The sequence below is a fragment of the Prevotella sp. C561 genome, from assembly GCF_000224595.1.
Lineage (GTDB): Bacteria > Bacteroidota > Bacteroidia > Bacteroidales > Bacteroidaceae > Prevotella > Prevotella jejuni.
This window is the reverse complement of record NZ_JH114150.1, coordinates 25,678-123,190: the sequence shown is the minus strand read 5'-3', so window position 1 is coordinate 123,190 and position 97,513 is coordinate 25,678. Positions and strand designations below refer to the sequence as shown.

Annotated in this window: 76 protein-coding genes, 4 tRNA genes and 2 pseudogenes; 52 read left to right on the top strand and 30 right to left on the bottom strand. The window is 42.6% G+C overall.

Going from position 1 to position 97,513, the window contains the following annotated elements:
• On the bottom strand, positions 1 to 613 hold a 613-nt coding region (locus tag HMPREF0666_RS12045), incomplete at its 3' end, for an IS982 family transposase (RefSeq protein WP_009012641.1).
• A gap of 310 nt (positions 614 to 923) precedes the next feature.
• Between HMPREF0666_RS12045 and HMPREF0666_RS12040 the strand changes: the two genes are divergently transcribed.
• Genes HMPREF0666_RS12040 through HMPREF0666_RS12030 form a run of 3 tightly spaced genes read left to right on the top strand, consistent with a single transcriptional unit; the run spans position 924 to position 3,871 of the window.
• On the top strand, positions 924 to 2,000 hold the full coding sequence (locus HMPREF0666_RS12040; protein ID WP_042856339.1) for a LysM peptidoglycan-binding domain-containing protein: 1,077 nt from the start codon (positions 924 to 926) through the stop codon (positions 1,998 to 2,000).
• On the top strand, positions 1,997 to 3,277 hold the full coding sequence (locus HMPREF0666_RS12035; RefSeq protein WP_009012639.1) for a PAAR-like protein: 1,281 nt from the start codon (positions 1,997 to 1,999) through the stop codon (positions 3,275 to 3,277). Before HMPREF0666_RS12040 ends, HMPREF0666_RS12035 begins: the two co-directional genes overlap by 4 nt.
• A gap of 3 nt (positions 3,278 to 3,280) precedes the next feature.
• A complete protein-coding gene (locus tag HMPREF0666_RS12030) occupies positions 3,281 to 3,871 on the top strand; it encodes a hypothetical protein (RefSeq protein ID WP_042856331.1) in 591 nt (196 codons plus the stop codon).
• 406 nt (positions 3,872 to 4,277) lie between these two features.
• On the opposite strand, the gene HMPREF0666_RS12025 is transcribed toward HMPREF0666_RS12030, so the two are convergent.
• The 3 genes from HMPREF0666_RS12025 to HMPREF0666_RS12015 form a co-directional block, all read right to left on the bottom strand.
• On the bottom strand, positions 4,278 to 5,081 hold the full coding sequence (locus HMPREF0666_RS12025; RefSeq protein ID WP_009012637.1) for an ADP-ribosylglycohydrolase family protein: 804 nt from the start codon (positions 5,079 to 5,081) through the stop codon (positions 4,278 to 4,280).
• A gap of 154 nt (positions 5,082 to 5,235) precedes the next feature.
• Positions 5,236 to 5,307: transfer RNA gene (locus HMPREF0666_RS12020), tRNA-Arg, on the bottom strand.
• A gap of 222 nt (positions 5,308 to 5,529) precedes the next feature.
• Complete coding sequence (locus HMPREF0666_RS12015) at positions 5,530 to 6,957, bottom strand: C69 family dipeptidase (RefSeq protein WP_009012636.1); 1,428 nt, start codon at positions 6,955 to 6,957, stop codon at positions 5,530 to 5,532.
• Positions 6,958 to 7,596: 639 nt separating this feature from the next.
• On the opposite strand from HMPREF0666_RS12015, the gene HMPREF0666_RS12010 reads away from it, so the two are divergent.
• The 5 genes from HMPREF0666_RS12010 (at position 7,597) to HMPREF0666_RS11990 (ending at position 13,344) form a co-directional block, all read left to right on the top strand.
• A complete protein-coding gene (locus tag HMPREF0666_RS12010; protein ID WP_050803246.1) occupies positions 7,597 to 8,403 on the top strand; it encodes a hypothetical protein in 807 nt (268 codons plus the stop codon).
• Between the two features lie 138 nt (positions 8,404 to 8,541).
• Positions 8,542 to 9,267: a hypothetical protein gene (locus tag HMPREF0666_RS12005; protein ID WP_157600278.1), complete on the top strand. Its 726-nt coding sequence runs from the start codon at positions 8,542 to 8,544 to the stop codon at positions 9,265 to 9,267.
• A 384-nt stretch (positions 9,268 to 9,651) separates the two neighbouring features.
• Positions 9,652 to 10,404: a hypothetical protein gene (locus HMPREF0666_RS12000; RefSeq protein ID WP_009012632.1), complete on the top strand. Its 753-nt coding sequence runs from the start codon at positions 9,652 to 9,654 to the stop codon at positions 10,402 to 10,404.
• Between the two features lie 63 nt (positions 10,405 to 10,467).
• On the top strand, positions 10,468 to 11,250 hold the full coding sequence (locus HMPREF0666_RS11995; protein WP_042856327.1) for a Fic family protein: 783 nt from the start codon (positions 10,468 to 10,470) through the stop codon (positions 11,248 to 11,250).
• 123 nt (positions 11,251 to 11,373) lie between these two features.
• Positions 11,374 to 13,344: an AAA domain-containing protein gene (locus HMPREF0666_RS11990; protein ID WP_009012630.1), complete on the top strand. Its 1,971-nt coding sequence runs from the start codon at positions 11,374 to 11,376 to the stop codon at positions 13,342 to 13,344.
• A gap of 86 nt (positions 13,345 to 13,430) precedes the next feature.
• On the opposite strand, the gene HMPREF0666_RS11985 is transcribed toward HMPREF0666_RS11990, so the two are convergent.
• Complete coding sequence (locus HMPREF0666_RS11985) at positions 13,431 to 13,838, bottom strand: DUF2442 domain-containing protein (protein WP_009012629.1); 408 nt, start codon at positions 13,836 to 13,838, stop codon at positions 13,431 to 13,433.
• Between the two features lie 11 nt (positions 13,839 to 13,849).
• Positions 13,850 to 14,089 (bottom strand): DUF4160 domain-containing protein, encoded by a 240-nt coding sequence (locus tag HMPREF0666_RS11980; protein ID WP_009012628.1) that lies wholly within the window; start codon positions 14,087 to 14,089, stop codon positions 13,850 to 13,852.
• Positions 14,090 to 14,226: 137 nt separating this feature from the next.
• Between HMPREF0666_RS11980 and HMPREF0666_RS11975 the strand changes: the two genes are divergently transcribed.
• Positions 14,227 to 14,640: a hypothetical protein gene (locus tag HMPREF0666_RS11975; protein WP_009012627.1), complete on the top strand. Its 414-nt coding sequence runs from the start codon at positions 14,227 to 14,229 to the stop codon at positions 14,638 to 14,640.
• A 74-nt stretch (positions 14,641 to 14,714) separates the two neighbouring features.
• Positions 14,715 to 16,004: a serine dehydratase subunit alpha family protein gene (locus HMPREF0666_RS11970; protein WP_009012626.1), complete on the top strand. Its 1,290-nt coding sequence runs from the start codon at positions 14,715 to 14,717 to the stop codon at positions 16,002 to 16,004.
• A 143-nt stretch (positions 16,005 to 16,147) separates the two neighbouring features.
• Here HMPREF0666_RS11970 and ribD read toward each other — a convergent pair whose 3' ends face one another.
• Positions 16,148 to 17,290, bottom strand: coding sequence for a bifunctional diaminohydroxyphosphoribosylaminopyrimidine deaminase/5-amino-6-(5-phosphoribosylamino)uracil reductase RibD (gene ribD, locus HMPREF0666_RS11965; protein WP_009012625.1), 1,143 nt, complete (start codon positions 17,288 to 17,290; stop codon positions 16,148 to 16,150).
• A 27-nt stretch (positions 17,291 to 17,317) separates the two neighbouring features.
• On the opposite strand from ribD, the gene prmC reads away from it, so the two are divergent.
• From prmC to HMPREF0666_RS11870, 18 genes are all read left to right on the top strand, one after another.
• A complete protein-coding gene (gene prmC / locus HMPREF0666_RS11960; RefSeq protein ID WP_009012624.1) occupies positions 17,318 to 18,181 on the top strand; it encodes a peptide chain release factor N(5)-glutamine methyltransferase in 864 nt (287 codons plus the stop codon).
• Entirely contained in the window at positions 18,178 to 18,696 is a 519-nt protein-coding gene (locus HMPREF0666_RS11955; RefSeq protein ID WP_009012623.1) for a regulatory protein RecX, read from the top strand. The genes prmC and HMPREF0666_RS11955 overlap by 4 nt, the downstream gene beginning before the upstream one ends.
• Positions 18,680 to 19,387 carry a ComF family protein gene (locus tag HMPREF0666_RS11950; protein WP_009012622.1) on the top strand — a complete coding sequence of 236 codons (708 nt, stop codon included), beginning with the start codon at positions 18,680 to 18,682 and terminating at the stop codon, positions 19,385 to 19,387. The genes HMPREF0666_RS11955 and HMPREF0666_RS11950 overlap by 17 nt, the downstream gene beginning before the upstream one ends.
• Positions 19,388 to 19,847: 460 nt before the next feature.
• Positions 19,848 to 23,039: a SusC/RagA family TonB-linked outer membrane protein gene (locus HMPREF0666_RS11945; RefSeq protein ID WP_009012621.1), complete on the top strand. Its 3,192-nt coding sequence runs from the start codon at positions 19,848 to 19,850 to the stop codon at positions 23,037 to 23,039.
• A gap of 9 nt (positions 23,040 to 23,048) precedes the next feature.
• A complete protein-coding gene (locus tag HMPREF0666_RS11940; RefSeq protein ID WP_009012620.1) occupies positions 23,049 to 24,608 on the top strand; it encodes a RagB/SusD family nutrient uptake outer membrane protein in 1,560 nt (519 codons plus the stop codon).
• 82 nt (positions 24,609 to 24,690) lie between these two features.
• Complete coding sequence (locus HMPREF0666_RS11935) at positions 24,691 to 25,728, top strand: glycoside hydrolase family 18 (protein ID WP_009012619.1); 1,038 nt, start codon at positions 24,691 to 24,693, stop codon at positions 25,726 to 25,728.
• Between the two features lie 5 nt (positions 25,729 to 25,733).
• Positions 25,734 to 26,879 (top strand): DUF1735 and LamG domain-containing protein, encoded by a 1,146-nt coding sequence (locus HMPREF0666_RS11930; RefSeq protein ID WP_009012618.1) that lies wholly within the window; start codon positions 25,734 to 25,736, stop codon positions 26,877 to 26,879.
• Between the two features lie 29 nt (positions 26,880 to 26,908).
• Positions 26,909 to 28,267: a BT_3987 domain-containing protein gene (locus HMPREF0666_RS11925; RefSeq protein WP_083822548.1), complete on the top strand. Its 1,359-nt coding sequence runs from the start codon at positions 26,909 to 26,911 to the stop codon at positions 28,265 to 28,267.
• A 20-nt stretch (positions 28,268 to 28,287) separates the two neighbouring features.
• Entirely contained in the window at positions 28,288 to 29,265 is a 978-nt protein-coding gene (locus HMPREF0666_RS11920; protein WP_009012616.1) for a hypothetical protein, read from the top strand.
• Positions 29,266 to 30,071: 806 nt separating this feature from the next.
• Positions 30,072 to 30,704 carry an orotate phosphoribosyltransferase gene (pyrE, locus tag HMPREF0666_RS11910; RefSeq protein ID WP_009012614.1) on the top strand — a complete coding sequence of 211 codons (633 nt, stop codon included), beginning with the start codon at positions 30,072 to 30,074 and terminating at the stop codon, positions 30,702 to 30,704.
• A 176-nt stretch (positions 30,705 to 30,880) separates the two neighbouring features.
• Positions 30,881 to 31,330, top strand: a complete 450-nt coding sequence (locus HMPREF0666_RS11905) for an SRPBCC family protein (protein WP_009012613.1) — start codon at positions 30,881 to 30,883, stop codon at positions 31,328 to 31,330.
• A gap of 29 nt (positions 31,331 to 31,359) precedes the next feature.
• On the top strand, positions 31,360 to 31,944 hold the full coding sequence (locus HMPREF0666_RS11900; protein WP_009012612.1) for a hypothetical protein: 585 nt from the start codon (positions 31,360 to 31,362) through the stop codon (positions 31,942 to 31,944).
• Positions 31,945 to 32,265: 321 nt separating this feature from the next.
• Positions 32,266 to 32,351: transfer RNA gene (locus tag HMPREF0666_RS11895), tRNA-Leu, on the top strand.
• A gap of 18 nt (positions 32,352 to 32,369) precedes the next feature.
• A complete protein-coding gene (locus HMPREF0666_RS11890; protein WP_042856326.1) occupies positions 32,370 to 33,365 on the top strand; it encodes a TlpA disulfide reductase family protein in 996 nt (331 codons plus the stop codon).
• 11 nt (positions 33,366 to 33,376) lie between these two features.
• The gene (locus tag HMPREF0666_RS11885; protein WP_009012610.1) at positions 33,377 to 34,918 is read left to right on the top strand and encodes a YifB family Mg chelatase-like AAA ATPase; all 1,542 of its coding nucleotides are present in this window, start codon (positions 33,377 to 33,379) and stop codon (positions 34,916 to 34,918) included.
• 81 nt (positions 34,919 to 34,999) lie between these two features.
• Positions 35,000 to 35,689, top strand: a complete 690-nt coding sequence (locus HMPREF0666_RS11880) for a DUF4919 domain-containing protein (protein WP_009012609.1) — start codon at positions 35,000 to 35,002, stop codon at positions 35,687 to 35,689.
• A 648-nt stretch (positions 35,690 to 36,337) separates the two neighbouring features.
• Complete coding sequence (gene greA / locus HMPREF0666_RS11875) at positions 36,338 to 36,808, top strand: transcription elongation factor GreA (RefSeq protein WP_009012608.1); 471 nt, start codon at positions 36,338 to 36,340, stop codon at positions 36,806 to 36,808.
• Between the two features lie 23 nt (positions 36,809 to 36,831).
• On the top strand, positions 36,832 to 37,230 hold the full coding sequence (locus HMPREF0666_RS11870) for an HIT family protein (RefSeq protein ID WP_009012607.1): 399 nt from the start codon (positions 36,832 to 36,834) through the stop codon (positions 37,228 to 37,230).
• A gap of 167 nt (positions 37,231 to 37,397) precedes the next feature.
• Here HMPREF0666_RS11870 and HMPREF0666_RS11865 read toward each other — a convergent pair whose 3' ends face one another.
• Positions 37,398 to 38,489, bottom strand: a complete 1,092-nt coding sequence (locus HMPREF0666_RS11865) for a mannose-1-phosphate guanylyltransferase (protein ID WP_009012606.1) — start codon at positions 38,487 to 38,489, stop codon at positions 37,398 to 37,400.
• A gap of 188 nt (positions 38,490 to 38,677) precedes the next feature.
• Here HMPREF0666_RS11865 and HMPREF0666_RS11860 point away from each other — a divergent pair.
• Positions 38,678 to 38,762: transfer RNA gene (locus HMPREF0666_RS11860), tRNA-Leu, on the top strand.
• Positions 38,763 to 38,877: 115 nt separating this feature from the next.
• On the opposite strand, the gene HMPREF0666_RS11855 is transcribed toward HMPREF0666_RS11860, so the two are convergent.
• Complete coding sequence (locus HMPREF0666_RS11855) at positions 38,878 to 40,434, bottom strand: sulfatase (RefSeq protein ID WP_009012605.1); 1,557 nt, start codon at positions 40,432 to 40,434, stop codon at positions 38,878 to 38,880.
• A gap of 209 nt (positions 40,435 to 40,643) precedes the next feature.
• Here HMPREF0666_RS11855 and HMPREF0666_RS11850 point away from each other — a divergent pair, with 209 nt between their 5' ends.
• Together HMPREF0666_RS11850 and HMPREF0666_RS11845 are read left to right on the top strand one after the other, a co-directional pair.
• Positions 40,644 to 42,470 (top strand): transglutaminase domain-containing protein, encoded by a 1,827-nt coding sequence (locus HMPREF0666_RS11850; RefSeq protein WP_042856325.1) that lies wholly within the window; start codon positions 40,644 to 40,646, stop codon positions 42,468 to 42,470.
• Between the two features lie 52 nt (positions 42,471 to 42,522).
• Positions 42,523 to 44,655 carry a DUF3857 domain-containing protein gene (locus HMPREF0666_RS11845; RefSeq protein ID WP_009012603.1) on the top strand — a complete coding sequence of 711 codons (2,133 nt, stop codon included), beginning with the start codon at positions 42,523 to 42,525 and terminating at the stop codon, positions 44,653 to 44,655.
• Between the two features lie 596 nt (positions 44,656 to 45,251).
• Here HMPREF0666_RS11845 and HMPREF0666_RS11840 read toward each other — a convergent pair.
• The 3 genes and pseudogenes from HMPREF0666_RS11840 to HMPREF0666_RS11830 all read right to left on the bottom strand — a co-directional run bounded on the left by HMPREF0666_RS11840 (position 45,252) and on the right by HMPREF0666_RS11830 (position 47,942).
• Positions 45,252 to 46,130 (bottom strand): site-specific DNA-methyltransferase, encoded by an 879-nt coding sequence (locus HMPREF0666_RS11840; protein WP_009012602.1) that lies wholly within the window; start codon positions 46,128 to 46,130, stop codon positions 45,252 to 45,254.
• Positions 46,127 to 46,951: pseudogene (locus HMPREF0666_RS11835) on the bottom strand (type II restriction endonuclease). Before HMPREF0666_RS11835 ends, HMPREF0666_RS11840 begins: the two are co-directional and overlap by 4 nt.
• 16 nt (positions 46,952 to 46,967) lie before the next feature.
• A complete protein-coding gene (locus HMPREF0666_RS11830) occupies positions 46,968 to 47,942 on the bottom strand; it encodes a DNA adenine methylase (RefSeq protein ID WP_009012599.1) in 975 nt (324 codons plus the stop codon).
• A gap of 762 nt (positions 47,943 to 48,704) precedes the next feature.
• Here HMPREF0666_RS11830 and HMPREF0666_RS11825 point away from each other — a divergent pair.
• From HMPREF0666_RS11825 to HMPREF0666_RS11815, 3 genes are all read left to right on the top strand, one after another.
• Positions 48,705 to 49,781 (top strand): ankyrin repeat domain-containing protein, encoded by a 1,077-nt coding sequence (locus HMPREF0666_RS11825; protein ID WP_009012597.1) that lies wholly within the window; start codon positions 48,705 to 48,707, stop codon positions 49,779 to 49,781.
• Positions 49,782 to 49,900: 119 nt separating this feature from the next.
• The gene (locus HMPREF0666_RS11820; protein WP_009012596.1) at positions 49,901 to 50,518 is read left to right on the top strand and encodes a DUF2238 domain-containing protein; all 618 of its coding nucleotides are present in this window, start codon (positions 49,901 to 49,903) and stop codon (positions 50,516 to 50,518) included.
• Positions 50,519 to 50,691: 173 nt separating this feature from the next.
• Positions 50,692 to 51,549 carry an enoyl-ACP reductase gene (locus tag HMPREF0666_RS11815; protein WP_009012595.1) on the top strand — a complete coding sequence of 286 codons (858 nt, stop codon included), beginning with the start codon at positions 50,692 to 50,694 and terminating at the stop codon, positions 51,547 to 51,549.
• Positions 51,550 to 52,097: 548 nt separating this feature from the next.
• On the opposite strand, the gene HMPREF0666_RS11810 is transcribed toward HMPREF0666_RS11815, so the two are convergent.
• From HMPREF0666_RS11810 to dgt, 5 genes and pseudogenes are all read right to left on the bottom strand, one after another.
• Positions 52,098 to 52,565, bottom strand: coding sequence for an RNase H family protein (locus HMPREF0666_RS11810; protein ID WP_009012594.1), 468 nt, complete (start codon positions 52,563 to 52,565; stop codon positions 52,098 to 52,100).
• 231 nt (positions 52,566 to 52,796) lie between these two features.
• Positions 52,797 to 54,617, bottom strand: coding sequence for an arginine--tRNA ligase (gene argS / locus HMPREF0666_RS11805; RefSeq protein ID WP_009012593.1), 1,821 nt, complete (start codon positions 54,615 to 54,617; stop codon positions 52,797 to 52,799).
• Between the two features lie 337 nt (positions 54,618 to 54,954).
• Positions 54,955 to 58,400 (bottom strand): annotated as a pseudogene (locus HMPREF0666_RS16140) (AAA domain-containing protein).
• A 266-nt stretch (positions 58,401 to 58,666) separates the two neighbouring features.
• Positions 58,667 to 59,662, bottom strand: a complete 996-nt coding sequence (locus tag HMPREF0666_RS11790) for a YqiA/YcfP family alpha/beta fold hydrolase (RefSeq protein WP_009012590.1) — start codon at positions 59,660 to 59,662, stop codon at positions 58,667 to 58,669.
• A 123-nt stretch (positions 59,663 to 59,785) separates the two neighbouring features.
• Entirely contained in the window at positions 59,786 to 61,123 is a 1,338-nt protein-coding gene (dgt, locus tag HMPREF0666_RS11785) for a dGTP triphosphohydrolase (RefSeq protein ID WP_009012589.1), read from the bottom strand.
• 314 nt (positions 61,124 to 61,437) lie between these two features.
• On the opposite strand from dgt, the gene dut reads away from it, so the two are divergent.
• The 8 genes from dut to HMPREF0666_RS11750 all read left to right on the top strand — a co-directional run bounded on the left by dut (position 61,438) and on the right by HMPREF0666_RS11750 (position 71,268).
• A complete protein-coding gene (dut, locus tag HMPREF0666_RS11780; protein WP_009012588.1) occupies positions 61,438 to 61,875 on the top strand; it encodes a dUTP diphosphatase in 438 nt (145 codons plus the stop codon).
• Between the two features lie 21 nt (positions 61,876 to 61,896).
• Positions 61,897 to 63,633, top strand: coding sequence for a tetratricopeptide repeat protein (locus HMPREF0666_RS11775; RefSeq protein WP_009012587.1), 1,737 nt, complete (start codon positions 61,897 to 61,899; stop codon positions 63,631 to 63,633).
• Entirely contained in the window at positions 63,630 to 64,541 is a 912-nt protein-coding gene (locus HMPREF0666_RS11770; protein WP_009012586.1) for a DUF4292 domain-containing protein, read from the top strand. The genes HMPREF0666_RS11775 and HMPREF0666_RS11770 overlap by 4 nt, the downstream gene beginning before the upstream one ends.
• Positions 64,542 to 66,611, top strand: a complete 2,070-nt coding sequence (locus HMPREF0666_RS11765; RefSeq protein WP_009012585.1) for a murein hydrolase activator EnvC — start codon at positions 64,542 to 64,544, stop codon at positions 66,609 to 66,611.
• A 747-nt stretch (positions 66,612 to 67,358) separates the two neighbouring features.
• On the top strand, positions 67,359 to 69,167 hold the full coding sequence (locus HMPREF0666_RS11760) for a long-chain fatty acid--CoA ligase (RefSeq protein WP_009012583.1): 1,809 nt from the start codon (positions 67,359 to 67,361) through the stop codon (positions 69,165 to 69,167).
• Positions 69,168 to 69,381: 214 nt separating this feature from the next.
• Entirely contained in the window at positions 69,382 to 70,497 is a 1,116-nt protein-coding gene (gene prfB / locus HMPREF0666_RS11755; RefSeq protein ID WP_009012582.1) for a peptide chain release factor 2, read from the top strand.
• A gap of 56 nt (positions 70,498 to 70,553) precedes the next feature.
• Positions 70,554 to 70,694, top strand: coding sequence for a hypothetical protein (locus tag HMPREF0666_RS17665; protein WP_009012581.1), 141 nt, complete (start codon positions 70,554 to 70,556; stop codon positions 70,692 to 70,694).
• A gap of 76 nt (positions 70,695 to 70,770) precedes the next feature.
• Positions 70,771 to 71,268 (top strand): CYTH domain-containing protein, encoded by a 498-nt coding sequence (locus HMPREF0666_RS11750; protein WP_009012580.1) that lies wholly within the window; start codon positions 70,771 to 70,773, stop codon positions 71,266 to 71,268.
• Here HMPREF0666_RS11750 and HMPREF0666_RS11745 read toward each other — a convergent pair.
• Positions 71,228 to 71,620: a VanZ family protein gene (locus HMPREF0666_RS11745; RefSeq protein ID WP_009012579.1), complete on the bottom strand. Its 393-nt coding sequence runs from the start codon at positions 71,618 to 71,620 to the stop codon at positions 71,228 to 71,230. The genes HMPREF0666_RS11750 and HMPREF0666_RS11745 overlap by 41 nt on opposite strands.
• Before the next feature lie 72 nt (positions 71,621 to 71,692).
• On the opposite strand from HMPREF0666_RS11745, the gene HMPREF0666_RS11740 reads away from it, so the two are divergent.
• The 4 genes from HMPREF0666_RS11740 (at position 71,693) to HMPREF0666_RS11725 (ending at position 76,167) form a co-directional block, all read left to right on the top strand.
• On the top strand, positions 71,693 to 73,054 hold the full coding sequence (locus HMPREF0666_RS11740) for a sodium-dependent transporter (RefSeq protein ID WP_009012578.1): 1,362 nt from the start codon (positions 71,693 to 71,695) through the stop codon (positions 73,052 to 73,054).
• Positions 73,055 to 73,292: 238 nt separating this feature from the next.
• The gene (locus HMPREF0666_RS11735) at positions 73,293 to 74,264 is read left to right on the top strand and encodes a helix-hairpin-helix domain-containing protein (protein ID WP_009012577.1); all 972 of its coding nucleotides are present in this window, start codon (positions 73,293 to 73,295) and stop codon (positions 74,262 to 74,264) included.
• A 430-nt stretch (positions 74,265 to 74,694) separates the two neighbouring features.
• Positions 74,695 to 76,017, top strand: coding sequence for a UDP-N-acetylmuramoyl-tripeptide--D-alanyl-D-alanine ligase (murF, locus tag HMPREF0666_RS11730; RefSeq protein ID WP_009012576.1), 1,323 nt, complete (start codon positions 74,695 to 74,697; stop codon positions 76,015 to 76,017).
• 77 nt (positions 76,018 to 76,094) lie between these two features.
• A tRNA-Pro gene (locus HMPREF0666_RS11725) sits at positions 76,095 to 76,167 on the top strand.
• 99 nt (positions 76,168 to 76,266) lie between these two features.
• On the opposite strand, the gene dusB is transcribed toward HMPREF0666_RS11725, so the two are convergent.
• Entirely contained in the window at positions 76,267 to 77,223 is a 957-nt protein-coding gene (gene dusB / locus HMPREF0666_RS11720; protein WP_009012575.1) for a tRNA dihydrouridine synthase DusB, read from the bottom strand.
• Between the two features lie 252 nt (positions 77,224 to 77,475).
• Between dusB and HMPREF0666_RS11715 the strand changes: the two genes are divergently transcribed.
• Complete coding sequence (locus HMPREF0666_RS11715; protein ID WP_009012574.1) at positions 77,476 to 79,353, top strand: heavy metal translocating P-type ATPase; 1,878 nt, start codon at positions 77,476 to 77,478, stop codon at positions 79,351 to 79,353.
• Between the two features lie 124 nt (positions 79,354 to 79,477).
• Here the strand turns inward: HMPREF0666_RS11715 and radC are convergent, their stop codons facing one another.
• Positions 79,478 to 80,176, bottom strand: coding sequence for a DNA repair protein RadC (radC, locus tag HMPREF0666_RS11710; protein WP_009012573.1), 699 nt, complete (start codon positions 80,174 to 80,176; stop codon positions 79,478 to 79,480).
• Between the two features lie 22 nt (positions 80,177 to 80,198).
• On the bottom strand, positions 80,199 to 81,239 hold the full coding sequence (locus HMPREF0666_RS11705) for a glycosyltransferase family 2 protein (protein ID WP_009012572.1): 1,041 nt from the start codon (positions 81,237 to 81,239) through the stop codon (positions 80,199 to 80,201).
• 487 nt (positions 81,240 to 81,726) lie between these two features.
• Between HMPREF0666_RS11705 and HMPREF0666_RS11700 the strand changes: the two genes are divergently transcribed.
• Together HMPREF0666_RS11700 and HMPREF0666_RS11695 are read left to right on the top strand one after the other, a co-directional pair.
• Positions 81,727 to 82,926 carry a 1-acyl-sn-glycerol-3-phosphate acyltransferase gene (locus HMPREF0666_RS11700; protein ID WP_009012571.1) on the top strand — a complete coding sequence of 400 codons (1,200 nt, stop codon included), beginning with the start codon at positions 81,727 to 81,729 and terminating at the stop codon, positions 82,924 to 82,926.
• Between the two features lie 45 nt (positions 82,927 to 82,971).
• The gene (locus tag HMPREF0666_RS11695; RefSeq protein WP_042856324.1) at positions 82,972 to 83,622 is read left to right on the top strand and encodes a NigD-like C-terminal domain-containing protein; all 651 of its coding nucleotides are present in this window, start codon (positions 82,972 to 82,974) and stop codon (positions 83,620 to 83,622) included.
• Positions 83,623 to 83,866: 244 nt separating this feature from the next.
• Here HMPREF0666_RS11695 and HMPREF0666_RS11690 read toward each other — a convergent pair whose 3' ends face one another.
• The gene (locus tag HMPREF0666_RS11690) at positions 83,867 to 84,820 is read right to left on the bottom strand and encodes an NAD-dependent epimerase/dehydratase family protein (protein WP_009012569.1); all 954 of its coding nucleotides are present in this window, start codon (positions 84,818 to 84,820) and stop codon (positions 83,867 to 83,869) included.
• Positions 84,821 to 84,999: 179 nt separating this feature from the next.
• On the opposite strand from HMPREF0666_RS11690, the gene kbl reads away from it, so the two are divergent.
• A complete protein-coding gene (gene kbl, locus HMPREF0666_RS11685) occupies positions 85,000 to 86,187 on the top strand; it encodes a glycine C-acetyltransferase (RefSeq protein WP_009012568.1) in 1,188 nt (395 codons plus the stop codon).
• 187 nt (positions 86,188 to 86,374) lie between these two features.
• Here the strand turns inward: kbl and HMPREF0666_RS11680 are convergent, their stop codons facing one another.
• From HMPREF0666_RS11680 to HMPREF0666_RS11665, 4 genes are all read right to left on the bottom strand, one after another.
• Positions 86,375 to 89,017 carry a thiol protease/hemagglutinin PrtT gene (locus tag HMPREF0666_RS11680; RefSeq protein WP_009012567.1) on the bottom strand — a complete coding sequence of 881 codons (2,643 nt, stop codon included), beginning with the start codon at positions 89,015 to 89,017 and terminating at the stop codon, positions 86,375 to 86,377.
• 1,147 nt (positions 89,018 to 90,164) lie between these two features.
• Positions 90,165 to 90,545, bottom strand: a complete 381-nt coding sequence (locus HMPREF0666_RS11675) for a hypothetical protein (RefSeq protein ID WP_009012564.1) — start codon at positions 90,543 to 90,545, stop codon at positions 90,165 to 90,167.
• Between the two features lie 45 nt (positions 90,546 to 90,590).
• Complete coding sequence (locus HMPREF0666_RS11670; protein ID WP_009012563.1) at positions 90,591 to 91,490, bottom strand: SPFH domain-containing protein; 900 nt, start codon at positions 91,488 to 91,490, stop codon at positions 90,591 to 90,593.
• 210 nt (positions 91,491 to 91,700) lie between these two features.
• Complete coding sequence (locus HMPREF0666_RS11665) at positions 91,701 to 92,603, bottom strand: hydrogen peroxide-inducible genes activator (protein ID WP_042856322.1); 903 nt, start codon at positions 92,601 to 92,603, stop codon at positions 91,701 to 91,703.
• A gap of 474 nt (positions 92,604 to 93,077) precedes the next feature.
• Between HMPREF0666_RS11665 and ahpC the strand changes: the two genes are divergently transcribed.
• A complete protein-coding gene (gene ahpC, locus HMPREF0666_RS11660; protein WP_009012561.1) occupies positions 93,078 to 93,644 on the top strand; it encodes an alkyl hydroperoxide reductase subunit C in 567 nt (188 codons plus the stop codon).
• A gap of 115 nt (positions 93,645 to 93,759) precedes the next feature.
• Positions 93,760 to 95,313, top strand: a complete 1,554-nt coding sequence (gene ahpF / locus HMPREF0666_RS11655) for an alkyl hydroperoxide reductase subunit F (protein ID WP_009012560.1) — start codon at positions 93,760 to 93,762, stop codon at positions 95,311 to 95,313.
• 170 nt (positions 95,314 to 95,483) lie between these two features.
• Here the strand turns inward: ahpF and HMPREF0666_RS11650 are convergent, their stop codons facing one another.
• The 4 genes from HMPREF0666_RS11650 to HMPREF0666_RS11635 form a co-directional block, all read right to left on the bottom strand.
• Positions 95,484 to 95,684 carry a helix-turn-helix transcriptional regulator gene (locus HMPREF0666_RS11650; RefSeq protein WP_009012559.1) on the bottom strand — a complete coding sequence of 67 codons (201 nt, stop codon included), beginning with the start codon at positions 95,682 to 95,684 and terminating at the stop codon, positions 95,484 to 95,486.
• Positions 95,674 to 96,165, bottom strand: a complete 492-nt coding sequence (locus HMPREF0666_RS11645) for a hypothetical protein (RefSeq protein ID WP_009012558.1) — start codon at positions 96,163 to 96,165, stop codon at positions 95,674 to 95,676. The genes HMPREF0666_RS11650 and HMPREF0666_RS11645 overlap by 11 nt, the downstream gene beginning before the upstream one ends.
• Before the next feature lie 136 nt (positions 96,166 to 96,301).
• Complete coding sequence (locus tag HMPREF0666_RS11640; RefSeq protein WP_009012557.1) at positions 96,302 to 96,895, bottom strand: hypothetical protein; 594 nt, start codon at positions 96,893 to 96,895, stop codon at positions 96,302 to 96,304.
• 308 nt (positions 96,896 to 97,203) lie between these two features.
• The coding region (locus tag HMPREF0666_RS11635; protein ID WP_232214103.1) for a hypothetical protein at positions 97,204 to 97,513 on the bottom strand (310 nt) is incomplete at its 5' end.

The following is a 97,513-nucleotide window of genomic DNA, read 5'->3' as shown; positions in this document are numbered from 1 at the left end:
CAAATAATTTACCAAATACATTGTCTGTCAATCTGTTAAATACATTTTCGTCTCGGTCATCAACATTTGCTTTAGTAAGCATAAAGTTTAGGATCTCACCTCTTTCATTACAGATAAGATGTAGTTTGAATCCAAAATACCATCCCATTGTACTCTTGCCTCTTGTTGCATAATTTCTAAAAACCTTATTGCGATAAATACGTTTATTATGACAAACTGGAATACAAGTTGAGTCAATGAAACTAATACCAGTACACCTCCCAAAACAACATATCTGTAGGAACATCATCATCTCTACAGAGACTCGTGCTTCTAATTCAAGAAAACGATTATAAGACAATTGATTTGGAAATAAATCTGCTAAATGCTCTTTTACTAAAAAGGTATAATAGTGACAGAGATTACGATAGGAATCAAAGTGGAAGCAAATTAAAATCGTCATGATTTCAGATATACTCATACGGCACTGGCGATGACACCCTTTACTCTTTTCAGAGAGACCTGTTTTATCAGTTTCTAATTCAAATTCCTTGCAGAAATCATCCGCAATACAGAAAATTTTAGTATTTCTGGATAAAAAACAATACCCTCTATACAAGATGGTTTCGTGCAATCGCCTGATTTTCGGGTAACGATTTGGTAACTGTTCTATTTGCTACACTCTGCGTTATTTTGCTTATAGTGACAACTATTTGTTACGACAAAGATAATCATTTATATTGAGTACGAACCAGCTTTTAAGCAATATTTTTGTGTTAAATACTTTTGTTTTCACGATTTTTCTTCTAATATTTTTGGGCTGTATTTATTTTTTGCCTATCTTTGAATCTATAATTAGCAATGCTTTGCGTATCTTCTTTCTCTTTCTTGCAAATCCTGTCAATACTTATATTTGTAACAACCTATTTTACTCTAAGACAAAAATGGAAGAGCATTCTGTTTATATAATAAAGAAAGGTGAGACACTTGAAAGCATTGCAAAGAATTTGCGAGTGAATGTAGATGATCTCGTAGAATACCACAATGCTCATACATCAGACTTTATCTCGAATGATAAATGGGGATTGTTCATGACAAAAGAACTATGCATCCCCAAAGATTTGACAAATATGCGTTTGGCAAATGTACCAGATATTATAGAGTTAGGACATGACAATACTTTATTTAATTGTAATGATATTGTTGTGGATGAGATTTCTGAGATGAAACTAAAAGGGCAGGATATGCTTCAAGCCCAGATTATGCAGCGATACTCTGTAGAAAAAAGCTATACAGACAACAGGGTACTTTGTACTATTGATAGGAGAGAAATTCTTAAGCGACAAATTTCACCAATGTACAGACCCTTAGCCAACGTATTAACATTTCTCGGTCGTCCACTTGACAGGCTTACCTTGGGAATTAACCCTGACGGAGCAATTGCAAAAGTTGTCAATCAAGAAGAAATCTCCGAGCAATGGCAGCAACTCAAACAGACCGACGAGGCACAGGCGTTACTTACAGACCAAACACTTGGTGCAAATATAGAGCAGGCAATGGATGCAGATTATAGTCAGTCACTTGATGTCGTAAATAAAACTTTGAAATACAGATTGCTCTGTCCTGACATGTTTAATAGACATTTTTTTGCGAAAATGCACACGTATGAGACTGATTTACAACTCCCATCAAACTTTTTTGCATCCAACAAAATCCGGTTTACATTAAACGAGGAATATACCTTTGATTTACAAGCAGACGCCCTTTCGATTCACCGGAGATATGAAGCTGTAAATGAGATGCAACAAGAACTCTTGGACGTTTATCGCAGTTCCATGCAAGATTATCTGCAATGTCCTATGGATTATAAGATGAGCATAGATTGTATTTTTATGCTTTCTTATAGTAATTTTCAAATACAAAATACAGCATGTCATCTTCAAGAAGAGTTGAATAATTCTGCCATATTCATAAATGATATTAATATTATGTATAACAATAGCGAACAACAAACAGTATGAGTAAGTTATATGTACCCGAAGGCGTATGGCTGGTGTGTTCTGAAGGCACAAGTACACAGCAATTGGCTGTTGTAAGCCAGTCGACAGTAACTATCAACGATGGTCATCTGATGGCAACTGTTGAGGATAAAGTAAAAACTGATTTTGGTTGTAAAAAAGGAGCTCTTTTAACTGCCATTGCTATGGCTCTCTGCGCTATAGCTGTAGCTGCATTTGTTGTAGGAACAGGCGGATTGGGAGCCTGCCTTATTATTGGAGCTGCAGGGGCAGCAGGGGCCGTTGGTGGTGGTATTATCGGCAGACTAATGCCATGTGGCTGTGCCTCGTGTATGGGCAGTTGGAAGAATCACAGTCCTTCTGTTAGGGTATGCGGCTATTACGCTCTTTTGGAAGATTCTATCTCTACATGTTCCAAAGGTGGAATTATCAAGATTATGTTCTCCAAGGAGGCTGCGGAAGCGTACGCAGCATTAGTAGCGATGAAATCAAATGTGGAAATTGCCAATGTGGCTGCCATTGCATTTGCATTACCATTCATACTTAGAGGAGCTGGAGCCGCTATTATTGGATTTAAAGGAGGTTTTTCTGCAGCATTGGCGGTTGGTGGTCGTGCCGCAGCTTTTTATACATTAGGAACAGGAATAACGGGTTTTGTTTCGTTTGAAGCAGGGCTTTATGCTAAAAAAGGTGTAAACTATGCCTATGAAACAGCGGGTGTTGATAAATATATTAAAGGAAAAATTGAAGATGAAGCTTCGACAGCTTTAGGTGATGGAGAAAATCAAACTTGGATGTTTGAAACCAAACAACAAGCTGGTTATATCGGAAAGATTGGGAAAAGGAATAATTACTCTATAACAAACTATGAAAAACTGACTTATGAACGTGAGGGTTATCTAAGTACCACAAAAGGATATGTTGATGAAAAAGGATGGGAAGTAGTTGAAGAAAAATCGAATTGGAAATATAGGGTAGAAAGCACAAGAAAGATTGAAAAACTTCCTACGACAGATAAATTGACACGATCATCTGGTGTCTATTATATGAGAGATGAGTACACCTATAAAACAGGAAAAGATTATAATATAGGAAAAGGATTAGCTAAAGACTTAAAAAAGTCTGCAAATCCCTTTGGGCATATGTTTGCTATTGGTTTGTTGACAGACCTCAGCCGAGGTATATGTAATAAGTTGCTAGAAGGGAAATTAGACAATTATAAAGAAATGTTGTCCGCAGAGCAACAAGCTCGCAAGAAGATGACTGTACATACCAAATAGAAAATGAAAATGAAATTTTTCCTTTTACATGGCGAAAGTCAAGTAAAACAGTTTTTCCTAGGACATAGACTATTATCTTATGCCATAGCTTTCTTTTTCACATATTGCTGCCTACACGTAGATTATTCTGTAATTAATAATGCTCGGACAAAGATGAATAAGCTGGAATATAAAGAAGGGGCTATCTCTTCTTGGGATATTATTGGGACGAGTTTTTTTACAGCCGAATTTAAAATTGAAAATGATAAAAGGACTTATGAAACAACAAGGTATACACCGTGGTCATGTTGTTTACAGCATACAGGAGAAAAAGGCGAAAAGGTATCTTTTTATATATTAAGGAATAAGAAAAATCATAATGGAGCTTTTTCTTATTATGGACTAAGCAAGATTGGTAACCCTCGTTCTCAATTCTGGCTGTTTTTCGATGTCCTTCTTTCTTGTTATAAATCCGTTTTCATTTGGTGGGGGTTGGGACTGTTTGGTTGTGTTATGTTCAATTTTCAAATAATAAGGAAGCGAATGTTACTTCTATTGACAGGTCTTATTTGGGGGATAAGCCTTCTTCTTTATGCCATTGCTAACATTTCATAATAATTCCAAGCCCGTGTACCTTTGTGTCCGTTGCTTTTTATAGTCTCACCTCATCAGACCTTTTCCTTTTCCTTTTGGTAGAAACAAGCTTATAGTACGAAACTTATAGGCATAAAAAAAGGACTACCGCTGTAGTCCAACCTTTGTTAACCTTAAATCTAATACTATGAAAAACACGATGCAAAGATATGGAGTTTATTTCATATTTGCAACTTTTTCAATAGTTATTTTGGGTTTATGCGTTATTATTGATTTATATCAAGTAAATAATATAACAATGTGATAGTTTGTAATCAATAAGCTTCAAAAAGCATAGTAGGCCTGTTGATGCCTCAAGAACTGTTTCTAAGACAATTAAGCGACTACTTTTTCCTGTTGAAAGCTATCGTACCGACATCGGATGAGTCTATCGCTTTTTAGGGCCACAGCTATCTTGTATGCGCTCATAGAACTGTCCGAGGATATTGAGCATATCGTCGGGCAAGTAGCTGATAGCCTTCTCTATCATCCATTCTGGCACAGGATAATAGGCTTCGGCAACCGAACCAGCGATGCAAGCCTTCGTGTCGGTATCGCCATCACACAGTACTGCAAGGCGGATAGTATCCTCAAAACTATTAGCATCCATGAAGCAGCGCAGTGCCATCGGTACTGTTTCTTGGCAAGTACCATCGAAGTGTCCCTCTGAGCCAATCTTCTTTATGTCGCGCATAGGAGGCAATTCGTATCCAAAGAATTTCTCAACTTTGCGCTCGACATCCGCCTTAGAGAAACGCATCAGTCGTAGCCAGCAGATGGTTTCAGCAATACATTGTGCACCCTTGATGCCTTCTGGGTGGTTATGACTTACCATTGCGCTCTTCTTAGCCTCCTCAATCACATCCCCCCACTCGTCGAATAGCCAGCCAATAGGGCTGACGCGCATGGCAGAACCATTGCCAAATGAGTTCATTGGCACAGGGTTGTCTGCGTTAATCCATTGATAGAATCGATTGCCATAGCCGCCCATTGGGTCTGGATAACGCCGACACCAGTCGAGCAGACTCTCCTGATAGTCACGTTCGTTCAGCACCGCATCGGCAATAGCCATGGTGCATATCGTATCATCAGTGTAAGAACAATCGGGGGTGAAAAGCTCAAAGTCTTTCTGTGGGACAGCTCCAAATTCGAAGCGTGAGCCTACAATATCTCCTATAATAGCACCAATCATAAAGTTTCGTATTTAATCTCTCTATAGTGTGAGAGGGGATTGAAAAACACTATGGGGTATATGTTTCCTGTTAGGTTGTTAGTAGTAAATCCGTATAAAGAAGGATAGTTGGCCCCTTGTCTCCTGTCGGTAAGAGAAGAAAAGCAGCCTTTTGTACTCCGACCGGGAATCGAACCCGGATCAAAGGTTTAGGAAACCTACGTTCTATCCATTGAACTATCAGAGCGAGCCTGTCGAGTATTACTTTGCTTCTGTTAGGAGGCTGTGGAATAACTCTCGGTTGCAAAGATAGGAAAAAAAGTAATATATAAGGTGAAATGATAGTTTTTTACCTTTCTATGGTTGTCCTACCTTATTAATAAGCCATAAGAAGGGCTGTATCAAGTGTGTTCATACAAGTTGATACAGCCCAATGTGTGATGGAATTATCTATAATCCCTTCTCGATATTATGCTCCGTGAAAGAGATATTCCTGCTGTATGTCTTGCGTCATCAGCGTGAAGAGTCGTTCTTGCAGGCGGTCGGCAAGGTCGAGTGCACTGTTAAGAACCTTGTCAGAGAACGCCTGTAACAGGTCTTGTGCATGGAGAGGTTGCGTCTTATAGATGCGCAGATATTCCTCTTCCATCTCACGTTGGCGCTGGTCGGTCTCAGCTTCAAACTTTGCATACGCCTCTTTGATGATAGGAGCATACTTGTTGTAGTTGGTCATACCCAATACCATTATCTTGCGGAACTTCCAATAAGCTGAGTCAGCACTTGACTCTCCATTACCCTTTGTATAGGCTTCAGGATAAGAAGTGATACCCTGATAGAGTGGAAGGAACACACCGAGGTCGGCCATACCCATAGCAACATAATTCACACAGCCGATAGCCTGTGGCAGTTCTGGACGTACCTGTAGGAGGTGAGTCTGGGTGGTACGGAAGATAGAAACAGGGCGGTAAGGCTCCTTTGGATTACTATTAAGATATGGATCGTGCTCCGTATTGTCGTAGTGGAAGCGGAACGCCGTGCGGAGTTCGGTCAGTGTGATTTTATGAGCAGGCTTAGCAAAGACAGGGAAGGTGTTTCGTGTTACGTCATTCTTGATTTCTGGAGAGAATAACTGCTGTAAGCCCCATACACGTGGGTAGTTATAAGTAGTGTCAAGGATGACATCACGTGCGTAGGCAACGTGGAAGTCGAATGCACCCTGCGCTGGGTTATAGAGTCCATGCTTCTCAGCAAACTCAATCAAGTCGGCTGATGCAAGGTAATTCTCCTTATCATTAGGGTCGTAAGTACGGAAGCGACTTTGGTTGCCAGTGACGAAGTATTGGTCTTTTGGCATACGACAAGCCAACCAACGATGGCCACAAGCAGTCTCTAAGTACCATATCTCTTTACTATCCACAAAGCCAATGCCGAAGCCCTCAGCAATACCATACTTCTCGATGAGCATCCCCAATCGCTCAACACCTTCACGAGCGGTGCGTACGTAAGGTAGGGTTATGTTGAAGACAGAGTTCTCTGCCACACCATTCTCTACTAATGGGTCGTGTTCCAACACCTCGTCACTACTGAAGATACTCTCCGTAGCACTCATGCCTACGCCTGCTGTGTTGAAACCAGCACTGCCCCAATGACCGTGAAGATTATACGGAGAAAGGGCAGAGTAGCCCAAAGCCTTCTCTGGGAGTTCGCAACGGAAAGGGCTATCCTTTGCCACGAACTCACGTGGACCATTGTCTGTATCCTCGAATATCTCGTAGTTCTTAGCTTCCATAGCGTCCCAGTCCTCTGAACGCGCTACTATCATCGAACCATCAGCAGTCTGTTCTTTCCCAATGATGATGGTTGTACACTCTGAAGGGAGGTTGTGTTCAATTTGCATTTTGTCTGTTTTCATAAGCTTAAATGTCTTAGTTCTTGTTGTTAATTACTGATGACAAAAATAGTAAATATTCGTGGAAGTGGTGTAAGAAGTTAGGATAAAAATGATAAATAAGGGCTGTGAAGAGGCAAAATACCCACTTATAGTTATGCTTCCGATGAGATAGGAGGTGATAGTACTAACTGTAATCGTAGACGAAAGGCCGGCAGGACTAAAATAGCACATCTGCGATGGGCGTGCTGACAGAAAAGTTATGGATTAAAGCAAAAGACTTTCAGGACCTGATTCTACCCAAAATAATTTTGCTGTCATATCTGTCATGGGTTGTAGGTGTGCAACTGATTAATCTACAAAGGGTTGTATGAAATGTTAAAAATGACAGCAAATTAAAATAAAAAAAATGTAGTATAATCGGCTTAGAGATTTATGTTTTTGGAGGTAGGTGCTATGGGTGTCTTCGTAATGATATACCTCCCTTCGGTGGTGAGCGTACTTTGTGGTGCTCTCCTTTCAAGTGAATCAAGGTTGTTACCTATATAATTTAATACATTTTAGGACGGATTTCAGATGGAAAATGTTATATTTGTAGCGTGTTATATATAATATGGTCGTTTGTTGAAAGGTATTAATTATGTGATTATGAAGAAAGTTAAGCCCCTATTCTTTTTGTTGACTCTTTGTATGATACTTTTTTCTTGTACAGAAAAGAGTTCTGTCAAGGCGGTTAGAGAAAGTGGGATTCTGAGTAAAAATAATATGTCTGAGGTGCAGAAGAAGGGGAAGGATAGCATAAAGGATATGTCGGTAAAAGATTCGAAGATAGAAAACCGTTCATATAAAATACTTATCCCTTTCAATTATCGTCAATGTAAGGTTGATACATTGATTGATGATACTTGGGTGGAACTGTATAAGAAAGGTCAGAAATACTATCTTTCTAAGGCAGAATATACAATCGGTAAAGAGTGGGATGGGATTATAGGAGACTCTGTATCAACACTGACAAGCGAGAGAGACGTTATTCTATATGTTAATCATTTGCCCTCTAAAATGGGAAAAGTGAATAGTGTAGACCTTCATATTGCCCCTAATTCTTTCTTGGATTCCTTTTATTTAGAGCCAGGAACTCCGTTACGTTTTACTTTTGAGGGTAAGCATTATGAATTGATAACTAAGGAAAAGGTTTTCACGAAACATGGTACTCAATCTTATGAGGGAGTCATTCTCTTAAATGGAAAGCAGATTGTCAGAAGGACAAATTTGGATAAAGTTGACTTCAGTCTTATGTTTGCAGGTGATATTGATGGTGATAGAAAGTTAGATTTAGTCTTTAATTTGTCGGGTGTGTTTGGTGAAGTTTATGTTGCTTTATACTTATCCTCCTGTGCTTTACCTGGTCAACTGGTAAGAAAGGTAGCGGAAGTGGTTGATGATTTTGGGTGTTAGAACTTTCAGTAGTTGGTTCTCTATAGTATTATAAAGTCAGTATTCATACATAGAAATTAATTTTTAAATTTATAAATGAGAATTGCGTTACTTATCTTTCCTTTGTTAGTATTCTCGTTATTGTTTTCTTGTTCGGACATGAAATCAGCTAAATCTGATCATGAAACATCTGTCTTTGCAAAAGATAATGCTGATTCTATGGAAACAGATACCATGGAATCCAACAGGAATCATTTACATGTATCATCCCAAAACAGTAAGTCTCTCAATTACAAATTCCTTGTTCCGGCTCATTATCATTATATAAATCCAGGCAGGATGATTGACAGTAGTTGGGTGGAGATTTACCAAAAGGGGAAGAAATTCTATTGTGCAAAGGCACAATATACCCTTAAGAGAAGGTGGTCTGACTATATAGGTGATACCGCAAATGTATTATATGGGAAAAGAAAAGCATTCCTTTTTGTCAATCATCTACCTACGAAGTTAGGAGAAATAGAGGCTGCAAACCTTAATTTTGATGAATATATTACCTTACGACCTAATGAAGTTTGCAGCTTTATGTTTGGTGGAAAACGTTATAATTTGGAGATAAAAAAAGAAAAGAAGAAGGATGATTCAGTACCCTTTACGTGTTTTACCTTATTGAATGGTAAACAGATAGCAAAGCGAACGAAAGTATTTGAAGCTGCTTTTGAACTCTTATTTGCAGGCGATATTGATGGTGATGGCAAGTTAGATTTGGTGATTGACTTTAGAAGTGACACTGGTGAGTTCAAAGTTGTCTTGTTCTTATCGTCCTGTGCGTTGCCTGGTCAGTCGGTTCGACAAGTGGGAGAGATAGATGATCAATATGACTGTTAAGTCACTTTGACACTTGTGTTAATCAGAGGAAAGGCTGATATGAAAACTTAAATATTAAATAACTCATTCAAAAACAAGGTGTCTAAGGAAACACTGCGCCTTTGTTAGACCTTCAATCATTTTTTTGTTTGCTGGGAATTTGGATGAGAATTGTAAATAAGACCTTGTTTTTTCAGCACCTTTAGATAATGAATATCTCAGAATATCTTTGCTCGCTCCTGGTTTGTAAATGGAAAAAGCTGCAGAGACAGTGGATGACCTCAGTTGTTAGTAGGGGTTTATACTTGTCAAAGTATAATATAAGGAATGTATTGAGTAGTATTCATCTGTAGGATGTAATACACTAAGTTATGTATGTCGAAAGGCAATTAATATATATTTATTATGAGATTAAAGTATGCATTTTTATTATCGATTTTTTGTGTCATAATACTTTCTTGTACCGACAAGAAGCCTGTAAGTCAGGCACAGGCAGCGTCGGTACAGCAGGAGGATAGTGTGCCTGTAAAGAAAGTAGATAGTGTTAAGGTTGTAAAGAGGCAGCCACTAACGTATAAGATTCTGGTTCCTTTTGCTTATCGTTTTTGTAACCCCGATACATTGATAAATAAGAATTGGGTTGAACTATATAAGGATGGGAAAGGTTATTATGTAGGAAAGGCGCGTTATAGTATTCAGAAAAAGGAAGATGCATGTGTGGGAGGAATGACACCTCACTTGTCGGGGAAACGAAATACAATCTTATTCGTCAATCAGTTGCCTGTCAATCTGGGGAAGGTAAAGACTGCTGATGTAGAGATTTCTGATACTACTTTCCTTGTGCCGGGCACTACAAGTCGCTTTGCTTTTGCAGGAAAACATTATAAGTTAGAGGCAAAGGCACAAGGTGAGGATGTCTATAAGAACTATACCCTGTTACTGAATGGAGAGCGAATCTGCAGAGAAGCGGAGGTGGATGGGGCTTATTTCCGTCTTCTATTTGCTGGCGATTTGGATGGAGATGGAAAGTTAGACCTTGTTCTTTCTTTGCCATTGCATTATGAAAACCTCAGAGTTGTCTTGTTCTTATCTTCTTGTGCGCCCCCAGGTTTACAAATAGGAAAAGCTGCTGAGATTGTTGATGACTTCAGTTGTTAGCCGTTTTCTGTGTTTTATTCATAAGAATGAAGGATATTAGATAAAAAGTATTATATTTGTAACGTGTTTGAAACAGAGATAAAACTATATGATGAATTGGTAGCAGAGTATCAAGAAAAGATAGTGCTGCCAATGGGAAAGAAGGCGTTTAGAGAGTATTCTGAGATCCTTTTTTCCTGTCATAGCTGTGGTATAGAAGGGTCTTCTTTCTCAGTGGATGATACACGTTGTCTGTTTGAAGAGCAGTTAGGCTATCATCCAGTTGGCAAGTCTTTGTTGGAATGTCAGGAGATGGCAGACCACTTTGCAGCATATGAATGGATGCATAATCATTTAGATCACCCTTTTGATGTCGAACTATTGAAGACCATCAATAGGTTGGTAACACTTCGTACGCTCACCTATAAGCAGGCAGATGCCGTACCTGGGGAGTTTACAACGGTGGATATGGCAGCTGGTGATACGGTTTTTGGCGAACATGAAGGATTGGTGGCACAGGTACCACGACTGATGTCTTCAACAGCTGAGATGATGAAACGTGGAGAACTTCACCCTATGATTCTTTCTGCTCGGTTCCATGGTTTCTTTGAATACCTACATCCTTTTCGTGATGGGAATGGGAGAACAGGCAGGTTGTTATCCAACTTCATCTTGCTACGTCATGATTATCCAGAATTGATTATACAGAAAGAAGATCGCCAAGAGTATATTGCTGCTTTGCGAACCATACGAACGGAAGGGACGGATGAGCATCTAATTGCGTTCTTCTTTAAGGCAGCTACAAAGCAAATGGAAAATGCTTTGGCGCAGAAAAAGCAGAATAGTCGTACAATGTTCTTCTTTTAGTGGTCTACTTTCTTTTATACTTAGTGTGTAAACTGTGCTTTTATTGATATATAATATCGTTTTAATTATTTACAAGCAACTTGTTTACTCGTCTACTCGTTAACTTGTCAACTACAAAAAGATATGCTTCAGGAAAGTCCAATACAACTATTACAACGTCAACGTTTACTGCTCCAAATGGAGTATTATGCCGAGAAAGAAGCCTTTAGAAAGCAGACTGAGGCTGCTGGTATGCAGCGAAAAGTGAAGCGAGGTGACGCTTGGTTCCCATTAAGAGTGGGTAAACGGTTTTATAATGGACTCAACCAGCTGTGTATTGAGGTGTTTCGTACACAGGATGGGGATATCGAACATAACTTTGAATGTGGTCGTCCGCTCCTTTTCTTTAAGTTTGTTGAGAAAGGGGAGGAGACTTCTAATAAGGCTGTTCAGCTGAAATACTATGGCTTTACAGGTACGGTATCTTATGTAGAGGGCGACAGAATGGTTATTGCTGTCCCTGATTCTGCACCCTTGTTAGACCTACAATCAGCTTCAGAACAGGTTGGTTGCCAGTTAGGTTTTGATGAAACGAGCTATCAAATGATGTTCGATGCGTTAGACCGTACCATGAAAGCAAAGGGAAATAGACTTGCCTATCTTCGCGACTTGTTCTATTCACGACAGAAGGCAGAGAGGTTCTCCTTTGCTCCTATTCGATTACCTTGGCTGAATCCGACGCAAGAAAAGGCTGTCAACGAGGTGTTATGGGCAAAGGATGTGGCGGTAGTTCATGGTCCACCGGGAACAGGTAAGACAACAACATTGGTCGAAGCGATCAACGAAACACTGATGCGAGAAAGCCAAGTGATGGTCTGTGCGCAGAGTAATATGGCTGTTGACTGGATTTGTGAGAAGCTTGTCGACCGTGGTATCAATGTCCTCCGCATTGGTAATCCTACCCGAGTGAACGACAAGATGCTGGGTTTTACATACGAAAGAAAGTTTGAAGCGCATCCAGACTACCCACAGTTATGGTCGATTCGGAAGGCTATTCGAGAATTGAGGAACAACAGAAAGAAAGGTTCTGAAAGCTATCATCAGAAGATGGATAGACTGAAAAGCCGTGCTACGGAGCTTGAGATACGTATCAATGCCGAACTGTTTGGAGAGGCACGTGTCGTTGCTTCCACCCTCGTTGGTGCTAACAGTAGGATAATGGAGGGTCAGAAGTTTACTACTTTGTTCATCGATGAGGCTGCACAAGCCCTTGAAGCAGCCTGCTGGATAGCCATTCGTAGAGCGTCGAGAATCATCTTTGCAGGTGATCATTGTCAACTTCCACCGACTGTAAAAAGCATCGCTGCCCTACGTGGAGGCTTAGGAAAGACCCTGATGGAACGTATCGTTGAGAATAAACCAGAGGTTGTAACGCTGTTGAAGGTGCAGTATCGAATGAACGAAGAGATTATGCGCTTCTCATCCGATTGGTTCTATGGTGGACAGGTAGAGACCGCTCCGCAGATTAAATATCGTGGCATCCTCGATTATGACAACCCAATGGTATGGATTGATACGTCTGATGAGGCTGTCGTAGCATCGTATGACTTAACGGAAAGTGAGGCTAATTCTGTCCCTTCCCAGTTGAGTAATGACAAGGAAAATGCCTTTCATGAGCAGTTTGTTGGTTCTTCTTTTGGACGTATAAATAAAGGAGAAGCAGAGTTAACACTCAAGACTTTAGTCGATTACTTTACTAAGATAGGGAAGCAGCGTGTGTTAGATGAGCGGATAGATGTGGGCGTTATCTCTCCTTATCGTGCTCAAGTGCAGTATCTCCGTAGTCTAATAAAGAAGCGAGCGTTCTTCAAGCCCTATCGAAGTCTTATCAGTGTGAACACCGTTGACGGCTTTCAAGGGCAAGAGCGTGACGTGATTCTCATCTCTCTTGTGCGTTCTAATGATGATGGTCAGATAGGTTTCTTGCGTGATTTACGCCGTATGAACGTTGCCATAACACGTGCCAGAATGAAGCTGATTATCCTTGGTAACGTCCAGACAATGACCAAACACGAATTTTACAAGAAGCTATGGGAGAGTCTTCCACAGTCCTGAAAGTGGCTGTCCTATTAGCCCAATTAGTCATATAAGCCTAATGGAGGGAGGGAGTTGTGATTATCTATATTCAGCAAGTTTGCCGTTTAGAAAGTAACGGTACAGTAGTCTGAACCAATCTTATGGATACATCTTAATATATCTTCTTCCCTTTCTTTGGACGGCTTCTTAACCCCATTGATATAATTACGCAGTAGAGAAGCATTGATACCAATGAGTTTTGCAAACTCGGCAATGTTCAGTTCTTTATGTGTAAGGAAGAACCTTTGTAGTGCTGTAGGCTCAACATCTTCATAGCCGAAGCTCTCAAAGCTAATATCTTCATCCAAATTGCGCCAATGAATACCGTCAAATCCGATTTGATAGCTTTCCCGCTCTTTGTCAGAAGCCGCAGCAAGACGAGGGTACCATAAAAGAGATTGACGAAGTGTACGCCCCTCTTCATCCTTACCATATATATAATCTTTGTCGAACCAAATCTTTTTTATATCCATATCTTACCTCCTTAATCCTCAAAATACGCTTTCCAACGTGAGATGATAATATCTTTATTCTCGTCTATAACAAACTTAATCTTCTTCAACTCATTGTTTTTTAATCCTTTGCTGATAGCCAACACGAAATCATTACCATCATAATTATACTTAGCGAAACCTTCTGCACCTTCCACGTGTACGTGGATTGGTTCGTGCTCTCGACTATAGAAAAAGAACGAAAAACCATAAAAACGAAATATCTCAGGCATAGTATTATTAAGTTTAGTTCGTTACAAAGATAGGTATTAGATTTGATACCCGCAAATGTTTTTTGTTTAATTACACACAGAAAAGTGGATTTATATCAATTTTTTACTTACTTTTGTGTCATAAAAGGAAATCTACTATGTTACAACGAGATTATTTTATTCGATTAATAGAGGAATTCAATGCTGCTATCTCACGCTTTCTTACAAAGAAGGATGATGACTTGAAGCGCGATAAGGACTTGAAAGACCTTTACAGACAGTATGTTGGAGAGTATGACGACTTGCGTAATCTCTCCGTTGACGAACTGTTGACGTATGCCAAGGAGCAGTGGGATGAGGAAGAACGGATAGACAAAATCAATATGGTTGCAGAGTTGCTTTATGCCGAAGGAAGCTATAAAGTGCAGCCTCTGCGGCAGATGCTGATGGAGAAATCATATAGGTTATTCGACTATGTTGAGGCGAATGGCTCTACGTTCTCTATCGATCGACGTCAGAAGATGGAGGCTATGCGACAGGAGTTAGGCAATAAGCTCTCTCAAATAGATTGATGTTTGAGCGGGTAAAGAGGAAGAGAATTATTTAATATCATAATCATATCAGGCTAAACCTAAACCAATCAATTATGCTTGAGAAGAACATTAGAGAACAGATTAACGAATTGATACACCAGCAGGTGGTACCTGCTGTGGGGTGTACAGAGCCTATGGCTGTGGCATTATGTACTGCACGGGCCACGGAGTTATTAGGTAGAAGACCAGAGCATATTAGTGTGTTACTCTCTGCTAATATCTTAAAGAATGCGATGGGAGTTGGTATTCCTGGCACGGGGATGATAGGATTGCCTATTGCTATTGCTCTCGGAGCTTTGATAGGAAAGTCGGAGTATCAGTTGGAGGTTATCAAAGACCTCACACCTGACACCTTAGAAGCTGGTAAGACATTTATCAGTGAGAATCGTATTGACGTCAAGTTAAAGGAAGGTATCACTGAGAAACTATACATCGAAATCACTTGTGAGGCTGAAGGACATCGTGCCACAGCCATCATCATTGGTACTCATACGAATATTGTCTTTGAAGAGAAGGACAGTACTGTTCTGCTCGATAAGATGCAACTCAGCACAGCTGCTGTCGAAAAAGCACCTCTTTGTCTGAACCTCAATACGGTATGGGAGTTTGCAACGACCTCCCCTGTCGAAGAGATTGACTTTATCCTTGAGGCGAAGCGATATAACCTCCGTGCTGCAGCCGAGGCTTTGAAAGGGAATTACGGACATTGTTTGGGTAAGATAATGGACCGTCCTTTGAGTCGTGGAATCTTTGGTAATAGTATCTTCTCACACGTCATTGCAAAGACAGCCTCTGCCTGTGATGCCCGCATGGGGGGTGCTTTAATCCCTGTGATGAGCAATAGTGGTTCTGGAAATCAGGGTATCTGTGCAACGAACCCAGTAGCCGTTTTTGCCAAGGAGAATGAGAATACGCGTGAAGAACTTATCCGTGCACTTATCTTAAGTCATCTCACTGCCATCTACATCAAGCAGAGTCTCGGTGCACTGTCAGCCCTTTGCGGATGTGTCGTAGCAAGTATTGGTTCCAGCTGTGGTATTACTTACCTGATGGGAGGCGATTATGTTAATGTCTGTCATTCGGTGAAGAACATGATAGCCAACCTTACAGGCATGATTTGTGACGGTGCTAAACCAAGTTGTTCACTAAAGATATCATCGGGCGTATCGACTGCCATCCTCTCTGCCACGCTCTCTATGGAGGGCAAACATGTGACGGCTGCAGAGGGAATCATCGATGAAGACGTTGATAAGTCTATCCGTAACCTAACAAGCATAGGGAAGGAAGCGATGTGTAACACCGACGATATGGTGCTTAACATCATGACTCATAAGTGTAATTAAAAGGCTGTTATACCCTAACTCAGCTTTTTTTTCGAATTATTTTCATGAAAAGAAATATTTATCTTCATGAAAGAAAATTCTTTTCTTCATGAAGATAAATTGTTTGTAGATGTTTTCTTGTATCGAAGGGAGATTATTTTAGCCTATTCTCGTTCGTAAGTAATAATCGTGTTAACATACTTCTCTATCTTCGCAACACGTAGGTTTTTAGGCAGTTTAGGTGCTTCTACACCCTTGCCGACCGTGAAGGTCGCTTCTTCTATTCGTATCTCGTCCCATAGCCCAGCGTCAAGAAAACTCTGTAAAGTCTTTGCACCGCCCTCCACGATGAGGCTTTGCTTCTTTTCAGCATAGAGATGCGACAGCACATCGGCTGGGGTTGCAAATTCATTAGCCCTTATTGGTTTACTTGTTAGTACTATTTTCTCAGGATTAGGACCGCTCCATTCCCTCACTGTCAGCTGTGGATGCTCCAGTTCTTCCGTTGTCTTACCAACGAGAATAGCATCATTCTCAGCCCTCATCTTGTGTACTAACATCTTTGTGAAGGGGGTAGAGATAATCAGTGGTTGATAGTCTTTACCCGGCAAGTTGCCAATACAAGCCACAGGAGATTTTTCCTTACAAGCATTTACCCCCTCTCTACTACCATTTATAACACTCGCATTATTAGCAGAATATTGGTGATTATTACCCTCTCCGTGGGTGTTCGGTGAGGAGGAGGGGATAGTTGTTGTGTTGAGTGGTGTGTCAGTCGGTGTACAGCTTTGTGCGTTCTCCTCTCTGCATTTAGCCTCAGCCCATTTCAAAATCACGTATGGTCGGTGGTGAGTATTGTATGTTATAAATCGTTTGTTCAGCTCTAAACACTCCTTCTCTAAGACACCCACCGTCACTTCTATCCCTGCTTTGCGCAGTTTCTCAACCCCTCTTCCATGCACTTCGGCAAAGGGGTCGATGCAACCACATACAACACGGCGCACACCCTTACTGATGATAAGGTCGGCACAAGGAGGAGTCTTGCCATAATGAGAGCAAGGTTCAAGACTGACGTAGACTGTTGCTTCATGGAGCAAAGCCTCGTCTTCACTCTTTACTGACGCAAAGGCATTCACTTCAGCGTGTCCCTCGCCACAACGAACATGGTAGCCTTCACCGATAATCCTACCTTCCTTGCTCACAATGACAGCCCCAACCATAGGGTTAGGTTTAGCCAATAGCTGGCCATTGCGTGCTAATTGCAAGCAACGACGCATGTATTTTTCGTCAATATCTTCTTGTTTCATTTCATTAAAATTCTTATCTTTGCAGCTATGACATACCAAGATTTATGGCAGAGACTCACTCCTTTATATGATGAAGGTGAGGCACAAGCTATCGTTCGGCTTGTGTTAGAGGTGCAGTTTGGCATTACGCTGACCGATATATATACTGGCAAAGTTAATGAATTATCACGAAATGAGGTGGAGGAATTAGATAAAATCATCTCTCGTTTGGAGCATTCTGAACCCGTACAGTATGTTCTCGGACGTGAAGCCTTTTGTGGACGTGCATTCCATGTGGCACCAGGAGTACTGATACCGCGCCCAGAAACAGAGGTACTTTGCCGTTGGATAGAAGAAGATTACAACCGTCCTTATTGTGCCTTACAGCCTCCTGTGCCCCTACAGGTGCTGGATGTGGGTACTGGTAGCGGTTGTATTGCTGTTACCTTGGCTTCCGATTTATACAATTCGGCTGTTACGGCGTGGGATATATCGGGTGATGCACTACTCATAGCACGTGAGAATGTACATCAGTGGCAGGTTCGTGTTGAACTAAAGATGGAGGATGTACTTCATCCTTCAGCATCGGCTATGCAACAGCAGTTTGACGTTATCGTCAGTAACCCACCTTATATCTGCGAAAAAGAACGAACAGCGATGGCGAAGAATGTACTTGCGTATGAGCCAGAAACGGCGCTCTTTGTGCCAGATGATGACCCACTGCGCTTCTATCGTGCAATAGCCGAATACGGTCTGCAGGTTTTCTCGGAGGAAGGTACACTTTATTTTGAAACCAATCCTATATATATAAATAAGGTGAAGGAAATGTTAAGCTGCTTAGGTTACAAGCAGATAGAACAGAGAGAAGACCAGTTTGGTAAACTCCGTTTCATTAAAGCCATCCGACCATGATACAGAAACGACCCATGATGGAACCACAGGCCCTAAAGAAACTTGCCGATTTATGTGCGAAAGGCGAACATTGCTCTGGCGAGATGTTAGAGAAGATGCGTAAATGGGGACTGTCAGAAGATGCGCAAGCACGTATTATGGAAAAGTTGATAACGCTGCATTACGTTGACGATAGCCGTTACACGGAGTCTTTCGTACATGATAAAATCCGCTATAACAAGTGGGGTAGGAGGAAGATTGAGCAGGCCTTGTGGATGAAAAAGGTAGATAGTGCTATCTCTTCGCCTATCCTCGATACCGTGGAAGACGAGGAGTACCTCGCAGTCTTACGTCCGCTGTTAGCAAGTAAGTATCGCACTATTAAGGCAGAGAGCGATTACGAGCGTTCAATGAAGCTGATAAAGTTTGCGATGGGACGTGGATTTACGATGGAACTAATCCGTAGGTGTATAGATGAAGGAGTCGTTGATGCGGATGGTGATGTAGACTTTGTAGACGATGACACAGACGATTAGTTTATTGGCTCGCCTGATAGACACCCTTGCTCCTCGTTCGTGTACGATGTGTGGTGGGCGTCTTACAGTTACAGAGGAGGTGATGTGTGCTTGTTGTAACCATCGTCTCCCACGTACCTATTATTCTAAATCGGCTTATGACAATAAGCTTGTGCGCCTCTTTTGGGGTAGGATACCGATAGAGAAAGGTGCTGCATTCTTTTTCTATAAAGCCCATTCAGATACCAGTCGACTGATTTATAGCCTCAAATACGATAAGCATCCCGAAGTAGGGGAGACTCTTGGACGTATTGTCGCAGCCGAGTTTGGCCAAGATAGTTTCTTTGATGGAATCACCGCAGTGGTCCCTGTGCCCCTTGCTCGGCAGCGTGAGCGTGAAAGAGGGTATAATCAGAGTGAAGAGTTAGCACGTGGCATCAGTTCAGAAACTGGTCTACCCGTCTTAGAGAAAGTGTTAGAACGTATCAGTTTCCATGGTAGTCAGACGCAGAAAGGGCGTTGGGAACGTAATGAAAACGTAGAGAAAGCCTTCCGACTCATTGACTCCTCCGCTCTCAACAACCAACACCTCCTGTTAGTTGATGACGTGATTACGTCGGGTGCCACCCTTGTTGCTGCAGCCAAAGAGCTCCTTAAAGCAACGAATGTCAAGATTAGTGTACTCTCACTTGGCTTTGCTAATAATGAATAAATGCCTTAATTTTTTTGTAGTTTGTTTTTTTTCTTACTTTTGTAGGTGCATACCAAATAGCAAAAAATAACTAAAAACAATTTACTTTATGATTGTCTACGGACAAATACATAAGAGTATAACCTAAACAAAAGCCTTAACCAATGCGAAGCAAGAACCTTAATGTTATGAAAAAGTTATCAGATGGAACCTTTGTTGGGTAATAGAAAGAGAGACTTTGATGTCTAATTAAAATCTAATAAGATGGTCTCTATCAGTCTGATAAGTCGCAATTTACTTTAATCCAACCGATGTTTAAGAACTAAAGGTGACTTGGAAACATACACAAAAAGGATGCTTCTGCAGTACATTCGTATATAAATAAAAATCTAAACAAGAAACTGCTCCTAAGTAGAAAAGTACTTGTGGGGCAGAAGGATATTGATAATAGAAATATTAACCTTTAAACACTAAATCAGAAATGAGTAACAAGAGTAATGGTCTTTACCTGGCCGCATTCCTGTTATGTCTGAATCTAAACATGCAAGCTCATGATGTTGCGGCGAATAAGAAAGGCGTAACATTAGATGATGTCATGGCTACATTGAGACAAAGGAATGGAGATGTTGTTTCTGTCTCGTCAACAAAAGCTGCTCAAAAGGCGGTGAATGAGGGCGAGAAGAAGAAAGTTGTCGGAATCGTAAAGGATGAGAATGGAGAGCCAGTAATCGGTGCAACCATCCGTCTGAAGGGTACCCAAGGAGGTGCAGTGACTGATATTGATGGTCGGTTTACGCTGATGGCTGTAGAAGGTGATGAACTTGAAATCTCCTACATAGGCTATACTACCAAGTCGGTACGTATCGGTAAGGCTGATAACTACGACATCAGTCTGTCTATGGCAAATGCAAAAGAGTTGAACGAAGTCGTTGTCACGGCTCTTGGTATTAAACGCGAACAAAAGGCTTTGAGCTATAATGTACAGCAGGTGAGCAGTGATGCGTTGGGAACCAACAAAGATGCTAACTTTATCAATTCGCTCAGTGGTAAGGTAGCCGGTGTGAATATCAATGCCAGTTCGTCTGGTGCTGGTGGCGCATCGAAGGTTGTGATGCGTGGAACACGTAGTATCGAGCAGTCAAGTAATGTCTTGTATGTTATTGACGGAGTACCAATGTTCAACCTTGGTGGGACCGGTGATGCTATCTTCGGCTCTAATGGTACGACGGAGGCAATTGCCGATATCAACCCAGAAGACATCGAGAGCATGTCTGTCTTGACGGGTGCAGCAGCCGCAGCGTTATATGGTAACCGTGCTTCTAATGGTGCTATCGTTATCACAACGAAGAAGGGAAAGAAGGGACATACGGAGTTTACCGTCAGTCAGAGTACTGAGTTCTCTTCAGCTTTCCGTCTTCCTGAGTTCCAGAACCGTTATGGCACGGGTAGTAGTATGCGTGATGCTGGTGGCGATAGTTATAGTTGGGGACGTCTCTTGAATGATGTTAACTATATGGGATATGACCCAGCAAAGGACTATCTCAAGACAGGTGTTATGACGACGGAGGCTTTCACCATCTCAACAGGTTCTGAAAAGAATCAGAGTTATTTCTCTGCCAGTGCACTGAACTCGGGTGGTATTATTCCTAATAACCGTTACAATCGTTATAATTTCACCTTCCGTAACACTTCCAGTATGCTGGGAGACAAGCTACTTTTGGATGTTGGCGCAAGTTATATCATACAGAATGACCGCAACATGACCAACCAAGGTGTGTATGCAAACCCATTAGTATCAGCTTATCTCTATCCACGTGGCAATGACTACAACGATATGGCGATGTTTGAATACTACGATACAACACGTGGTATATACACTCAGAATTGGAATAACTTGCTTAGTGAGTTTGTTGGTCAGAACCCTTATTGGATCAACTATCGTAACCTGCGTGTTAATAAGAAGTATCGCTATATGATGAATGCGGGACTTACTTATAAGGTGACAGACTGGTTGAATGTCGTAGGGCGTATCCGTATCGATAATGCAACGAATACTTTTGAGAAGAAATACTTTGCCAGTACGAACACGACAATAGCTGGTGCTAATGGTCAGTATGCCAAGATGAAGACTGATGATAAGCAGGTGTATGGTGATATAATGCTTAATGTTAACAAGCATCTCATGCAGAACAAGTTGTCATTGGTGGCTAACGTCGGTGCGTCAATCTCTGATATTAAGCAGGACCAGACCGGTCTTGATGGTCCTATAGCAGATAATCTTATTCCTAATGTATTCAATGAATACCAGGTAGATGCGGCCCGTGAGAAGCGTCTCCCTTATGGTTATCATGAACAGACAAAGTCTCTTCTTGGTAGTTTGGAGCTTGGATGGAAGAGTCAACTGTATCTTACAGTTACAGGACGTAATGACTGGCCATCTATGTTGGCAGGTCCTCATTCCAATAAGAGTTCTTTCTTCTATCCTTCAGTGGGTGGGTCATGGATTATCTCAGAGTCTGTTAAGATGCCAAAGGCTATTAACTATCTGAAAGTTCGTGGTTCTTTTGCATCTGTAGGTATTCCATTCCTTCGCAACATAGCGAACCCTAAGTATGAATGGGACAATACAACAAAGCAGTGGAAGAGCCAGACAATCTATCCAATCTATGACTTGAAGCCTGAAACAACTAACTCTTGGGAGGTTGGTTTACAAGCTCGTTTCTTCAAACACTTCAACTTGGATGCTACACTCTATTGGACAAAGACATTCAATCAGACGTTTAATCCAGACATCTCTGTGTCATCTGGTTACTCAGCCCTTTATATCCAGACTGGTAATGTGTCAAACAATGGACTTGAGTTGGCCTTAGGTTACAGCAATAATTGGGGTGGCTTCGGATGGTCAAGCAATTATACTTTAAGCTCTAACCGTAACCGTATTAATGAGTTAGTTCGTAATTACGTACATCCAGAGACTGGGGCTGTTATCAATAAAGACCGCCTCGACGTTGGAGGATTAGGTAATGCACACTTCATTCTCAAGGAGGGTGGTACCTTAGGTGACCTTTATTCATTGACAGATGTTAAGCGTGATGATAAAGGATATATCTATGTAGACAAGGACGGAAAGGTTTATCGCAACAATAATGTTGGTGACGTGAAGTTGGGTTCAGTCTTCCCTAAGGCGAATATGGCATGGCGCAACGATTTCTCTTACAAGGGTTTTAATCTTAGCGTAATGGTCAGTGCACGTTTTGGTGGTATTGTTTATTCAGCGACCCAAGCAGCGCTCGACCTTTATGGTGTGTCTGAGTCAAGTGCAAAGGCACGTGATAAGGGATATGTTGAAGTGAATGGTAATGATTATCTCACACCTGAATCATGGTACTCAACAGTAGGAGGTAGCGATGGAATCCCACAGTACTATACTTATAGTGCAACCAATGTACGCTTGCAAGAGGCAAGTCTTAGCTACACCTTCAAGAAGAACCATTTCTTTGGATTGGGTGATTTGACACTTTCAGTGACAGGTCGTAATCTATTGATGTTCTATTGTAAGGCTCCTTTTGACCCTGAGACAACAGCAACAACAAGCAACTATTATCAGGGTATAGATAAGTTCATGACACCAAGTACGAGAACTATTGGTTTCAATATCAAACTTAAATTCTAATTAAAAGTTATGAAACAAATAAGAAATATCATATTGTCAACGGTATCGGTAGGCTTGGCGATGAGCTTGGCTGGCTGTACCAATAGCTATGAGGACTATAATCAAGACCCTTATGGTGTATCGAAGAAGGAGACAGAACGTGATGCCTATTCTTTGGGTGCAGCTATGATAAACTTGCAGAGTTGGGTTGTTCCAACGGATGTCAATACTAATCAGTTCACAGAGTGTCTGTGTGGTGGTTCGTATGGCGGCTATCTTTCTGATTCAAATGCGGGTTTTGCAGGTAAGAACTTTGCACAGTATAGTCCTGAGAACGGCTGGAGTCGTGTTCTTTTCAGAGACTTCCTACCAAAGCTTTCTATCTATTTCAATGAGGTGAAGAGTGCTACAGACGAGCCTGTTCCATTAGCAGTAGCACAGATAGTAAAGGTAGCCGGTATCCATCGTGTTACTGATGCGTATGGTCCGATACCTTATTCTAAGGTGGGACAGAACGGTGAGATTACCGCTCCATACGACTCTCAAGAGGATGTCTACAAGTTAATGTTCAAGCAGTTGGACGAAGCCATTGCTACACTTACAGCCAATCGGACATTTAACTTCTCACCAAAGGCAGATAAGGTCTATGCTGGTAATGTAGAAAAGTGGATTAAGTTTGGTAATTCTCTGCGTCTTCGTTTAGCGGTTCGTATATCGAAGGCCGACCCAGCATTAGCTAAGCAAGAGGCTGAAGCATCAATAAATAATGCGGTAGGTGTGATGACCTCCAATGATGACAATGCCTTTATGACTTTGTCGAACACTAATCCTTTCGAGGTGGTGATGTATGAGTATAATGGTGGTGACTCACGTGTAGGAGCGGATATAACCACTTATATGAATGGTTATAACGACCCTCGTAGAGAAGCCATGTTCACCCAGTCGACTTTAGAAAACGCTACTAATGGTTATTATGGATTGCGTTCAGGTATTCAGATCCCTGGTGCTGAGATAGCTCATGCGTACAGTAACTATAAGGTAAAGACCGATTCAAAGCTCATGTGGATGAATGCTGCGGAGGTTGCTTTCCTACGTGCTGAGGGCGCATTGAGGAACTGGAACATGGGAGGTACGGCCAGTGATTTCTATAAGAAAGGTGTTGAACTGTCCTTCGAGCAGTGGGGTGTGAAGGGAGCAGCGGCTTATCTGGCTGACAATACCCGTACCCCTGCAGTCTACACGGACCCTGCAGGCCTCAATACATATACTGGTCCTGTATCGACAATCACTGTTGCTTGGGATGATAATGACACACCCGACCACAAGTTAGAACGTATTATTACCCAGAAGTGGATGGCTATGTTCCCACTTGGTTTGGAGGCTTGGGCAGACTATCGACGCACAGGTTACCCAATGCTGATGCCAGTGAAGGTGAACAATAGCGGCGGTGTCGTAAGTAGTGAGCGTGGTGCTCGTCGACTATCTTACCCACAGGAAGAGCGTCGTAACAACCTCGAAAACTACAACGCAGCTGTTGGTATGCTTGGTGGAGCTGATAACATGGCTACAGATGTGTGGTGGGCAAAGTAATGAATGGCTAATTAACAAGGATGAAGATGGGGCATGTCATAGATATGTTACCTATTCAACTGTTTAATAATAAAGTATAAAGATGAAAAATATCATTAAGTATATAGCATATTCAACAGTCTGTGCAGTAGCGTTGCTTATGTCAAGCTGCGATACAGACGTTGAATCTGTTGATATCAATCAGCCTGGTATTGAGCGTCAGAACCCTGAACTCTATCAGCGCTATCTTGCAAGTATTCGAGCTTACAAGGCAAGTAATCATAAGATTATGATGGTATGGTTTGATAATAGTCAGGCTGTCCCATTTACGCAGGCACAGCACATCAACGCTATCCCTGACAGTGTAGACTATGTCGTACTGACACAGCCAAGCATGATGACTGGGCAGTTGTTGCAAGAGACAGACGAAGTAAGAAATCAAAAGGGCATGAAGGTTGTGTTCCAAATAAGCTGCGATGACATCAAAGCAGCCTACGAAGCACAGAAGAAAGCGTTCATGGCAAAGAGTGAAAATACGGGTAAGAAATTCCGTGATTTCAATGGTTTCCTCGTTGATTCAGTGAATACACAGCTCCATCTTGTGGACAAGTATAACTATGATGGTGTCATCATGGGATTTAATGCGAAGCTTACACACTATCTGAACGACCAAGAGAAGGCTGAAGCTATCGCTTTAGAAAATGTCTTCTTGGGTATTTCAAAAGACTGGAAGGCACGTCATCCGAAAAAAGAGCTGATTATGATGGGTCGTCCACAGCATATCACAGACAAGAGCTTACTTGAACAAGCACGCTACCTCATCATCCCTTCACAGGATGAGAAGTCTGTCTCTGGTGTTGACTATTTGATTCGGAAGGCTGCTGTAGAGGGTGTTCCAACCGACAAGTTCATCATAATGGCCAATAATAAGTCTATTGATGAGACCGACACGAAGACGGGTTATTGGGGTAAGACATTGGCTATGTACGGTATTGCTAAGTTTGTTGCTGCAGACCACACAGGCTATACATGTGCTGGAATGGGCTTATTGAATGCGAATGTTGATTATTATAACGCCTCATTCACCTATCCGAATTTGCGCAAAGTAATCTCAACTATTAATCCAACCGTTAAAGAGTAAAGGAAATGAAGAAGCTATTTAAATATATTCCTATCCTGTTGGCTACTTGGTTGATAGTAGCTTGTCAGAACAATGATGAGGCCGACTTTAAGAATAAGGCATTCATTGATGGTAAGACTTTTACGACAGAGACTATCATAAAAGGTGCTGGTAGTATGGTGAAGTCGTTGACACTCTCCACCTCTCGTCCTGCTGAAAAGGACTTGAATGCGACTTTCAAGACAGCCCCTCAGATGGTCGATACTTATAATAAAGCTTACTATAACAAGGCTGTTCTACTGCCAGATAGCTGCTACAGTATCCTTGTGGGTGATGTAAAAATCAATCAGGGAAGTGTGAAGAGCAACGCTGCTCAGTTTGAGTTCTCTAAGCTCGGCGGTCTTGACCGCTCTACTACCTATGTCCTTCCAGTGACAGTTGAGTGCAATGATATAGAGTTGTTGCAGTCTGCTAAGAATTATTACTTCGTATTCCGTGCTGGTGCACTCATCAACGTTGTAGCTGATATGAGTAGGAATTATCTTCAAGTAGACTGGAAGACACCAGAGCTTGTCACCGATATGAAGCAGATAACGATGGAAGCACTTATCTATCCACGTGAGTTCGGTAAGCTTATTTCTACCATAATGGGCATTGAGGGCAATTTCCTTATGCGTATTGGCGATGCGGGCTTCCCTGACAATCAGATACAGATAGCCACTGGTGCGGGTAATTTCCCTGACTATGACTCTAATAAGGGACTGCAGACAAAGCGCTGGCAGCATGTGGCCATGACCTATAATGCTGATACACGTGAGGTAAAGGTGTATGTAAATGGCATCTTACAGTCGCAGGGTACGCTTCGTCTTAGGTCTGTAACCATTAAGGGTAACTCGGCTGATCGCATGTTCCTCATCGGTAAGTCTTATGATGACGCACGCTGGTTTGAAGGCGATATGGCCGAAGTTCGTGTGTGGAATGTGGTTCGTACACAGGAGGAGATAGCCACTCACTTCTATAGTGTCGACCCTAAGACACCAGGCCTTGTGGGCTATTGGAAGATGGATGATAATACGAGTCCTAACATTGTGAAAGATGCTACGGGCAATGGTAATGACGCTAAAGCAAACAAACCATTATCATGGCATAATGTTTCATTACCAGAGAAATAATCTGTTAAACGCTTAATCAAATGACATTTATGAATATGAATAAAATAAAAACCATCGCTCTTTCGATAGCTGGTATGGCTTTAGCTCTATCCTGTTCAGAGAGTATTGACGTGCCTCTTGTTGATGAAGGCGGTTATAAAACATTGGAGAATAACCTTGCTTTCATCACCGATAAGTATGGATGTAGCAATGTTGACTCTCTCGTTTTCAATGAGAATGGGACAATAGACTTCTATGTCAACCTTACACAAGCACCTAAGGCGAATGAAGATTACACATTGGTCTATGATGCCAAAGTACTTGAAGACTATAATAAAACGAAGGGTACAGCTATCGAAGCTATGCCTGAAGCACTCGTTACTATCGGTGGTACAGCTACCGTAGCAGCCGGTGTAACAAAGTCTTCTAAGGTGGCTGTTAAGTACACTACGGCCTCAGAGTTGAAGGAGAATGGCGTATATGCAATTCCTTTGAAGGTGAAGGGTGCAAGTCAAACCTCAAAGGAAAAGGGCGAGTTCATACTCTTCGTGCGTGATATCAGTAAGATGCCTAATTGCCATAAAGACAATGGCTTGCAGGTAATCAGCTGTATGGAGGTGAATGATGCGAACCCACTTCACAACCTGTGTTACACATTAAAGGAATCAAAGAAGTATGTTTTCGATCAGGTTATCCTCTTCTCTGGTAACATTAACTACAATGCTGAGATAGGAGAAGTGTATAACTATAATAATGAGAACGTACAACATCTGCTCGACTACAAGGAGAAGTACTTGAAACCTTTGCAGGAGAAAGGGATGAAAGTTATCCTTGGTATTCTTGGAAACCACGATCGCTCTGGCGTTGCCAACCTCTCTAAGGAGGGTGCTATTAAGTTTGCACAGGAGTTGAAAGCTGTTGTTGAGGCTTACGACCTCGATGGTGTCTTCTTTGATGACGAGTATTCAAGCTACGGAAGTTACCCTGGCTTTGTCACACCATCTGTTGAAGCTGCGTCTCGTTTATGCTATGAATGTAAGCGCATCATGCCTGACAAACTCATTGAGGTTTATGTCTATGGGCGCACAAGTAGCTTGACAACCATTGATGGGCATAAGCCAGGCGAGTATATCGACTATGCTCTACAGGATTACGGACGCTATGGTGACCTTTCTCCTTATTATGAAGACTTATCACCTAAGGGTATGATACAAGGTTCGTCAGAGTTTGGACAAGGCCGTATCATCTCTCTTAATACTGCACGCTCTATCAAGACAGATGGTTACGGAGGGACTATGGTATTCGGTTTGACCCCACGGAATGGCTATGTGACACGTCTGAACAATATCACACGTGCCTTCTATGGAGAGGAAACCGTACTGACGGGTAGTTATGCAAAAGATTGGTAACATACTTAAACAACGATACAATGAAACTGAAATATATCTATTCAGCCCTAATGGCGGCTGTTCTTATGCTTGGCTTCACGGCATGTAGCAGCGATGAAGATACTCCGACGACAAAGCCGGAACCAAAGGTTGAGACGGCACTTACGTTTGATACCGATACTGTGAGTGTGGGAGTAGGTGAGACAACTACGTTTAATGTGACGGCAGGAGGTGGTGATTACAAAGCTTTCTGTGAGAACCCAGATATTGCAACACTGTCTATTCAAGGCAATGCGATTACTGTCTCTGCTGTTAAAAATGGTTATACGGGTGTTGTTGTCTCTGATGCAGCGGGCAACTATAAGCGTTTAATCGTGAAGGCAATGTACAAGAAGATTCTTCTTGATAAGGAGGAAGTTAATGTAAGCATGAAGGTTGGACACACCGATGGCACTGCTGTGGTTACTGTTACGGGTGGTAATGGTGGCTATGAGGCTGTCAGTGATCATGGAGACATTGCTGAAGTGCACTCTATTGTTGATAGTGTAATAACTATCAGAGGTGTTGGCAATGGTACGGCAATGGTTACTATCAAGGACAAGATGGGGCTTACCAAGACGGTGAAGGTGACGGTTACTACAACTGATATTCCTTTCACTGAGGAGGAGAAGGCTTCAATCATGGCTTCTACTGAGCCTATCATGGTCTTTGACGACGGTAGATCACGTCAGTATGGTAGTATGAGAATTGGCCAAGAAGATGGTAAAAGGATTGCTGAGTGGAACTATAGTGATTATCTTTACCTTAAATGCTGGTTCACTGGCGACCTTACTGTTGGTATGAAGGCAGAAGGTAAGGTTGGTGTCAAGACTGATTATTGGGGCGAATCAACTACGTATGAGGGGGTAAATGTCGAGATTATCAAAGTGTCCGATACGCAGGTATGGGGACTTATGTGGCTCTTGAAGGATAATTACCTCCACTATGGTTACTTCATCCTACCAATTGATAATGATTAATTTATCGTCCCCTTCTTTGTAAAGGGACGCTAAACATGCAGACTGAAATAGTCAAGATATTTCAGTTATCACGCCCTTCTTCGTTCGAGGAAAGGCCAAGTTGGGTGTGAGAAGATGCTCTTCTGCGCTCAAGAAGGTGCCCTTCTTGCGTGTTAAAGACGCCCTTCTTGATGCAAGAAGGGCGTCTTCTTTAATGCTATGTGTAATGGGTTGATTTGTAGTGGGTTATAAAGTTGGCTGTTGGAGATGTTATACTCCTGTCTTGGAGATGATTACTTTGATGTTATGTAATGATTTTTCGTAAGCTCGTTGATACTTCCGAAATGTGAGGTAGTTGCCGCTATATAACAAGTGGAAAGGTTGGTAAATGGAGTAGAGTAGGTTTATCCCGCATGGAGAGACAGAACTGAAGGTGATAAGGGATGGTTGAAACATCACTTGAAGCGTCGGGTGAATGCTATTTATAAGTAGGGGTTGTTTGTTTACATATAAGATATAAGATAGAGGAGAAGCGTTGTTTGCGTGTTTACGTATTCTTATTTTGTCTTCTTTTCTTCTTCTTCTTTTGTTGTGTTTTTGCGTGATAACAATTGTGTAGAGGAGTAGTACGAGTGTAGAATATTGTCAAGTAAGTTGATGCGTAGCGTTGTAAGAAAGCGAGGCAGAGATAAAAGCGAATGAAAGACAGTTTGTAGTAGATACGAGGCGTATCTGTTATCATTATCTTCTTTTATAGTCTTTTTATCCTTAGATATCAGAAAAATTGTGTAAGTTTGCACTTAGTATTATAACTATAAACTATCGAGATGGAAGATTTAAAGAAAGTCTTTGCAGGCAAACTGCTCGGAATTAAAGCCATTAAGTTGCAACCTAATGACCCTTTTACGTGGGCAAGTGGTTGGAAATCACCCTTCTACTGTGATAATCGCAAGACGTTGTCGTTCCACGATGTACGTTCGTTTGTGAAGCTCGAGTTGGTACATGCCATCCTTGAAAACTTCCCAGAGGCTACGGCTGTGGCTGGTGTTGCAACGGGAGCTATCGCTCAGGGTATGCTTGTTGCCGATGAGTTGGCCTTGCCCTACGCATACGTTCGTCCGAAGCCAAAGGACCATGGCATGAAAAACCAGATTGAAGGTGAATTGCCAACAGGCTCAAAGGTGGTTGTTGTAGAAGACCTTATCTCTACAGGTGGCTCTTCTCTGAAGGCTGTAGCAGCTCTGCGTGAGGCAGGATTTGAGGTTGTGGGTATGGTAGCCTCTTATACTTACGGTTTTCCAGTAGCCGAGGAAGCCTTCCGAGAGGCTCATGTAAAGTTGGTGACCCTCACCGATTACGAGCATGTTGTTGAGAAGGCACTTGAGACAGGATATATTAAAGAAGACGAAGTCGCCATGTTGCATGATTGGCGTAAGGACCCAGCAAATTGGAAAAAGTAGTCTTTTAACATTCCGTATGGAGTAACATAATTTATTTCTTGCGGACTGTTTGTAAATGAGTGATAGTAGTGGGCGCCTTGTTAGTGCGTCCCTACCTTTATTTGTCATCTTCTCTTACAATCAGTCTTGCTATCTTATAGCCCTCCACTCTATAACTCCTCTAATAAAGATAAGTAATGACAAAGTTTGAAAGTAGTGTAAAGCAGATTCCTCACTCTCAAGAGAGTGTATATAAAACGTTGAGTGACTTGAATAATGTACAGCGTCTGAAAGAGCGTCTTCCAGAAGGTTCAACAGGCGATGCTGATATGGATAAGGTGAAAGAAAGATTACAGAATATCACCTTTGACCAGGACTCCTTGTCTGTCAATGTAGACCCTGTTGGTCAGATTTCTATGCGTATTATCGAGCGTGAGGAGCCTAAGACGATTAAGTTTGAAAGTGATAATTCGCCATTATCCTTTAATTTCTGGATTCAGATACTCCCTGTTTCAGAGTCTTCCTCAAAGATGAAACTCACGATAGATGCCGATATTCCTTTCTTTGCAAAGGGTATGGTGTCAAAGCCACTACAAGAGGGTATTGAGAAGATTGCCGATGCCTTGGCAATGATTCCGTTCGAATAATATCATTATATGTGGAGAGTAAAATTATGATGAGACGTAGTGTTCAATCTGTTATCTTACTGTTTCTTATCCTATTATCATCATGTGGTGATAGGGTGGACTATGAATACAGTAGCCGTCGTATCTTTTTTACTTTCCATAACGATACGCATCAAGACCCTATCCTTGCCTCTGCGCTCAACTCAATGTCGCCAGGAGTATATTGTATCATACGATATTCATACGTTAGTGGGCGGCATAGCTTCTCTTTTGAGAATAATCAAGGACTGCGTTCGAGCTCGCCTGTGTGGTTTGATGGTATTGATCTTAGACTGGAGAGTTGGAAGTATGTGGGACAGAACAACGGACTTATAGTGGGGTATGGTAATCTTGACGTTCCTGCTCCATTGTATGCATACGACCTACAATGTCCTAATTGCTTTCAGCCGAATGTACTTCCTTTGCGCTCTTATGAGTTGAAAATGAGTAGTGATGGCTTTGCCTTTTGTACTAACTGCCATCGAAAGTATAACCTTAATACTGGGGGTAACATCGTGAGTGGCGAGGGGGGGAAGAAACTTATCCGTTATCGTGCTAATTGTACGGGACCAACTGGCGTTTTAGGCATTAATTAGTACTGTGACTTTTATTGTCACTTTCATGGTAGCACACATGTTTTATATATGTGTGATACGTTCGTCTTTCATCGCAATTACCCCTTTTACTCGTAGCGTGCATCGATGTTGACTAACAAAGAACAAGCGCCTTTTCAACCTTAAACGATTTGTTGAGACACAGAATATGTAGGAAGTTTAGTACTATATTATATAGGTGTATTTTGATAGAGTCAAGTAGAGGAAAATCATAAATAGCGATACCAATCAACCTAATAATATCAAAAAAGCATGAAAAATTTTGTTAGTTCGAAGATTTAGCCTTATCTTTGCAAACGGTTTGCCGCAATGGTGGAATTGGTAGACACGAGGGACTTAAAATCCCTTGGCCAGTAATGGCTGTGCGGGTTCGAGTCCCGCTCGCGGCACTTTCTTCTTAAATCTCAATGCGCATGAGGCGAATAGCATATATACTCTTGTTCTCCCTGCTGTTAGTTTCTTGTGGTACTCGTAGCGGTTACTTCAAGATGGAGGGGCGTTTCTTGCACATGAATCAAGGTGAACTTTATGTTTATAGCCCAGATGGGGGTATCAATGGTTTAGATACTATCAAGATTGAGGCTGGACGTTTCTCTTATGAGAAACCTTGTAGTAAACCTTCTACACTAATTATAATCTTCCCTAATTATTCTTCGCAGCCTATCTTTGCCGAATCGGGTGAGGCAGTAGACGTAAAAGCTGATGCTTCCCACCTAAAAGAGATGGAGGTTGAGGGAACGAAGAATAATGAATTGATGACTAAGTTCCGTAAGCAGATAGCAAGTGTATCCCCTCCTGAGGAGATGAAATATGCGATAACGTTTATCAACGACCATCCAGAGTCGCCTGTGAGTGTATATCTGCTCAATCGTTACTTTATTCAAACGGAATCTCCTGACTACAGTCAGGCGGCGAAACTATTGCGGGTATTGATGAAGGAACAGCCTGAAAATACCGATTTGGGTCGTCTTCAACGGCAATTAACCGAATTAGGCTCGTTGCCAGTCGGTAGTAAGATGCCTAAGTTTATAGCCAAGGATATAAATGGAAAAGTCGTGAAAAATTCGACATTCCAAGGGAAGAATATTGTTATTATCAATACTTGGGCCGCATGGAGTTATGAGAGTCTTGACATTCAGCGTGCGTTGAGTGATGCTGTGAAGGCAGGGAAGATTGCTGCTATGGGTATCTGTATTGATGCCAATCCCAAGGAGGTAAGGCAGTCATTAGAGCGTGACGGCATAGAATTTCCTAATGTCTGTGATGGGAAGCTGCTTAATACTCCATTGCTCAAAACCTTTGGACTTAATACAGTACCAGATAATATTGTCATTCGCAACGGGAAAGTAACAGAAAGGAATATCACCGCTAATGCTATCCGTCAGCGTTATGGCACTGACTAAAAACCAATAGTGTGCTTGTAAAAACATTCTGTGCAGCTGTCAACGGAATGGAAGTCACCACCGTGACAGTCGAAGTTAGTATTACGCGTGGCGTATTGTTCCACCTTACCGGGCTGGCAGATGGCGCGGTAAAGGAAAGTCATGACCGTATTGCAGCAGCACTTCTCAATAATGGGTATAAGTTCCCTGTAGCCGATATCACCGCTAATCTCGCCCCTGCCGACCTCAAAAAAGAGGGTTCCAGCTTTGACCTCCCATTAGCAATCGCTATTCTTGCAGCTAATGAGAAGATGAGTTATGACCGTTTGCGAGAGTTCATGCTTGTGGGAGAGTTGAGTCTCGATGGAACCTTGCAACCAGTAAAAGGTGTGCTTCCTATCGCTATCAAGGCACGTGCAGAGAAATTTAAGGGTATTATCGTACCCAAAGCGAATGAGCACGAAGCCGCTGTGGTAGATACGTTAGAGGTCTACGGAATGGAGAATATATTACAAGTTATTGATTTTCTTAATGGTAGCTCCAATCCAGAACCCTGTTTCGTTGATACGCGAAAAGAATTCTATGAACATCAATATGCTTTTGATCTCGATTTTGCAGATGTTCGTGGACAGGAGAATGTAAAGCGAGCTTTAGAAGTGGCAGCCGCTGGCGGACATAATCTTATTATGGTAGGACCGCCAGGAAGTGGAAAGAGTATGATGGCAAAGCGTCTTCCTTCGATTCTTCCCCCTCTGTCTTTATCGGAGAGTTTAGAGACAACACAGATTCACTCTATTGCGGGAAAACTGAGTCGTGACACCGGATTAATAACGCAACGCCCCTTCCGTAGTCCTCACCATACTATCTCTGAAGTGGCACTCGTGGGTGGTGGTGCTAATCCAATGCCAGGCGAGATAACCCTTGCTCATAATGGAGTGCTTTTTTGTGATGAACTACCAGAATTTAATAAACATACCTTAGAGGTTCTTCGACAGCCGTTAGAAGACCGCAAGATAACTATCTCTCGTGCCAAATATACCGTTACTTATCCTTGTAGTTTTATGTTCGTAGCAAGTATGAATCCATGTCCATGTGGCTATTTTGCCGACCCTACACATCATTGTGTTTGTTCGCCAGGACAGATTCAGAAGTATCTGGCCAAGATATCAGGACCGCTGATGGACAGAATAGATATTCAGTGTGAGATAGCTCCTCTTCCCTTTAAGGATATCTCACAGGCTACACCAGGCGAACCAAGTGCTACTATTCGTGAACGGGTTATCCGTGCACGTGCTATTCAGACTGAGCGTTTCAGTAGTTATCGTCATATTCATTGTAATGCGCAGATGAATGAACGTATGATTCATGAGTATGCTGAGCCTGATGAGGCCTCCATCAAACTTCTTCGTGATGCCATGGAACGATTGAAACTATCGGCACGTGCCTACAATAGAATTTTGAAAGTGGCTCGTTCTATAGCCGACTTGGAGGCGTCGGAGACGGTGCAAGTGCAGCATATAGCTGAGGCTATTGGGTATAGGAACTTAGATAGGAGTGATTGGGCAGAACGATAATTTTTGTTTCTTATCTATTGCCAATAAGAGAATTGATAGGGAATAAGAGAAAAAATAGTATTAAGCATAAAATTAAATGATATGAAAAAGCTATTGATGTTTATGTTGTTGTTGATGAGCTTAGCTGTGTCTGCTGAGACAGGTGACTCATTGATAACAGTAGATTGGAATAGTATAAAGGCTGAGGTGGAAGCTAATCCACAGCGTGTACAGAACTTGGTTGATGAGTTTATAAACGTAGACTCTGACTTAACGATGACTGCTAAAGATCGAATCTTAGCTGTCTACGGGCGCACTTACCTCAATAATGGTAGTGACATGAGTATTGAAATTGACATGATGAAGGTTAGACATGACGGAAAGTTTGAAGAGGCAGCTACGATAGCCGACAGGGTTCTTGCTAAAAATCCGCTTAATACGAATGCACTCATTTCTAAGATCTATTATTTCAGAAAACTATCTGGTTCTGATCCCGACAAGGAATGGATGACAAGCGATAGTCTTAAAGTCTATTCTGTCCGTCTTTCGCGTATCTTGGATACCATCTTCATGACGGGTGATGGTAGTAAAGGGCATCCTTTCTCTGTCACATCCGTAGGTGATGAGTATAATTTTGTGAACTTCTTCCTTGGTATTCTCAAAATCAATGGACAGATGATGATAGAGAAGACCGACCGTCTTATCTTAGGTGATACCAGTGGAGTCTATACCTCGCCTGATATCTATTTTGATATTAAGCGTGTCCTCGAATTAGAGGCAGGATTGTTTTGATTAGATGGAAAAGAGGTAGAGTAGAAGGTATCTGAGGTCTGCATACTATTTCCTCTTTAGGTTTATGGGGCAAAAGATACTGTTGTGTCTGTAGCGTCTATGGACTTTTTGCTATGTATTTGGCGTAAAGCGATTTCTAAAAAATAAAATTTGCTGTCATTACTGTCATGCAATAGAGGCTATTAACTTGTTAATTTATAGTAAGATAGACGAAATGTTAAAAATGACAGCAAATTGATTTTAAACTTATTCAGGTAATTCTATGTAATAATTACTACTTGTCTTGTAGGTATTACAACATCCATTTCTCAGGAAGAGGAATAAGCAGGAGAGGTCAGTGATAATTATTGGTATTAGATATGGTTATCTGAGAGGTCAATAAATAAGGACAGAAACGCGTAAAGGATTTCTGTATTACTTGTTTTCATGAGAATATTCAAGATTCTATTCGGCGAAGAATGTTTTTATTGAACATTAATAGATTTTTATCCCATAAAACTTTGATATATCATTTTTTAGCATTATCTTTGCACTGAGGTAAATTAAACATTAAGGCTATAGAATTCCGACATTCATTGAATTGGTGTTGGAATTCTGTTTCTTTATATGTTTTTTGAAAAACGAATTAATTATTTAAAACAAGATATTATGGCTTATATGTCACAGGAAGGTTACGATAAGCTCGTAGCTGAGTTGCAGTATTTAGAATCTGTTGAACGTCCCAAGGCATCAGCTGCTATTGCTGAAGCAGCCGATAAGGGCGATTTGAGTGAGAATTCAGAGTATGATGCTGCTAAAGAGGCGCAGCGTCATCTTGAGGCACGTATTGCTGAGATGAAGATGACCGTGGCACAAGCAAAGATTGTGGATTTGTCACGTTTGAGTACTGACGCTGTGCAGATTATGTCTACTGTTGAGATGACTAACGTGAAGACAAACGCTAAGATGAAATACACGATCGTTAGTGAGACGGAAGCTAATCTGAAACAGAACAAGATTTCTATCAAGACTCCTATTGCACAAGGACTGTTGAATAAGAAAGTGGGCGACGAGGTTGAAATCACAATCCCTCGTGGTACGATTGTATTGCGCATAGACAAGATATCAATTGATGCTTAAGAACTAAACAAGAGGAGGTTAGTATGACAATATTTAGTAAGATTGCTGCTGGGGAGATTCCCAGTTATAAGTGTGCAGAGAATGAGCAGTTTTATGCGTTTCTTGATATTGACCCAGTAACAAAGGGGCATACACTTGTTGTGCCTCGTAAGGAGGTTGATTATATCTTTGATATGGATGATGATGAGCTTGCTGCCTTTGAATTGTTTGCAAAGAAGGTGGCACGTGCTATAAAGACAGTCTTTCCATGTAAGAAGGTAGCACAGGTCGTGTTGGGATTAGAGGTTAATCATGCACATATCCACCTCTTGCCAATGAACAGTGAGGCTGATGTTGATTTTAAGCATCACGTACAAGTTGAGGCTGAGGAGCAGAAGGAGATTGCTGAAAAGATTTTCAAAGCTTTTCAGGAATTGGAATAACACTTGGCTTTTCTGGAATAAGATATTATCAAGATGGGGATATACAGTCATTGCATATCCCCGTTTATTATTTTCCTTAATATAAGGAAGCTTCGCTTAGCAAAGTAATCCCACTTTTACCCAATTTGTTACTCCCCTCCTTTGGAGGGGTTGGGGGAGTTTTTTATTTATACAAACTCATTCCCTTTCTTTATCTGTACTTCATTTACATATTTCCTTACCAATGCTGAGGAATCTTCTTTCTTGCAGATAAGTAATACGTTATCTTTCTCTGCAATGATATAGCCATCAAGGCCGTTGATGACACCTAATTTGTCTTTGGAGAGTTTTATGATATTATTGGTAGCGTCTTCAAGGATAACATCAGAGTCTATGATGACATTATCCCCCTCTCGCTTGCTTAGTGACTCATAGACACCATGCCACGTACCAAGGTCTGCCCATCCGAAATCGCATTTCATAACATAAACATTATCAGACTTCTCAAGAATACCATGATCTAAAGATATGTTTGGATAGCGTGGGAAGTTCTCACGTATGAAAGCTTCCTCTTCTTCAATTGTAGTAATCTTCTCTCCGCTCTCCTCATCACGAATGACGGATGGAAGAAAACCATAAAGGCACTGGCGTAAGTAGTTGGTGTTAGAAAGGAACAGACCTGTGTTCCAGCACCATTCTTTACTATCCATGAACATCTGTGCAAATTGTCGGTCGGGCTTCTCTGTAAAAGCCTGCACCTTATATATGTCACCAGTTCCTGTGTAGACACCCTTTTGGATATACCCATAACCTGGCTCTGGTCGGGTAGGGCTAACGCCCATGGTTAATATAGCGTCGTTGTTCTCAACAAACTGTAGTCCATCGGTAATATTACGAAAGAAAGCATTGTCGTTAATAATCGTCTGGTCAGAGGGAGATACAATGATGTTAGCTTTGGGATCGAACATCATGATACGATGTACTGCCCACGCAACGCTTGGTGCAGTATTACGGTGTATCGGCTCTGCCATGATACGGTCGGATGATACCTCTGGCAATTGTTCTCTAATCAAGTCGAGATAATCGCAACTTGTATTGATATAAATATTCTCTTTAGGAAGAACTTGAGCGAATCGAACGAAGGTTTGTTGAAGTTGAGTACGACCCACACCAAAGAAATCTATAAATTGCTTTGGGTGTTTATCTCTACTGCACGGCCATAGTCTTCGTCCCTTGCCACCGGCAAGAATCACGCAATAGTTGTTTTGTTTCGTAGTCATTATTTATTTAAGCTAACCAACATTTGTTTCCTCAAAGGTACCTTATATAACTCATACCTCCAAATCTTTTGATGTTAAATACCGCAAATACTAACGAATCACCGTATTGTCATTAAATAATCCCTCAAAAATTTGCCACATTCAGATTTTCTCTCTACCTTTGCACTCGTTGTTCAGACAACAGCCATGCCCAGATGGCGGAATAGGTAGACGCGCTGGTCTCAAACACCAGTGGGGCAACCCATCCCGGTTCGAGCCCGGGTCTGGGTACCACAAATCCCTTGTGAATCGATGATTTGCAAGGGATTTTTTATTTTATAAGGGATGCTTAAAGTTTTGTTCGATGTTAATGAATAGACGTTGGAATTGTTGAGTAGAGTTATGGGGATTATGGATACGCTTCTTTTTTGTGCGCCACAATCGGTTGCTGGGCCTTCATTTTACACAAACGGGAGGTGAGGTGGTGGAAAAGGTGGGCCACAAGTTTGGGGTGAGAGGGAGCAAGGTCATGATTTTCGGAGAGGTCGGTTGAGAGGTCATAAAGCTCTTTATTCCCTGTAAGATACGAATAGATTAGTTTCCACTTTCCCTCACGAATAGCACAGTTGAGGCTGATGCCCAGTCCTTCACCATCCCATATATTAGGGTAGTTCCACACCAGTTGACGTTTCTCAAAGCCCTGTTGCCTACTACGAAGTATCGGTGTAATATCTTTCCCATCAATAGTCTGTGGCACATGATAGTGCTTGATTCCCGCCATAGAGAGCAGGGTAGGGTAAAGGTCCTCGATGATTATCGGAGTATGTGAACGTGAGTTGGGCTTTACTACGTGGTTCCATTTCACAATGAAAGGCACTCTTATCCCTCCTTCATATAGTGACCCTTTACCGCTCTTGAGTGGTGCATTCTGTGTGTAAAGCTCCCCGTCTCTCCAATAGGACGATGAGGCAAGTCCTCCGTTATCACTCATAAAGATGATAATCGTCTCTCGCTTGAGTCCAGCCTGCGCCACCCAGTACATGAGGTCGCCCAAACTTTTATCCATTCCAGCAATCAACGAGGCGTAGGCAGCCTCCTTCTCCGATAGTCCACGTGCACGATAGGTGGGATAGAAACGCATATCTCGGTCGATGGGAACGTGTACGGCATAATGAGACATATATAGATAGAACGGCTGGTCATACTTTTTCGCCTTCTCCAAAGCCGCTATCGCCTCCCGTGTAAGGGCTTCAGTCGCAAAGATGCCAGTCCCCCAATAACGTTCCAAGCCTGGTATTGCGAAGGGAGATGTGGGCTTTCCATCCTTAGTAAAGCCATAGTTACGCTCGCTTAGATAGGTTGCTAAGCCACCAGCAGCAGTACCAGTTATGTTTGTATCAAAGCCAAAGTGGCAGGGATTCTCACCTGGAGTATCAATCGCACCCCAGTGTGCTTTCCCACAGTGTATGGTGTGATAGCCCGCATTCTTTAGTAGTTGTACAAAGGAAATCGCCTTTGCTGTATGCCCCACATTACCACTCTGTGCAATACCATTGTAATTCCAATCAGGTAGTGTGACCCCATCTCGCTTCCCATCTGTCATCTGATCGCGATGTAAGGTCCAATTCGTTACCCGATGCCGTGCCATATTCATGCCAGTCATCAAGCTACATCTTGAGGGCGAACTGATAGGTGTTGCGTACGCATCTGTGAACATCATCCCCTCTGCAGCAAGTCTTTCCATATTCGGGGTGTCGTATTTTCGATTATTAGCAGTAATCGAATCGGCAAAAGGAAGGGACGTATCCTGCCATCCCATATCGTCAACCATAAAGAAGATAATATTAGGCTGCGACTTAACTTGTTGTGCTTTAGCTGGAAGGAGAGCCCCTATTGACATCAACGAAGCCGTTACGAACAGGGGAGAAGGGCGTCTCGTGAAATGGAAGAGATAGATATTCTTCATTGTTGATAATTATTGCTTGGGTTCTTAGTCATGCCACAAAGTTAAAAGAAAGTAGGTAACAACAACATAATTTTACGATGTTATTAAAAAATATAAGACTTTTACGTCCTATTCAGAATAATTTTCTATCTTTGCACGTGGTCTTTATTTCACATTTTCAAGTTATTACCAATAGGCAGTATAACGATTTCTATCTATTTTATCTTCAGATGGTAAGCTATTTAAAAACAATCCGTTCGCTGGTTACAGTACTTCTTTTCACGTACTGTACGACTTATGCTCAGGCACAACAATGGGATGACAAGATTCTTATCTCACAATGTGACGAACAATACACATTGACTTTTGATGGTGATAAACCTATTGTAAAGAACATAGAGAAAATCACTTATCAGTCTAATTCAGTGACGAAAGTAATGCCAGAAACCACTGTCTTCTATGGAGAATTTATCTCTTTGGATAATATCTCGGGGCATGGTCAGAAGCAATATACGAATGTCACTCCTGAAAATGTGTTCTACGACGATACGAAGGCATGCACCCTTCAAGGTGAGATAAGTAAGAAAGGCAAAACAAGCAGTGCTTCCTTTGAGCGTACGTTTAAGGATATTAAGTATTTCACACGTGTTTATTTGCTCGAGGACTATTTCATTCAGCACAAGACACTGACCATCACTATTCCTAAGAAGTTGGCTGGCTATCGGCTTAAAGAGATGAACTTTGAGGGCTATAACATACAGGTAACACATGAGTCAACGCCTACGGATGAGGTTTACCGCTATACTATGGCCAACTGCAATCGCATGAAAGAGGATCCGCAAATGCCTCCTTCTTCAAGTGTCTATCCTTATCTTTTAATTATCGGTCCCTTTGCTGATGTCAACGACTTGTACACCTGGTCGATGAAAATGGCTGACGTGGATTGCAATATACCTAATCTTCAGTCGCTCTTAGCCGAGATTAATAAAACAAGTAAGACTCCCGAAGACCGCATAAGCAACACTTATCGATGGGTGCAAGACAACATTAGATACATAGCCTACGAAGCCGGAATAGCCGGACATCGCCCAGATACACCTGCCGAGGTGCTCCGTAAGCGTTATGGTGATTGTAAGGGTATGGCGTTATTGCTCACTACCTTACTTAAAGCACAGGGTTTCGATGCTCGTTGGACAGATATAGGAACGGAGGAGATACCCTTTAAGATGAGTGATGTCCCTACTCTTGCAAGTGCCGATCACGTGATTTGTACGCTCTTATATAAAGGTAAGACTTACTTTATTGATGCTACTTGCAAGCACATCCCATACACTTATACACCGCAAGGAATACAAGGTTCACAGGCAATGATTGCCAATGGCGACCGCCCAAGACTTGAGATTGTGCCCGTCAGAAAGCCTGATGAGTCTATTGATAGCCTCTCTTACAATTATCAGCTACAAGGAGATGCGCTTGTGGGAACGGCTACCTATATGACTCGAGGCGATATGAAGGAATGGTTTATGACGGTTTCTGACAAGGCTGGGAGCAAACATAACGATGATTTACTTGCCAATAACCTTAATTCTGACACGCATAATATGACGGTGTCTGACGTGAAATGGGTGGATGATGATCCTCGCCACGAATGGGGAAAGTTTACTGGTAACGTCGTTAATAAGCCTGCTGTGCAACAGGCTGATGGAGAGTTATATATCGAAATGAGCCCACATAATAATCTCTTCGATGCTCGCATAGATACGACACAACGTACACATGATTTCTATTTACCAGTTCGATGCAATGTAGTTAGGCAAGCTGTGCTAACCATTCCTGCTGGCTATCGTGTAGATTACTTACCTTCTTCAGCTACCTTTAATACTCCAGAGGGTACGTTCACCTGCCAATTTGTGCAGAATGGGAACGTTATCACTTTCCGTCAAAAGATGCAAATAAACAAAAGGCAAATCCCATTAAAGAACATACCACAGTGGAATGATGCGCTAAGGAAGTGGACGGATGCTTGTAACGAGCAAGTTGTCTTGAAGCGAAGATAGCCTTTTCTTCGTTCGTTTTAACTGCTATTAATTATTTTCAATACATATAATTATGAAAAAGCTAATCACATTGCTACTCCTCACCATCATAGCTCTTCCTATGATGGCATTCGATGATGAGGACTATCAAAAGTTTGCACGTGAAGTGAAAGCGGAGGTCTGGAAGAAGGATCTCCCACAATTCAACAATCGTACAGTACCGGCAAAGTATAATAAAGAGTCGGCTGTTGTCTTGGCGAGATATGAGGAGGTTGGAGTCGACTATAGCAACCGCTTCAGTGCGCTTAGCCTTGGTAAGGTGAAGCAATGTACGGGTACTCACCTCGTCCGTAACCTTGTGAAGATTAATGATAAGGCTGCTTTGGACAAGTTCTCTACCTTTGAGTTCCGCACATACGACTATTCTCTCAATAATGGACTATGGCGTAACGACCGCCGAACAGTACTCGGTGTACGTGTTATCAAGCCCAATGGAACGATTAAGGAAGTAGAAGAGAAGGATTATCAAGACGATAACGAAGGGAAGAAAGGAGAAGAGAAACATGCAAAGCTTGCCGTTCCTAATCTGCAAGTAGGCGACATGATTGACTACTTCTACTATGACTATGACAAGTTAAGAGAGGAGAATATTGACCCAATAGTGTTCTTCTTTGGTGGTCAATATCCTATCCTTGATTATCAGGTTCATTGCTCTATTGATAAGGACTTATGCACTCAGTACCGCACAATGAATGGTGCTCCTGATTTCAAGCAAGGCGCTGACAAGGATGCTGTTGTTCTTGATGTTCGTGAGAAGAATATCGATAAGACTATGCCTGATTACGCTTACAATCCATTGGCGCAGACACCTTATACAATGTTATTCATCAATGCGGACGTAGTTTTAGAGTACATTCCAAAGAGTATGAAGACCAAAGGTTTGCAGGCAAACCCCGATGCGAAGGTCATTCAAGAGGACGCTTGGACACTCTGGGATGTGACTACTAGCAAGTGGACATTCTATAAGATGTTCAACAAAGTGATTGATGAAGCGAAGAAAATCAGCGATCCAACAGAGAGAGCAAACTATGTCTACAACTTCGCTATGTTGAACACCTTGGTGCATAATAATCCTTATTTCTCCTACAGGAACTTTGGTTCTGTATTCGCATTCCTACTTGATAAGCTCAAAGTACCATACTCACGTTTGTTGGTAACTAACCGCATGACCGAACCTATTGGGCAGTTGGCGAATATCTGGAACGTAACAGATGGATTCATGTTGAGTAATGGTCAGTGTTATTTCCCTCTAAGTACTCGATACGTCACTACGGCTAATACCATCCCTTCTATCTATCAGAACCGAGACGCTGTGGCTACTGATGCGAAGAAGAAATTCCAAAATGGACCTTTTAGAAACGTGACTATCCCTGGCAGCCAGGCGAAGGATAACACAGAGAAGGTGGATATTGATGCTACTATCGATGGTATCTTGCTGAACATCAAACGCCAAGATGCAACCACAGGATGCGACAAAGAAGGTAACATCATGGACTATACTTCAGCTGAGCAGATGGCTCAGGCATGGGGTGCTGACTATGGCGTAACAAAGTTCGCACAGCTTTATGACAAGGGATTAAACGTTGCTGACCAGCGAGCAGCAGAACGTGCAGAGCAAGATAAAAAGTCTATTGCTGATAACTTCAGCGATGAGATTAAGGGATATCACGACCGTGCAGCAGTGAAAGTGAATGACACTAAGGTGCTCTCATGCGGTGAGAAGGATAAACCCTTTACTTATCTTGTAGATTACCAGATGGATGGTCTGGTTAAGAAAGCCGGTCGAAACCTTGTAGTCTCTGTCGGTCAGCTTGTCGGTCAACAGGTTCATATAGAGGGAGCAGAGCGTCAGCGCAATGTAGATATTATCTATCCTTACCCAAGAACCTACTCCGTTACAGTACGTCTGACCATTCCTGATGGTTATACAGTATCTCCCGAAAGCTTGCAGAAACTCAATTCTAATGTAGATAATAGTGCAATATCCTTTACTTCAAAGGCTTCTGTCGAGGATGGTAAACTATTAATGACTTTCGAGAAGGTGTATAAGCAGTACCGAGTGCCTGTTTCTCAGTGGTCAGACGTGTTATCTGCTCTTGATAAAGCATACGATTTCAATAGCTTACAAGTTATTTTGAAGAAGTAATCCAAACTCTCTCACGCTTCTCATAGAACCCTTCCCAGTCTCTCTGAAGGGGAAGGAGATTCTAACGAATGTTAGCTTGAAAGAGGAGAATGAAACCTTAATATGGCGGACAGATACTCAAATCTGGCCGCCTTTTTGTTGTCTCTTCTACCTTACAATACGCTATATAAAATATTTCCAAAGAGCCAATACACCTCTTTTTCAATAAAGTCTTGCTGATAGAGGGAAATGTAAGGCACCCCTCTCCCTCGTTCCGTTTTCTCAAGTAGATTCATAAGCAGTTGTTGAGTAATCTACAAATCGGCTTGGAGAAAGGCGTAGACATCCTTCACCAGGATTAGCCAACAAAGATAGATCCTCTACCAAATTAAGTTGAGCATGTTGTCTTTGTCTTTTTCTATTTATGTCCCCGAGAGGCCGTATTCTATATCTTTTAAATTGCAGAGTAATTCTTCTTTACTTTTGATACATCTCCCTAACATCTTCCTAATTAGGTGGTGTTACTATGTCTTAACACCTATTTAAAGATTATGTGATAGATATGTTTGCCAATATCTCTTAGATAGATATCTTTATGTCACCTAATTAACAGTATCCTAAATCCAAGGAGTGTTGTAGCACGCTTGCGAGCTATCGGATACGACAGAGGTGTCCGATGCGGGTATGATGTTATTCTTTTCTAATCGTTTGAGGTAACTCCATCGAATGTCTGGGTCTTCTAATTCAAGTCTTCTTGCCCTACTCATATTCAGAAACTCTTCCTCCTTCTCCAGCCCAAGATAGTTTCTTCCCAACAAGTTTGCGGCTATGCCTGTTGTAGCACTCCCACTAAAGGGATCGAGAATCCACGCATTAACTTCAGTACTTGCCTGAATTAGTCTTGCTAATAGGCCTAATGGTTTTTGTGTAGGATGCTTTCCACATGTCTTCTCCCATATCCCAATGGCTGGTAAGTGCCATACATCTGTCATCTGTTTATTCCCATTTAGTTCTTTCATTAAGGCATAGTTAAAGTAATGGGGTACTTTTGAAGATTTACGCGCCCAAATAATAAACTCAGTAGAGAATGTAAAATAACGACAAGAAATATTGGGTGGAGGGTTCGTTTTAGCCCATGTTATAACATTCAATATCTTGAATCCTAATTTTAATAACTGTTGTTGTACACTGAAGATATTATGGTGTGTACCTGATATCCATATCGTGGCATTGTCTTTCATGTGCTCACGTACAACAGAAAGCCAGCGCAGATTGAAAGTATCCAACTCTTCTGGTGTAGTTGGTTTGTCCCAAACACCCTTATCCACACAGACTATCTTGCCACTCTGATAGCTGATACCGCCACTTGACAGGAAGTAGGGAGGATCCGCAAAGACCATATCAAAGCCAAACTTAAACTTTGATAATGTTTCAACACAATCACCTTGAGTAAGTGTGAAATCGTTGTTTGGTGATTTATAAAAGGATGAGATCATTCTTTAATAAGCTTCAGAAAATCACTTATACTTGTTAGGTTATAGACGCTGGGGATGATGTTATATGCTTCATGAAGTTTGGTTCTCGCATCCTTCCAGCCAATACCATCAGTAATCCATACGAACTCAAAGTTTGGAACTGAATTTACTTTAGGTGCAATGTCAGTATATGCACGAGCAACTTCGTTTAGTTTTGAGCCTCCTCCGCTATAGAAGTTTACTTCTATAAGATAAGTCTTTTGATGTGCTTCTATTACAAAATCAAAGCGCTTCTCATCGTCTCCTAAAACTCTTTTAATGTCTGTCCATTCTTTAGAATACACTTCTTTTCGATAAGTGATATTGTTGTCATCAAATATCTTAGATACCATGTTCTCCATAACATGCCCACTTCTATTTTTACGAGCATTACTATCAAGACCTGTTTCGATGCCGAAGACGTAATCAACAAGGTTCTTTATCCTTCCTTCTTTTAGTATATGAGCAAGTCCAGTGTCCTCTAAATACTCAACAACACTATCCACGCTTTCAAAGAAACTGTCAAGGACAACACACTCCCCATTGGCGTTAAGCACCTTCTTCTGCCCATTACTACGAACAGCAATGAGGATATCTAAGATGTTGAAAGCCGTTTTGTCTCGTTACCAAATCGTTTCAACACTTCGTCGAAGGTCGTTTGTTCCTATGAGACTATTCAGCATACATAGGCTTAACTTTATGTTCTCAACATTATTAGATATTTTATCAAAATCGCAGAAGAAACCTAATGTTTGATTTGTTTCCCGTAGTTGAGACATGAAAGTCCCAAAGTTTTTCTCCATATTCATTATGATTAAGTTAGATGATATGCGTATTTAGTTTTGCATCTCTTTCCTGTCTTAAGTTTTCGATGTAGCTTACTTTGGTGGTGTTGGCCTTAGTGTTCAAATAATTGTGTACTAATATCTCTGTTAGTTTTCCTCTTTTATGAGGGTTGGAGTTAATACTTCTTGAAGCTACGAGGCGTTCTATTTTGTAAGAGCTATAAAGATTATCAAAGAAATTGTCGTCTCCGTTCATTCCTTTACAGTCTGAGTTACTGAGCATAAATTTATGGCCAGCATCATGAATCTTATCACAATATTCTTTTAATCTTACCTGAGCGTTATCATTAAAAGCCTCTTTTGTGTAATCGTTAAAACTGGAAGTGTTACTTAAAGGGCGGTAGGGTGGGTCAAAATAAAAGAGAGTCTTGCCTTGAGCATAGTCAAATGTTGCCTCAAAGTCTGCATTGATAATCTCAACCCGTTGTAAAAGTTCGCTATCTCTTCGAATGGTATTAGGATCGCAAATAGTAGGATTAGTGTATTTCCCAAAGGGGACATTGAATAGACCTCGCTTGTTTACACGATAGAGTCCATTAAAGCACGTCCTATTAAGGAAAAAGAATAATGTCGTATTCTCAACTGCTTTTAAGTCCTTCTGATTGTAGCGTTCACGCATGTTTAGGAAGAATAATTTACGTTCCTCCTCTGTCTTAAGGTCCTGATAAGTGTTTTCTATATCGTACAATGCTTCTATTAATTGCTCTGGTAGGTCTCTGACCGTTTGATAACAGGTACAGAGATCGCTGTTGATATCATTGATGATAGCATGTTGAATACGAGGATAACGCTGTAACATATAGAAGAGCATGGCTCCTCCACCTACGAATGGCTCTATGTATGTAGCATTCTCCCAATTATCAAAGTCAGCTGGAAGCTGTGCTTCAAGTTGTTCAATGAGTTGGGTCTTACCGCCAACCCATTTGATAAATGGCTTTGCTTTAAACATATTATTTATAGTTTACTTGAGTAGACAAAAATACAAAAAAACTATGAAGAAGCCATATTTATTCAGATGAAAATAAGTATAATGTGTGATTACGGGGATGATTGAAAGGCTGTCATTCGCCCTTAACCATCTTACTATTATTACTATTTAATCGAATAGTCGACTGTCTCTGATTTTGTTTTATTTATTGTTTGGTTATCTTCCTTGTATATTTCATCCCTCCATGGCCTAAATAGCCATCTACAACTTTGTTATTGGTGGTACAGTCATGGGCCCTTTTAGGAATATAAGAGCTTAGATAAGGGGTATTTTGCGCCTTAAAAATGTAAAGAAACCACGACGGTTTTGGTACGCTTCACCTTCTTCTTAGAATTATTTTCGTGAAAAGAAATATTTTTTCTCACGTAAATAAATATTTTTTTTCATGAAGAAAATTATTTTTTTCATGAAAATAATTCGAGAAGGGGATGGGGGGATGAGGTGGAACAGGGATAGGAGGCTAATGAACGACGGCTTTTATACTAATAAAAAACGCTTGTTACTGTTTTTGAGTAGTGCATTATTCTACTATTAAAAGCACTTGTTTCTTTTCAGAGTTAGCGGCTTGTTCTACTATTAAAGGCTCTTGATTCCTTTTAGAAGTAGCGGCTTGTTTAACTTAAAAAAGCTTGCTTATGTCTTGCTGTAGCGTTTTTTTTGCGTTTATGGTATGTTTTAGCTATTGAAATTCGTATCTTTGTTGCTGATTATATATGTAATCTTATGAAACTAAGTATCTTTGATAATACTCTTCCTTTGTGGTTAAGAAGGGTCTCATGGGTATTCCTTACGCCTGTTCCGATTGCTCCATTTGTCTTTATTTGGACTATAATGAACTATGACGGACCTACTAATGAATTGGAGAGAATTGGTATGCTCCTTCTCTTCAATAGCTATTCTCTATGGCTTATCGGGGTAGTTCAGTTGGGAGCTGTTCTGTATCGGCGCTATCATAAGGTGTTCATCTCAATTATTCCGCATGCCATTCTTGTGTTGATTATAGGCTTGTTGATAACCTGGTTAGCGCTTCGTCCTGCAGGTCCTTCTACGTTGGATGGGTATAGATATACGATATATCGTGATACACCAGCTGCCGAGCTTGCCACAGCAGTGGAGGATAATGATACAATGGAGATCGATCGTATCTTATATAGTCAGCCAAAGCTGGTGAACTTCCAAGACACGCTTTATGGGCAAAGTATGCTGAGGTTTGCTTGCTTGGATGGGAATGTAGCTACAGTGAAGAGCTTATTAAGGCATGGTGCTAAACCAAATCTCAGTAACTGGTATGATGGTAAGACGCCATTGATAAGCCTTTGTGAAATTCCAAATCCATCTGAGGAGCAACTCAAGATAGCGGAGATATTACTGCAACACGGGGCTACGGTGAAACCAATAAAATCTTACTTGAAAGATTTTAAGCGCCTACCAGATTCCGAAGACGATACTATCAGTTTAGCTCCATTGGACATGGCAGCAGGAAGAGGGTCGCTTCCAATGGTGAAGTTATTGTTGAAGTATGGTGCAGACGTAAACTATCAAGAGTACTACACGGCTAATGATAGCACTTACAAAAGCTATTCAGCTGTTACGATAGCGATGATTGGTAGACGTTATGAGGTTGTTACTTATCTTTTGGAGCATGGTGCTAATCCTTTCCTGACGTTCTATGAAGACAATGAGACCTTGTTGTCTATGATTGAGAAGAGTCTTAAAGACCCAAGGATTAGCCCCTACGATAGGGAGCAGACGGAGAAAATCAAGCATGTGATTATGACCTACAAAGGGCGTTCATATTGATTGAGCGTTTTAGTTGAGGCTTGTTAGGGGATGAGAAGATGTTGAAGAGGCGTATTAAAAGTATTAATCTGTAAAAGAAAAAGCCACCTTTGGTGTGTTGATAGATAAATAGTTTGCTGATGGATAAGATAAGACTTACACTCGTATTAATGCTGGTGACGTTAACTATCGTTACCTGTATTCACCCGATTTATCCGAATGAACAGGTGCTACAACATATTGGCACAGTCTTGTTATTGGTACCTTTGACCATCGATGTGTTTAGGAAGCGATTGCCAATGTCGGCCTTTATCGGTATTAGTTGTTTCACGGTTCTTCATGTTATAGGTGCCCGTTACATTTATTCCTACGTCCCCTATAAGGAGTGGGCGGTCTCATTAGGTTTGGTAGATAGAGGTTTCTTTCACGATCCACGCAATCACTACGACCGGTTAGTACACTTCTCATTTGGTGTGTTGTTCTTTCCTTATTTCGTTTATGTTTGTAGAAAGTGGGTAAAACAATCATCTGTTGTTGCTATTTTCATGGCGTGGTTGATGGTCCAGACGGGTAGTATGATTTACGAACTATTTGAGTGGCTATTGACGATCGTCATGTCTTCGGATGTAGCCGACAATTATAACGGACAGCAAGGAGACATGTGGGATGCACAGAAGGATATGGCTATGGCATTAGTGGGGTCTACGGGGATGCTGTTGATATATATGTTGCGTTGTGTAATAGTGCGTAGGAAGTAGGGTAGAAAGTGGCCTAACGGCCGGTTGATGAAGGTCCTAATATGGATAAGAAAGTCAGGACAAGGGAGGAGTATTGGCATTTATAGATGTCATTTTGACGTAATTTATGTATAAATTCTTGGGAAATCAGCCTTTTTTTCTTACCTTTACACCAAATTTGAATAACGTAGATTATGAGTTACAACTTATTAAAAGGTAAAAGAGGTATTATTTTTGGAGCCCTCAATGAGAAGTCTATTGCATGGAAAGTAGCTGAGAGAGCCGTTGAGGAAGGTGCAGTAATCACTTTGTCAAATACTCCTGTTGCAGTGAGAATGGGTACAGTAAATGCACTGTCAGAGAAGTTGAACTGCGAGGTTATCCCTGCTGACGCAACCAATGTAGAGGACTTAGAGAACGTGTTCAAGCGCTCTATGGAAGTGTTGGGGGGGAAGATCGATTTCGTTCTGCACTCAATTGGTATGTCACCAAACGTGCGCAAGCATCGTACATACGATGATTTGGACTACAATCTGCTTGATACAACACTCGATATCTCTGCTGTATCATTCCATAAGATGATACAGAGTGCTAAGAAGTTGGATGCTATCAACGAGTATGGTTCAATCCTTGCTCTCTCTTATGTGGCAGCTCAGCGTACCTTCTACGGCTACAATGACATGGCAGATGCTAAGGCTTTATTGGAGAGCATAGGCCGTAGTTTCGGCTACATCTATGGCCGCGAGAAGCATGTACGTATCAATACCATCTCTCAATCACCTACAATGACAACCGCAGGGTCTGGTGTTAAGGGTATGGATAAGCTCTTCGATTTCGCCGATCGTATGTCTCCATTGGGTAACGCAAGTGCTGATGAGTGTGCAGACTATTGTATCGTAATGTTCTCAGACCTCACTCGTAAGGTTACAATGCAGAACCTTTATCATGATGGAGGCTTCTCTAATGTAGGTATGAGTCTACGTGCTATGGCCACATACGAGAAGGGTCTTGATGAATATAAGGACGAGAACGGTAATATAATATACGGTTAACAATCTCTAACTAAGTCCTACAAAGCAGGAAAAGAACCTACGGGAGGTAGTTTAGGTAGGCAACTTCTCTAACCTCTTCCGATGGCAGGAAGCGACTAACGGAAGCCTGTCAGGGTGAGAGGTGATCTGCTTCACATTTCTAAAAGGGGAAGGGCTTGGGAATAATTTAAGGTATAAGAAAAGCTTCAGTAGGCCGAGACTTACTGAAGCTTTTTGTTTTCTTTTATTGACGTATAGCCTTGACGGGAGTTTGCTTGTTAGTTCAAAGAATAAGAGAATAGGGTTCTTTCTCTGTTGGGTAGGCTGAGATAGATGTCTCAATAGGTGTAGCTTCTCCTTTAAGAAGGGTGAAAAAGGCTTATACGCAAGGGCTTTCTGGCTTTTAGGAGGAATGAGACTAACTTTTAATTAATGGTTTCTCCTCTTTTAAGAAGGCTGAAATGGGGCGTTTCAAGCTATTTGCGTTTAGATCTTGGCTACGCTTAGTAAATGGTGGGATGAGCCTCTAAGCCATGTCTTTCTCTCTTTAAGAAGATTGGGACAAGGGCTTATTTCCTTCCAAAGTCAGCAGGTATCTCCCCCCACTTCTTTGTCTCCCACTTTATAATAGGTGTCGTTATCTTATGCGTTCGGAGCCAGTGTTCAGCGCGGGCGATGACTTGGTGGAGTTGTTCAGTACCTGCGTTACGTACGAGAGTGGTCTTACAACGCTTTTTGTTCACCCATAAGATGGCATTATAAGAGTCGCTGTAAATGACTTTGTCCTTGATTCCCTGTTTCTCCATCAACGCCAAGGCATGAACAATAGCAAGGAATTCACCAATATTATTCGTCCCCATTACTGGACCAAAATGGAATACTTGTTCTCCTGTCTGTAGGTCAATACATTGATACTCCATTGGTCCTGGATTACCAGAACAAGCGGCGTCAACAGCCCATGAGGGACATCGCACCTCAGGTGGCAATGGCAATACGGTATCGTTACGGTAGGTAGGAGGGTTTACAAGTTGGCTCATTGAATTTGCTGTTTACTGCTGTTGTTGTTTGTTGTTCTTTGATTCCAAAGCCATTGTAGTTTGTTTTCTCTTATTTATTACTCCCTACTAATGGTTCTTACTCTTCGTTATAAGTAAATCAAAAGAGGGGGTACAGATTAATAAACTATTGTATAGTAAGCTTTCTACAAGGTATATTAATCTATAACCCCATTAGGTCTCCCCGTCCTTGGAAGGGTCGGAGAGATAGTTTTACATCCTCTCTGGTACCTCAATACCAAGCAGTGCCATACCGTTCTTGATAACTTTAGCTACGTTCTTAGCAATCATCAAGCGGGTAATCCGCTCTGCTTCGGTGTCTGCATTGAGTATGCTGTAGTCATGATAGAACTGGTTAAACTCCTTGGTAAGCTCATAGCAGTAGTTTGCTATACCACTTGGACTATAGTCAACACCTGCCTGTGCGACAGCAACACTAAAGTCGTTGAGCTTTTGAATGAGTGCTTTCTCCTTCTCATTGAGCGGTGCATCGTCGCTAAGGGATGTTGGTAAGGTGATATTCTGTGCTTCGGCCTTACGAAGAATACTGCGAATACGTGCATAGGTGTACTGAATGAAGGGGCCAGTATTACCATTGAAGTCGATAGACTCCTCTGGGTTAAATAGCATGTTCTTGCGTGCGTCGACCTTAAGGATGAAGTATTTCAATGCTCCCAGACCCACGATACGTGCTATCTCGTCCTTCTCCTCCTCTGTAATACCTTCTAGTTTGTTCACCTTATCTTCGCTAAGTGTCTTCGCATTCACAATCATTGAGGCTACAAGATCATCCGCATCGACAACCGTACCCTCACGACTTTTCATCTTGCCGTTCGGTAGTTCGACCATACCATACGAGAAGTGAACAAGGTCTTTACCCCATTTAAAGCCCAAGCGGTCCAAGAGTATGGATAGAACTTGGAAGTGATAGTTCTGCTCATTACCCACGACATAAATCATTTTATCGATAGGAAAGTCGTTGAAGCGCATCTCTGCCGTACCAATGTCCTGTGTCATGTAAACTGATGTACCGTCTTTACGCAGCAAGAGCTTCTGGTCCAAGCCTTCATCTGTTAGGTCGGCCCATACAGAGTTATCGTCTTTACGGATGAAGAGCCCCTTTGCAAGACCTTCTTCCACCTTCTTTTTACCAACGAGGTAGGTGTTTGATTCGTAGTAGATCTTGTCGAAACCGACTCCTAACGCCTTATAAGTCTCATCGAAACCGGCGTAAACCCAGTTATTCATCATCTCCCACAAACCACGTATCTCAGGGTCGTTATTCTCCCATTTCACGAGCATGTCATGTGCTTCCTTAATCAGTGGAGCCTCGTGTTCTGCCTTCTCTTTAGCCTCATCGGCCGTCATACCTTCTTCTTCATACTGCTTTTGCAGTTGCTGACACTCCTCTTTAAAGTGCTTATCGAATAGTACGTAGAAGTCACCAATCAAATGGTCGCCCTTCTTACCAGCCTTTTCTGGTGTGACACCATTGCCCCACTTCTGCCAAGCCAACATAGACTTACAGATATGGATACCACGGTCATTAACGATATTCGTCTTTATTACCTTATTGCCGTTAGCCTCCATAATCTGTGCCAACGACCAACCGAGCAAGTTGTTACGTACATGTCCGAGGTGGAGAGGCTTATTAGTGTTAGGTGAAGAGTATTCAATCATCACCAAAGGACTCTCCTCTGTCACCGGCTTCTCGCCGAACTTTTCGTCAGCGTTGATGTCGTTCAACAGACCCGTCCATGCTGCTTGTGCAATAACAAGGTTAAGGAAACCCTTAACAACGTTGAAGTCAGCCACAGCCTTGCAGTTCTTCTTCAAGAATTCACCTATATCTTGTGCTGTGTCCTCAGGCTTCTTGTGTGAAGTCTTCAGTAGTGGGAATGTTACGAGTGTGAGGTTACCCTCAAAGTCGCTGCGTGTTTTCTGCAACTGAATCATCTTCTCTGGGACTTCTGTCCCATATAACTCCTTGACAGCTGCAAGTGCAGCAATGGTAATTTGTGCTTCTATCTTCATCTTTTATTACTTTTTATCTGTTTGCAAAGTTACGGAAAATCAGTTGAATAACGGCAGGAGGAAGCTTGTTAATTCTCATTTCGTAAATTAGAGGCCGTAATTAGGCTTACTTTTAAGCCAAAACACGTATGTTGTAGATTGTTATAACGAGTCCTACCCACCTTCTCCATTAAGCTTATATGCGGTTGTGTAACTCCTTTCTGATACTAACTTACAACAGAGTTGATAATCTACAAGATGCCTTTTAATCCTCAGCACTATTAGAGACTATGCCCCACATCCCTTGTGCATATCCATAACAAGAAATGTTACCACATATACTTTTTCCTCACCTTATCTATCCCCACGTATAGTATCCACCCTTCTCTTTGATATAGTCAATAAGCTCTTCAAATAGTTGGTTCTGTCTTAATGTCGATTCATTACCTGTTAGAATTAGCTGTTTGCGGGCTCTCGTGATAGCAACATTCAGTTTACGGTCAATAGGCAGACCATCTTCATAGAAGGTGTTGGCCGTCAGGAAGTCAAGTTGATAGCGACTTTGAATAGTGAACGAATACAGGATAATATCACGCTGGCTACCCTGATAGCGTTCAACAGTGTCTATACTGATTTCTTCAAGTTCGTGAATACCAAGTTTCTCTATCTCCTTTCTAATCATTGCAATCTGATTTCTATAAGGCACAATGACCCCAACAGATTTCTGTGCATCGAAATCCTTGCCAAGTTGTCGGTATAGTCGTTTAAGCAGGTCAGTAATGATACGAGCCTCCTCCATGTTTACCTTCTCTGATATATTCAGTTGTCTACAAGGTTTTGAAGGGATGAATATCATACGATGCGCCTTTAACAGCTCGTCAGTTTCGTCTTCGCTTGCTTCGTTGTAGGCTAATGTTTCTTCCAACTGGTGGGCTAATGGAACACACTCCAACCGTTCTTTAGCATAGAACTTACGATTGGCAAAATCGGCGATAGCGGGGTGCATGCGTCCTTGCTTGTGTAGTGTACCAATAAAATCAGTTCTTCCAGCTACCCGTTCGGTAAGGATAAGTCTCTCAAACAAGGAATTAGCACAGGATAAGAGATGGATGTCTTTGAGAATCTGATGGCTCTCATCCATCTCTAAAGAGTCTTGTTGCTGCACTACCGCAGGCAGTTGTTTATGGTCGCCTATTAGTATAAACCGATCTACTGCACGCTCTTCTCCATGTCGGGCAGACAGTAGTCCAATCACATTAGGCTCTAATATCTGACTTGCTTCATCGATGATAGCGAGGTCAAAATGCTTGATGTTAAAGAGCGAAGCATTACTGTTCATTGTAGAGGTAGTGGCTACTACGATGCGAGCTGCAACCAAGGTAGACTTGATACTGTTGAGGGTTGCATTCTCATCTAACACCTCCTTCAATAGATGATCACTGTATTTCGGATCACAACTGAACTCGTTACCTATGCGGATGTAGTCGAGTTCGTTCTCAGTCAGCATATTACAAATCTCATCGACAGCACGATTTGTATATGCAAGGAGAAGGATGGATGGTTGGGGGTGGGTGTTGAGTGTTGGGTGTTGATGGTTTCTGATGGGTTGTTAGACATAGAAACATTCGTTATACAAGCTGCTGCTGATTGCGAATAGATGTTGCCAGCCAGTTCTTCACGCACAAGGAACTGCAGAGCCTGTGAAGTCTTACCCGTACCAGGAGGACCGATAAGAAGAAAATAGTCCTGTGCTTGCTTTGCTTTCAAGACGATTTCGTCATAATCGAGGTGGTAGCTACGAGACAAGGTAAGCGACTTGTCGCTGCGTGGCACACGTTGTCCTAAAAGCAGCTGACGCCGTTCTTCACTTGAGGTGATGAAGGTGTGTAGACTTCTGATAGCCGATGTACCACCGATGTCACTCCCCGCATGTTCAATGGCGAAGTAGTCTCCGCTGATAAGGTTAGGGTTTTGCTGTCCGTCATTGAGGTGTACAACAAGTTTGTCACCGTGTATCTCCTGTAGAGAACCTTTGAAGAGAATACTCTTCCTGACGTCAGGAGCCTCCTTCTTCTTGTATGCATAGAGGTAAATCATGTCTCCTCTGCGAAAGTTAGGGAGGAAGTCTTCACCCTGTTGAGGCACGGAGAGCGTAATAGTATCGTATCCGTTGAACGAGTTACTACGCTCTTTCTCGATGATAGTCAGACCTGTATAGATGTTACCCGTCTCTTTCTTCTCCGCAAGCGGCATGTTCCAAAGGTCGGCATTGCTACTCCCAACGCCCTCTTGCACACCCACTTTTGAAACCAACTGTTCCTTGATAACGAAGGTCATCATACGTGTGAAATAGGCTCGTTCGAGGTCGCTGAGCTGATGGAGTGGTGCCAGTAATGCTATGAGTGGTGGTAGTAGATAACGTTTATAGAAATCATCATCATGCTTCTCAGTGTTCAGTGTTTGCGGAGTAAGCAGTGGTAATATCTTTTCAAAACCATTTTCTGCCATCCAGAACTCCGTTGCCACAGCTTGATTACGGAAGCGAATAGCCTCACGTATCAGCTTTTGCAGTGGTTCAACCTCAAGTAATCCGTCAGGTAGAGGATACTTAGAATACAACAACTCGATGTGTGTGTTCTTCGGACTGAGTTGGAAATTATATTGCAGAATACCATAGTAAAGCAACAACTGCACGTAGTGTTTCTCTACATGGAGCGACCCATGCTCATTGCGAGTCTTTCTTTCAATAAAGTAATTCTTGCCCGACTTCTGTTCAACAAGCAGTTTTAAGTCGGTCGTCATAAGGTCTACACGACCCTGTATGCCTAACCGCTCGCATACAAACGACGGTTCGAGGATAGCTTTCTGGCGGTCGAAACTACGGAAGATTTCGTCTACAATTTCCTTGATGTTCTCCACCTGTCGTTCAGCATCTTGTTTGAACGATGCTGCATCAAAGCCAGGACAGGTGGCATAGTCCAATGCCTTCTCTCTAAAGTTAGACCGAAAGGTGTCTTTAATGTCGTATTCTGCAGGATGATTGATGATATCGTCGAGGGCAGAACCAGCAAAGTTACCCAATAGAAAATACTTGTTACTGAGACGAGGACTAAGTCGGTTGACGGTGAAGAGCAACGGATGATGTCCGTAAGACTCAAAACAGTTGGCAATGGTAGAGATGTCTATGAGATAGTCTGGCTCAACAACGACAAGACGTGGTACTACCTTCTTGCGTGTGACAGTACAGTCAAGGAGGTTTAGTTGCATCCCTTCGCGTAGCATAGGGCGTAAGTAGCTAAAATCAATATACTCTGGTGTGTCCATATAGTCTACTGTCAGAAGCTCTTCGCTACTGTCTTGATTGGTTACAGCTACTTGAATCGTCTTGTCATCCCACTCTCTTACGATACAGCGGATGTATCGATAATTCATTATCTGTATGTTCTCTGTTGTGCGTCCACGTGCTGGAATCATCTTAACAAGGAACGAAGGGATAGCTTCCTGTACGACTGCAGAGACGAAGATAGCCAAGGCACGACAGTCGTAGGCCACGTCGTCGGGTAGAATGGGGGCCGTAGAGTTACTATGCCTACGCATTTTCTGTATTGCTACAATGTCTTGTGGAGCTATGTGATGTTGTCTACATAGCGACTCCACCTGCGACGACAGGTTACCGAAACCATGTCGGGTATTTTTCAATCCTTCGTGACAAGCAATGACAAGTGTCTCGTGCATGATGAGAGCCTGCGTTTCAGAAGGTGCCGAAAGGATGTCGGCAATACGTACAAAGAGTTCGTGTGCCATGATGAGAGTGTCTCCTTAGTACGCTGAACGTGTATGACGTGTATTCTTACAGAGCGTGGAGATTGATTTGCTGGGTTATGTTTTGAGTGGGTGTTATTGCTTTGTTGTCAGTTTACTATGCGCTTTATCTATTGCAGAGAGTCCTCTGTCGTGAATTATTTTCATGAAAAGAAGAATTTTTTTTCATGAAGAAAAATATTTTTTTTCATGACAAGAAATATTTTTCTTCATGAAAATAATTCGACGAGGTTGGTCGCTTTGCTCGCTTACTGTCCTCCTAAGCGTTCAAAGAAAGTGATAACTTCCTCCCAAGTCTTGAACTCTTCGCTACCAAAAAGCAATGTTGTTCCGAGGAAATCATCGTGCTTTTTACTACTGATAAGGTAGTCGCCATAGAGAAGCTGCGGCTGGTTGGTGAAGATGGCATGGTTCCAAGCAGGTGCACTGAAGGTGTCCTCTATCCATGCTTGCTGTTCGGTGATTGCAGATGGGTTGTTTGTCGGTGCTGGACAGGCAAAGAAAACGTTGTAGTTATCGAGCAGGAACTCGTAAGCTTTGTTCAGACTCGACTTCGGTTTGCCGTATCCATCAGCGAGCGTGTTCTGGTCTATGAGTACAGTTCGCCGTTCGCGTCCCTCCTGTCGGTCGTCAATCCATCGGATGACGGGCATTAGGTAGTGATAAATAGCCTTCTCTATGAGTCGGTGTTCACCATGAAAACGAATCGCTTGAGGGTAGTGCTCGTTGAAAAGGTCGAAGGTATGGACAACGGGATCAGCGTCGCCAAAGAGTCCGAAGACAAGTTGCTGCTCCTCTTCCGTCACTTGAGAGAAGCACTTCTCGGTTATCTCTTTGTATTCCTTAACCAATGCTTTGGTGACGATAACCTCCTGTATGCCGTCTTGTCGTGGATTTTGAAACACTTGTTTACCCATCATATTGGTCTCGCTGATGGTAGTTCCCATCTGAAAAGCAGGATTTACGCATATTCGATCGACCCCATAAAGCATCTCCGTGTACATTCCTCCCATTGAAGTACCTATGATTAAGTCGGGCTTCTCGGTGTCGACAAGGTTGTGTAAGAGCTCCATTGCCTCCTCAGGATGTATGGGGAGGTCGGGCGCAATGACTGTAGCTTCGGGCATGTAGTCCCTTAGTATTTGTACTGTGTGACTTGAACCGGCTGACATGAAGCCGTGAACGTAGATAATCTTCTTTCCTACCATGAGGTCAGGAAAGGTCTTTTTATATTGATTTTCCATTGTTTCTTTTTAGGAGTGAAAGGAGTTGAAGGAGTGAAAGGGAGTTAAGACAGCTGTCTTGTAGAGTGCTTTAATCCTTTTCCTCTAAGTCCTCTTTGCCTTGTGGAAAGGCTGAAGAGAGGGTTAAACTATGGGAAGACTGATACCGTTTATCTTCTGATAGATATCGAGAGCATAGATATCTGTCATCCCACTGATGAAGTCGAGCACTGCCATGATACGTGTTTCAAGACAAGGACTTTGAATGTCATACTGGCTTGAGAAGCGTCGGATAAGCTGCTGACTGTGGAAGTGTTCAGGCTCAACGGCCGCTCCGATGAGTGCTTCCATCAGTGTTTCCATAATCTTATAACCTGATAGTTCAACGTCGAGGACCGCCTTACTGCGGTAAATCCTGTCTACTGAGACCTCTGTACAGTGCTTGTAAGCCTGTCGAGGAAGCTCGGATATATGCTTGATGAGCGACCCCTCGAATGTTCCATTGAGTATTTCGTCCTCGTGTTCGACGAAGACATTGACACACTCGGCCTCTAATAATCCCACAGCACAGGCACGGAAATAAACGACTTGTTCGTTTTGGTCGGTCACACCCTCGTCTATTATGCGCTGACGAATACTCTTCTTTGTCGCCTCATCGAAGAAGCCAAGGAGCAAGTCGGCTGTCTCCTCAAACGAAAGGAGCTTGAGTTTATGAGAATCTTCGATATCCATAATCTCGTAACAGATGTCGTCTGCCGCCTCCATAAGGTAGGTCAATGGATGGCGAACATAACAGATACCAGTCTCAGAGCTATCCTTCTGTATGATACCTAATTCATCTGCAATCTTCTTGTAAGTGTCTTCCTCCGTAGCAAAGAAGCCGAACTTACCGTGTTTGCCAGCGTAGGTAGAACTGAAAGGATACTTGACAATACTCGCAAGGGTGGTGTAGGTCATCACAAATCCACCTTCTCTTCGACCTAAGAAACGGTGGGTCAGCAGGCGAAAGGCGTTGGCGTTGCCCTCAAAATGGGTGATGTCCTCCCAGAAATGTGGACTGACACGGTCCTTTAAGCTGGCTCCTGGACCTTCTGTGAAGAATGCTTGCATCGCCTTCTCACCACTATGACCGAAAGGAGGGTTACCCATGTCGTGCGCATAACAAGCTGTTTGTACGATGGTTCCAATCTCTTCAAAGAGCGTACCACGCAACTCTGGGTGTATTTCGATGAGTCTTCTTGCTACGTCATCACCCAAGGACTTACCTAAGGAGGCCACTTCCAAGGAGTGAGTGAGGCGGTTGTGCACAAAGACACTGCCTGGTAGAGGGAATACTTGGGTCTTGTTCTGCAGTCGTCGGAAGGGTGCAGAATATATCAGTCGGTCGCTGTCACGCTTGAATTCAGAACGGTCGTCGTGTCGAAGGGCATGTCGCTCTTCCTGTCCGAGACGCTTGTTGGATATTAATTGTTGCCAGTTCATTGCGGTTGTTGTTGGTTGATGGGTGTTGAATGTTGGGTGTTGATGAAATGAGCTGATGATTAGTTGGATGTTGAATATTGGTTGATGGGTGTTGAATGTTGGGTGTTGATGAAATGAGATGATGCTGAGTTGGGGTGTTGAAAGTTGGTTGATGGGTGTTGAATGTTGGGTGTTGATGAAATGAGATGATGATTAGTTCGGTGATTGAAAGCTACACGCAAAAGTAATTAAAATTGGCTAAAAACAAGTTTTTTACTACATAAAATGTATGAATATGGCTTTAATTGATTAATTTTGTACCTTATTATATAGCAATGATACAGATTAAAGTAATCAATAAAGGGCATCAGCAGCTTCCTGCTTATGCTACTTCACAGAGTGCGGGGATGGACCTCCGCGCTAATATCGACGCACCTATCGTATTGAAACCCATGGAGAGAAGACTCGTTCCGACTGGTCTTCATATCGCTCTCCCAGTAGGGTTTGAGGCACAGGTGCGCCCTCGTAGTGGTCTTGCCTTGAAGCATGGGCTAACCGTTCTGAACTCTCCTGGTACGATAGATGCCGACTATCGTGGTGAAATCATGGTTCTTCTCATTAACTTCTCAGATGAGCCTTTCACCATCAACGACGGTGAACGCATTGCACAAATGGTCATTGCACGGCATGAACAGGCTGAGTTTGTTGAGGTGGATATGCTTGATGAGACCGAACGGGGTGAAGGAGGATATGGCCACACAGGCGTGAAGTAAAGATAAAGAAAGGAACTATAAATGTTCAATAAAGTTATATTGAAAGGCATAAAGATACGTCGCACCCTCATTGCGCTGGCTCTGCTGGGTGGCTCTTTGGCTGTACATGCTGACCGAGAGGATAGCCTTCAAAGCTATAACTATTTCTTCCTTGAGGCGATGAGACAGCAGGATATGGGCAACTTAACGGCTGCTTTCGACCTACTACGCCATGCACGCGACCTCAATCCAGCTGCTCCAGAGGTTTATTATCAGTTGGCTGCTTTCTATGTAGACATGAAGAAGGATGCTCTGGCACGTGAATACTTCGAGAAGGCGGCAAGTCTTGACCCAGAGAACTCGGCTTATCAAGAGAAATTAGGTAAACTCTATGTGTCGCAAAAAGACTATCCTAATGCTATAAAAGCCTTCGAACGGCTCTATGAAGCTAATAAAACGCGCTCTGATGTACTGCAACTTCTCTATCAACTGTACGGCTCTCAGAATGATTATAAGATGATGATTAAGTGCTTGGAACGGTTGGAAACGGTGGAGGGAACCAGCGAGCAGATCTCTCTAAGCAAGATGCAAATATACGAACAGATGGGAGAAAAGCGCAAGGAGTACGATGAGTTGAAGGCGCTCGTTGATGGTCATCCTCTCGATCTCAACTATCGTGTGATGTTCGGGAACTGGCTCTTGCAGAATGGAAAGAAGAAGGAAGCACTTCAAAAGTACCGTGATGTGTTGAAGGAAGACCCTGACAACTCGCTTGCCAAGGTCTCCATGATGGATTACTATAATAATATTGGTGACAAGGCAACTGTAAAAACAATTCTACAGGAACTGTTGCAATCGCCAAAAACAGAGAAGGAAACAAAGTTAGAGTTACTCCGTCAGAGTATTACAAGCAGTCAGAAGGATAATACCCCAGATAGTACTGAGGTGATGCGACAGTTCTCTGTAGCATTAGCTGTTCCACAAGAAGACGCCGATATCTATATGCTTAAAGCCGCATATATGACACTTCGCAAGTGGCCAAAGGCTGAAATCAATCGCGTTTATGAGCAAGCTATTGAGGTAGAGCCTGATAATTCGCGTGCAAGAATAGCATTGATACAGAATATTTGGGACACACAAGACTACGATAAGGTCATCGCTATTTGTCGACCAGCCATAGAGTATAATCCAGATGAGATGGCATTCTATTACTTCCAAGGTATGGCTCAGTTCCAAAAGCACGATAGCGACGCTGCGTTGGAGACCTTCCGAAAGGGAGTGGGGCAGATAAAGCCAGACAGTAACCCAGATATTGTGTCAGACTTCTATGCTATTATGGGTGATATTCTTCATGAGAAGGGGCGCAATGATGAGGCTTTTCAAGCGTATGATAGTTGTTTGCAGTGGAAAGCAGATAATGTGGCTGCATTGAATAACTATGCCTATTACCTCAGTGAGGAGAATAAAAACCTTACAAAGGCAGAGCAGATGAGCTATAAGACGATAAAGGCAGAGCCAAATAATAGCACTTACCTCGACACTTACGCATGGATTCTTTTTCAGCAAAAGCGCTACGAAGAGGCAAAGATTTATATCGAACAAGCAATTCGTAATGACTCTACTCTGAGCAATGTTGTAAAGGAACACGCTGGTGATATCTATGCACAGACAGGCGATATGGCTAAGGCTATTGAGTTTTGGCAGAAGGCCATTGATGGAGGTAACGACAGTGCTACGTTGAGAAAGAAGTTAAAACTAAAGAAATACGTCGTAGAATGAAGAAAACAAAGATATTACTTATAAGCATGACTGCCCTTCTCTTGGCAGCATGCGGTACTAAGAAGGCTGTGGTTCAACAGAAGCCTATGCAGGACACAAAGGTGACACAGCCAACAGCACCTGCCCCAAAGGATAACAAGATGCAGAGTGTTGTTGCCATGCAGCGCATTACTGACAATGCACTCTACCAAAAGAACCTTGTTTCAAACCTAACTTTTACGCTCAATGATGGCCGTAAGGACATTACAGTACCGGGTATTCTGCGTATGCGTAAAGATGAGGTTATTCGCTTGCAGTTGCTCATCCCAATCCTTCGCAGTGAAGTGGGACGCATTGAGTTTACCAAGGATTACGTTCTTTTCATCGACCGTATCCATAAACAATATGTAAAGGCAAGCTACGGCGAGGTAGGGCTCTTGCGTGATAATGGTATCAACTTCTATTCGCTTCAATCGCTCTTCTGGAATCAAGTGTTTGCCCCTCGCCAGCAAAGGATGAGTGAGGCTGACTTGTCACAGTTTACTGTTGACGAGAGTAAAGCACAGGGGGAAGGTGTTATAACAGTAAGTCTTAAGGACGGAAAGATGGACTATAAGTGGTCTGTCAACCCTAAGAACAATCTTATTCAGCTTACTACTATAACATATAATAGTACTGCTCATGGCGCTTCAAAGTTCTCTTGGACCTATAATGACTTTAGGGCGTTTGGCTCAAAGCTGTTTCCTGCCGATCAGACTTTGACTATCAATACTCCAGCAATTGGTCAGAAGGCAGCAAAGACACTGAAAGCTAATTTCGTTCTTGATGGTTTTAGTGATGGTAGTGATTGGGAGACTTTAACCCAGCCATCGGATAAGTACACAAAAGTAAGCGTAGAGGATATCCTCGGCAAACTAATGAACTTCTAAATGAAACGTCTTTATTTACTATTTATATTAGCAATGATGTGTGTGCTGACAACCTCTGCTCAGCACACAAGAAGGCATTCACGCCATCGGAATACGGCTGTTGCTCAACCCGTTGAGACGAAGTCTACTGTAAAAGAAAAAGGTAGACATGCTACTACGGCAGCAGATAATAAGCAGACAACAACCCCTGTGACTCCTTTACGAGGACGTAAGCCGACGGTGGAGAAAATACAGTATCAGGCTCCTGTTAGAGGTCGATCACATCAGCAAGTGACGGCTACACAACAACAGGGCAAGCTTCAACAGCAACATGGAAAGCAGCAACAGCAACATGGAAAGCCTTTACAACAACAGCAAATCAAGGGACAACAAGTTCTTGTAAAGGGTCAACAAGTTGTGCATGGGAAAGCTGCTGCACGCAATGCTGTCGTTGGTAAGAAAGGAGCGAAGGGTCCTGCCTATGTGACGACGGCTGAGATTAAAGGATTGCAACAGCAGAATCAGAAGCTACAACAGGAGATATCAGCGCATGAAGAAGAGATGAAAGTGAAGCAGAAGGACGTTGATGACCGCTTGCAGAAGATTGTTCGGCTTGATACTGAAATCGGTCATCAGCAGAGAACGATTGACACTATAGCCACAGACATCAAAGGCTTAGATACGAATATCGGTATTCTGAAAGGTCAACTCGCCTCTCTTGAAGCACAGTTGAGCGAGCGTCGCGCTCGTTTCATCCGTTCTATGCGTTACATGGCACGTCATCGTAGTATTCAAGACAAGCTGATGTTCGTCTTCTCAGCAAAGAACTTGACCCAGATGTATCGTCGTCTTCGCTTCGTACGTGAGTATGCTGCTTACCAGAGGGCGCAGGGCGAGCAGCTTAAAGTTAAGCAGTTGCAGGTGGACGAGAAGCATACTCAGTTGAAGAACGTACGTGTCAATAAGAGTAACCTTCTGTATAAAGACCGTCAGGTACATGCCCAGATGGAGCGTAAGCGTGTTGAACAGCAGGCGGTGGTAACCTCCTTGCAGAACGACCAGAAGGTGTTACAGGGCGTAATAGCACAACGTCGTCAGCAGCAACAAGCGTTGAATGCACAGATAGATCGCCTTATTCAGATTGAAATACAGAAGGCGCGCGAACGTGCCATAGCTGAGGCAAAGGCACAGGCTGCCGCTCGTGCCGCTGCAGCAAAGAAGCGTGCAGAGGAGTTGGCACGTAAGAAAGCGGCTGCAGAGGCCGCTGCCCGTGAGAATGCTCGGCGTATTGCTGAGGCGAAAGAACGTGAGGCAAAAGCCAAGGCTGCTGCTCGTGCTGCTGCTGAGGCTGCTGAGAAGGCTCGTCAAGAAGCTGCTGCTCGTGCCGCTGCAGCCCGTGCTGCGGCTGAAAAGGCACGTCAGGAAGCATTGCAGAAGGAACGTGCTGCCGCTCGTGAACGGGCTATTCGCAAGGCTGAGGAGCAGGAGGCTGCGGCTAAAGCGGCACAGGAAAAGGCCGAAGCACGTGCTGCCGCAGAGCAAGCTCGTGCCGACCAGATGGCTCGTGAGGCTGAGGCAAACCGTGTGGCAGCCGAACGCAAGGCTGATGCCGACCGTGCACGAGCTGCTCGAGAGGCTGAGGCTGCAAGGGCCGCTGCCGCTGAAAACAATGATATGCTAAGCTCGGCTGACCGTGCAATAACGGGTAACTTCGCTAATAACCGTGGTCGATTACCAATGCCATTGTCGGGCCAGATAGTCAGTCACTTTGGTCAGTATAATGTGGCAGGCATGTCGAATATCCGCTTGAACAATGATGGTATCAATATCAAGGGTGCTCCTGGCAGTGCTGTTCGTAGCGTCTTTATGGGCGAGGTGAGCGGTGTCTTCATGGCAGGCGGTATGAGTGTCGTGATGATACGTCACGGTATTTATATCACCGTCTATGCTAACTTGGGTTCTGTAGGCGTCAGCAAGGGACAGAAGGTAGGTACAGGACAGACCATCGGAACGGTTGGTAGGACTGGTATACTCCAATTCCAGCTGCGTAAAGAGACTGCTAAACTGAATCCAGAGCAGTGGTTACGCTAACCAACTGCCGGTCTTCTATATTAATAAGGTGGGTTTGTTGAGATCTAATTGGCGGTAATCTGCTTTGCTTTTCATCGTCTTTCTTCTCTCAATAGAATGTCATTACTGAATTATCTTCATGAAGAAAAATATTTTTCTTCATGAAGATAATTATTTTTTTTCATGATGAAAAATATTTTTCTTCATGAAGATAATTCGGAGCCTTAGCTTTACTGTTGCGCAAGTAGTTGTGAATAAGGTGATTACTAACAGACGAAAAGAAAAGCGAAAAACGCCTTTGTGCGATGCTGTTCGTGATAGGCTTGATTGCAATCTATCGCGGTGTGTAAACCCTCTAACGTACAATAGTTTACATGCTCAGCGTAGTCTCATTTTCTGCTAACAATCATCAAGCCACTTGCTAACCACGTATTGGGAAAGCGTCAGGCATCCATCGGCAAATTAATCATAGGAAACATTATGTCGAGTGACAACTCAATTACTGCGGATAATCAGCTCTTTTGATTATTAGTTGATGGTAGTGTAGGGCTTATTCTGTCCTATAAAGGAATATAATTGTCCTGTTATTCTAAGTTTAGAGAGGGTGAAAGGAATAGGTAAAAATTATCATTTAATATCTAATTTATTTTTTGCTTTGCGGATAAATGTTTATATTTGCAGGAGATAAAGTATAATCGGCAATCCGTCTATAAGCTTCGCTTGTAGATAGAGTATCTGCTGAAGGGACGAAGAAAAATAAGGAAAACAATGCAGACAATCAGTCATCTTTCTGTTCTTATACATGAACAAGCGAAAAAATACGGTACTAAAGCAGCCATTACCTTCCGTAACTTTGGTAGTTTGGAGTGGCGTGCAGTGTCATGGAATCAGTTCTCAATGCGTGTAAAGGAGGTTTCAAACGCTCTTTTGAACCTTGGGATGAAACCTCAAGAGACGATTGCTGTGTTCTCACAGAACTGTATTCACCATCTTTATACAGAATTTGGTGCATACGGTGTGCGGGTGATTAGTATTCCTTTCTACGCCACAAGTTCTGAACAACAGATACAATATATGATTCAGGATGCCAGTGTAAGGTTCCTTTTCGTTGGTGAACAGGAACAGTATGACAAGGCACGTCGCATCCAATCGCTTTGTCCTTCGCTCGAAAGAATTATTGTTTTTGACTCGAGTGTACGACTTAGTCAGCACGACCCCAATTCTATTTACTTTGAAGACTTCCTAAAGTTAGGGGAAGGTTTCCCACGTGAAGCTGAGGTGGAAGAGCGTTGGGGGCAGGCGAATGAAGAAGATATTTGTAATATACTTTATACAAGTGGTACCACAGGAGAGAGTAAAGGCGTGGTCTTAACATATAAGATGTATCATGCAGCTTTGCGTGCCAATGCAAAGAGTGTACCCTTGAATGACAAGGATCGTGTTATCAACTTCCTACCGTTCAGCCATGTCTTCGAGCGTGGATGGGCTTATCTGGCTCTCTCTCTTGGAGCTGAATTGATTGTAAACACCTATCCTAAGGAAATACAACAGAGTATGCGCGAGACACATCCGACGTGTATGGCAGCCGTACCTCGCTTCTGGGAGAAGGTTTATGTGGCTGTGAAGGAACGCATGGAGAACTCCAGTGTCGTTCAACGCAAGCTGTTCTATCATGCTTTGAACGTTGGAAGGAAACGCAATATACAGTATATAGCACGTGGAAAGCGTGTTCCACTTACGTTAGAGATGGAGTATAAGTTTGTTAATAAGACTGTACTAAGTCTTGTTCGTAAGCAGTTAGGACTGGAGAATCCTCATATCTTCCCAACAGCGGGGGCTTACGTGTCACCAGAAGTAGAGGAGTTTGTACATAGTGTTGGTATTAACATGATTGTTGGATACGGACTGACAGAGAGTCTGGCAACCGTTACCTGCGACCATATTGGACAGCCATATACTATAGGTTCAGTAGGGCGTCCAATCGAAGGTATTGATATCAAGATTAGTGAAGAAGGTGAGGTAATGCTGAAAGGACCTACGATTATGCCTGGATACTTCCGTCGTGAGACATCTAATGCAGAGGCTTTTGATAAAGACGGATACTTCCATACGGGTGATGCGGGGTATATGAAAGATGGTGAGTTGTTCTTGAAAGAACGCATCAAAGACCTCTTCAAGACCTCAAACGGTAAATATGTCGCACCGCAGATGGTTGAGGGTATGCTATTAGTGGATAAGTTTATTGAACAAGTGTCGGTCATAGCAGACCAGAGAAAGTTTGTGGCTGCATTGATAGTGCCTGAGTTCTCTGTGCTTGAAGAGTGGGCTAAGGAGAACCATATAACGTTCAAAGACCGTGAAGAGTTATGCCAGAACAAGCGTGTTAACGAGATGATGCGTGAGCGTATAGAGACTTTACAACAGCGCTTGGCGTCATACGAGCAGATTAAACGGTTCACACTCCTCCCTCATCATTTCTCTATGGAGAACGGAGAGTTGACCAATACGCTGAAGCTAAGGCGCTCTGTCGTAAACCGTCGCTACCATGATGTGATTGAAAAGATGTACGAAGAGTAGGGAAGTAAATGAGTTGATGGGTTGACGAGTTGATGGGTTGGCAGGTTGATGGGTTAATTGTTAAGATGAATTAGGCAGTGTTTTGCTTGCTTTACGAGCCTTACGAGCCTTACGAGCGTCACTAGTCTTACTAGTTCTACAAGTATTGCTGGTCCTGCTAAACTTATTAGTTTTGCCAGCTCCCTAAGTCTCTAACAACGATAAAAGAATAAAGATGATAACAGCAGACCAGCTTAAAGATATACAAGAACGCACTGAAGCGTTGCACCGTTATCTTGATATTGATAAGAAGAGAATAGAGTTTGAGGAGGAACAACTCCGTACACAAGCACCTGACTTTTGGGATGATCCAAGCAGAGCACAGGTGCAGATGAAGAAAGTAAAGGATATTGAGAAATGGGTGAAAGACTATGATAAGGTGCGGGCGTTGGCTGATGAGGTGCAATTAGCATACGATTTCTATAAGGATGAACTTGTGTCTGAAGAGGAGGTTGACGCTGCCTACGATAAAGCACTTCGGTTAATTGAGAGCTTAGAGTTAAAGAACATGCTTCGACAAGAGGAAGATCCGATGGAGTGTGTGATGAAGATTAACTCGGGAGCAGGCGGTACGGAGAGTCAAGACTGGGCTTCTATGCTGATGCGTATGTATATGCGTTGGGGCGAGGCACAGGGTTATAAGGTGACTATCTCTGATATTCAAGAGGGCGATGAAGCTGGTATTAAGAGCGTGACAATGAAGTTCGAGGGTGGAGAATACGCCTACGGATACCTGAAAAGTGAGAATGGTGTACACCGATTGGTACGTGTTAGCCCCTTTAATGCCCAAGGTAAGCGTATGACAAGCTTTGCCAGCGTGTTCGTAACACCGTTGGTTGATGACACAATCGAGGTCTTTGTCGACCCAGCTCGCGTCAGTTGGGATACTTTCCGGTCGAGTGGTGCGGGTGGACAGAACGTCAATAAGGTGGAGTCGGGAGTCCGTTTACGCTATCAATATGAGGACCCTGACACTGGAGAACAGGAAGAGATCCTTATTGAAAACACCGAGACTCGCGACCAGCCAAAGAACCGTGCGAAAGCTATGCAGCTTTTGAAATCACAGTTATACGACCGTGCTATGAAGAAGCGGATGGAGGAGCAGGCTAAGATAGAGGCTGGTAAGAAGAAGATAGAATGGGGAAGTCAGATAAGGAGTTACGTCTTTGATGACCGACGTGTTAAAGATCACCGCACGAACTATCAAACCTCTGATGTCGACGGGGTGATGAATGGTAAGATAGATGATTTCATTAAGGCTTATTTGATGGAGTTCCCAGTGGAGGAGTAATTACTCCTCTTTGATTTAAACAGAATGATTTAATAACCTTTTTAAGTAATATAACTATGAGTGAAAGAAGTAAATATAATCGCAAAGAGCGTGAACTTAAACAAGAGAAGTATGCTAACCGTGTTATTGGATGGCTTGCATTGATATTGGTAGCCTTAGGTGTTTTGACGATTGTCATTGCTTCCTATATGTCTTAAAGGCATAGATAGGGAATGAGATGACGAACACATCTATAATATAAGACGGTAGATACTTATTATAACAACGTTTCTTATGAGTGGATTAGAGATTGAAAGGAAGTTCTTAGTACGTAAAGATAGGGATTGGAAAAGGCTTGCCAGCAGTTGTAGTCATATACAACAAGGATATTTCGCAGCCGTTAACACCGTTCGTGTACGTATCCGAGACGATAAAGGATACCTAACGATTAAAGGTCCATCAAGCAATGGAGGCTTGTCACGTTACGAGTTTGAAAAGGTGATATCACTTGAGGAAGCACAGCAGTTAATGCTGTTGTGCGAGCCTGGAGTTATTGACAAGCACCGTTACCTTGTCCCTTTTGAGGGTCACACCTTCGAGATTGACGAGTTTCATGGGGACAATGAAGGACTCGTGTTAGCCGAGGTTGAGTTAGGAAGTGAGGGTGAAGCCTTTGCTAAACCAGATTTCCTTGGCTTAGAGGTAACGGGCGATCGCCATTTTTATAACTCCCAAATGCGTCGCAACCCATTCAAGCTTTGGTGCGATATCGTACCAGAAGAATACCGATGATGAGGGCTATTGTGGAGCCTAAGGAGTCTGCAAAGAAGTCAAGCCATTCGCCACTCCGATTGCCATTCGTGCAGTAAGTCTGCAGAATCTCTATGAGTCCACCCATCAAAAGAGGTACAAGCCAGGCCCAGCCAACAATGAAGGAGGGGCTTGGATGCTTGGTTGTGCGTATGTATTCAAGGCATATACTTACTCCTAAGACCAAGTAGATGACACTATGTGTCCACTTATCAATAAATCTAATATCGTTCAGTGGCGTCTCTGGAATAGGTATAAAGCATAACACCCAAGTAGCAATAACGATGATGCAACTACATGGATACTTTGTGAGGATATGATGTAATAAATGCATAATTAACTTTGAATCTGATACAAAGGTAGATATTTTTTTGTATATTTGCACATGTATTCATGTTAAATCTATATGGGTGAACATAAAAGAGCAAAGTTTGGAAGCAAACTTGGGATGATACTTGCCACAGCAGGAGGAGCTGTTGGTTTAGGGAACGTATGGCGTTTCCCATACATGACAGGTCAGAATGGTGGTGCAGCCTTCATTCTTATTTATATTGGTTGTATCTTGTTATTAGGCTTACCGTGTATGATAAGCGAGTTTATCATTGGTCGTCATGCTGCTTCTAATACGGCCCGTGCCTACACGAAAGTGTCTAATGGCACTGCTTGGAAGTGGGTGGGTTACTTGGGAGTGCTCACTGGCTTCTTGATTACAGGCTATTATGCTGTGGTGTCAGGATGGTGTTTGCAATACGGTTTTGCCTCTGTGATGAATCACTTACACGGTTCACCAGCTTATTTCCAATCCTATTTTTCAGACTTCTCCACCAACCCTTGGAAGCCTGTCTTATGGACAGCTGCTATTCTGTTCTTCACCCACTACATTATTATTCATGGTGTAAGGAACGGTATCGAACGTGCTTCAAAGATTATGATGCCTGCCCTCTTCGTGTTGTTAGTTGCTATTGTCGTCGCTTCTTGCCTTCTTCCAGGGGCAAGCAAAGGTATTGAATTTCTGTTGAAGCCAGACTTTAGCAAGGTAACAGGCGATGTTTTCCTTGGTGCGTTAGGTCAGTCTTTCTATTCGATGAGCATTGCTATGGGTTGTATCTGTACTTACGCCTCTTATTATAGCCGTCATACAAACCTCTTGAACTCAGCTGTTCAGATTGGATTGATTGATACCATCGTGGCTATTCTTGCTGGTCTGATGATCTTCCCAGCAGCTTTTTCGGTAGGAATCAACCCTGACAGTGGTCCTTCTCTTATCTTTATCACCTTGCCAAACGTCTTCGAACAGGCCTTCTCGAGTATGCCTATCATCGGATATGTTATCTCCTTCGCATTCTATCTACTCCTTTCTATGGCTGCTTTGACGTCGTTAATCTCCTTGCATGAGGTGAGCACGGCTTTCTTCCAAGAGGAGTTACACATTAGCCGACCACGTGCTGCAATGATTGTTACGGTGGGTTGTTTGCTGATAGGGGCTGTTTGTTCTTTGTCATTAGGAGACTGGAACTTCTTGAAGATAGCTGGTGTCGACCTCTTCGACGTCTTCGACTTTGTCACAGGACAGATATTCTTGCCTGTAGGCGGACTCCTTACCTGTCTGTTCATAGGGTGGTATGTACCGAAGAAGTTGGTGAAAGACGAGTTTACTAACTGGGGGACGATACGTGGAACCTTCTTTGGAGTGTATTATTTCCTCATTCGCTTCGTCTGTCCATTGGCTATTTTGGCCATCTTCCTACATCAGTTAGGAGTCTTCTAAACGATTAGATACTTGCTTCCCTCCCTCCTCTTCTTATCAAAAGAACGATGTCTTGTTGTGCTATCAAGTAGAGTCTTTGGACGAAGAGGAGGGAGGAAAGAGTTGAAAAGATATTCCATAATATTCTACTCTCTACTACCTAAAGACTTAAATCAGTACTTAATAATTACATGACTATGCCCAACCCTTCAGAAGCACAGATTTCCAAGGGATCATAGGGACTTAAACCTTACAACCAATGAACCTCAAATCTATATTCTATCTCCACCGTTCTGACCGCAAAGTAGTCTTTCTGTTGTTACTATTCGTTGCTGGATGTGTTGGTATAATACTCCTTGTTGGCAACCAGACAAAGACGACGTCGGATGTTAAGAACGATAGTCTTTCACATCAGAAGTCAGTATCCTTTGCCCATAAAGCACCGCTTCCTGAAGTGGTGACAGCAGAAGGTAACCACCTCTTCACCTTTGATCCGAACACAGCCACGCCCGAACAGTTGCAACAGTTAGGCTTGGCTCCTTATCAAGTGCGTAACATCATGAAGTATCGAGCTAAAGGAGGAGTGTATCGTTCACCGATGGACTTTGCCAGAGTCTACGGTCTTACATGCAAACAATATCGGACTTTAGAACCTTATATAACGATAGGCGATGATTATCAACCTGCCTCAACACTGGCCTCCGTACAAGCTTATATAGCCCAGAAAGAAGCCAATAAGCAGGCAGCCCATGCCGCTTACGAAGCTTATAAGGCACAAAATACGTATCAACCCTACAAAGGTTACGAGCGTGACACGCTCCGTTATCCTGTGAAACTGAGAGTGGGAGAACACGTCAACCTCGTTACTGCGGATACAACACAGCTAAAGAAGATACCAGGGATAGGGTCGGGATGGGCACGAGCTATCCTCAATTATGGTAAACGATTAGGTGGATATGTTGCCGTGGGACAGTTACAAGAGATTGAGGGGTTCCCAGAAGAGGCCCTACCTTACTTCTCTATTGCCAATCCAAAGACTGAGAAAATAAACCTAAATACGGCAAGTCTTTCACAACTTAGGCGTCATCCTTATATGAACTTCTATCGTGCAAAGGCAGTCTGCGACTATCGGCGGCTAAAGGGAAAACTCACAACTCTATCACAACTCCACCTGTTAAAGGAATTTACCCCAGATGTTATCGAACGCCTACGTCCCTATGTTGAGTTCTAAATAGGTGCTTTCATGTAGCATATATACATGATTTTAAGATTGTTATAACATCATATAAGGTTAGAAACGAGTGATTATAAAGGTCAAAAAGAAAGTCTTCACAGTCTTATGAAACGTTCATTCTGTTCAACGAACACCACCCGTAGCGAATTATTTTCATGAAAATAAATATTTATTGTCATGAAAATAAATATTTATTTACGTGAGAAAAAATCTTTCTTGTCATGAAAATAATTCGGTCAGAATGGTTGGGAGGAGGTTTGCGAAGCGATTACAGAATGAGAAAAGACGGTTTCTAAGAACCGTCTTGATAGTGTTCTCTCATCTATAAAACCTACCTTAAATCGCAAGATAAGTATTAAAAAAGACATACAATACTTTGCATTGTCTTTCATTTAGATTACCTTTGCAGTAAGAAAAACTAATGACAATGGACATACAGGAGATATACAAGATTTACCAAGAGCATCCCGTCGTTACTACTGATAGTCGTAACTGTCCTGAAGGAAGTATCTTCGTGGCATTGAAGGGAGCTTCATTCGATGGTAATAAGTTTGCGGAAGCAGCCTTAGAAAAGGGCTGTAGCTATGCTATCGTTGATGAAAAAGAGTACGCAAAGGATGGTGATGAACGCTTCATCCTTGTCGACGACGCCCTAATCACCTATAAGGAGTTGGCGCGCGAACACCGTCGTCAGTTCTCAATCCCTGTGATTGGTATTACAGGAACTAATGGTAAGACAACGAGTAAAGAGCTTATCTCAGCCGTGTTAGCCGAGAAATTCAACGTACACCATACGGAGGCAAATTATAATAACGACGTTGGCGTGCCACGTACCTTACTTGGTATTCGTCCTGAACATGAGATAGCTGTCATCGAGATGGGTGCCTCTCACCCTGGAGATATCGAGAAACTCGTTACTTACGTAGAGCCAACTTGTGGTTTGATAACCAATGTTGGACGTGCTCACCTGCAGGGCTTCGGTAGTTTTGAAGGTGTGAAAAAGACGAAGGGCGAACTCTATGACTTCCTTAAAGCTCATGATGGATTGCTCTTCCTCAATGAGAGTAACCCCGACCTGACGGCGATGGCAGGGCAACGAGAGTTCAATCGTGTCATCACATACGGGCAGGATGAGACGGCAGACGTGCAGGGCTATGTTGTTAATTGTGCTCCTTTCTTACATTTCGAATGGCAGTCATCAAGTCTGAATACCCACCAGCCAGCTCCTACCATCTATGATGTGCAAACCCATCTGATAGGTTCTTACAACTTAGATAATATGTTGGCGGCCATAGCCATTGGTCTTCACTTTGGCGTAACACCGCAACAAATAAACAACGCATTGGAGAATTACATTCCTCATAACAATCGCTCACAGCTGACAGAGACTGCTCATAACAAGCTAATCGTGGACGCTTATAACGCTAACCCATCCAGTATGGCTGCTGCGATAGACAATTTCCAACTGATGGAGGTGGATAATAAGATGGCTATTCTTGGTGATATGCGTGAGTTGGGAGATGCTTCTGCAGTCGAACACCAGAAGGTTGTTGACTTATTGAAGGCTACTGATATCCGTAACGTATGGCTTGTTGGTGAAGAGTTTAGTAAGACACAGACTGCTTTCCGTAAGTTCCATGATGTCGAGGAGGTCAAGGCTGAGATTGCTTCTCACCGTCCAGAAGACCATTACATCTTGATAAAAGGAAGTAATGGAATCCGTCTTTTTGAATTGACAGACTTGTTATAACGGGTTGTAAAAAGGGCGAGATTGTTTGCATTAGTTGCAGAAAAATACTTATCTTTGCACTTGCTTATCATAGCAATCGGGATGTAGCGCAGTTGGTAGCGCACTACGTTCGGGACGTAGGGGTCGCCAGTTCGACTCTGGTCATCCCGACTGAAAAAGGGAAGAAACCGTGTGGTTTCTTCCCTTTTTGGGTTTTATAGGGCTTATAAGGCTTATTAGTCTAATTAGGCCTATAAGCCTTATTAACTATCATCCCCTTAGTCTTTCCCTGCAATCCTCAAGGATAGCTAACAACTCAGCCAGCTTTGTTGTGCGAAGCATGGCTATACGCGTCTGCTTAAAGTCAGGTATTCCTTTGAAGATAGGCGATGATGCTAAGTGTCTACGGGTGTGAAGAATACCGCGATGTTCGTCAATACGCTCCACATTGATACGTAACATCTCCTCAAGAATGTCAATCTTCTCGTCTATTGTCAACTGCTTCTCTCCTTGATAGAAGAGCCACGGACAACCAAAGGTAGCACGCCCAATCATCACTGCGTCTACCCCGTAACGGTCGAAGCGTTCGTTTGCTTGTTCGATACTCGTCACGTCGCCGTTGCCAATGATGGGTATATGAATACGTGGATTGTTCTTTACTTCACCGATGAGGGTCCAATCTGCCTCACCAGTATACATCTGTGAACGTGTGCGACCATGGATGGTTAATGCCTGAATACCGCAGTCTTGTAGTTGTTCTGCCAGTTCTGTTATAATAAGGTTGTCGTTATCCCAACCCAAGCGGGTCTTTACTGTGACAGGTGTCTTAACTGCTTTCACAACCTCTCGAGTGATGTCAAGTAGCAAGGGGATATTCTTCAGCATACCAGAACCAGCCCCCTTGTTAGCAACCTTCTTAACGGGACAACCGAAGTTAATGTCTATTACGTCTGGTCTTACCTGTTCAACGATCTTTGCGGCTTCAACCATTGAAGCCACGTCCCTGCCATATATCTGTATTCCTACAGGTCGTTCGCTATCATCAATGACTATCTTTGCAAGGGTCGACTTGATGTTTCTGATTACAGCATCAGCCGAAACGAACTCCGTGTAGACCATAGCTGCACCGAAACGCTTGCACATCTTGCGAAAACCTATGTCTGTTACGTCCTCCATAGGGGCTAAGAATAGAGGGCGTTCTCCTAAGTCTATTGTTCCTATTTTCATACTGCAAAGGTAAGGAAAAGGCTTTGAATAGTAAAAAGGTAGGGTAGTAAAAAAGTGAAAGGAGGACGAAAAGGCTCACTTCTCTCTGTTGGGTAGGGGATAAGAAAGCCTTGATAAGAGGGTAGTCTATGATTGTTGGGAAGGTTATATATTCTTAATTTTTTTCTTGAGAAGGCCATCTTTGCAACCAAGTTGCAAAAGTTAATCTTTATCTTTGCAGCAGAATATTAATCCAGTAACAGGTTTTAAGTTATGAATAAGAAACTATTAAGAATCATTCTCACGGTTGTTCTCCTCGTTGGAGCATGGCTGGTAGAGCATTTCGCAGCACTCCCAATGTGGCAGTTGTTGCTTGTTTATCTGGTACCATATCTGGTTATCGGTTATGATGTACTTGAAGAAGCTGTTGAGGGAATCATGGAAGGCGACCCATTCGACGAAGATTTCCTCATGAGTCTTGCGACAATTGGAGCATTGCTCATCGGTTTCCTCCCAGGTGCTGAACCCCAGTTTATTGAAGGAGTCTTCGTTATGTTGTTCTTTCAAGTGGGCGAACTCTTTGAACATTATGCGGAGGATAGGGCCCGTAAGTCCATCTCCGACTTGATGGACATCCGTCCTGATGTTGCTTATGTAGAGCGAAAAGGAAGCGTAGAGAAGGTAAGTCCAGACGCAGTAAATATCGGTGAAACATTGATTATAAAGCCGGGAGAGAAGATACCATTGGACGGTACGATTCTTGAAGGGACCTCGAGTCTTAATACAGTGGCGTTGACAGGCGAGAGTCTACCACGTGATGTGAGCGAGGGGATGGAGGTTATCTCTGGTTGTGTCAATCTTTCGGGGGTATTAAAGGTACGAGTAGACAAGCCATTTAGCGAGTCTACGGCAGCTAAGATTATCCAACTTGTAGAGAAGGCGAGTGAGAATAAGTCGCACAGTGAGTCGTTTATCCGTCGATTTGCACGTGTTTACACTCCGATAGTAGTCATCTCTGCCCTTGCGTTGGCCATTATCCCACCTTTCTTCTACGATAGTTATGCTACGGCCTTAGGTGTTTGGCTCTATCGTGCATTGACCTTCTTGGTCGTAAGTTGCCCATGTGCCTTAGTGATATCTATCCCGTTAACCTTCTTCTCTGGTATCGGAGGAGCTTCACACAGGGGTATTCTTATTAAGGGAGGAAACTATATGGATGCTTTGGCAAGGCTCTCTACGGTGATGTTCGATAAGACAGGAACATTAACGCGAGGCTCTTTCGCTGTTGAGGCTGTCCATCCAGAGACCTTATCAGAGCATGAATTACTCCACTTGGCGGCTCATGTCGAACGTTACTCTACCCATCCTATTGCCCTTGCACTTCGTCAGGCTTATAAGAATGAGGCTGATAGTTGTAAGGTGGAGGATATAAAAGAGACAGCAGGACAGGGTATTACGGCTTCTATCAATGGTAAGACAGTGAGCGTAGGCAACGTTCGTATGATGACAACACTTGGTATCACACCCCCTGTTTGTGAGCGTTGTGCGCATCAGACAGGAACAGTTGTTCACATAGCTGTCAATGGTGAGTATGCTGGACACATAGTTATTTCCGACCAGTTAAAGGACGATTCGATAGCAGCTATCGATAGTTTGAAGCAGTTAGGAGTACGAAAGACGGTGATGCTGACTGGCGACAAAGAGGAAGTTGCAAGGCAGATAGCCGAAGAGACAAAGGTCACGGAGTATCATGCCAACCTCCTTCCTGCCGACAAGGTAGACTATATCACACGTTTTATCACAGCTAAGAAGGAGGGCGAAACGATAGCTTTTGTTGGCGATGGCATCAACGATGCGCCTGTACTGGCACGTGCTGACGTAGGCATTGCGATGGGTGCTTTGGGCAGTGATGCCGCTATCGAGGCTGCTGATGTTATCTTGATGGATGATAAACTATCGAAGATAGCACTTGCTATTAAGCTCTCTCGACGTACAATCTTTATAGCGAAAGAGAACGCATGGTTTGCTATTGGCATTAAAGTAGCAGTCCTTCTCCTTGCAACCTTTGGGTTGGCAAGCATGGGGTTAGCCGTCTTTGCTGATGTTGGCGTTATGGTTCTTGCTGTTCTCAATGCGATGCGAGCACGATAGAACGGTCTCTCCTCCGAATTATTTTCATGAAAAAAAATATTTTTGTTCATGATAATAAATATTTCTTTTCATGAAAATAATTCATTTTGTTCGTGAAGAAAAATCGAGAAAGGTTGTTTCTTCATTATAGTTTTCCTTCTTCTCGATAGGAGAAATAGCCTCCATCGGTAAGCACAACATGGTCGGCAAAGTGAATGTGAAGCAATTCGCAGGCCTTTTGTATGCGTGATGTAAGGAGGTCATCATCACGACTTGGAGTGGTGTTGCCGCTTGGATGATTATGACAAAAGACCAGAATGGTCGTGTTCTTCAATAGTACTTCCTTCATCATCAGGCGTATGTCGACAGGAGCCATAGTAAGTCCACCCACGGAGATGCGTTTCGCTTCGATGAGTCGAAAGTTCTGTTTCATCATTAAAACCCACGCTTCTTCGATGTCAAGGTCCTGTATTGTGGTGTGCATGAACTGATAGATACCATCAGCACTATTGAGTATTGGCGCCTCTTCTACGGTAGCCTTTTGTCGTCTTTTACCCAGTTCGCAGGCAGCAAGGATGGTGATAGCCTTTGCAGGACCTATCCCTTTGTATTGTTCTAAGTCGTGCAGAGACAGTTTACCAAGGCTGTTCAGGTTGTTTTTACAATCGTTGAGAATACGCTTCATGAGGTCTACGGCACTCTCTTTCGGGGTACCAGAGCCAATCAGTATGGCAAGTAGTTCGGCATCACTTAGCGCATTTGCGCCCAATCTCTCAAGTTTTTCACGTGGGCGGTCGGCCTCCGCCCAGTGAGTAATAGATAAGGTTTTTGGTTCAGAAGGCATTATATTAAGTTATCATTAGGATTTACTTGTAGAAGTTCTTCTCGTATGCAGAGAACTCATCCATGCCACATACGCAGCGTTTCCACCATGCACTGATGAAACCACAACCGTAGCCTGTGAGCTGAATGAAGGCTGCAGCGATACTAAGGAGTCCTATCTTTAGACTGTTGTTTTGCATGGTTGAGTCTACACAGATGATGATGCTGTAAAGTAATAACGGTATCAACCCTATCATGACGAGGAGACTACCAATGATGTTGAGTATCGGTATGCAGAGAAGGAAGAGTCCGGAGAGGATTAATAAGAGCAGACAAGCAGTGCCAACGGTGAATACCATTGGTAGCAGATGGACAAGTTTCAGAGAGTCGGGATACTTCTTATAGAGGTTGATTCGGGCTATACCAGAATTATAAACCTGCTTCCAGAACTTGCGGAAGTCCGTTCGCCGTTTGTGCCATACCCATGCTTTAGGGAACAGACGACAGCGTTTGCCGGCCTTGAAGATACGGATAGAGAAGTCAATGTCTTCTCCAAAGCGCATCTTAGAGAACCCACCTAACTCCTGATAGACGTCACGTCGGATGCCCATATTAAATGAACGAGGATAGAACTTGTCAAGTTTCTTCTTGCCACCACGTATTCCTCCCGTTGTGAAAAACGATGTCATTGAATAAGAGATGGCCTTTTGTGTGTCGGTGAAGGACTCATGTGCACAGTCAGGACCACCAAAAGCGTCGGCAGGTTCACGGTTCAGCTCCTCGCTAACAGCACGAATATAACCCTTGGGAAGTACAACATCGGAGTCAAGAATCAGTAGATAGTCCCCCTTGGCACGCTCGGCACCATAGTTGCGGCTCTGTCCTGGACCTGAGTTCTCTTTGTAGTAATAGTGCAGGTCGAGCCTGTCGGCATACTTGTCGCACACCTTCTTACACGGAACTTGTGAGCCATCTTCAACGATGATGACCTCGAAATCCTTCTCTTCCTGGCTGAGCAGGCTCTCTAATAGTTCGTCAACCTCATCCGGACGGTTGAAGACTGGGACAATAATACTGTACTTCATAATATTGCAAAGATACTATTTTGTTCGTGAATGACAAGTAATTTGAAAGATTATTCTTCCTAAATAATGGTCTTTCTATTAAACGGTAATATTTGATAGGAGCCTTGTTTGTTAGCTATGATACGATGAGAAAGCCCATTTTTCACCCTCAAATAATTGTTAATCTTCTGTTAAACGAGTGCTTCACCTTTACTCATTGATTTATTTTAACTATATTTGTACGATACTATTCTTGGGTGATAAAGCATGCAAAACGGCTGCTGATGGCCCTCATGAAGAGGCATTGATGAAGGGAGGGGGAGATAGGTGAAACTTTGCTTTTAGCTATCTTCTAACGGAGAAGGCAGTCTTCATGCTCTCTATTGGTGCTCTTCACAAGGATAGACATTGGTGTAAAAGCGTTAGAAGGAGGGGTAGAACCATTCTGAATAGACGTTTTCAGCATAGAAAAAGAATATAAAACAGAAACTTATTAATTATTAGAATTATGAAAATACCATCAGAGTTTGACCCTATTCGTCCGTTCGAACCGGAGGAGCTACCCGCAGCATACGAGCGAATCCTTGCTGATAAGCAGTTTCAGCAAGTGTTGGCTTATCTCTACCCTGATGTTCCAATAGAGGCGATAAAGCAGAAGATGTATGCTTGCAAGACAAATCTTGAATTTCAAAAGGTTTTCTGTTATACCTTCCTTCAGCGTCTTGTTACTGAGCTTAGTTTAGGTTGTTGCATGGATGCAGCGAATATCAACACGAGGAAACGCTATACCTTTGTTAGCAATCATCGTGACATTGTGCTCGACTCTGCCTTTCTTGACAAACTGCTTATTGATGTGGGCTTTGCTACGACATGCGAGATTGCTATCGGTGATAATCTCCTTTCATTAGACTGGGTGCGTGATCTTGTACGTATCAACAAGTCGTTTACTGTAGAGCGTGCCCTTCATTCGGTTGAAATGCTGCGTGCAAGCAAGCGTATGTCAGAGTATATTCACTTCGCTGTAAGGGAGAAGAACGAGAATGTATGGATTGCACAACGACAGGGAAGAGCAAAGAATTCGAACGACCTCACCCAACCCGCTATCTTAAAGATGATGGCTATGGGAGGGGAAGGAACCGTTATAGAGCGTCTTAAACAGCTGCACATCGTTCCGTTATCTATCTCCTACGAGTACGACCCATGCGATTACCTTAAAGCACGTGAGTATCAGTTGCGACGCGATCTACCTTATTGGAAGAAGACAGCAGAGGACGATCTTGAGAGTATGTTGGTAGGTATAAAAGGCTACAAAGGCCATATATTCTATAAGTGTGCGCCTTGCATTGATGATTGGCTCGATACTGTTGATGAGGAGTTACCAAAGAATAAACTCTTCGATACGATAGCTGCGCATATTGATCATGAGATACACAGCAATTATCGACTCTATCCAATCAACTACGTGGCACTGGATATGATTCAAGACACACGTGTCTATGAAGAGTATTATACTGCAGAAGATTATCAGAACTTTGAGGCTTACCTCGAAGGACAGATTGAAAAGGTTAAGATAGACAACCGTGATGATAAGTTCCTACGTACCTGTCTGTTGACACAGTATGCTTATCCTGCAAAGAATTATATTGCTGCATCGTCAGAGAATGGGCGTTTGAAATCATTGTTGAGTCGTCTCACATTCTTAAAATAGTATTCTGTGGAAAGGTTCAGACAGACAGCTTACAGCGTGTTGACTATGGTGGCGGCGCTTGTGTCGCTACTTGTAGTCTCTGCTTGTGAGCATGATTTCTATGAGACAGGCGACAGTGAGCTATCTTATCTGCATACTGACTTCGTTGAAGCACGGACAAACGAACTGGGAGCGTTCGTCTCTGCAAAGACTGACGATGGTGAGGAACTTACGCTAAGTCCTGCTGTAAAAGAGCAGTGGGCTACAAGACCTGATACTACTTACCGTGCTCTGTTATATTATGATAGGGTGGAGAAGGGCGTTACAACGTCTTTTGCCTTAAATCCTGTCTTGGTTCTTCGTCCTCATCTGACGTTTGATTTAGCCTCCGTTAGTACCGACCCACTTGGTTTTGAGAGTCTATGGATGAGTAAGAATCGTAAGTATCTTAATCTAACACTTGTGTTGAAGAGTGGACAGACAGATGATAAAAAGGCTATACAGTCGTTGGCGCTTGTCTGCGACTCCATTAGGAAGCAGGCTTCTGGGGGTAGGAAGTTCTATCTCCGATTGTGCCATAGCCAGAACAGAGTACCTGAATACTATAGTAAACGAGTCTATACAAGTATTCCGTTAACGGGGCTTACTCCTAATGATGTCCTTTGCCTTGATATTAATACATATAAAGGGGTAGTAAGAAAAGAGGTTGTTTACTAAGTTCGTAAATAAGCTTTTCTTTTATATATCATGGACGTTTAGGAATAAAATAGGTCCATGCGTGATTTCAACATAAATCTTAGTATAAAATAAGAGAGGTGACTTCTGTAAGGGAAGACACCTCTCTGTCTTTTGAACAATAGTAGGTTAAAGAGACCGTTTACATGCTATGTGCGGTAAGGAAAGCCTATCCTTAGCTTTCTAATCGGCACGTCTTATAACCTACCTAATCGTATAGAGTATTTTATTTCAGCTTTGCCTCAAGGTTCTTCAACATATCAACAGTCATGGACTCAAGGTCGTACTGTGGTTTCCAATCCCATTCAGCACGTGCACAACTATCGTCGAGACTGTCTGGCCAACTGTCAGCAATACCCTGTTTGAGCATGTCTACGTCGTATTCCATCTCAAAGTTAGGCTTGTGACGTTTGATGGCTTGGAAGATCTCATCGGGGTCGAAGCTCATAGAAGCTATGTTGAAACCATTACGATGGACCAGACGTGTTGGGTCAGCCTCCATCAATGAGATAGCAGCATGTAGACCATCTGGCATGTACATCATGTCCATCAAGGTTCCTTTCTTTATAGGACACACGAACTTCTCACCACGAACAGCAGCGTAATAGATGTCAACTGCATAGTCAGTAGTACCACCACCTGGAGGAGTTACGTAGGAAATCAAACCTGGGAAACGAACTGAACGTGTGTCGACACCATACTTCTTAAAGTAGTAGTCGCTGAGCAACTCTGTGGTAACCTTTGACACACCATAGATTGTACCAGGACGTTGAACAGTGTCCTGTGGCGTCTGTGTGTGAGGTGTACTCAAACCGAATGAACCAATGGAACTTGGAGTAAAGACAGCACAGTTGTTCTCACGTGCTACTTCCAAGATGTTCCACAGACCGTCAATACCAATTTTCCATGCCAGTTGTGGTTTCTTCTCTGCTACTACAGATAGTAATGCAGCAAGGTTGTAGATGGTGTCAACGTTGTATTTCTTTACAATATTGGCAATCATCTCTGGGTTAGTAACATCGGCCTCAGCTGATGGGCCGCTTTCTTTCAGTTCACCTTTAGGTTCTGCTCCTTTAATGTAACCAGCAATAATGCTGTCGTTTCCATAACGTTTTCTAAGTTCTCTGGTAAGCTCTGAGCCGATTTGACCTGTAGAGCCTATGACCAAAACATTTTTCATAAATATTGTTAAGCTTATTATAACTGAGTGCAAAGTAAGCATATTTTTTGTTGATTACACCACTATTAGGTATTAAAATTATTAAAAATTTAAGTCATCACGTAAAAAAAAGCTCCTTAACGGCCTTTTTCTCGTTTTTTATCAGTTACTTTGCTAACTATTAAATAAAATCTAATGTTATGTACGGTAAGATGAAGGAACATCTCAGTAACGCACTTGCTGAGATTAAAGAAGCAGGACTTTACAAGGAGGAAAGAATCATTGAGAGTCCTCAGAGTGCGGCAATAGAGGTTAAAGGTAAAGAGGTATTGAACTTCTGTGCTAACAACTATCTTGGTCTTTCTAATCATCCAAGGCTGATTGAAGGTGCTAAGAAGATGATGGACAAACGAGGATTCGGCATGTCCTCTGTTCGTTTTATCTGTGGAACGCAGGACAGCCACAAGGAGCTTGAGGCGGCTATCTCCGACTACTTCAAGACTGAAGACACTATTCTCTATGCTGCTTGCTTTGATGCTAATGGTGGAGTCTTCGAACCATTGCTCACCGATCAGGATGCTATTATCTCCGACGCCCTCAACCACGCCTCTATTATTGACGGTGTACGTCTTTGTAAGGCGAAGCGTTATCGTTATGCAAATGCCGACATGGCCGACCTTGAGCGTTGTCTACAAGAGGCACAGGAACAGCGTTTCCGCATCATCGTAACGGATGGTGTGTTCTCAATGGATGGTAATGTCGCTCCAGTTGATAAGATTTGCGACCTCGCAGAGAAGTATGATGCACTCGTGATGGTCGATGAGTCTCACTCAGCAGGTGTCGTTGGGGCGACAGGTCATGGTGTTAGTGAGCTCTGCAAGACATACGATCGTGTGGACATCTACACGGGCACACTTGGTAAAGCCTTTGGTGGTGCACTTGGAGGATTTACTACTGGTCGCAAGGAAATCATTGACATGCTTCGTCAACGCAGTCGTCCATACCTCTTCTCTAACTCTCTTGCACCTTGTATCATCGGTGCCAGTCTTGAAGTATTCAAGATGTTAAAGGAGAGTAATGAGCTTCATGATAAGCTTGTAGAGAATGTTAACTACTTTAGAGACAAGATGATGTCTGCTGGTTTTGACATCAAACCAACTCAGAGTGCCATCTGTGCTGTGATGCTTTATGACGCTAAGTTGTCTCAAGTTTACGCTGCTAAGCTCCTTGAGGAGGGTATTTATGTAACTGGCTTCTATTATCCAGTAGTACCAAAGGGCGAGGCTCGTATCCGTGTTCAGCTCTCAGCAGGTCACAACCGTGAGCAGCTTGACAAGTGTATTAACGCTTTCATCAAGATTGGTAAGGAACTTGGTGTATTGAAATAGAATTTGTAAGCACTGCCAAGAACGGCCATTATCGCAGCTTGGCAGGCTCTACACATATAAACTAAAGGCTGAACTCCAAGATAGGAATTCAGCCTTTTATTTATTCTCAACCTTAAATCAGAAGTGTGTTGTATATATAAAGAAGGTGTCACAATACTGTTATACACGCCTAATACGATGTGACATCTTATCGGATAACGCTTGTGTAACGACCACTTTGTGTGATGATGCGTACCACGTAGGCCCCCTTTGGTACGGAGAGGGTAAGGTTGTTGCTATCTTTCACACTATTGCTTGCTACCAACATACCATTCATACCATATACCTCCACACGTTTCAAGCCCAGCTGCTGTATGTGTAAGCGACCGTCAACGAACTGCAGCGCAGGTTTGATGCTCAATTCCTCCACACCATCTGTTCCTCCCTCAGGATATTTGTCATACGGTCCATTGATGAAGGAAAGGTAAGGTGATGTTGTCGAAATTGGTAATAAGTCAACGTTCCTACCATCTACCACCCCAAACAATGCCACTCGATAACGTCGGTTATTGATGAGTTTCTCGGTCTTTGGGTCAATCCAGTCGCTGGTTATTATTGTCATATCATCAGCCTGCGAGAGGTCTACTTGTAGCGGATTCTTCGTCACTTGGATAGACATACCCGTCACAGTATCGATAAGATAGAGTGTCAGACCACCCTTGTATTGTACGTTCTTTGCAAGAGATGCAATACATGCGACTCTGAAAGTTGGACTTTTTGATACATCAAAGTTCTCCATTGGGACACTTCCTTCCTCGTTATCTTGCGTATAAACAGTCGCTTTTGAGAAAATACCAGCTTGACTCTTTCCCTCAATCGTGAGCGTATAAGGCTCTTGTGAAGCCTTCTCACGTACTGGATAGCTTATGTTGTCGGTACTGGTGATGGTCGTGCGCAAGTGATAAGTACCAGAAGCTATGTCGTAAGGAAGGTTGAACGGCAGTCTAACACGCTTTGTGTTGAAGGCATCAAAGTCTACTGTTCCTGCGGTCTCTGTGGTATATACCACCTTATTCTCATTGTTAATTAGTTCAACCTTTACGGTTCCATAGAAGATATTAGCATCTAATTTTCGGATGTTTAGACGTAGTACATTCGGCTCACCTAACATCAGTTTGTTGTCTAACTTAGGCTCGGCTGTGAGCAGGAAGGCCGGTTCTTTCGTTGGCAACTCTAAGTAGGTTATCTTACTGTTCTCCACCTTCATCACGATACGAGGGGCTGATTTCATTCTTGCCCAGGCGCCTAACGTGCTATCTTCCAGCATTCGTGCTGCAATAGGACAGAGTGAATAGGTGCCATCAGGCAATGCCTTAAAGTCGGGGGTGAAGGTCACCTTATCATTAATCACACCTCCAGAAACCCACTCACCATCGTTGAAGACAAATCGCTCTTTGCTGAATATCTTCCTTCCGTCCTGTCCGTATGGTGTTACTTTTACTAGTTTGCCCTCTTGATTATAGATTCCTAAACCGATATCACCTATGAGTTCTGCGTCAGAGCGGTTGACAAACCCAGTAAACATCACCTTTGCTGCATCGGATGTAGTGGTAGGAGCATCTCCTACGAACGCCATCATGCCATCGTTGTTAAACTTGATAGTAGGCGACTGATAGGCAATGTCAGCATCAATCTTAGGTGTATTAGGTTTGTTAGGATGTATCGCAATGACTTGAATACGTTTGTTAAAGCTAAGCTGTGCACCGTTAAACTCACTACCTGTAGACTTTACATCCAAGGTAGCGAGTGAGTAATAGCCATCTGCCTGACCGTTCCATCCAAAGTTCATGTGGAACTTATCCTCCTCATCAAAGCCATCGCAAACCCACGCATGGCCACCTCCTGAGCTTGGATCACCGGATATATAGAGTGGGAAACCATTGCGGAGCTCTTTCTTTACAATCTCGATAAAGTTGTCTTCACCCTCGTCGAATCTTGTTACCAACGCTGCATCATAGTCGAAGTAATTGCGCAATGCACGCTCAGCCATATAGCTCTGCGTACCACTTACCCTATCCGTGTATTGCATATTGGTTGCAATACCCACGTCGTTCATCAACAAAGCCACTGCATCTTCCTGCTTTGTAGTAACGTTCCTACGGTTATAATCGGGCAACATATTGTCCCAGTCGTAGTGTGACTTTGTGAAATCGGCCGAGCGAACAGTGTTATCAAACGTCACCTTATAGCTCTCTTGTCCCTTTCCTTGTGCTGGCCATTTATGGTAATACATCACCTGTGCAACCGCAGTAGCCACACATCCCGTTACATATTGCGTCTGTTTGCTATAGGGATAGTCCTGTCCCCACTTGCTTTTCAGCAAAGGCTGCACAGCATCAGTCGCCTTTGTAGCTGTTTCGGTACGTGTGGTAAGCCCCTTGTTCTTGCCCAATTTCTCATACACCTGCCGATAGGAATCAAGGAGATAACGTGCTTCGGGATTGAGGTTAGCCATGTCGATGGATGCCTCATGACTATAAGCTAACACCTCACCCATCTTGTCATCGCCTGCAACAACTACAAATCCTTTGCCCGTATCATCATTGAAGACGTAGTAAGGCTGTTGTGTTGTCGTTGCTGCAGCACGTGTTTTTAGGTTCTTGGCGGATTTCTTACTAATGTTTACATACGTCCTCGCAATGCGCAGTGCAGCATTGAAATCAACATTGTCAGCATAGTTTGCTGTTGCTGAAAATAGGAGGGTAAGAACAAGAAAACCTCTTTTCAATAGTTTGTTATGTGCTGAAAACACCGTCTTTCTAAAGTTAATTTGAAATATAGAATTAATCATGTCAGGTTTATACTAATTGGATTAATGGACTACAAAGGTATATTATTTTTTCTTAATCTTAATTAGAAATAAGAGAAATATTCATTGTTTGCGATTAAAACTCAGTTTATATGCGCTCTTGCTGGCAGTCCCTTGGTTTGTATGGGTTTGTAGATTGTCAGTTTACTAACCCTCCACAGTTTGTTTATCTTTGGTCGTATGGTATGGATGACCGTAATAAGAATGATAAAAAAGACTGCTGTTTTAAGGAGATATATATAGCTCTATATATCAAAAAAAGTTTTATTTTTATTTGCTGTCATATTTAACATTTCGTGTAACCATACTGTAAATTAATGAGTTAAGAGGTCGTTTTCGATGACAGAAGTGACAGGAAAATTATTTTCTCATCAGTCCTATCGACCTTTCTTTATCGTAAGTTGTATGGTTCCTCCGCCTTGTCGAGTGGGGTTTCAATTATCTCCTTTCTATGAGCAGGCACACATCCTGTTGCTTTTGCCGATATTTTTCATGTTGCGAAAAATCGTTACAGTGAATCTTGAAAAATACATGCAAGATAGGGGGATGTAATCTTCTTATATATAGTCTGTAACTCTTTATAAATCAGTATGATATGATTAGTGTTGAAGAAGACGCCTTTCTTGCTCCAAGAAGGGCGTCTTCTTGCCTTAAGAAAGGCCTGTTCTTGAACGTAGAAGGGCCTCTTCTTCACTCATGAAGGGCATGTGTTAGAATCGAGAAGAGTGAAAATTGCTTACAAAAGGATAAGGGAGAACCTCTCTCCATGACCTGAATAGGGAGGGACCTCCCCCAACCCCTCCGAAGGAGGGGAGCCCCTAACAGGATAAAGATTGCTGTAATCTTATTTATTAAAAAGTTCCCTCAGATGCGCACTTCTTCATCTATCAATATACAACCCCCAACACCTATCAGCCAAGCAGAATATCTTCTCTTAGGCGAACATTTCATCATCACCTAACAGTCAACACCCATCACCCACGAAGCAAACCATCATCACCTAACAGTCAACACCCATCACCCACGAAGCTAAACCATCATCACCTAACAGCCAACACCCATCACCCACAAAGCAAACCCTTAACACCCATCACTCAACACCCATCACCCACCATTCATGAGCGTGATCTCAATAGATTTCTCCGTCAAACTCACTTGCCAAAAGTTCTTCTCGAAGCCGTTGAAGTTCTCGACTTGGAGAGATTCCACCGATGAAGAGCGTGACACGTCTCCCATCCTTTATATCCACGACAACAGAAAAGGCGCCATTGAAATATATTCTCTGATTAAGCTTTATCCTAACAATATCTTTTATACAGATAGGTTGAGGAGGCTTAATCAGTGCAATATGGCCCTGTTGAAAACGGGGATACAGGTAACCATCAACTATAATAAAGCTATTTATAAGGCTCTTTGGAGGGTTGAGTACAAGCCGTCCAACAAAGAAGATAATTACCAATATAAAAAGTAGGTTGGAAAGAACTACAAGATAGAATTCACCTTTTGTCATGGTTTTAAGCGTTATAACTTTATTTACAATCGGTGAAGACGTAGCCTATCGGCGGATGTTCCACATCGGTGTCTCACCTCCTCCGAATAGAACGTCTATGTTAGCTCCATTCTTCTTCTCAATGACATCCCATGCACGTAACTGTATGAACTGTGCTGGAGAGAGGTTCAGCTCGGTCATATAAGCCTTGTCAGCCACCGCTTTATTACGCTCAGCCTTGGCACGTGCCAGCTCCATCTCAGCTCTTTTCTCCTGTGTTTGCTTGGCTTGAATACTTGCAGCAGTCTTGTTCATCTCCTCTAACTGCTCCTTGTTAGGCATCACACGGTCGGTAATCACCTGTTGGATGTCAACAGGGAAATTGGCTTTTCGTGACAAGGAAGCTACATACTGGCGCATAGACTGCTTAATGCGGTCGTCGAACTTAGCGAGTACTTCGCGATTACTCATCAAGTCGAATGGCGAACAAGAGGATACATACTCACGTACCTTATTGCGGAAATAGGGTTCAATAAAGTTCTCAAACCAGTTCTCACCATAGTTTCTTAGTAAGTCGGGGGTCTGTCCCTTCTTCACTTGAATAATCATATACATATTGACATCAAGTGGGGTATTATCGTTTGAGAGTAGGTCGTCAAACTGAAACTGCATCTTCTGCGGTAGGATATTGAAGTAGACAGCCGACGTCGTAGGCGCTACGAGTGTGATAGAATTGACTGGTTCGTCAGAGACACGTGTGCTACCAAAGAAGATAGGCTTCATCTTCAATGCTGCTTCTTGGTCGTATGAAGGGTTTACGAAAGTGAAGAATACGAGGCTAAGCGCGCAGGCTGTGACAATAAGGGCTACTGGGATTAATAGTTTCTTAGAATTATTCATGTTAAAGAAGTTAGAGAGGTTAGAATTTAAACGCTGTTGACTGTTTTGTCTTTGATTAGGATTCATATAGATAAACTTTGTTATGTTGCTTGTATAATGTACTTTCTAATGATTGCAAAGATAGTGAAAATAATAATATGTCACAAATATTTATGGAGCTTATCACTTATTTTTACTGTGCTTTTTGAGGGATAGACAAAACCCCAGCTATGGTGGATATAACTGGGGCTTATCGTTTTCTGCGTGCGTTATCACTTAGGTGAAGCTGCTAAAACATTAGTCTTGAATGTCATCAGGGAGTGACTCTTTTATTCTGTCAACGAGCATTCGGAGTAGTGTATGACGTATGAAATTAGGCGAAGTCATAAGGATAATCTCACGAGAGGGCACTGGGTGCGCAAAAGGACGTACGAGTCGGTGTTGCTCCTTGGTGAGCTGTGAGAGTGCAAGTTGCGGTATGAAGGTGACTCCCTTGCCGTTCTCTACAATGCGCATGAAGGTCTCTATGCTTCCTAAGTTATAACTCTTTTTACTTAATGCGGCCGACTTTAGCTGGCAGAACTTGACAAGTTGGTCGCGAAAACAATGTCCTTCATCGAGTAACCATAGGTATTCACCAGACAAGTCGGCTGGACGAATAAACTCTTTAACGTACAGTGGGTCGTCTTCAGCTACGTATGCAAAGAACTGTTCACGGTAGAGTGATGTACAGTTCATCTCTTCCAAGCCGTCAACACGTGCTAATATACCAGCGTCGATAGTACCCCTTCGAAGTGCTTTGCGCATGTCTTCGGTCTTCATCTCCGTGATTCTCACATCCATCTCAGGGTGTTCATTCATCAACTGGGGGAAGAAGCGGGGGATAAGATAAGGTGCTATCGTTGGAAGCACAGCCACTTCAAAGGTGCCTGTAAGGGTCTGTCGCTCCTCGTCGATAGTCTGTCTGAGTTTCTTTGCACGGTTAAGAACCTTCCACGCCTCCTCTATCACCTTCATTCCCGCTTGTGTTGGCTGTATTGGTTGACGCTTACGGTCAAAGATTTTAACCCCTAATTCGTCCTCTAACTTCTGTATCATCGAACTAAGGGTAGGCTGTGTAACATTGCAATCATCGGCTGCCTTTGCGAAATGTTTCAGTCGATAGACAGCCATTACATATTCTAATTGTTGTAGTGTCATGCTTTTAATACAATATATAGACTATGACAAAAATAGATAAAAAAAGTCGAATAACCGTGTCCTCATCGTGTTTTTATTCTTTATACTCGTCTTTTTCATCCTTTATAGTGACTACTTTCACCCCTCCATCATCATAAATAAGTATTGTTCTCTCCCCATATAAGCTCCGTATCAGTATCCCTCTCTACCCGTTCCCCAGTATTCCTTATCATCCACCACCCATCTATTAGTATTCATAATCACCCATCACCCAACACCTACCAACCATCACCCATCACTAAATAACATCGACAGTCAATCTTTTTATTCGGCTTTTACTCGAGTGTAACCTATTGATAATCAGTAGTGGAGTGGGGCTTGATAGATTTTATTTATCAGCACATAGATTTTATCTATTGGCTGTAATGATTACAAATACTAACTTTGCACTGCGAAACAAAAAAGTATAATCACATAAATAGAATTAAGTTAAATATGGAACCAATTATCAATGCACACGCACCAGAGTTTACCGTTCAGGCATTTCAGGACGGACAGTTTAAGACCGTTTCAAGCAAGGATATCGAGGGCAAATGGGCACTCTTCTTCTTCTATCCAGCTGACTTTACCTTCGTATGTCCTACGGAGTTGGAGGATTTGGCTGATAAGTATGAGCAGCTTAAGGGCCTTGGTGTAGAGGTGTTCTCAGTTAGTACTGATACTCACTTCGTACACAAGGCATGGCACGATGCTTCTGATAGAATCAAGAAGATTAAGTACACTATGCTTGCTGACCCAACTGGCGTATTGAGCCGTGGCTTCGGTGTTTATAAAGAGGACGAGGGTGTCGCTTATCGTGGTACATTCCTTGTAAACCCAGAAGGCCTTGTTAAGATTGCAGAAATACAAGACAACAGCATTGGTCGTAATGCTGATGAGTTGGTACGTAAGGTTGAGGCTGCTCTCTTCGTTGCTTCTCACGATGGTGAGGTTTGCCCAGCTAAGTGGAAGCAGGGTGGTGAGACCTTGAAGCCAAGCATCGACCTCGTAGGTAAGCTCTAAGACTTATTATCTGTAATAACAGACATAAGACTGTCATAGTAGTTATAATGGAGAGATAGGTCACTGTACTTTATCTCTCCATTCTTTATAATGTATAGAGAAATTTACAAGCCCCATGTTAGATTCAAACATACTTGAACAGGTGAAGGGTGTCTTTGCTTCGCTCTCATCTGATATAACGCTTAGCGTTACACGCAATAGTAATGACGAGAACTCGGCTGAGTTCTCTTCCTTCATAGAGGACATCGCTTCTACTTCCGACAAGGTTAAGGCTGTTTACCAAGAAGGAGAACAGTTCTCATTCAGTATTCTTCGTAATGGTGAGGAGACGGGTATCAGTTTCCGAGGCATACCTAATGGACATGAGTTCACCTCCTTGCTCCTCGCTGTACTTAATGCTGACGGACAGGGTAAGAACCTCCCTGATGAGGTGATAACGGCTCGTATCAAGGCACTGAAGGGTGAAATACGCCTTCAAACCTACGTTTCTCTCACCTGTACCAACTGCCCTGACGTTGTTCAGGCACTCAACGTAATGGCACTTATCAACCCTAATATCAGCAATGAGATGGTTGATGGGGGGCTATACCAGGATGAGATACAACGTTTGAACATACAGGGTGTACCGTCAGTGTACGTCAATGGCGAACCATTACACACTGGTCGTGGCGACCTCGGCGTCCTTCTCCAAGAGTTAGAAGACAAGGTTGGCACCGACCATGACGCTAACTCCGTGCAAACCGTACGTGAATATGATGTTATCGTACTTGGTGGTGGTCCTGCTGGAGCGTCGTCTGCTATCTATTCTGCCCGCAAAGGCTTACGTGTAGCTATCGTTGCAGAGCGCATCGGAGGACAGGTAAACGACACGACGGGTATCGAGAATCTTATTTCAGTTACTAAGACAACTGGTACACAACTTGCTGCTGACCTCCGCACACATATCAATGACTACTCTATTGATGTTTTCGACAACCGTAAGGTGGTGGCAACTAATCTAAAGGAGGCTGTTAAGACTGTCTCTGTAAGGGGTGGTGAAACCTTTACCGCACCAGCTGTTGTGATTGCAACAGGTGCAAGCTGGCGTCGACTTGGGCTGCCTGATGAGGATAAATATATTGGTCATGGCGAGCATTTCTGCCCTCATTGCGATGGTCCTTTCTATAAGGGTAAGGACGTAGCAGTCATCGGTGGCGGTAATTCTGGTATCGAAGCAGCTATTGACTTGGCTGGTATTTGCCGCCATGTGACCGTCCTTGAGTTTGCTGACACTATGCGTGCCGATGAGGTACTACAGCAGAAAGTGGCCAGCTTGACCAATGTTGATGTGTTTCTCTCTACTCAGACAACAGCTCTCTTGGGCGATGGTAAGAAGCTAACGGGCATCACCGTGAAGGATCGCACCAATGATGAGGAGCGTAATATAGCCTTGGATGGTGTCTTTGTGCAGATTGGTCTATCGCCAAACAGTGATGCTTTCAAAGACGAGGTGGAGGTTAGTCCTCGCAATGAGATTGTCATTGACGCAACAAATCGAACCAGTCTAAGGGGCGTATATGCTGCTGGTGACGTTACAACGGTGCCTTACAAACAGATTACAATCGCTATGGGAGAAGGTGCGAAGGCTGCCCTTTCAGCCTTTGACGACCGTATCCGTGGTTTGATATAACGAATAGAACTTTTCCATAACTTGAGTATATTTTGAGCCCGATGAGGCAGGTGTGATATGTTGTCACCTTGTCTATCGGGCTTTTTTATGGTTTATTCCAAAAATGAAAAGTAACTGTTATAATTATGATTACCAATACGAGGGAGCTTATAAGGGATAAGCATAAATCCTTAATCGCCCTCTTCAAGTTCGAAAATATCATCTACACGTTTATCGAAGACACGTGCAATCTTCAGACTGAGAACTGTTGAGGGAACATACTTCTCGCTTTCGATGGCGACAATTGTTTGTCGGGACACTCCAATAAGTTCTGCTAATTGCGCTTGAGTCATGCGTTTTATAGCTCGTTCTACTCTTATATTATTCTTCATTACCTATTCTTCTTTTATGTAGTTCGTACAGAAAACGGAAGTGAAACAGCAGGAATATGCTGAACATTGAGAGCATTAATAAAGTTATATAAACCATACCAAAGCAGAACCAAGTGAAGATAACAAAGAAAATCGTATTTACTTTCAATGCCCATACTAATGAACGCATGCGGAGATGTTCAACATATTCATCCTCAACTATATTCTTTGAAAATGCTATCATATATAGAGAGAGAAAGGTCAAACAGTAGACAAGTTCAGAGAACATGTCTTCCTGTGCAAAATAAAAGAAAGAACGACCCTCTTGTTCAGGCGCAAAGAAATTAAGGTTCCCAATGTGTAAGGTAATAAAACTCAGTCTGTCATCATTAAACCAGTCGTTGATACCTAACCAGGAAACCAAGATCATGACACAACAGGGGGTGAAAATAATCCAACCAATCTTCCTAAAGATGTGGGGTAAAAGGTAGTCTGCTTTCATAAAGTAGCTTTTTTGATTAATAAGAAAAGATTTCTATCACGCTACAAAAGTAATATTTACCTTTCTAAAAGTCAAGTAAACTATACAAAAAGATTGCTTTATTAATCTTGTGTTTAACCTTTATTTGCATTGAAAGCTATCTCTTTGGCTCTTTCTCTTCGTTTTTTTTCTGAATAGAGTCGGCTTTTAATTCCTGTTGTGTCTGTCGATAGGCCTTAAGGATTGGGTCCTCGTTATCCTCTAAACCGTCCATTTTCTTGAAAACTTCACGTAGCTTCTCAACATGCTTACGGTCTCTACGGTATCGTTTATCAAGCATAAGCCCAACATCAAACTCTAATAGGGAATGGGCTGGCTTCTTTTCTAAGATGTCTCGCTTCGGCATTCTCTTTAAGAGTTCACGTCCGTCAACAATCTGTTTGCCTGTCACTATGACTTCATCTAAGTAATGTTCTGCGGGATAGAGAAACACCGTGTCACGTAAAACCTCATTGCGTAACAGTTTCTCTGGTGCGTATCCTTTCTTTTTGAAGCTGGCTGTTTGGAAGGTATCGGGTAAGGTGATGAGGCCTTTCCATGTGGTTAGTCCGATATTCTTACCGTCTGCAATGACTAAAACATCACGTATTGGGAAATGCGAGACGCCATCGCATACCAGCACCTCCTGGGCCTGAAGTGAGGCCAAGGGGAGTAGTAATAGCAAGAGGAAAAGTACGACTTGTCTACGCATAGCTATCTATTTGTTTTTTGCAAACTTACATAAAAGTTTTCTTATATACCCTTTTTTGTAATTGTTTTTCGTGGAGAGGAATGTAATCGTAACTTTGTTTAACCTGAAACGACCCTCTTAGTTGATTATTCTTGCCCTCTTTGCGGAATATCTGCACCCCCTTTTGTCCTCGTCTTCATGCTGTGTTAATGTTTTGTTTAGGGCGGTCTTAATACGACTCATCGTTTAGCTCGGGTTTATGTTCATGAACGGAAATATTTATTTTCACGATAAAAAATATTTTTCTTCATGACAATAAATATTTCTTTTCATGAAAATAATTCGTGGAATACGATATTTTCAGCCTTTAAGACTGAACCTTTCCATGTGGATTTATTGTGTTTATTGTTTTTAATTACTATCTTTGCAGAAGATAGGCGGCACTCGGCAATGTCAAAGCAAGCTTTCATTGCGCTCGTTTGCACTATCTTTGCAGAAGATAGGCGGCACTCAGCAATGTCAAAGCAAGCTTTCATTGCACTCGTTTGCACTATCTTTGCAGAAGACAGGCGGCACTCGGCAATGTGAAAGCAAGCTTTCATTGCGCTCGTTTGCACTATCTCTGCAGAAGATAGGCGG

Bases quoted from the DNA above. Each gene is read 5' to 3' on its own strand.
- kbl (WP_009012568.1), top strand. From the start codon at position 85,000: ATGTACGGTAAGATGAAGGAACATCTCAGTAACGCACTTGCTGAGATT.
- HMPREF0666_RS11925 (WP_083822548.1), top strand. From the start codon at position 26,909: ATGAATATGAATAAAATAAAAACCATCGCTCTTTCGATAGCTGGTATG.
- HMPREF0666_RS12025 (WP_009012637.1), bottom strand. From the start codon at position 5,081: ATGATTGGTGCTATTATAGGAGATATTGTAGGCTCACGCTTCGAATTT.
- HMPREF0666_RS11745 (WP_009012579.1), bottom strand. From the start codon at position 71,620: ATGCATTTATTACATCATATCCTCACAAAGTATCCATGTAGTTGCATC.
- HMPREF0666_RS11970 (WP_009012626.1), top strand. From the start codon at position 14,715: ATGCTTGAGAAGAACATTAGAGAACAGATTAACGAATTGATACACCAG.
- HMPREF0666_RS11920 (WP_009012616.1), top strand. From the start codon at position 28,288: ATGAAACTGAAATATATCTATTCAGCCCTAATGGCGGCTGTTCTTATG.
- HMPREF0666_RS11865 (WP_009012606.1), bottom strand. From the start codon at position 38,489: ATGACTACGAAACAAAACAACTATTGCGTGATTCTTGCCGGTGGCAAG.
- ahpC (WP_009012561.1), top strand. From the start codon at position 93,078: ATGGAACCAATTATCAATGCACACGCACCAGAGTTTACCGTTCAGGCA.
- HMPREF0666_RS17665 (WP_009012581.1), top strand. From the start codon at position 70,554: ATGAGTGAAAGAAGTAAATATAATCGCAAAGAGCGTGAACTTAAACAA.
- argS (WP_009012593.1), bottom strand. From the start codon at position 54,617: ATGAAGATAGAAGCACAAATTACCATTGCTGCACTTGCAGCTGTCAAG.
- ribD (WP_009012625.1), bottom strand. From the start codon at position 17,290: ATGAAACAAGAAGATATTGACGAAAAATACATGCGTCGTTGCTTGCAA.
- HMPREF0666_RS11810 (WP_009012594.1), bottom strand. From the start codon at position 52,565: ATGAGCCAACTTGTAAACCCTCCTACCTACCGTAACGATACCGTATTG.
- HMPREF0666_RS12030 (WP_042856331.1), top strand. From the start codon at position 3,281: ATGAAAATGAAATTTTTCCTTTTACATGGCGAAAGTCAAGTAAAACAG.
- HMPREF0666_RS12040 (WP_042856339.1), top strand. From the start codon at position 924: ATGGAAGAGCATTCTGTTTATATAATAAAGAAAGGTGAGACACTTGAA.
- HMPREF0666_RS11930 (WP_009012618.1), top strand. From the start codon at position 25,734: ATGAAGAAGCTATTTAAATATATTCCTATCCTGTTGGCTACTTGGTTG.
- HMPREF0666_RS11890 (WP_042856326.1), top strand. From the start codon at position 32,370: ATGCGCATGAGGCGAATAGCATATATACTCTTGTTCTCCCTGCTGTTA.
- HMPREF0666_RS11765 (WP_009012585.1), top strand. From the start codon at position 64,542: ATGAAACGTCTTTATTTACTATTTATATTAGCAATGATGTGTGTGCTG.
- HMPREF0666_RS11680 (WP_009012567.1), bottom strand. From the start codon at position 89,017: ATGATTAATTCTATATTTCAAATTAACTTTAGAAAGACGGTGTTTTCA.
- HMPREF0666_RS11645 (WP_009012558.1), bottom strand. From the start codon at position 96,165: ATGAAAGCAGACTACCTTTTACCCCACATCTTTAGGAAGATTGGTTGG.
- HMPREF0666_RS11850 (WP_042856325.1), top strand. From the start codon at position 40,644: ATGGTAAGCTATTTAAAAACAATCCGTTCGCTGGTTACAGTACTTCTT.
- HMPREF0666_RS11880 (WP_009012609.1), top strand. From the start codon at position 35,000: ATGAAAAAGCTATTGATGTTTATGTTGTTGTTGATGAGCTTAGCTGTG.
- HMPREF0666_RS12000 (WP_009012632.1), top strand. From the start codon at position 9,652: ATGAGATTAAAGTATGCATTTTTATTATCGATTTTTTGTGTCATAATA.
- HMPREF0666_RS11705 (WP_009012572.1), bottom strand. From the start codon at position 81,239: ATGAAGTACAGTATTATTGTCCCAGTCTTCAACCGTCCGGATGAGGTT.
- HMPREF0666_RS11855 (WP_009012605.1), bottom strand. From the start codon at position 40,434: ATGAAGAATATCTATCTCTTCCATTTCACGAGACGCCCTTCTCCCCTG.
- HMPREF0666_RS11945 (WP_009012621.1), top strand. From the start codon at position 19,848: ATGAGTAACAAGAGTAATGGTCTTTACCTGGCCGCATTCCTGTTATGT.
- HMPREF0666_RS11815 (WP_009012595.1), top strand. From the start codon at position 50,692: ATGAGTTACAACTTATTAAAAGGTAAAAGAGGTATTATTTTTGGAGCC.
- HMPREF0666_RS11830 (WP_009012599.1), bottom strand. From the start codon at position 47,942: ATGTTTAAAGCAAAGCCATTTATCAAATGGGTTGGCGGTAAGACCCAA.
- HMPREF0666_RS11640 (WP_009012557.1), bottom strand. From the start codon at position 96,895: ATGCGTAGACAAGTCGTACTTTTCCTCTTGCTATTACTACTCCCCTTG.
- HMPREF0666_RS11690 (WP_009012569.1), bottom strand. From the start codon at position 84,820: ATGAAAAATGTTTTGGTCATAGGCTCTACAGGTCAAATCGGCTCAGAG.
- HMPREF0666_RS12005 (WP_157600278.1), top strand. From the start codon at position 8,542: ATGAAATCAGCTAAATCTGATCATGAAACATCTGTCTTTGCAAAAGAT.
- HMPREF0666_RS11670 (WP_009012563.1), bottom strand. From the start codon at position 91,490: ATGAATCCTAATCAAAGACAAAACAGTCAACAGCGTTTAAATTCTAAC.
- HMPREF0666_RS11790 (WP_009012590.1), bottom strand. From the start codon at position 59,662: ATGGAAAATCAATATAAAAAGACCTTTCCTGACCTCATGGTAGGAAAG.
- HMPREF0666_RS11955 (WP_009012623.1), top strand. From the start codon at position 18,178: ATGATACAGAAACGACCCATGATGGAACCACAGGCCCTAAAGAAACTT.
- radC (WP_009012573.1), bottom strand. From the start codon at position 80,176: ATGCCTTCTGAACCAAAAACCTTATCTATTACTCACTGGGCGGAGGCC.
- dusB (WP_009012575.1), bottom strand. From the start codon at position 77,223: ATGAAAATAGGAACAATAGACTTAGGAGAACGCCCTCTATTCTTAGCC.
- HMPREF0666_RS11900 (WP_009012612.1), top strand. From the start codon at position 31,360: ATGAGACGTAGTGTTCAATCTGTTATCTTACTGTTTCTTATCCTATTA.
- HMPREF0666_RS12035 (WP_009012639.1), top strand. From the start codon at position 1,997: ATGAGTAAGTTATATGTACCCGAAGGCGTATGGCTGGTGTGTTCTGAA.
- HMPREF0666_RS11770 (WP_009012586.1), top strand. From the start codon at position 63,630: ATGAAGAAAACAAAGATATTACTTATAAGCATGACTGCCCTTCTCTTG.
- HMPREF0666_RS12015 (WP_009012636.1), bottom strand. From the start codon at position 6,957: ATGCAAATTGAACACAACCTCCCTTCAGAGTGTACAACCATCATCATT.
- HMPREF0666_RS11845 (WP_009012603.1), top strand. From the start codon at position 42,523: ATGAAAAAGCTAATCACATTGCTACTCCTCACCATCATAGCTCTTCCT.
- HMPREF0666_RS11650 (WP_009012559.1), bottom strand. From the start codon at position 95,684: ATGAAGAATAATATAAGAGTAGAACGAGCTATAAAACGCATGACTCAA.
- HMPREF0666_RS11935 (WP_009012619.1), top strand. From the start codon at position 24,691: ATGAAAAATATCATTAAGTATATAGCATATTCAACAGTCTGTGCAGTA.
- greA (WP_009012608.1), top strand. From the start codon at position 36,338: ATGGCTTATATGTCACAGGAAGGTTACGATAAGCTCGTAGCTGAGTTG.
- HMPREF0666_RS11950 (WP_009012622.1), top strand. From the start codon at position 18,680: ATGACACAGACGATTAGTTTATTGGCTCGCCTGATAGACACCCTTGCT.
- HMPREF0666_RS11940 (WP_009012620.1), top strand. From the start codon at position 23,049: ATGAAACAAATAAGAAATATCATATTGTCAACGGTATCGGTAGGCTTG.
- murF (WP_009012576.1), top strand. From the start codon at position 74,695: ATGGACATACAGGAGATATACAAGATTTACCAAGAGCATCCCGTCGTT.
- dgt (WP_009012589.1), bottom strand. From the start codon at position 61,123: ATGAACTGGCAACAATTAATATCCAACAAGCGTCTCGGACAGGAAGAG.
- HMPREF0666_RS11760 (WP_009012583.1), top strand. From the start codon at position 67,359: ATGCAGACAATCAGTCATCTTTCTGTTCTTATACATGAACAAGCGAAA.
- HMPREF0666_RS11740 (WP_009012578.1), top strand. From the start codon at position 71,693: ATGGGTGAACATAAAAGAGCAAAGTTTGGAAGCAAACTTGGGATGATA.
- HMPREF0666_RS11825 (WP_009012597.1), top strand. From the start codon at position 48,705: ATGAAACTAAGTATCTTTGATAATACTCTTCCTTTGTGGTTAAGAAGG.
- HMPREF0666_RS11715 (WP_009012574.1), top strand. From the start codon at position 77,476: ATGAATAAGAAACTATTAAGAATCATTCTCACGGTTGTTCTCCTCGTT.
- HMPREF0666_RS11820 (WP_009012596.1), top strand. From the start codon at position 49,901: ATGGATAAGATAAGACTTACACTCGTATTAATGCTGGTGACGTTAACT.
- HMPREF0666_RS11695 (WP_042856324.1), top strand. From the start codon at position 82,972: ATGGTGGCGGCGCTTGTGTCGCTACTTGTAGTCTCTGCTTGTGAGCAT.
- HMPREF0666_RS11775 (WP_009012587.1), top strand. From the start codon at position 61,897: ATGTTCAATAAAGTTATATTGAAAGGCATAAAGATACGTCGCACCCTC.
- HMPREF0666_RS11985 (WP_009012629.1), bottom strand. From the start codon at position 13,838: ATGGATATAAAAAAGATTTGGTTCGACAAAGATTATATATATGGTAAG.
- HMPREF0666_RS11735 (WP_009012577.1), top strand. From the start codon at position 73,293: ATGAACCTCAAATCTATATTCTATCTCCACCGTTCTGACCGCAAAGTA.
- HMPREF0666_RS11980 (WP_009012628.1), bottom strand. From the start codon at position 14,089: ATGCCTGAGATATTTCGTTTTTATGGTTTTTCGTTCTTTTTCTATAGT.
- prmC (WP_009012624.1), top strand. From the start codon at position 17,318: ATGACATACCAAGATTTATGGCAGAGACTCACTCCTTTATATGATGAA.
- HMPREF0666_RS11840 (WP_009012602.1), bottom strand. From the start codon at position 46,130: ATGATCTCATCCTTTTATAAATCACCAAACAACGATTTCACACTTACT.
- dut (WP_009012588.1), top strand. From the start codon at position 61,438: ATGATACAGATTAAAGTAATCAATAAAGGGCATCAGCAGCTTCCTGCT.
- HMPREF0666_RS11905 (WP_009012613.1), top strand. From the start codon at position 30,881: ATGACAAAGTTTGAAAGTAGTGTAAAGCAGATTCCTCACTCTCAAGAG.
- HMPREF0666_RS11700 (WP_009012571.1), top strand. From the start codon at position 81,727: ATGAAAATACCATCAGAGTTTGACCCTATTCGTCCGTTCGAACCGGAG.
- pyrE (WP_009012614.1), top strand. From the start codon at position 30,072: ATGGAAGATTTAAAGAAAGTCTTTGCAGGCAAACTGCTCGGAATTAAA.
- HMPREF0666_RS11665 (WP_042856322.1), bottom strand. From the start codon at position 92,603: ATGACACTACAACAATTAGAATATGTAATGGCTGTCTATCGACTGAAA.
- HMPREF0666_RS12010 (WP_050803246.1), top strand. From the start codon at position 7,597: ATGAAGAAAGTTAAGCCCCTATTCTTTTTGTTGACTCTTTGTATGATA.
- HMPREF0666_RS11675 (WP_009012564.1), bottom strand. From the start codon at position 90,545: ATGACAAAAGGTGAATTCTATCTTGTAGTTCTTTCCAACCTACTTTTT.
- HMPREF0666_RS11750 (WP_009012580.1), top strand. From the start codon at position 70,771: ATGAGTGGATTAGAGATTGAAAGGAAGTTCTTAGTACGTAAAGATAGG.
- prfB (WP_009012582.1), top strand. From the start codon at position 69,382: ATGATAACAGCAGACCAGCTTAAAGATATACAAGAACGCACTGAAGCG.
- HMPREF0666_RS11975 (WP_009012627.1), top strand. From the start codon at position 14,227: ATGTTACAACGAGATTATTTTATTCGATTAATAGAGGAATTCAATGCT.
- HMPREF0666_RS11990 (WP_009012630.1), top strand. From the start codon at position 11,374: ATGCTTCAGGAAAGTCCAATACAACTATTACAACGTCAACGTTTACTG.
- HMPREF0666_RS11870 (WP_009012607.1), top strand. From the start codon at position 36,832: ATGACAATATTTAGTAAGATTGCTGCTGGGGAGATTCCCAGTTATAAG.
- ahpF (WP_009012560.1), top strand. From the start codon at position 93,760: ATGTTAGATTCAAACATACTTGAACAGGTGAAGGGTGTCTTTGCTTCG.